Source organism: Corynebacterium minutissimum, from assembly GCF_016889765.1.
GTDB lineage: Bacteria > Actinomycetota > Actinomycetes > Mycobacteriales > Mycobacteriaceae > Corynebacterium > Corynebacterium minutissimum_B.
Window position 1 is genome coordinate 920,658 of record NZ_CP069533.1, and the last position, 115,343, is coordinate 1,036,000.

General features: G+C 61.3%; 99 protein-coding genes (1 of these 99 only partly in view). 38 read left to right on the forward strand and 61 right to left on the reverse strand.

Features of this window, described 5'->3' with window-relative positions; all coding sequences use genetic code 11:
* Positions 1–137: 137 nt before the first annotated feature.
* Complete coding sequence (gene radA, locus I6J26_RS04310; protein ID WP_115023599.1) at positions 138–1,511, forward strand: DNA repair protein RadA; 1,374 nt, start codon at positions 138–140, stop codon at positions 1,509–1,511.
* Positions 1,512–1,543: 32 nt separating this feature from the next.
* Here radA and I6J26_RS04315 read toward each other — a convergent pair whose 3' ends face one another.
* Entirely contained in the window at positions 1,544–2,278 is a 735-nt protein-coding gene (locus I6J26_RS04315; RefSeq protein ID WP_115023601.1) for a hypothetical protein, read from the reverse strand.
* A gap of 100 nt (positions 2,279–2,378) precedes the next feature.
* Positions 2,379–3,002: a carbonic anhydrase gene (locus I6J26_RS04320; RefSeq protein ID WP_115023603.1), complete on the reverse strand. Its 624-nt coding sequence runs from the start codon at positions 3,000–3,002 to the stop codon at positions 2,379–2,381.
* 41 nt (positions 3,003–3,043) lie between these two features.
* Between I6J26_RS04320 and I6J26_RS04325 the strand changes: the two genes are divergently transcribed.
* Entirely contained in the window at positions 3,044–3,904 is an 861-nt protein-coding gene (locus I6J26_RS04325) for an A/G-specific adenine glycosylase (protein WP_115023605.1), read from the forward strand.
* On the opposite strand, the gene I6J26_RS04330 is transcribed toward I6J26_RS04325, so the two are convergent.
* Both I6J26_RS04330 and I6J26_RS04335 read right to left on the reverse strand, forming a co-directional pair.
* Positions 3,861–5,186: a threonine/serine ThrE exporter family protein gene (locus I6J26_RS04330; RefSeq protein ID WP_115023607.1), complete on the reverse strand. Its 1,326-nt coding sequence runs from the start codon at positions 5,184–5,186 to the stop codon at positions 3,861–3,863. The genes I6J26_RS04325 and I6J26_RS04330 overlap by 44 nt on opposite strands.
* Positions 5,186–5,356, reverse strand: a complete 171-nt coding sequence (locus I6J26_RS04335) for a DUF4236 domain-containing protein (RefSeq protein ID WP_082013969.1) — start codon at positions 5,354–5,356, stop codon at positions 5,186–5,188. Before I6J26_RS04335 ends, I6J26_RS04330 begins: the two co-directional genes overlap by 1 nt.
* A gap of 55 nt (positions 5,357–5,411) precedes the next feature.
* On the opposite strand from I6J26_RS04335, the gene I6J26_RS04340 reads away from it, so the two are divergent.
* Both I6J26_RS04340 and I6J26_RS04345 read left to right on the forward strand, forming a co-directional pair.
* Positions 5,412–6,611, forward strand: a complete 1,200-nt coding sequence (locus I6J26_RS04340; RefSeq protein WP_239121830.1) for a lipase family protein — start codon at positions 5,412–5,414, stop codon at positions 6,609–6,611.
* A 111-nt stretch (positions 6,612–6,722) separates the two neighbouring features.
* Positions 6,723–7,613, forward strand: coding sequence for a cation diffusion facilitator family transporter (locus tag I6J26_RS04345; protein ID WP_115023612.1), 891 nt, complete (start codon positions 6,723–6,725; stop codon positions 7,611–7,613).
* Between the two features lie 610 nt (positions 7,614–8,223).
* On the opposite strand, the gene I6J26_RS04350 is transcribed toward I6J26_RS04345, so the two are convergent.
* Positions 8,224–10,980 (reverse strand): ATP-dependent Clp protease ATP-binding subunit, encoded by a 2,757-nt coding sequence (locus I6J26_RS04350; RefSeq protein WP_115023614.1) that lies wholly within the window; start codon positions 10,978–10,980, stop codon positions 8,224–8,226.
* Between the two features lie 515 nt (positions 10,981–11,495).
* On the opposite strand from I6J26_RS04350, the gene I6J26_RS04355 reads away from it, so the two are divergent.
* The 4 genes from I6J26_RS04355 (at position 11,496) to I6J26_RS04370 (ending at position 15,731) form a co-directional block, all read left to right on the forward strand.
* Positions 11,496–12,182, forward strand: coding sequence for a hypothetical protein (locus I6J26_RS04355; protein WP_147279347.1), 687 nt, complete (start codon positions 11,496–11,498; stop codon positions 12,180–12,182).
* Positions 12,183–12,285: 103 nt separating this feature from the next.
* Positions 12,286–12,942, forward strand: coding sequence for a hypothetical protein (locus I6J26_RS04360; RefSeq protein WP_115023618.1), 657 nt, complete (start codon positions 12,286–12,288; stop codon positions 12,940–12,942).
* A 2-nt stretch (positions 12,943–12,944) separates the two neighbouring features.
* The gene (locus I6J26_RS04365; protein ID WP_115023620.1) at positions 12,945–14,444 is read left to right on the forward strand and encodes a serine/threonine-protein kinase; all 1,500 of its coding nucleotides are present in this window, start codon (positions 12,945–12,947) and stop codon (positions 14,442–14,444) included.
* A 96-nt stretch (positions 14,445–14,540) separates the two neighbouring features.
* Entirely contained in the window at positions 14,541–15,731 is a 1,191-nt protein-coding gene (locus tag I6J26_RS04370) for a serine/threonine protein kinase (RefSeq protein ID WP_115023622.1), read from the forward strand.
* 9 nt (positions 15,732–15,740) lie between these two features.
* Here I6J26_RS04370 and I6J26_RS04375 read toward each other — a convergent pair whose 3' ends face one another.
* Positions 15,741–17,141: an MDR family MFS transporter gene (locus I6J26_RS04375; RefSeq protein ID WP_115023624.1), complete on the reverse strand. Its 1,401-nt coding sequence runs from the start codon at positions 17,139–17,141 to the stop codon at positions 15,741–15,743.
* A 204-nt stretch (positions 17,142–17,345) separates the two neighbouring features.
* Between I6J26_RS04375 and I6J26_RS04380 the strand changes: the two genes are divergently transcribed.
* Positions 17,346–17,687, forward strand: a complete 342-nt coding sequence (locus I6J26_RS04380) for a hypothetical protein (RefSeq protein ID WP_115023626.1) — start codon at positions 17,346–17,348, stop codon at positions 17,685–17,687.
* A gap of 26 nt (positions 17,688–17,713) precedes the next feature.
* Here the strand turns inward: I6J26_RS04380 and I6J26_RS04385 are convergent, their stop codons facing one another.
* The 3 genes from I6J26_RS04385 to lysS form a co-directional block, all read right to left on the reverse strand.
* Positions 17,714–18,613, reverse strand: a complete 900-nt coding sequence (locus tag I6J26_RS04385) for a hypothetical protein (RefSeq protein ID WP_115023628.1) — start codon at positions 18,611–18,613, stop codon at positions 17,714–17,716.
* A gap of 12 nt (positions 18,614–18,625) precedes the next feature.
* Positions 18,626–19,579: a hypothetical protein gene (locus I6J26_RS04390; protein WP_115023630.1), complete on the reverse strand. Its 954-nt coding sequence runs from the start codon at positions 19,577–19,579 to the stop codon at positions 18,626–18,628.
* A gap of 199 nt (positions 19,580–19,778) precedes the next feature.
* Positions 19,779–21,353, reverse strand: coding sequence for a lysine--tRNA ligase (lysS, locus tag I6J26_RS04395; RefSeq protein WP_115023632.1), 1,575 nt, complete (start codon positions 21,351–21,353; stop codon positions 19,779–19,781).
* Between the two features lie 169 nt (positions 21,354–21,522).
* On the opposite strand from lysS, the gene I6J26_RS04400 reads away from it, so the two are divergent.
* Positions 21,523–23,622, forward strand: coding sequence for a PhoX family protein (locus tag I6J26_RS04400; protein ID WP_115023634.1), 2,100 nt, complete (start codon positions 21,523–21,525; stop codon positions 23,620–23,622).
* Positions 23,623–23,681: 59 nt separating this feature from the next.
* On the opposite strand, the gene I6J26_RS04405 is transcribed toward I6J26_RS04400, so the two are convergent.
* Genes I6J26_RS04405 through dacB form a run of 13 tightly spaced genes read right to left on the reverse strand, consistent with a single transcriptional unit; the run spans position 23,682 to position 35,493 of the window.
* The gene (locus I6J26_RS04405) at positions 23,682–24,629 is read right to left on the reverse strand and encodes a 2-dehydropantoate 2-reductase (protein ID WP_115023637.1); all 948 of its coding nucleotides are present in this window, start codon (positions 24,627–24,629) and stop codon (positions 23,682–23,684) included.
* A 39-nt stretch (positions 24,630–24,668) separates the two neighbouring features.
* Positions 24,669–25,442 carry a pantoate--beta-alanine ligase gene (locus I6J26_RS04410; RefSeq protein ID WP_343215971.1) on the reverse strand — a complete coding sequence of 258 codons (774 nt, stop codon included), beginning with the start codon at positions 25,440–25,442 and terminating at the stop codon, positions 24,669–24,671.
* The gene (locus tag I6J26_RS04415) at positions 25,424–26,101 is read right to left on the reverse strand and encodes a hypothetical protein (RefSeq protein WP_115023639.1); all 678 of its coding nucleotides are present in this window, start codon (positions 26,099–26,101) and stop codon (positions 25,424–25,426) included. The genes I6J26_RS04410 and I6J26_RS04415 overlap by 19 nt, the downstream gene beginning before the upstream one ends.
* Positions 26,102–27,382: a DUF6779 domain-containing protein gene (locus I6J26_RS04420; protein ID WP_115023641.1), complete on the reverse strand. Its 1,281-nt coding sequence runs from the start codon at positions 27,380–27,382 to the stop codon at positions 26,102–26,104. It abuts the gene before it with no gap.
* A 5-nt stretch (positions 27,383–27,387) separates the two neighbouring features.
* Positions 27,388–27,861 (reverse strand): DUF3180 domain-containing protein, encoded by a 474-nt coding sequence (locus tag I6J26_RS04425; RefSeq protein WP_115023643.1) that lies wholly within the window; start codon positions 27,859–27,861, stop codon positions 27,388–27,390.
* Positions 27,861–28,334, reverse strand: coding sequence for a 2-amino-4-hydroxy-6-hydroxymethyldihydropteridine diphosphokinase (gene folK, locus I6J26_RS04430; protein WP_115023645.1), 474 nt, complete (start codon positions 28,332–28,334; stop codon positions 27,861–27,863). Before folK ends, I6J26_RS04425 begins: the two co-directional genes overlap by 1 nt.
* Positions 28,334–28,705, reverse strand: coding sequence for a dihydroneopterin aldolase (folB, locus tag I6J26_RS04435; RefSeq protein ID WP_115023648.1), 372 nt, complete (start codon positions 28,703–28,705; stop codon positions 28,334–28,336). The genes folK and folB overlap by 1 nt, the downstream gene beginning before the upstream one ends.
* A 3-nt stretch (positions 28,706–28,708) precedes the next feature.
* On the reverse strand, positions 28,709–29,638 hold the full coding sequence (gene folP / locus I6J26_RS04440; RefSeq protein ID WP_115023650.1) for a dihydropteroate synthase: 930 nt from the start codon (positions 29,636–29,638) through the stop codon (positions 28,709–28,711).
* Between the two features lie 5 nt (positions 29,639–29,643).
* Complete coding sequence (gene folE, locus I6J26_RS04445; RefSeq protein ID WP_039676634.1) at positions 29,644–30,234, reverse strand: GTP cyclohydrolase I FolE; 591 nt, start codon at positions 30,232–30,234, stop codon at positions 29,644–29,646.
* Positions 30,224–32,638 (reverse strand): ATP-dependent zinc metalloprotease FtsH, encoded by a 2,415-nt coding sequence (gene ftsH, locus I6J26_RS04450; protein ID WP_115023652.1) that lies wholly within the window; start codon positions 32,636–32,638, stop codon positions 30,224–30,226. The genes folE and ftsH overlap by 11 nt, the downstream gene beginning before the upstream one ends.
* 48 nt (positions 32,639–32,686) lie before the next feature.
* The gene (gene hpt / locus I6J26_RS04455; RefSeq protein ID WP_039676638.1) at positions 32,687–33,274 is read right to left on the reverse strand and encodes a hypoxanthine phosphoribosyltransferase; all 588 of its coding nucleotides are present in this window, start codon (positions 33,272–33,274) and stop codon (positions 32,687–32,689) included.
* On the reverse strand, positions 33,258–34,217 hold the full coding sequence (gene tilS, locus I6J26_RS04460) for a tRNA lysidine(34) synthetase TilS (protein ID WP_115023655.1): 960 nt from the start codon (positions 34,215–34,217) through the stop codon (positions 33,258–33,260). Before tilS ends, hpt begins: the two co-directional genes overlap by 17 nt.
* Positions 34,207–35,493 (reverse strand): D-alanyl-D-alanine carboxypeptidase/D-alanyl-D-alanine endopeptidase, encoded by a 1,287-nt coding sequence (gene dacB / locus I6J26_RS04465; RefSeq protein WP_115023658.1) that lies wholly within the window; start codon positions 35,491–35,493, stop codon positions 34,207–34,209. The genes tilS and dacB overlap by 11 nt, the downstream gene beginning before the upstream one ends.
* A 69-nt stretch (positions 35,494–35,562) precedes the next feature.
* Between dacB and I6J26_RS04470 the strand changes: the two genes are divergently transcribed.
* Together I6J26_RS04470 and I6J26_RS04475 are read left to right on the forward strand one after the other, a co-directional pair.
* Positions 35,563–36,036, forward strand: a complete 474-nt coding sequence (locus tag I6J26_RS04470; protein ID WP_039676644.1) for an inorganic diphosphatase — start codon at positions 35,563–35,565, stop codon at positions 36,034–36,036.
* A 134-nt stretch (positions 36,037–36,170) separates the two neighbouring features.
* On the forward strand, positions 36,171–37,655 hold the full coding sequence (locus I6J26_RS04475) for an IS30 family transposase (protein ID WP_115023660.1): 1,485 nt from the start codon (positions 36,171–36,173) through the stop codon (positions 37,653–37,655).
* Positions 37,656–37,747: 92 nt separating this feature from the next.
* On the opposite strand, the gene I6J26_RS04480 is transcribed toward I6J26_RS04475, so the two are convergent.
* The 3 genes from I6J26_RS04480 to I6J26_RS04490 are packed head-to-tail and all read right to left on the reverse strand — an operon-like array spanning position 37,748 to position 40,757.
* Positions 37,748–38,677, reverse strand: a complete 930-nt coding sequence (locus I6J26_RS04480) for a S41 family peptidase (RefSeq protein ID WP_115023663.1) — start codon at positions 38,675–38,677, stop codon at positions 37,748–37,750.
* The gene (locus tag I6J26_RS04485; protein ID WP_115023666.1) at positions 38,674–40,074 is read right to left on the reverse strand and encodes an FtsX-like permease family protein; all 1,401 of its coding nucleotides are present in this window, start codon (positions 40,072–40,074) and stop codon (positions 38,674–38,676) included. Before I6J26_RS04485 ends, I6J26_RS04480 begins: the two co-directional genes overlap by 4 nt.
* On the reverse strand, positions 40,071–40,757 hold the full coding sequence (locus I6J26_RS04490; RefSeq protein WP_115023669.1) for an ABC transporter ATP-binding protein: 687 nt from the start codon (positions 40,755–40,757) through the stop codon (positions 40,071–40,073). The genes I6J26_RS04485 and I6J26_RS04490 overlap by 4 nt, the downstream gene beginning before the upstream one ends.
* A gap of 110 nt (positions 40,758–40,867) precedes the next feature.
* Between I6J26_RS04490 and I6J26_RS04495 the strand changes: the two genes are divergently transcribed.
* Together I6J26_RS04495 and I6J26_RS04500 are read left to right on the forward strand one after the other, a co-directional pair.
* Positions 40,868–41,560, forward strand: a complete 693-nt coding sequence (locus tag I6J26_RS04495; protein WP_115023672.1) for a sensor histidine kinase — start codon at positions 40,868–40,870, stop codon at positions 41,558–41,560.
* A gap of 4 nt (positions 41,561–41,564) precedes the next feature.
* Positions 41,565–42,221: a LuxR C-terminal-related transcriptional regulator gene (locus I6J26_RS04500; protein WP_115023674.1), complete on the forward strand. Its 657-nt coding sequence runs from the start codon at positions 41,565–41,567 to the stop codon at positions 42,219–42,221.
* 162 nt (positions 42,222–42,383) lie between these two features.
* Here I6J26_RS04500 and I6J26_RS04505 read toward each other — a convergent pair whose 3' ends face one another.
* Complete coding sequence (locus tag I6J26_RS04505) at positions 42,384–43,196, reverse strand: endonuclease domain-containing protein (RefSeq protein ID WP_115024474.1); 813 nt, start codon at positions 43,194–43,196, stop codon at positions 42,384–42,386.
* Positions 43,197–43,289: 93 nt separating this feature from the next.
* On the opposite strand from I6J26_RS04505, the gene I6J26_RS04510 reads away from it, so the two are divergent.
* Genes I6J26_RS04510 through I6J26_RS04520 form a run of 3 tightly spaced genes read left to right on the forward strand, consistent with a single transcriptional unit; the run spans position 43,290 to position 48,066 of the window.
* Positions 43,290–43,589 (forward strand): rhodanese-like domain-containing protein, encoded by a 300-nt coding sequence (locus tag I6J26_RS04510; RefSeq protein ID WP_115023677.1) that lies wholly within the window; start codon positions 43,290–43,292, stop codon positions 43,587–43,589.
* 55 nt (positions 43,590–43,644) lie between these two features.
* The gene (locus I6J26_RS04515; RefSeq protein ID WP_115023680.1) at positions 43,645–44,121 is read left to right on the forward strand and encodes a MarR family winged helix-turn-helix transcriptional regulator; all 477 of its coding nucleotides are present in this window, start codon (positions 43,645–43,647) and stop codon (positions 44,119–44,121) included.
* A complete protein-coding gene (locus I6J26_RS04520; protein WP_115023682.1) occupies positions 44,122–48,066 on the forward strand; it encodes a Pls/PosA family non-ribosomal peptide synthetase in 3,945 nt (1,314 codons plus the stop codon).
* 7 nt (positions 48,067–48,073) lie between these two features.
* Here I6J26_RS04520 and I6J26_RS04525 read toward each other — a convergent pair whose 3' ends face one another.
* The 5 genes from I6J26_RS04525 to I6J26_RS04545 form a co-directional block, all read right to left on the reverse strand.
* Positions 48,074–49,732 carry a metallophosphoesterase family protein gene (locus I6J26_RS04525; RefSeq protein ID WP_204084469.1) on the reverse strand — a complete coding sequence of 553 codons (1,659 nt, stop codon included), beginning with the start codon at positions 49,730–49,732 and terminating at the stop codon, positions 48,074–48,076.
* 171 nt (positions 49,733–49,903) lie between these two features.
* Positions 49,904–50,803: a polyphosphate kinase 2 gene (gene ppk2, locus I6J26_RS04530; RefSeq protein WP_115023687.1), complete on the reverse strand. Its 900-nt coding sequence runs from the start codon at positions 50,801–50,803 to the stop codon at positions 49,904–49,906.
* 544 nt (positions 50,804–51,347) lie between these two features.
* Positions 51,348–51,557 (reverse strand): PorH family porin, encoded by a 210-nt coding sequence (locus tag I6J26_RS04535; protein ID WP_115023690.1) that lies wholly within the window; start codon positions 51,555–51,557, stop codon positions 51,348–51,350.
* 494 nt (positions 51,558–52,051) lie between these two features.
* Positions 52,052–53,698 (reverse strand): chaperonin GroEL, encoded by a 1,647-nt coding sequence (groL, locus tag I6J26_RS04540; RefSeq protein ID WP_115023692.1) that lies wholly within the window; start codon positions 53,696–53,698, stop codon positions 52,052–52,054.
* A gap of 257 nt (positions 53,699–53,955) precedes the next feature.
* Positions 53,956–55,926: an OPT family oligopeptide transporter gene (locus tag I6J26_RS04545; protein ID WP_115023694.1), complete on the reverse strand. Its 1,971-nt coding sequence runs from the start codon at positions 55,924–55,926 to the stop codon at positions 53,956–53,958.
* Positions 55,927–56,022: 96 nt separating this feature from the next.
* Here I6J26_RS04545 and I6J26_RS04550 point away from each other — a divergent pair, with 96 nt between their 5' ends.
* From I6J26_RS04550 to I6J26_RS04585, 8 genes are all read left to right on the forward strand, one after another.
* Positions 56,023–57,396 carry a dipeptidase gene (locus tag I6J26_RS04550; protein WP_115023697.1) on the forward strand — a complete coding sequence of 458 codons (1,374 nt, stop codon included), beginning with the start codon at positions 56,023–56,025 and terminating at the stop codon, positions 57,394–57,396.
* A 126-nt stretch (positions 57,397–57,522) separates the two neighbouring features.
* Positions 57,523–60,420: a Na+/H+ antiporter subunit A gene (locus tag I6J26_RS04555; protein WP_115023699.1), complete on the forward strand. Its 2,898-nt coding sequence runs from the start codon at positions 57,523–57,525 to the stop codon at positions 60,418–60,420.
* Entirely contained in the window at positions 60,420–60,920 is a 501-nt protein-coding gene (locus tag I6J26_RS04560) for a Na(+)/H(+) antiporter subunit C (protein ID WP_115023700.1), read from the forward strand. Before I6J26_RS04555 ends, I6J26_RS04560 begins: the two co-directional genes overlap by 1 nt.
* The gene (locus tag I6J26_RS04565) at positions 60,913–62,709 is read left to right on the forward strand and encodes a Na+/H+ antiporter subunit D (RefSeq protein ID WP_115023702.1); all 1,797 of its coding nucleotides are present in this window, start codon (positions 60,913–60,915) and stop codon (positions 62,707–62,709) included. Before I6J26_RS04560 ends, I6J26_RS04565 begins: the two co-directional genes overlap by 8 nt.
* A complete protein-coding gene (locus I6J26_RS04570; protein ID WP_115023704.1) occupies positions 62,706–63,224 on the forward strand; it encodes a Na+/H+ antiporter subunit E in 519 nt (172 codons plus the stop codon). Before I6J26_RS04565 ends, I6J26_RS04570 begins: the two co-directional genes overlap by 4 nt.
* Entirely contained in the window at positions 63,224–63,496 is a 273-nt protein-coding gene (locus I6J26_RS04575; protein WP_039676832.1) for a monovalent cation/H+ antiporter complex subunit F, read from the forward strand. The genes I6J26_RS04570 and I6J26_RS04575 overlap by 1 nt, the downstream gene beginning before the upstream one ends.
* Positions 63,493–63,873: a monovalent cation/H(+) antiporter subunit G gene (locus tag I6J26_RS04580; protein WP_115023706.1), complete on the forward strand. Its 381-nt coding sequence runs from the start codon at positions 63,493–63,495 to the stop codon at positions 63,871–63,873. The genes I6J26_RS04575 and I6J26_RS04580 overlap by 4 nt, the downstream gene beginning before the upstream one ends.
* Before the next feature lie 83 nt (positions 63,874–63,956).
* On the forward strand, positions 63,957–65,195 hold the full coding sequence (locus tag I6J26_RS04585) for a glycosyltransferase 87 family protein (RefSeq protein WP_115023708.1): 1,239 nt from the start codon (positions 63,957–63,959) through the stop codon (positions 65,193–65,195).
* On the opposite strand, the gene I6J26_RS04590 is transcribed toward I6J26_RS04585, so the two are convergent.
* The 3 genes from I6J26_RS04590 to I6J26_RS04600 all read right to left on the reverse strand — a co-directional run bounded on the left by I6J26_RS04590 (position 65,192) and on the right by I6J26_RS04600 (position 67,487).
* Positions 65,192–66,337 (reverse strand): glutamate--cysteine ligase, encoded by a 1,146-nt coding sequence (locus tag I6J26_RS04590; protein WP_115023710.1) that lies wholly within the window; start codon positions 66,335–66,337, stop codon positions 65,192–65,194. The genes I6J26_RS04585 and I6J26_RS04590 overlap by 4 nt on opposite strands.
* A 48-nt stretch (positions 66,338–66,385) precedes the next feature.
* A complete protein-coding gene (locus tag I6J26_RS04595) occupies positions 66,386–67,150 on the reverse strand; it encodes a LytR C-terminal domain-containing protein (RefSeq protein WP_239121831.1) in 765 nt (254 codons plus the stop codon).
* Between the two features lie 85 nt (positions 67,151–67,235).
* A complete protein-coding gene (locus I6J26_RS04600) occupies positions 67,236–67,487 on the reverse strand; it encodes a DUF3263 domain-containing protein (protein ID WP_115023712.1) in 252 nt (83 codons plus the stop codon).
* Positions 67,488–67,503: 16 nt separating this feature from the next.
* On the opposite strand from I6J26_RS04600, the gene I6J26_RS04605 reads away from it, so the two are divergent.
* Genes I6J26_RS04605 through I6J26_RS04620 form a run of 4 tightly spaced genes read left to right on the forward strand, consistent with a single transcriptional unit; the run spans position 67,504 to position 71,410 of the window.
* The gene (locus I6J26_RS04605; RefSeq protein ID WP_039676856.1) at positions 67,504–68,118 is read left to right on the forward strand and encodes a peptide deformylase; all 615 of its coding nucleotides are present in this window, start codon (positions 67,504–67,506) and stop codon (positions 68,116–68,118) included.
* Positions 68,118–69,116, forward strand: coding sequence for an N-acetylglutamate synthase, CG3035 family (locus I6J26_RS04610; RefSeq protein WP_115023714.1), 999 nt, complete (start codon positions 68,118–68,120; stop codon positions 69,114–69,116). The genes I6J26_RS04605 and I6J26_RS04610 overlap by 1 nt, the downstream gene beginning before the upstream one ends.
* Before the next feature lie 5 nt (positions 69,117–69,121).
* Positions 69,122–69,931 (forward strand): exodeoxyribonuclease III, encoded by an 810-nt coding sequence (locus I6J26_RS04615; RefSeq protein ID WP_115023716.1) that lies wholly within the window; start codon positions 69,122–69,124, stop codon positions 69,929–69,931.
* A 15-nt stretch (positions 69,932–69,946) separates the two neighbouring features.
* A complete protein-coding gene (locus I6J26_RS04620; RefSeq protein ID WP_115023718.1) occupies positions 69,947–71,410 on the forward strand; it encodes a phospholipase D-like domain-containing protein in 1,464 nt (487 codons plus the stop codon).
* A gap of 35 nt (positions 71,411–71,445) precedes the next feature.
* Here the strand turns inward: I6J26_RS04620 and I6J26_RS04625 are convergent, their stop codons facing one another.
* From I6J26_RS04625 to I6J26_RS04650, 6 genes are all read right to left on the reverse strand, one after another.
* Positions 71,446–71,907, reverse strand: coding sequence for a hypothetical protein (locus tag I6J26_RS04625; RefSeq protein WP_115023720.1), 462 nt, complete (start codon positions 71,905–71,907; stop codon positions 71,446–71,448).
* Complete coding sequence (locus I6J26_RS04630) at positions 71,907–73,256, reverse strand: AAA family ATPase (protein WP_181815402.1); 1,350 nt, start codon at positions 73,254–73,256, stop codon at positions 71,907–71,909. Before I6J26_RS04630 ends, I6J26_RS04625 begins: the two co-directional genes overlap by 1 nt.
* A 109-nt stretch (positions 73,257–73,365) precedes the next feature.
* A complete protein-coding gene (locus tag I6J26_RS04635; protein WP_115023724.1) occupies positions 73,366–74,547 on the reverse strand; it encodes a multidrug effflux MFS transporter in 1,182 nt (393 codons plus the stop codon).
* Positions 74,544–75,308 (reverse strand): ABC transporter permease, encoded by a 765-nt coding sequence (locus I6J26_RS04640; protein WP_115023726.1) that lies wholly within the window; start codon positions 75,306–75,308, stop codon positions 74,544–74,546. Before I6J26_RS04640 ends, I6J26_RS04635 begins: the two co-directional genes overlap by 4 nt.
* Positions 75,298–76,236 carry an ABC transporter ATP-binding protein gene (locus I6J26_RS04645; protein ID WP_115023729.1) on the reverse strand — a complete coding sequence of 313 codons (939 nt, stop codon included), beginning with the start codon at positions 76,234–76,236 and terminating at the stop codon, positions 75,298–75,300. The genes I6J26_RS04640 and I6J26_RS04645 overlap by 11 nt, the downstream gene beginning before the upstream one ends.
* A gap of 39 nt (positions 76,237–76,275) precedes the next feature.
* Positions 76,276–76,764, reverse strand: a complete 489-nt coding sequence (locus I6J26_RS04650) for an NUDIX domain-containing protein (protein ID WP_115023732.1) — start codon at positions 76,762–76,764, stop codon at positions 76,276–76,278.
* 48 nt (positions 76,765–76,812) lie between these two features.
* Here I6J26_RS04650 and I6J26_RS04655 point away from each other — a divergent pair, with 48 nt between their 5' ends.
* From I6J26_RS04655 to I6J26_RS04665, 3 genes are read left to right on the forward strand one after another with little or no spacing between them, the layout of a single operon-like run.
* On the forward strand, positions 76,813–78,237 hold the full coding sequence (locus I6J26_RS04655; protein WP_039676805.1) for a hypothetical protein: 1,425 nt from the start codon (positions 76,813–76,815) through the stop codon (positions 78,235–78,237).
* Positions 78,237–79,289, forward strand: coding sequence for a glutamate ABC transporter substrate-binding protein (locus I6J26_RS04660; RefSeq protein WP_115023734.1), 1,053 nt, complete (start codon positions 78,237–78,239; stop codon positions 79,287–79,289). Before I6J26_RS04655 ends, I6J26_RS04660 begins: the two co-directional genes overlap by 1 nt.
* Complete coding sequence (locus I6J26_RS04665; protein ID WP_115023737.1) at positions 79,286–81,922, forward strand: serine/threonine protein kinase; 2,637 nt, start codon at positions 79,286–79,288, stop codon at positions 81,920–81,922. Before I6J26_RS04660 ends, I6J26_RS04665 begins: the two co-directional genes overlap by 4 nt.
* A 34-nt stretch (positions 81,923–81,956) precedes the next feature.
* On the opposite strand, the gene I6J26_RS04670 is transcribed toward I6J26_RS04665, so the two are convergent.
* Together I6J26_RS04670 and pta are read right to left on the reverse strand one after the other, a co-directional pair.
* A complete protein-coding gene (locus I6J26_RS04670) occupies positions 81,957–83,177 on the reverse strand; it encodes an acetate kinase (protein WP_115023740.1) in 1,221 nt (406 codons plus the stop codon).
* Positions 83,178–84,542, reverse strand: coding sequence for a phosphate acetyltransferase (gene pta / locus I6J26_RS04675; protein WP_115023742.1), 1,365 nt, complete (start codon positions 84,540–84,542; stop codon positions 83,178–83,180).
* Positions 84,543–84,881: 339 nt separating this feature from the next.
* Between pta and I6J26_RS04680 the strand changes: the two genes are divergently transcribed.
* The gene (locus I6J26_RS04680) at positions 84,882–86,999 is read left to right on the forward strand and encodes a glucose PTS transporter subunit IIA (RefSeq protein WP_115023745.1); all 2,118 of its coding nucleotides are present in this window, start codon (positions 84,882–84,884) and stop codon (positions 86,997–86,999) included.
* Positions 87,000–87,135: 136 nt separating this feature from the next.
* On the forward strand, positions 87,136–87,963 hold the full coding sequence (locus tag I6J26_RS04685) for a PRD domain-containing protein (protein ID WP_115023748.1): 828 nt from the start codon (positions 87,136–87,138) through the stop codon (positions 87,961–87,963).
* A 73-nt stretch (positions 87,964–88,036) separates the two neighbouring features.
* Here I6J26_RS04685 and purT read toward each other — a convergent pair whose 3' ends face one another.
* From purT to I6J26_RS04700, 3 genes are all read right to left on the reverse strand, one after another.
* A complete protein-coding gene (gene purT / locus I6J26_RS04690; RefSeq protein ID WP_115023751.1) occupies positions 88,037–89,386 on the reverse strand; it encodes a formate-dependent phosphoribosylglycinamide formyltransferase in 1,350 nt (449 codons plus the stop codon).
* Between the two features lie 56 nt (positions 89,387–89,442).
* On the reverse strand, positions 89,443–90,735 hold the full coding sequence (locus tag I6J26_RS04695; RefSeq protein WP_115023754.1) for an adenylosuccinate synthase: 1,293 nt from the start codon (positions 90,733–90,735) through the stop codon (positions 89,443–89,445).
* Between the two features lie 148 nt (positions 90,736–90,883).
* Entirely contained in the window at positions 90,884–91,960 is a 1,077-nt protein-coding gene (locus I6J26_RS04700) for a hypothetical protein (RefSeq protein ID WP_239121832.1), read from the reverse strand.
* A 304-nt stretch (positions 91,961–92,264) separates the two neighbouring features.
* On the opposite strand from I6J26_RS04700, the gene I6J26_RS04705 reads away from it, so the two are divergent.
* Complete coding sequence (locus I6J26_RS04705; RefSeq protein WP_115024478.1) at positions 92,265–93,047, forward strand: hypothetical protein; 783 nt, start codon at positions 92,265–92,267, stop codon at positions 93,045–93,047.
* 6 nt (positions 93,048–93,053) lie between these two features.
* Here the strand turns inward: I6J26_RS04705 and I6J26_RS04710 are convergent, their stop codons facing one another.
* The 10 genes from I6J26_RS04710 to I6J26_RS04755 form a co-directional block, all read right to left on the reverse strand.
* Complete coding sequence (locus I6J26_RS04710) at positions 93,054–94,268, reverse strand: FUSC family protein (RefSeq protein WP_115023756.1); 1,215 nt, start codon at positions 94,266–94,268, stop codon at positions 93,054–93,056.
* A 183-nt stretch (positions 94,269–94,451) separates the two neighbouring features.
* A complete protein-coding gene (gene fbaA, locus I6J26_RS04715) occupies positions 94,452–95,486 on the reverse strand; it encodes a class II fructose-bisphosphate aldolase (RefSeq protein ID WP_115023757.1) in 1,035 nt (344 codons plus the stop codon).
* Between the two features lie 167 nt (positions 95,487–95,653).
* On the reverse strand, positions 95,654–96,865 hold the full coding sequence (locus I6J26_RS04720; protein ID WP_115023758.1) for a glycoside hydrolase family 76 protein: 1,212 nt from the start codon (positions 96,863–96,865) through the stop codon (positions 95,654–95,656).
* A 63-nt stretch (positions 96,866–96,928) separates the two neighbouring features.
* Positions 96,929–97,621, reverse strand: a complete 693-nt coding sequence (locus I6J26_RS04725; RefSeq protein WP_115023761.1) for a TrmH family RNA methyltransferase — start codon at positions 97,619–97,621, stop codon at positions 96,929–96,931.
* A complete protein-coding gene (pyrE, locus tag I6J26_RS04730) occupies positions 97,614–98,159 on the reverse strand; it encodes an orotate phosphoribosyltransferase (RefSeq protein WP_070673229.1) in 546 nt (181 codons plus the stop codon). The genes I6J26_RS04725 and pyrE overlap by 8 nt, the downstream gene beginning before the upstream one ends.
* Before the next feature lie 124 nt (positions 98,160–98,283).
* Complete coding sequence (locus tag I6J26_RS04735; RefSeq protein ID WP_115023763.1) at positions 98,284–99,489, reverse strand: hypothetical protein; 1,206 nt, start codon at positions 99,487–99,489, stop codon at positions 98,284–98,286.
* A 58-nt stretch (positions 99,490–99,547) separates the two neighbouring features.
* The gene (locus I6J26_RS04740; protein ID WP_039672487.1) at positions 99,548–100,399 is read right to left on the reverse strand and encodes a sulfurtransferase; all 852 of its coding nucleotides are present in this window, start codon (positions 100,397–100,399) and stop codon (positions 99,548–99,550) included.
* Between the two features lie 57 nt (positions 100,400–100,456).
* Positions 100,457–103,015, reverse strand: a complete 2,559-nt coding sequence (gene clpB / locus I6J26_RS04745) for an ATP-dependent chaperone ClpB (RefSeq protein WP_115023765.1) — start codon at positions 103,013–103,015, stop codon at positions 100,457–100,459.
* A 332-nt stretch (positions 103,016–103,347) separates the two neighbouring features.
* Positions 103,348–104,727 (reverse strand): TetR-like C-terminal domain-containing protein, encoded by a 1,380-nt coding sequence (locus I6J26_RS04750; protein ID WP_115023767.1) that lies wholly within the window; start codon positions 104,725–104,727, stop codon positions 103,348–103,350.
* Between the two features lie 339 nt (positions 104,728–105,066).
* Positions 105,067–106,437, reverse strand: coding sequence for a sodium/glutamate symporter (locus I6J26_RS04755; RefSeq protein ID WP_115023770.1), 1,371 nt, complete (start codon positions 106,435–106,437; stop codon positions 105,067–105,069).
* Positions 106,438–106,604: 167 nt separating this feature from the next.
* On the opposite strand from I6J26_RS04755, the gene I6J26_RS04760 reads away from it, so the two are divergent.
* Positions 106,605–107,801 (forward strand): FAD-binding oxidoreductase, encoded by a 1,197-nt coding sequence (locus tag I6J26_RS04760; protein WP_115023772.1) that lies wholly within the window; start codon positions 106,605–106,607, stop codon positions 107,799–107,801.
* Positions 107,802–107,814: 13 nt separating this feature from the next.
* Here I6J26_RS04760 and I6J26_RS04765 read toward each other — a convergent pair whose 3' ends face one another.
* Positions 107,815–108,624 (reverse strand): carbon-nitrogen hydrolase family protein, encoded by an 810-nt coding sequence (locus I6J26_RS04765; RefSeq protein WP_115023774.1) that lies wholly within the window; start codon positions 108,622–108,624, stop codon positions 107,815–107,817.
* Between the two features lie 101 nt (positions 108,625–108,725).
* Here I6J26_RS04765 and I6J26_RS04770 point away from each other — a divergent pair, with 101 nt between their 5' ends.
* Both I6J26_RS04770 and I6J26_RS04775 read left to right on the forward strand, forming a co-directional pair.
* On the forward strand, positions 108,726–108,986 hold the full coding sequence (locus I6J26_RS04770) for a hypothetical protein (RefSeq protein ID WP_147279349.1): 261 nt from the start codon (positions 108,726–108,728) through the stop codon (positions 108,984–108,986).
* Positions 108,983–110,158 carry an alpha/beta hydrolase gene (locus I6J26_RS04775; RefSeq protein ID WP_115023776.1) on the forward strand — a complete coding sequence of 392 codons (1,176 nt, stop codon included), beginning with the start codon at positions 108,983–108,985 and terminating at the stop codon, positions 110,156–110,158. The genes I6J26_RS04770 and I6J26_RS04775 overlap by 4 nt, the downstream gene beginning before the upstream one ends.
* Positions 110,159–110,375: 217 nt before the next feature.
* Here the strand turns inward: I6J26_RS04775 and exaC are convergent, their stop codons facing one another.
* The 5 genes from exaC to dnaK all read right to left on the reverse strand — a co-directional run.
* On the reverse strand, positions 110,376–111,896 hold the full coding sequence (gene exaC / locus I6J26_RS04780) for an acetaldehyde dehydrogenase ExaC (RefSeq protein WP_115023778.1): 1,521 nt from the start codon (positions 111,894–111,896) through the stop codon (positions 110,376–110,378).
* 382 nt (positions 111,897–112,278) lie between these two features.
* Positions 112,279–112,695, reverse strand: coding sequence for a heat shock protein transcriptional repressor HspR (locus I6J26_RS04785; RefSeq protein ID WP_115024481.1), 417 nt, complete (start codon positions 112,693–112,695; stop codon positions 112,279–112,281).
* A gap of 13 nt (positions 112,696–112,708) precedes the next feature.
* Positions 112,709–113,917 carry a molecular chaperone DnaJ gene (gene dnaJ / locus I6J26_RS04790; RefSeq protein WP_115023780.1) on the reverse strand — a complete coding sequence of 403 codons (1,209 nt, stop codon included), beginning with the start codon at positions 113,915–113,917 and terminating at the stop codon, positions 112,709–112,711.
* Positions 113,918–114,010: 93 nt separating this feature from the next.
* Positions 114,011–114,706, reverse strand: coding sequence for a nucleotide exchange factor GrpE (gene grpE, locus I6J26_RS04795; RefSeq protein WP_115023783.1), 696 nt, complete (start codon positions 114,704–114,706; stop codon positions 114,011–114,013).
* 3 nt (positions 114,707–114,709) lie between these two features.
* Positions 114,710–115,343, reverse strand: the 3' portion of a protein-coding gene (dnaK, locus tag I6J26_RS04800; RefSeq protein ID WP_115023785.1) for a molecular chaperone DnaK. 1,211 nt of this gene lie beyond the right edge of the window; 634 of the gene's 1,845 nt are visible here — the last part of the coding sequence; the start codon falls outside the window, past its right edge; its stop codon occupies positions 114,710–114,712.

A 115,343-nucleotide genomic window follows, 5' to 3' on the forward strand; every position in this document is an offset into this window, starting at 1 on the left:
CTGACTAACACTGTAGGGCCTTAGTGATGATGATGCCTAGGTTCGTGGGGAATATTTCCATATGGGGGTAATAAAGATTTCTTGATGATGAGTAAACAGAATCCTCGATGTCCGGGCCGCTTACTACAGTAAGAGGCATGGCTAAAAAGGTTCGTCCCGTTCACACGTGCACCGAGTGTGGCTTCGTCTCCCCCAAGTGGTTGGGCCGCTGCCCTGAGTGCGGGTCGTGGGGAACGCTGCAGGAAACTGCTGCCGCGCAGGAAAGCAGTGCCGCGCAGGCAGCGATGAGTGGACGTCGGCCGACGGGCCTCACGCCAACGAGCCCGGCTGTCCCCATCACCAAGGTGGGGGCGGCACAGACCAAGGCGCTTAACACCGGGATTGGGGAGCTCGATCGCGTCCTTGGGCGCGGTATCGTGCCCGGCTCCGTTGTGCTTATGGCAGGCGAGCCGGGGGTAGGTAAATCCACGCTGCTACTCGAGGTCGCTTCGCGCTGGGCACAACTAGGCCGCACGGCGTTGTACGCCACTGCGGAGGAATCAGCTGGACAGGTCCGCGCCCGCGCTGAGCGCACCGGTGCATTGCACGAGACACTCTATCTGGCTGCCGAGTCGAATTTGGATGTTGTCTTCGGACACGTCAAACAGCTCAAGCCCAGTCTCATCATTGTGGACTCAGTGCAGACCATGCATGCAGCGGGCGTTGAAGGTGTAGCTGGAGGCGTGGCACAATCCCGCGCGGTCACCGCTGCACTGACCACACTGGCTAAAAACACTGGAATCCCGATCCTTCTCGTGGGGCACGTCACCAAGGATGGCAACGTGGCTGGTCCGCGCGTACTCGAGCACCTCGTCGATGTGGTGTTGAATTTTGAAGGTGACCGCCAGTCCTCTTTGCGGCTGTTGCGCGGGCTCAAGAACCGCTTCGGCGCTACCGATGAGATGGGCTGCTTTGAGCAAACCGCCGCCGGCATCCGCGAGGTCGCGGATCCGTCCGGGTTGTTTCTTTCCCACCGTGGTAGCACACCGGACGGCTCCGCGGTCACGGTAGCCATGGATGGTGTGCGCCCCATTCTCGCGGAGGTACAAGCACTCACGGTTGATCCGGTGGCCAAGAACCCTCGCCGCGTCGTGACTGGTTTGGATGCCAACCGCGTCCCCATGGTCCTTGCCGTCCTGCAGGCTCGGGCGGGCGAGCGCACCAACGACAAAGACGCCTACGTCGCCACTGTAGGTGGCATGAAGATTCAGGAACCGGCAACAGACCTCGCGGTAGCCCTAGCCACGTGGTCCTCGCTCCACGAGCGGCCGCTGCCACCAAAGACCGTGGTTATTGGAGAAGTCGGCCTAGCCGGCGAGGTACGCCGCGTGCCCAACCTGGATCGTCGTCTGGCGGAAGCTGCGCGTTTGGGCTACCGCCAGGCCATCGTCCCGCCCGGCAAGGTGGAAGTCACCGGTATGCGCGTGCACCAAGCATCCACGTTGAGTGAGGCAATTTCTGCGCTGAGCTAGCACTGACCTAGTGCTGCCGCGAAAGCTGGCGCTTAGAGCAGGTTGAATGGCAGGGCTGCCGAGTAGTTGTCACCGATGACGGTGTGCAGGAAGTATGCACCGGATTCGGCCTCTGGGCGCTCCGTGCACTGCCCCGGCTCAGAGCGCTTGCGGGACCAGTCGGCTTGGAAGAAACGAGTCTCGCCAGACTTGAAGGTTTGCTTACCGGTCTCCACGGAGGCATAGCAATCGGTATCAGACCAGACGCGCTCGTTGGAGCCCATCTTGTAGACCTCAAAGCGCAGCTGCTGCTCGTCAAGGTCGATGGAGCAATCCTTCGTGGTGGGGTTGAAGACTTCCATGTAGAAGGTTGGCATCTTGCCACCCGGAACACTGTCCTCCTTGGTCTTGGCCATGACATTGAGGTCATCCAAGGAGCACTCCGTTTTCGAGGGATCCACGACCAGCTCGGTGTTCTGGGAATCTTCGCTCTTCTCAGCATCATCCGAGCCTTCTTCCGAAGGCTGCTCCTCCTCGGATTCGGATGCTGGGACCGCAGACTCAGCCTCCTCGGACTGCGAGGTGGTCGGCTGCTCGGAGGGCTGAACCAAGCTGCTGGACGCTGCCGCCGGCTGCGACTCCTTATCCTCCGAAGACCCACCGAAAAGCGCAGTGGCCGCCCAGATAAGGATGACCACGAGCACCAGAATCGCCACGAGCGCGGCAATGCGGCGGCGAACATAAATCTCGCGCGGCAGCGGCTTCGAGGTACGGGTTGGCTCAGTCACAGCCTTTAGTTTAAGGGGACTGAGCGCTTACCCGGGCCAGCGTTAGGCCGCGTGTCTTGTTCTTTCCCCACCACCCCCATCACGCAGCCTTATTGTCGCGCTACTGCACGCCGTGGAGGACTACGGTCTCCACGCTGGAGTCCTCAAGGAGGTAGCGCAGGCCGACGATACCGAGCGTTCCAGCGTCGAGAAGCTCGCGCGCCGCCGGGACGTCTGAGATGATCTGCGATACCGTCTGCGCGGTGTTCTCACGCTCAAAGTCAGCGCGGTCCTCGCGGCCATCGCGCCGAGCCACCATGGACGCTACCGCGACCTGCTCAATGATGGGGCGCTGCAGCCCCGTCGGCAGCTCGCCGCCATCCAGGAAATCGGAAGCCGCGCTCACCGCACCACAGGACTGATGCCCCATCACGACGAGCAGGTTGGCGTTGAGGTTCTCCAGGGCATAGTCCAGCGACGCCATCACCGCACTATCCAGGATGTGCCCCGCTGTACGGATGACGAAGGCATCACCGAAACCAATGTTGAATACGTGCTCAATCGGTGCGCGGGAATCCGAGCAGGCCAGCACAATAACGCGCGGGTCTTGGCCCTGGGTCAACCCGGCGCGCAGCTTGGCATCCTGATTAACGGCGATGAGGTTTCCGCTCACGAGGCGACGGTTACCTTCCTGGAGGGCTTCCCAGACTTCCTGTGGACGGTGCGGCACATGTACTAGAGGCATGATTCACACTCTAGTCCCACCACCCCTACACTGAGGTGTTTATGGATACCCAAGCTGTCATGGAGTGGTTCGACGCTAACGAGCGCCCCCTGCCCTGGCGTGTACCGGAGACCTCGGCCTGGGGTGTACTGCTCAGCGAAGTCATGAGCCAGCAGACTCCCGTTGCGCGCGTAGCCCCGCAGTGGAAAGAGTGGATGCAACGCTGGCCCACGCCCCAGGATCTCGCGGCGGCGTCCAAAGCCGATGTGCTGCGTGCTTGGGGCAAGCTAGGCTATCCGCGGCGCGCGTTACGGCTGTGGGAATGCGCGAAGGAGATTGGGGAGGGTGACGTTCCGGGGGACGTCGACAAGCTCTTGGCCCTGCCCGGTATCGGTGAGTACACCGCACGGGCGGTCGCGGCGTTTCATTTTGGGCGCAACGTGCCGGTGGTAGACACCAACGTGCGCCGCGTCTATGCCCGTGCTGAGGAAGGCCGGTTCCTGGCGCCGACACCCTCGAAGCGCGAGTTGGCACAGGTGGAGGAGCTTCTTCCGGAGGAGAATGGGCCGCGTTTTTCGGCGGCGCTCATGGAGCTGGGAGCGCTCGTGTGCACGGCGAAGAATCCGGACTGCATGGCCTGCCCCATTAAAACCACGTGTGCCTGGCAGCTAGCCGGATGCCCCGAGCCGAGTGAGGAAGAGGCTGCGCGGGCGAAGAAGCGCGTACAGAAGTTTACCGGCACGGACCGCCAAGTACGTGGGCTGCTTCTCGACGTCCTCCGCACCTCACCCCACCCCGTTCCCCAGTCCGAGTTGGACGCCGTCTGGGAGGACGCTCCGCAGCGCGCCCGCGCACTCGCTTCGCTGCTCGACGATGGTCTTATGGAGCAGAACGAGGAGGGGCTGTTCCATCTGCCTCAGTAGGGCGATGGGAGAAGTCGATGAGCCGACCCATGGTCCAGTTGCGGTCAGTAAGCATGCGGGCGCAGACAAGACCGCAGCCAATCGCCACGACGGCCATTGAGGCGATGGCGAGGTTGTTCAAGGCTTGGTCCATGTTGCCCACGTTGAGGTGGTAGACAGTGCGGAACATGGCGGTGCCCGGGATCATGATGACAGACGCCGGCACCGTCGTAGTGATACGCGGCAGGTGTGCACGCTTGGACGCCACCGCACCCAACAGACCCACGATGAGGCCGCCAATGAAAGCGCCCACGTAGTTGGTCGCTCCCCAGCTGATGAGGAACAGGCGCACGATGTTGGCCACCGTCCCCACCGACGCCGCCACCAGTACCATCCGCCGAGAGGAGTTGAACAAGAAGGCAAAACCAGAAATGCCGAGGAAACTTGCCACGGCTGCTGCGATATACCATTGGGCATCGGGGCTCGGGATGCCTGGTTCAGGTGTCAGTTCCGTGGTCCAGCTCACCAGCGCCACGGTAAAAGTGGCCGCGGTAATGATGGTCAGCGCATACGCCAAGCGGGTCAGGCCCGCGCCGAAGTCGAAGCGTGCGAGGTCAATAAGCGCCGAGAACAGCGGGAATCCTGGGATAAGGAACAGCACCGCCGCAACATAACCGGAGGAAAAATCGGCGGGGTTCGCGATGCCTGTGGCGGCAACCGCCTTGGTGGTGATGAAATACACCAGGCTCGCTACTGTTCCGCCCGCCACGATGCAGCCGAGCTGGTGCACGTGTTTGTGATGCAGTGAGGCGCGGGTCAACTGACCGCAGAAAGCCGCCAGCGCAACGAGGACGACCGCATAGACGGTGAAGTAATTGAGCACAGCAAAAGATGCACAGGCAACGGCTGCCGCGCAGGCCAAGAGCCAGCGGTTCCACCGTTTAATCACCGTGGACTCGATGACATCGAGCATGGCGCTGAGATCCTCAGCGGTAATTCCTGAAAACAGGCGGTTGTGGGTGAGGTCCTCAAGAGCCTCGATGCGAGAGGCATCGACGGCCGGTGAATGCTGCTGGGCCACAACGGTCCGAAAATCACGGCCGCGGTGAAAGGTACACGTGATTTGGGTGACACCAACGTCAGCATCAAGCCGGTCGAAGCCCAGCGCGCGAGCAGCACGTTTCATGCCGCGCAGCACCCGATAGCCCGACGTGCCCGCGCCCATGAGCATCATGCCCAAACGCAAGACGACGTCAGCCTCATACCCCATCCGGACATAGTCGGTGCTGGGGTGAGAGTTCATTAACGCCAGCGCCCCCGGAAATTCAGGCCACCGGGCAGGTTGACCCACATGCCACCGCGGGAATTAAAGGTCACGGGTCCGACCTTCGTCGACATCGACGCACCGGAGCCAGAGACGTTAATCCAGCTGTTCTTACCGGTCTTCTTCCGCTTGCGATAGTAAATTCCCATGCCAGCAAGCTTAGCGCGGATGCGCAACTGAGCTAGGAAGACTACGCTCAACATCGTGAGAATTAAAGCCCTGATTACTGCTCTTGCGACTGCTGCGGCCGTCGCCGTGGCCACACCAGCAGCACAGGCAGTTCCCCCGGGCACCGTGCACTCCGCCGCCCCAACCGAACAGCCCAACGCGAGGATCACGGCCATTTCCTACGCCTCCACCCTCATGAACGGTGAGCCTACGACCGTCACCGGCATGGTCTTCGAACCCAAGGTCCCGTGGAACGGGCCTGGTGAGCGGCCTACCATTGTCTACGCTCCAGGAACTCGCGGGGCGGGCGACCAGTGCGCGCCGTCACGTGCTTACACAGCACCTAGTGCCGGAGGCAGGGACCAGAACTTCGATGCTGCCGCAGGACTCTACGACTTCGCCCTATCGCAGGGCGTGCGTGTTGTGGTCACGGACTACATCGGGCTCGGCACTCCCGGCCACCACTCCTACGTGAACAACATCGAAGAAGCCCACGCGGTTCTTGACGCCGCCCGCGCCGGCCTCAAGCTCGCCGGTGCACCGGACACTGCCCCCGTCGGCCTCGCCGGTTATTCCCAAGGCGGTGGCGCAGCTGCCGCCGCTGGCGAGTACGCGGCCACCTATGCGCCTGAGCTCAACGTCAAGGGCACCTTTGCCGGCGCGCCACCTGCAGACCTTTTCGAAGTCATGCGTGCCGTCGATGGTTCGTCCCTTGTCCACGTCTTGGGCTATGCCATCAATGGTTTTGCCGAGCGCAGCCCCGAATTCTCACACGAAATCATCGATGAGCTGAACCCCCGCGGGCGCAAGTTCCTCACTGATGCCGAGACTTTCTGTGCCCGTGATTCTATGTCTGCCTGGGGAAATGTCCGCACCAGCGAGCTCACGAACAACGGTGAATCCTTTGAAGAATTGCTGCGCCGCAAACCAGCGGCCTCCCGCATGTTGAGGGAACAGCGCCTAGGCCAGCATGCTCTCAATGCGCCAATGCTGGTCATGAATTCCCCCACCGATGACATCATTCCTTATCAGCAGGCACGCACCATGGCCCGCGATTTCTGCGCGGCTGGCGGCACCGTCCAATTTGAGGATGCCCGCGCCGTCAATGTGCGCCCCGGCTCCGGCGCCAACCATGCCGCGCCAATGGCCCGTTCGCTTCTGCGCGGCACGAGATACCTCATCGACCGCTTCAAGGATGTCCCCGCCCCATCGAACTGCCAGCCTGCTGAATCCTAGACTCGCCCCCAGGACTCACACAAAGAACCTGACTTGGAGTCGCCGGCTGCGCCCGCCGCCATCCTCTTTCATTTTATTGTCAATAAGCATCAGCGACGATAGGCTGAGTGCATGGCACACGAGCACCACGACCATGATCACTCCAGCACGCCGCTGCGCGCACTTCTGATCGCGCTCAGCATTACCGGCACCGTCTTCTTCGCGGAGCTGATCGGCGGCTGGTTGGCGGGTTCAATGGCGTTGATGGCGGATGCTATGCACATGCTTTCTGACGCCGCTGGGTTAATCATTGCGGTGCTAGCGGTGCTGGTGGGTCGCCGACAAGCATCAGCCCAGGCCACCTACGGCTACCGGCGGGTGGAGGTGCTTGCGGCGCTGGCGAACGCGGTAATGGTGTTGGTGATCTCGGTGTGGATTGTCGTCGAGGCGGTTCGCCGACTGCAGAGCCCGGCCGAAGTACAGGGAAAAACGATGCTGATCATCGCGGTGATCGGCCTGGTGGCGAATGCACTGTCGGCGTGGGTTCTGCACCGCCACCGCGAATCCTCGATCAACGTGGAGGGTGCGTTCTTGCACGTGCTGGTCGATATGCTCGGCTCGGTGGCAGTGATCGTGGCGGGCATCGTGGTGCTGACTACCGGGTTCGTGGCTGCGGACGTGATCGCCTCCCTAGTGATCGCGGCGATGGTGCTGCCGCGCGCGTGGCAGCTCATGCGGCTATCGGCGAGCGTGCTGCTCGAGCAGGTTCCGGCGGGCTTCGACGCCAGCGCAATCGAGCCCGCGCTGCGGCAGGTCGAGGGCGTTGCCGACATCCACGACCTACACCTGTGGAGCCTGGATGGCGTAAGCGTGCTCACGACCGTGCACATCGTGCGTGACGGCACCGTCGACACCGGCCCGCTGTTGGATGCCGCCCAGCACGCCCTGCACGAACTCGGCATCGAGCACTCCACCATCCAGATTGAGCACCCGGAGCACGAATCGCACGAGACGGTGTGCTGATTCAGTTCTAGCCTGACTTAGGTCTTGGGTGGGTGAGCAACGTGACTCTTGACACTGCTACCTGGTGGTTTTCGGCGGAGGGGTGGGATTGTTCCGCACTAAATTGACCTAAGGCAGGAGGGCGTTTTGTAAAAGGCATCTGGCAAAGGGCATCTTTGGGTCTAAAAACGCCATCTGCAATGAGTAAATGGCGTTTTCAGCCGTGAAAACGCCTTATGACTGATGCCTTTTGTCAGACGCCTTTTGTAAGATGCTTCCAGCATGTCGATGGAGCGATGCAGACGTTGCGCATTGCGAGGGGAGCGAAGAGGTAATCCGTTTGGGAAGAGGCGTGCAGGGCTCTATGGAAACGGTCATTGTGGCCTGACTTAGGTCTTGGGTGGGTGAGCAACGTGACTCTTGACACTGCTACCTGGTGGTTTTCGGCCGTGAGGTGGGATTATTCCGCACTAAACTGGCCCAAGTCCGGCTGATTCATTTCTAGTGGTGGACTGGGGGCGTGCCGCTGCGTGAAGGTCACGCACAGCAAACCCCGAACCGCACGTGGTCTCACACGCATGCGGTTCGGGGCTATTCCTCATGGGCCCAGTGGCTGGGCCAGAGTCAGCGCTTAGAGCGGCTGACCGGCGCCAGCGCCTGCCGGCGGCGGGTTGCCGTCATCGCCATCATCGTTATGGGACTCGTCAGCGGAATCGCTGCCAGACTCCCCAAGGACATCCGGGCTGATGGTATCCGGCTCATCCGAGGATGCTTCCTCATCAGCCTCGCGCACGGCGATGTCCTCCAAGTTCTCGAGCTCTTCATCGAAGGTATCCTCCGGCAGCGGGCGCGGACGCGGGGTGAAGGTGAAGGTGGCCGAGGAGTTGTCCTTGGACTCGCCGTCCCAGCCCTCGACGTCCACGGTGATGATTTCACCGGCACCGATTTCACCGTAAAGGATCTTCTCGGAGAGCTGGTCCTCAATCTCGCGCTGAATAGTACGACGCAACGGACGTGCACCAAGGACTGGGTCGAAACCACGCTTGGCCAGCAGGTCCTTAGCCTTCTGGGTGAGCTCGATGCCCATATCGCGCTCGGACAGCTGCTTTTCCACGCGGCCAATGAGCAGCTCCACCATCTCCACAATCTGCTCCTGGGTGAGCTGGTGGAAGACCACAATCTCATCGATACGGTTGAGGAACTCTGGGCGGAAGTGCTTCTTCAGCTCGTCATGGACCTTGTTCTTCATGCGCTCATACTGCGCATCAGAATCGGTCTCAGAGGAGCCGGTGAAGCCCAAGCCCACAGCCTTGGAGATGTCCTGGGTACCCAGGTTCGAGGTGAAGATGAGAACCGTGTTCTTGAAGTCCACGTTGCGGCCCTGGCCATCGGTCAGGCGGCCGTCCTCAAGCACCTGCAGGAGGGTGTTGTAAATCTCCTTGTGGGCCTTCTCAATCTCGTCGAACAGGACGACGGAGAACGGCTTGCGGCGGACCTTCTCGGTCAGCTGGCCACCCTCTTCATAGCCCACGTATCCCGGAGGAGCACCAAAGAGACGGGAGGCAGTGAAGCGGTCATGAAACTCACCCATATCGATCTGGATGAGGTCATCATCCGAACCGAAGAGGAAGTTAGCCAGGGACTTCGATAGCTCGGTCTTACCCACACCGGACGGACCAGCGAAGATGAAGGAACCGGACGGTCGGCGCGGATCCTTCAGGCCTGCACGGGTGCGGCGGATAGCACGGGAGACAGCCTTGACGGCCTCGTCCTGACCAATGATGCGCTTGTGCAGCTCCTCCTCCATATTAAGGAGGCGGTTGGATTCCTTCTCCGTGAGCTTGAGAACCGGGATGCCAGTCCAGTGGGCCAGGACCTCAGCGATCTGTTCCTCGCCGACCTCGGCGATTTCTTCCAAATCACCGGAGCGCCACTGCTTTTCCTTCTCCGCGCGCTCTTCACCGAGCTTGCGCTCCTGATCGCGCAGGCCTGCGGCCTTCTCGAAGTCCTGCGCATCAATTGCGGCTTCCTTTTCCTTGCGGACCTCGGCAATGCGGTCATCGACCTCACGCAGGCCTTCCGGAGCGGTCATGCGCTTGATACGCATGCGAGCGCCAGCCTCATCGAGAAGGTCAACGGCTTTATCCGGCAGGAAGCGGTCATTGATGTAGCGGTCAGACAAGGAGGCCGCAGCCTTGAGGGCCTCATCGGTGTAGGACACGCGGTGGTGCGCCTCGTACTTATCGCGCAGGCCCTTAAGAATCAGAATGGTGTCATCGAGGGACGGTTCTTCGACCTTGACCGGCTGGAAGCGGCGCTCGAGAGCAGCGTCCTTCTCAATATGCTTGCGGTACTCATCCAGGGTGGTTGCACCAATGGTCTGGAGCTCACCACGAGCCAGCTTCGGCTTCAGCAAGGAAGCAGCATCGATGGCGCCCTCGGCGGCACCAGCGCCCACCAGGGTGTGGATCTCATCGATGAAGAGGATGATGTCACCGCGCTGGTTAATTTCCTTGAGAACCTTCTTCAGGCGTTCCTCAAAGTCACCACGGTAGCGGGAACCGGCCACCAGGGAGCCCAGGTCCAGCGAGTACAGCTGCTTATCCTTGAGAGTCTCCGGGACTTTGCCGTTGACAATGTCGAGGGCCAAGCCCTCGACCACGGCGGTCTTACCCACACCGGGCTCACCGATGAGCACCGGGTTGTTCTTGGTACGGCGGGAGAGCACCTGCATGATGCGCTCCACCTCAGACTCACGGCCCACCACGGGATCCAGCTTGCCGTCCTTAGCTGCCTGGGTTAGGTTGCGGCCAAACTGGTCAAGCACCAGGGAGTTGGAACGCTCACCGGCGCCGCCGGAACCGCCACGACCACCCTGGCCAGCGCCGGCCCCAGCGCCCACCGGACCAGGACCGCCCTGGGACGTGCCGCCACCATCGCCTTCGCCGCCCTCATAACCGGAGAGCAGCTGGATAACCTGCTGGCGCACGCGCGGCAAGTCCGCGCCCAGCTTGGTCAGCACCTGGGCTGCCACGCCATCGCCTTCACGAATGAGGCCGAGGAGCAGGAACTCGGTGCCAATGTACTTGTGGCCCATTTGCAGGCCCTCGCGCAGGGAAAGCTCCAAGACCTTCTTGGCGCGCGGGGTAAACGGAATGTGGCCAGTGTGCGGCTGGGAGCCCTGACCAATAATCTCCTCCACCTCACGGCGGACGTCCTCCAGCGAGATGCCCATGGATTCCAGGGCCTTGGCGGCAACGCCTTCACCCTCGTGAATGAGACCCAGGAGGATGTGCTCGGTGCCGATGTAATTGTGGTTGAGCATGCGTGCTTCTTCCTGCGCCAAAACGATGACGCGGCGAGCACGGTCTGTAAACCTCTCGAACATGACCTCTTACCTTTCGCTGTTAATGTGTCATCCACTCTAACGCGCGGGGCCGACACTCCATTCACGATTTTTCTCCGCATCACCATCACACGCCCGTTTCCCCAGCTCACCACACTGTACGCCGGTAGCGAACAGGCCCACACGGCCGCACCCTACGCCTGCCGCCCCTGGGGAAATCTCCCCGCCACTAGGTTGGGCCCCACGATGCTTGTTAAAATAAGCGGCGCTGGTTCGGGAGACAGCGTGACGTTTGATTCCCGTTCCTTTCCTTATCACTCACGGCGTCGCCCCTCATTTCCCTATACCGGAGGTTTCGCTCCGTAAGTCTCTCTGCCCCATAAGGAACTCTCATGGTCAGCGAGCTGATGTCACCACAGACTCGCTCGCCCCGCCTCCTCAACGCACTCCCTATTGGCGAGGTGCTCTGCCCCTCTATAAACCTCCCACCGCAGGTCATGAAGTACACTAACCTCCTAGTTAGCACTGTTGACACGTTGAGGGAGGAGCCAGTCACCATGTCGCAGCCACAGCAGGGAGCCTTGCTTGTCGACGATCTTATTGGCCACTCGCAGCTTCTTAGCGTTACCGAGTCCGCCACCTTGGGCCGTCAGGGCGATATCCTCCTTGCCGCCGACGACCCAGCCATGCACCGCACATTCCTGCAGGTATGGTCCAACGGCGCCCAGTGGTTCCTCAAAAACATTGGCAGCTTCGTCGCCGCCACCATTCAGCCACCGGCCTCCTGCGGCTATGGCCGCACGGTGCTGAGTCCCGGCAGCATCGAAGTACTACACCCGGGAACATCAACGCTGTATTTCTCCACCGCCACGATGAGCTACGAATGCGAGCTTACCGTCATGCAACCGCTACGGAGCCCTGAACCTAGCCTGCCACCGGATGGCCCATTCACAACCCACGTCTTTGAACCCAACGAGGAGCAGTGCCTCCTACTCAAGGCTCTGGCCCAACCTCTCATCGATGATCCCGCTGCTGAACCACGCGTGGTTGTGGGAACCCAGCGCGAGCTCGCCGAAACCTTGGAGTGGACCGAAAAGAAGGTTGAGCGCAAGATTCAAACTCTGGCGGAAACTCTGCAGAAGCTCGGCGTGCCTCAATTTCAGCCGGGGCAGAAGATTTCGTGGCGCATCGTCCTGGCGCAGTTCGCCGCGGCCCACCCCCAATACTATGCACACCTTTCATAACAATTCAGTCATCATTTCTTGATTTGACCTTGGATTCCTGCGCAGTACTGGTACTCTTTGTCTGATTCTGTTTTCTCCACGCTGCAAGGATCTGTCCACTCTCATGCTCTCCCCGTTCTCGCTGCGCACGCTGGCCGCTCTTGGCTTAGCACTCGTCACACTGTCGGCGTGCGCCACGGACAAGGACACCGCTGAGGATGCGCCGAAGTTCACAGTCAACGGCACCACATCCCGGTCGGATGCGACGCCGACGGCGGCGGAGGCATCAAAAAGCGCAGAGCCTACCGGGCTACATCTGCGCCAAGCGGATGGTTCATTCCTTATTACCACCAAACAGCCAGGTCCAGGGCCGGTCGATGAAATCACCGCAAATTACTCTGATCTGGAAGAATATGGCTTCGGAATGCTGCGTGCGGTGGTGGACAACTCCGGCTATGACGGCACCGTAAGTGGCTCGGCACCCACCGGTGTGTTGCAGTGGGCTGTCGGCGGTGTGTTCGTTCTCAATGCCCAGGCGATGAACCTCAGCGACGACGAGGCAGACTTGGAGAATAACGCCGAATGGCACGTTGCCCTGTTGGATGGCGAAGGGAATAATCATCTCGACGAAGCCACTCAGAGCACTGTGAGCTGTAATTTCGGCGTCTGCACATTGGCCGCAGCCCTTCAGGAAGCCGGCAGCTTCACCGCCGAAATCACCATCCGTCAGGCGGGCTATGAACCTTTCCTCATCCGTCAGCCCATCATCGTGGCGGCCTAGCAATGAACGCGCAGCCCACCGCCTCCGGCCTACCTTTGGATCTTGAGCCTGCGCTCAGTGCCAAAGGCTATTCGCAATTCCATCAGATCGGCGCCGGCGGCATGGGCACCATTGTTTTTGCCCGCAAGGAAAGCCTCGACCGCGAGGTGGCCATCAAGGTTATTGCCCAGCATGCGACTGGGGACGATGCGGAGGTCCGCCGCTTCATGGCGGAGATGCGCACGGTGGCAGCGCTGGATCACCCAGCTATCGTCCCCATCTACGACGGAGACATTACTCCTGGCGGCGTACCGTATTTCGTCATGAAGTTCCTGCGTGGGCCTAGTTTGGAGGCGCGCATCAACCGCCGGATCTTGGAGAATTCCAAGTTCACGGTGGAGCAGACCGTGCATCTGCTGACGCCCATCGCGCAAGCTCTGGATTATTTGGCGGCGCTTCCCTCCCCGGTCATTCACCGCGATGTCAAACCCGCGAACATCATCGCGGATAGTGATGCGAGTGACGAAGGATGCACTGTCATGCTCGCGGATTTTGGCATCGCCATCAATGAGGACGCTACCCGGATGACCCGCGAGGGCCTGCGCGTTGGCACCGATGCATACATGGCCCCAGAGCTCTACCCCACCCAGTTAGCGCAGGCCCCGCCGCAGCCCACGGCGGCCAGTGACCGCTACTCCCTGGCACTCATCGCGCTGGAAATGCTTACCTTGGTTAACTTACGTCGCGCTACGAGCCCGCAGCAGTGGGCTCACAGCCGCGTCATCCCGGAACTGACACCGCAGAACTTGGCGCTTGCCGACGGCCCCTCGGCACCCTCCCTCAACGCCTTCTTCGCCACCGCGCTCCACCCGGATCCGCAGCTGCGCTTTGCCACTTCCACCGAGATGATGGAAGCACTGGCCGCTGCAGCGGACACGGAAGGCCCTGTCACGGCACCGCAACCTTCCTCGCGGGGCACAGCACCATCCACCACGCCCGCCAACGCCGTTCCCGCACGCGCAGCCACCTCAGCGGGCGAGAATGCCGCGACTGCCCCCTCGCGACGTCGCTTCGCCCTTCTCGCCGCAGTTCTGGCGGGCATACTTCTTGTGACCAGTGTCGCCGGTGGCCTGGTTCTGGCTGGAACTGGCTGGGACGCCGAGGAGAAGGTCCTCGCCCAAGAGTTCCCACTGCTCTTCCCCGCACGCCCTGGCCGCGCGCCATGGAAGGACATGAACTGCCGCGCCGCAGAGCCGGAGTCGGGCCAACGGGCCCGTATTATTTGCGAAAGCGATGACCTCATCTTCGTCGGTGCCGACTTTGGTACCGAGGACGACCGAGACGCTATCGTGCCGGACACCGTCGAGGAGCTTAGCAGTGAGGCCTGCACCATCACGTCTGCCGAAATCCCCGATCAGCCCGGCACGTGGGGAATCTACCCCACCGGAGTGTCCGCCCGTTTTGCCTTCGTTCTCGCAGGTCCCAATGCCGAAGAGGACCGCCTAAACCTGCCTGTGTGCTAGCGCTGTGCTTCTTCCTTGCGTTGCTACGTGGCAAGACGTGTTGTCCCTTACACTAAAAGACGTTCCACATCGTCCGCCTAAGGATCTCCTCTCATCGTGACTACGCTTCCTGAATTCTTCACTACCCAGCACCAGCTGCGCGAACTCGCCGTCCTAGACCAGGGTGCCGGTTCCACGTTGTTCCTGGTTGAGGACCCCGCTCAGAATCAGCTCCTCGTGGAGTTGTTTTCCGCCGAGCACCGCGGCGTGCTGCGAGAAGCCGGCGTGGCCGGGCAGCTTCAGCACAGCGCCATCGCCCCCATCGTGGGAACCGGCACAACGACTAGCGGGCAAGAGTTCTTCGTACGCCGCTGTCTCCCGGGTGAACAGCTTTCGGACTACACCGGCTCCGGGGTAGGCGCACGGCATCTCTCCCGGGAAGAGGCTTTGGCCACGTTTGCCCCGCTGGCAGACGCCGTGGACTTTCTTTTGCAGCTTGACCGCGCCGGTTATGCCCTGCGCGCATTGAATCCACGGCGCATCATCTTAACCAGCAATCGCTCGACGGCGTTCCTCGCCACAGTCGGCCCCGAAGCGGCGTATACCCCGTCCCGGGCCTCCGCACAAGAGGTTATCGGGCGCCTCGCACAGCTGTTGTCTGCTGCGTATCCGGCTTTCCGCGCGAATGCGGCCTACCCTTCCGCCGCAGCCGTCCTCGAGGCTCTGCGCTCCCAGGGTTCCTACCACCAGGCACCCCCGACTGCGCCGCAGTCTGCCGTTCACCCAGCGCAGCAGCAGCCTGTCCAACAGCCGGCGCAGCAGCAGCCTGCGCAGCCCAAGAAGAAATCTTCCTCAAAACTCCTGCTAGGGCTCGGTACCGGCGTACTGGCCCTGCTGCTCATCGGTGGTCTTCTGTGGTTCTTCATCGGCCGCTCCTCGTGGTCAGAACAGGAGCAGGCGCTTGTCGACGCTCACCAGGGCCTCCTCAGCTCCGACCCCGGCGGCGAGGGCTTTGAGGGAGCAACCTGCGAATCCCGCTCGCCAGAGGACGGACAGGAAGCCAAAATCACCTGTACCGGTGATGGGGTGACGTACTCGGTGGCGAGTTATGGGGACGTCGAGAAGCGCGAAGCGGCCGGCCCAGCCCAAGGCGGACAGGAACTCTCCAACGGACAGTGCACGGTGCATAGCTACGATCTGTCCGATGCGGAGCCGTTGTACTACATGGCCGCCGAAGACTCGGACAGTGCCGTACTGGTGTGGGGCGAGGACGCCGAAGAGACGCGCTTGCGCCTGCCACTGTGCTAGTCCCCTCGGTTAGTCCACGCGCTTGAGCAGCGGTGCCAGCACCGCGATGACGATACCGGCAACGCCCGCAAAGAGGAAAGCCCAGTGCGTTCCCTGCGCTGTGGCGGCGGCAGGGCTTAAACCGGCCTCAGTACCCGCACTCGTGCCGCGGGTGAGAAAGACTACGAGGAAAGCTGTACCCATCGCGCCTGCCAACTGCTGGAACGTGTTCATAATGGCGGAGCCATGAGAGTAGAGCTTCTCCGGAAGCGAGGACAGCGCGGTAGTCATCAGCGGGGTCATCATGAGGCACATGCCCAAGGAGAACAGCACGTGCATGCCCACCACCATCCACAGCGTCGAGGACTCACCCAACGTGGCCATAAGCCACAGGCTCACCACCATAAACAGCGACCCTGGAATCATGAGCGGGCGCGGGCCCAAAGAGTCGAAGATGCGGCCCACAAAAGGTGAGAGAAAAGCCTGCAAAATACCGCCCGGCATGACTGCCAGGCCGGTGGCGAATGCCGTGGCGCCCAGGGTGGTCTGCAGGTAGATCGGCAAGACGGTCACCATGCCGAGCATGAGGCCGAAGGACACAAGCAGAATAATGACCGCCAGCGTGAAGTTGCGAACGTGGAATGGGCGCAAGTCCATCAGTGCGCGATCATCCAGGGCAAGGCGCCGCTGACGAAGGATGAAGACGATGAGCCCGACGGCTCCGATGACGCTCACGGCAAACTCTACCCACGCACCACCATTGAGCATCTTCTCAATCGACGACAGTCCGTAGACCAGCCCGCCAAAAGCAACGGCGGATAGGAGCACGGAGAGTCCGTCCAGCGGCACGTCGCGGCTCTCGCCCACGTTACTCAAGCGCCACAGGCCCGCGACCAAGATGAGTGCCATGAGGGGAACCATGGCCCAGAAAATGACATGCCAGGTATAGCGTTGAAGAATCGCGCCACCAACCGTCGGGCCCAAGGCAGGTGCCACCGAAATCACGACGGAAATAATCCCCATCACGGTTCCTCGGCGTTGCGGCGGGACCAGGGTCATGGCCACGGTCATGAGCGTCGGAATCATTAGCGCCGTGCCGCCCGCTTGGAGGACGCGACCGAAAAGAAGAATGACAAAACTCGGCGCAAGTGCTGCCACCACCGTGCCGACAAGAAACAGGCCGGTCGACGCGAGGAAAATCTGGCGAGTGGTGAGCCTTTCGATGAGGAAACCTGTTGTCGGAATCACCACAGCCATGGTGAGCATAAAGCCGGTAAGCAGCCATTGCGCGCTGGTGGCAGGGATTCCGAAGTCCGCCATGATCGCTGGCAACGCCACCGACAGCGACGTCTCATTGAGGATCATGACCATGGCCCCTAGCACGAGGATGCTGAGGTTGATAACGACCTTCGCAGGGATCTTAGCGGACATGCAGTAAGCAACACCTTTCCACAACCACACCGCCTCGCCACGGTGGCGGAGCGCAAAGGGAATAGAGTACTACTCGCTGTGCACGGGCGCCACACGGAGCGCAGCTACTGTGGCTTGGGTGACACTCCCCAGACTTTCAGCGAGCAGGTCGGTTGAGATGGCAGGGTAAACACCAACCTGCCTGCTAGAGAAAGGGCCCAACGGATGCAGCGGGAGCTCCACCTCATCAGCCCTGCCGGGAACAGCATCATCGTGCGTCCCGGGCAGCAGCTGGTGGCGGGCCGCGATGGTGACTTTCCCCTCGCCCCTGATGATGCCTCCATGCACCGCCACTTCCTCCGCTTTTGGCAGCAGGAAGATACGTGGATGGTGAGCAACGTGGGCAGTTTCCTCGCAGCCGAACTCTCCTCCCCACGCAGCCGCACCAACGGACCCATCCGGCTCGTTCCGCAGAGCACCGCGGCCATCCCGGAGGGGACCTCAATGCTGTGCTTTACGACGCCCAGCGGATCCTACGAACTCACCGTGACGCGCAGCCAGCCCTAGGCTGCACTCATAGAGTGTGCGCGGGTCTACAGCAGGACTACCGAACCGCCGCCATTCAGGCTGCACCCAAAGTGACGGTTTTCTGGGATGTCTTGTTGATTGCTCGGCGCAGAGAAAGAACACCACGCCTCACCAATCTTTCGAATCTGGCGCTGACCGCCCTCGGCGCGGCTCGTGCTATCAGCCATGTACTCCTTCATAGCGTCCATCGCGCGATTGCAATCGGTGCCGTCTTCCATCGCATACACGTTGCCTTCACCTGGAATCTGCCCACAGATGGTTCCGATGTCGGCTGTGCCGTCCGCATCCGGTGTCGGCGGGAAGGTATCTGAGTAGTACTCTCCCTCGTTCTTGACTGTGAAGTGATGTTCACCGTTTGTCACGGTGAATTCATCGCCGCTCAGGGCTTCAAAAGTGAAGCTTCCAATGGTGACGGTGTTGCCAGGCTCAAGCGTCACCGGACCAGGTGACGCCAGCCCTCCCGCCACTGCAGGAAAGAAACCCTTCTCCGGTTCAAACCACACGTTGTTAGATTTCCACGAGTGAGGGCTGTTCTGCGGGTAGAGAGGAGGATCCGCAAAGAAAGCGTCACAGCGGAGAAAATCCTCATCCGCATCCACAAGACAAGCCACACGTTCATCGGGGCTACGCACGCCGTACACCGTCCCTGCTGAGTCCCCGGTTTCGGTGTCGATAAACTCATCGGGGCTACGTTTCTCAAGGTCCGAGTCTGTGTTCTCCCCCGTGGTGGTCGTTGGCCGCGGGCCTTCCTCGGAAGCATCAGATTCGGAAGCCTGCGAAGAGTCGGCGGGTGCCACTGTTGTGAACCGCGAGCTCGATTCCGTGTTTTCGGAAACCTCAGAGGTACACGACACCGCGGCGCTTGCCACAACAGCACCTGCAAGGACAATGAGAAGTCGCTTCATGCTGCGTTGGCCCTACTGTAGTGTGCCCATGTTGCGCGGAGTAATCACCACAACGCCGCCGCCGCTATTCAAACTGCAGCCAAGCATGCGATTCTCCGGGATGTCCTCCCACAGCCGCGGCGCAGAGTAGCTGCACATACCTAGGTCAGAGGGCAACATACCGCGGCTTCCGCCCTCCCCGGATTGCCAGTCGTGGTTGACATAGTTGTCCAAAATCTCCATGGCGTCTGCGCAGTTCGTACCGTCTTCCCTGACATAGACATTGCCGGTTTCCCCACCCGACGTTTCGATTTGGCCGCACACCGTTCCTGCGAAGGCGTTACCGTTGCCATCTGGCTTCGGCGGGAAGGTGTCCGAATAGTACTGTCCATCATCCTTGACGGTGAAGTGATGGCCTTTAGCCTTCACCGTGATCTCGTTGGCGCTGGGCGCCTCGAAGGAGACGGTGTCAAAGGTTACGCTTTCTCCCTCATTAAGGGGCGTCATCTCACCAGGCGTGTAGAACTCAATCGCCCACGATGGGTAGAAGCCCCGGTCATCCTGAAATGCCACCAAGTTTGACCTCCACGACATTTGCGTGAGCCCAGGGTAAATCGGCGGGTCAGCAAAATCGACAGCACACGTAGGCACATCAGCCTCCTCATAGATGAGGCAGCGGACCCGACCATCGGCACTAGCTACGGCCGGAATAGGGTTAGGAAAATGTTCGAGGCTGCTTGCTAAAAAGTCTTGGGGATCGCGTTCCTTCAGACCCGAACTATCTTCATCCTTTTCCTTTTCTTCTTCCTGAGAGGTCGTCGGCGACGGACTCTCTTCCGAAGATTCAGTGTCGTCGGTGGACGAGGAAGCTGCGGTAGAGGTTTGCTGGAATTGGGGTTCATCGCTGGCAGTGTCATCAGCAGAAGAGCAGGACGCCGCGGTGCAGGCAATCATCGCGACGGAGAGAATAGGGAAAAGTTTCTTCATACCTGCATCGTTCCACGATCGCAGTCTCCCCGCGAGATGTCACAATATTTTCCCTATCCGGGGGTGCCGGAAAGTGCAAAGGCCGTAGCCTCACAGCGTGATCTGCCCTATAGCTGCAGTTCGGTGGAGCACCATCAGCATGAACAAGCCCGCGCAGCCAAGAGGGTGGCGTGCGCGGGCTGTGCGGAAACCGGTGGGCTTAGGCCTCCGGCTTCACAATCGGGAAGAGAACAGTCTCACGAATACCCAGGCCGGTCAGGGCCATGAGCAGACGGTCAACGCCCATTCCGGTGCCGGCTGTCGGCGGCATACCCTGCTCCATGGCTGCCAGGAAGTCCTCATCCAACACCATGGCTTCCTCATCGCCACCGGCGGCCAAGCGAGCCTGGTCCTCGAAGCGCTCACGCTGGATAACCGGGTCCACCAGCTCGGAGTAGCCGGTAGCAAGCTCGAATCCGCGGACGTAGAGGTCCCATTTCTCGGTAACGCCTGGCTTGGAGCGGTGCTGACGGGTCAGCGGGGAGGTTTCCACCGGGAAATTCTTCACAAAGATCGGACCTTCCAACTGGTCCTCACAAAGAACCTCCCAGATTTCCTCGACCAGCTTGCCGTGGCCCCAGCCGCCGTTCTTCGGCACATCAAGACCAATGACGTCAGCGATGCCCTTCAGCGTTTCCACGTCGGTGTCAATGGTGACCTCGGGCTGGCCCGGGAACTTGCGCTGCAGAGCCTCATTGAGGGAGGGGTACATCTCAATCTCCGGCCACTCGTCGCCGCCGAAGTCATACTCGGTGCCATCAGCCAACGTCACGGTGGTGGAGCCGAAGACGGCGCGGGCCACGGCCTGGATGGACTCGCGAGTGGTACGTGCGCAGTCGTCGTAGTCGCCCCAAGCGGCGTAGGTTTCCAGCATGGCGAACTCTGGGGAGTGGGAGCGGTCGACGCCCTCATTACGGAAGTTGCGGTTGATCTCAAACACGCGGTCAATGCCGCCAACGACGGCCCTCTTCAGGAAGAGCTCCGGGGCGATGCGCAGGTAAAGGTCAATATCCAGCGCATTGGAGTGGGTTACGAAGGGGCGGGCAGCCGCACCGCCATGCAGGGTCTGGAGCATCGGGGTTTCGATCTCTACGAAGCCCTCACCCTCCAGGTAATTGCGCAGCGCACGCATGACCTTGACACGGGTCATGGCATTTTTGCGGGCCTCCTCGCGCACGATGAGGTCATTGTAGCGCTGGCGAACGCGGGTCTCCTCATTCATGTCAGCGAAGGAGACCGGCAGCGGGCGCAGGGACTTAGCAGCCATGGTCCATGCGGAAGCCATGACGGACAGCTCCCCGCGGCGCGAAGCAATAACGCGGCCACGCACGGAGATGAAGTCACCCAAGTCGACGTCAGACTTCCAGGCCGCAAGGCGCTCTTCGCCGACCTCAGCCAGGGAGAGCATGGCCTGTACCTGGGTGCCGTCGCCATCCTGCAAGGTGGCGAAGCACAGCTTGCCTGTATTGCGCATAAAGATTAGGCGGCCAGCGATAGCAACCTCAACGTCGGTCTCCTCGCCGGCGTTAAGGTAGGTAACTCCCTCATCACCACTAGGCTCTTCGCCTTCAGCCAGCACCTGGTACTTCTGGCGCAGATCCTTCATGGAGATCGTGCGCTCAACAGTCACCGGGTAAGGATCGGTGCCGGATTCCAGCAGACGTGCGCGCTTCTCGCGGCGAATGCGCAGCTGCTCAGGGACGTCGTTAACTTCAGTATTCTTCTTCTCGCTCACGGTTGTCTAGGGTAGTCGATCCCTATGCGCGGGCGCGATCCCGATTCACAGAGTGTTCACCTCAAAGACATGAGGGATCAAGCGGCTGGTCACCTTAACAGGATTAACTCAGAGGGTCCGATACGACATCTCTGCGATTCTCAATTACTACGATCTCAGGAGCACTCCCATGGCACTTCACGGCCGCAACCTCTTGACTAACATGTTCACTTCTTCTCGTTCCTCCCTTACCTGCACCTACAAGTGCGGTAACGCCTGCTTCGGCGAATGCGAGAACACCTCTGATAACCCGTACTTCGGTGACCAGTTCTCCCGTCGTACCGCTCTGCGCGCCGGCGGCTTGGCTGTCGTCGCCGTCGGTGGCTCCTCCGCCCTGGCTGCGTGTGCCGCTCCGGGTGAGGAAGACTCTGCTGCTGGCAGCAGCGCCGCTGGCAAGACCTCCGAAGTCAAGGAATCGGAAATTGAGCTGACCTCCGCTGAGGGCATGCACTTCGAGAAGGTCGAGCCGAACACCAAGGATGAAGTTGTTATCCCGAAGGGCTACGAGCAGTCCGTTCTTATCGCCTGGGGCGACCCGGTCATCGAAGGCGCTCCGGAGTTCGACGTCAACAACCAGACCGCCGAGGCTGCTGAGAAGCAGTTCGGCTTCAACAATGACTTCGCAGGCCTCATCGAGCACCCAGATGACAAGAACCGCCTCATCTACATGTGCTCCCACGAGTACACCACCGAGCCGATGATGTTCCCGGACTACGATCCGGAGAACCCGACCGAAGAGCAGGTCAAGATTGGTTGGGCTGGCCACGGCCACACCATCCTCGAGGTCTCCAAGGTGGGCGACACCGGTGAGCTCAAGCGCGAATTCGGTCCGCTCAACCGCCGTATCACCGCCACCACCCCGTTCACCCTGGTTGGTCCGGCAAAGGGCTCTGACTTTGTCAAGACTTCTGCTGACCAGAAGGGCGAGAAGGTCCTCGGTACCCTCAACAACTGCTCCGGTGGCGTGACCCCGTGGAACACCATGCTGTCCGGCGAGGAGAACTTCGACCAGTACTTCGCTGGTGGCGACGTCAAGGATGAGAAGGCTGCCGAGTCCCTCAAGCGTTTCGGCATCAAAGAGGGCCCGTCCGATCGTAAGTGGGAGAAGTACGATGACCGCTTCGACGTCACCAAGGAGCCGAACGAGCCGAACCGCTTCGGCTGGCTCGTAGAAATCAACCCGCTCGATCCGGAATCCACCCCGGTTAAGCACACCGCAGTGGGCCGCTACAAGCACGAGGCCGGCAACATCCACATCGCCAAGGACGGCACCGTGGTGTGCTACTCCGGTGATGACTCTCGCTTCGAGTACATCTACAAGTTCGTCTCCTCCAAGAAGTACAAGGAAGGCGACCTCAAGCACAACATGTCCATTCTGGACCACGGCACCCTCTACGTCGCCAAGATGGAAGGTAACTCCCCAGAGAAGGAAATCGACGGTTCCGGTGTCCTGCCGGAGGACGGCGCTTTTGACGGCTCCGGTGAGTGGGTCAAGCTGCTGACCTCTGACACCGAGAACAACAAGTTCGAGTCCCACGTTGATGGCATGTCCGCTGAGGAAGTTGCCATCTTCACCCGTGAGGCTGCCGACAAGGTCGGCGCTACCAAGATGGACCGCCCGGAGGACGTGGAGATCAGCCCGGCCAACGACAAGGTCTACGTTGCTCTGACCAACAACAAGTACCGCGGTGCTACTGGCGAAAACGCCAAGAAGAACCAGGAAGACCCGATGGAGTACGCTCCGGTCAAGGAAAACAAGAACGGCCTCGTCATGGAGATCGAGGACGACCACGCTGGTGAGAAGTTCACCTGGAACCTTCTGCTGGTCTGTGGTGACCCGAAGGAAGCCAACACCTACTTCGGTGGCTTCGACAAGGAGAAGGTCTCCCCGATTTCCTGCCCGGATAACCTGGCCTTCGATAGCCACGGCAACCTGTGGATTTCCACCGACGGCAACGCCCTGGATTCCAACGACGGTCTGTACGCCGTGACTGTCGACGGTGAGACCCGCGGCGAGCTCAAGTGCTTCCTCACCGTCCCGGCTGGTGCTGAGACCTGTGGCCCGATTGTTGATGATGACCGCGTGATGGTCAACGTTCAGCACCCGGGTGAGGCCGATGACGCCACCTTCGAGAACGCTACCTCCCACTGGCCTGACGGTGGCAACTCCACCCCGCGTCCGGCCGTGGTTGTGGTCTGGAAGAAGGACGGCAAGATCGGTTCTAAGTAAAGAACCTCCTCGGTGAGTAGCTCACCCCGAGCTACTCACCACCACCTGTTGCGTTCGCCTTAGGACGAGCGCAACTGGGCTTCGAGCACATCCTGCGCGAAGTCCCACAATGGGGTCTTGACCCCAGCCTTGGCGCCCATGCGTCGGATTGCTCCGACCTGGGCGTCAAGTTCGTTTGGTAGACCTTCTTTGATGTCACGCTGCATGGAGGACGTGTTGTCCGGGTGCTGCTGGCGGGCGAACTCCATGGTCTGTTCCACCACATTGTCGGGCAGGTCCACACCGAGTGCACGTCCAACTGCCTCGACTTCGCGCATAAAGGCCTCAAGCTGGCCGGGGATTTCCTGACAAAGGTAACCAATTGGTTTATCCACCAAGGCGCCTAAGGCACCTGTGGAGGTAACGAACATGGCTTTCGACCAGACGTCGACAAGCGCGGCGTCGTGGAATTTGCTGGAGGCACCCGCCTCCTTGAGAGCGGCCGCCAGCTCCTCACCCGTGCGACACAGGGACTCCGGTGCATCGGCACTCAGCGGACCGAAAGCCAGGGATAAGGGCCCCGGATTGCGCTTGATCTGAGCCGGCCCCAGACGGGTGGCATAGACGCGAGCAACACCGGCGAGGATGTTTTCCTCCCCGAATTCCTCGGCCGCTAAGTATGGAATCTCTACCGAGTTGTGCGTGGTCACCACAGGGATCCCCTGCAGGACCTCGCGGTCTGCAGCGCTGCCAAAGGTCTCGTTACCCGGCAGCGCCTTCGACGCGATAATCGCCACGTCCAGCCCACCCAAGAGCTTCTTGACCTCAGCAAAGGATTGCGCAGCCGGGACCTTAATGACCTCGGTGGTGGTGGGCTCTGCGTGGGCGTCGATCAGCGTCACGCCCGTCTCTCCCAGCACCCGCAAGGTCTCACCACGAGCGACGAAGGCGACGTCGTGGCCCGCTGCTTTCAGTTTTCCGCCAAAGTATCCGCCGATGGCGCCGGCTCCCAGAATTCCGATCTTCATGCCTCCAACCTAGCCGGTTGTAACGCATGCCACAGGCTTTTATCCACGCTGCTCCAGATTGCGGAAGCCAATGCCCAACGGCACGCCTGCGTTGTCGATGAGCCGCACGCCACCAATGGTGGCTGCGATAAAGAGGCGGGCATCGCCCTCTGCGGGGGCCTCACCCAGGTCGCGCCCGCGCAGCTCCACGTATTCCGGCTCGACGCCTGCGGCAGTGAGCACCTCACGTGCCACGCGGACGACCTCTTCAGCCCCGGATTCCGCCGCGTACGCACCGGCGGTGAGTGCCGCTGACAAGGCGCAGGCTTGCTCGCGTGCTTCGGGTGCCACGTCAGCGTTGCGTAGGCTCATCACCACCCCATCCGGCATGCGCACCGAGGGCACGCCCTGCACACGCACCCCGATGTGAAGGTCCGTAAAAGCTTGTTGGGTAGCCACGAGCAGCTCGTAGTCCTTCTCCCCCATGAACACATCGCTGGGACCCAAAGCACAGGTCAGCGCCACAATGCGGGTCAACTCCGCGCTCACATCTTCCATGCCGTGATCGGGCGCGAGGATCCGCGTGCGCTGGCTCTGCGTGCCATAGCGCCACACCACGTCGACGCCGTCGAGGGCGGTGATGTCAGCGTCGTCGTCAACGGCGACGACAACCACGCCTCCACGCACGCGCTGTGCTGCCTGCACCAGAGCCAAGTGACCCGCATGGATGTCACGGCCCAGCGGCACGAGCACCACCCGCTTGCCTGTCTTGCGGTAGGCACTGCCGACCATGCGGATGCGCTCGATGTCCTCCACTAGGAGTTGCTCTGCCACGGCGCTTCCTTTCTTACTGCCCACAGTTCCAGTTCTTCAATCTTCTCCTGCTCGCCCACCATCCGGGCAACATCGCGGTAGTTGCGCGCCATGCCGATCTCCACGGCGGCGGGGTAGGCATCGATAATGTCATCGGCGTCGAGGTCGAAGGAGCTGCCCATAAAATCTTCGATAATCCCCGCCTTTATCGACGCCCACGCGGTGAGTGCAGCGAGCATTTCCGCGTAGAACAGCCGCGCGGCTCGCTCGGCACGTTGTACCTCAGGCACCGTTTCTGCGGTCTGGTGAATCTCTGAAAGCAACAGACTAATGACGGTCTCCGCTACCTCATCGGGTGAGCTCACCGCGTAGGAGTCACCCATTGGCGCTGCGGCAATCGTCACGCAGCCCTGCGTCTCCAGCTCATCGAGCGCTTCCACACCGGCCAACAACGAGGTGTGGATGACGATCTGTCTCGGGCGCACGTGCGGGACCACATCCCCCACAGCTGCCTCCAGCTCCCTCGCCGTCGCGGCGAGAATCAGCGCATCGAAGCGGTCCAGCTGGGCGGGGTCCTCAAGCTTCTCAATGGTGTGGCCAGCCATCTCCAGACGGAGGGCGAAGTGAATGCCGGCTCGGGAATCACCCCACACCGCCACCCGCATGCGTGGTGCCTGCATCTACTTCTTGTCGTCCTTGTTCCGCTGTTCCTTTCCGCGCTTGCTTCGCGCCATGAGCTCAGCCACGGAGACCGCGCCCTCGCGCTTCTCATCACTGCGGCGGCGGCCGCGAGTGTCCTCTGCCCGCGCTGCCTGCTGCGCGCTGTCTGCCTCCGGCTTGCGGTGACGGTGGTGCGGCCGCGCGGAGCCAGCATCCTCCTTGACGTGCTGCGCACCTGCAGCACCCTGGTTCCACTGCACGGCTTGGAAGCTATCGGTCTTGAACTCCGGCTGCTGCTGCGTCGTCGTCTCAGTCGACGGACCATCTGCTGCGCGCTTAACCGATTGAGCAGACTGCGCAGGCTTCGGCGCCTGCGTGACGTGGTCCGATTGCACTGGCTTCGGCGTCTGTGCAGATCGCGTCGGTTGCGGCGTCTGCGTCGGCTGCGCGGGCTGGTCCTCTCGGCGCGGCTCGCCCATCGGGCGGAATGCCGGGGCCTGGCCCTGCGAGGAGCGCGGCTCGCCAAACGGTGCCGGTCGTGCTCCCTGCTCCTGCGAGCGCTGCGGCTGTTGCTGCGAGCGCTGCGGCTGTTGCTGACCAGTTGGCTGCTCCGCCGGCTGCGGCTGTGGCTTACCGGCAGGCTTGGCCGCGGGTTTCTCCGCAATCAGGTTATCCAGCGGGTTGCTCACGGGATGGGTGGGCTGGGTGCCAAGGCGGCCCGCGACGGCGTCGGCAGTCGGGGCACCGCCAGACTTCTGGGTGAAGTTCACGGAGTTGGCATCGCCGCGCTCATCCACGCCGGCGCTGCCAGCCTTGCGCTCCAGCTCCTGGATGCGGCGAGCCTCCGCATACAGGGCTGCGGGTTCGTAGACCCATTCGCGGCCCGAGATCTCCTCAATCTGAGTGCGGATGGCTTCGAGCTCAGAGCGGATTTCTGCGAGAACCTCGCTGTTGTCCGCGGCTCCCGCACCGGAGGCCGTCAGGGTGGACGCAGCGTGAGCACGTTCCACGTCTAACAGTTCCTTGGCTTCCTGGGCCTGGCGGCGGTAGCGCACCACAAGGAAGAAGCCCAGCACCGCAGCCCACAAGGATGCCAGCAACGCAATTTTAAGGGCATTGGCCGAGCCTGAAATGAGCATGACCAGGCTGGCAATCACTGCCAAGATGACCAGGATGATAAGTCCGATGGAACCGGCGTCTGTCTTTGAGTCAGACGTGGTCTTAAACTCAGCCGCTGGCTGCGAAATCTGCGATGCGGCCGGCTCGTGCGGGGGCTCGGGAGAATGCTGCGGGCTCGTCATGTCCACTAACTTACCGCTTGTGCTCCGTCGGATGGAGGTGGAACCTCGCAGTGTCGCTCCAACACCACGCCGGCTACACTCATCGCTGCCCCACCCAGGGTGGAAGCAAGCACTCCGGCGAGGTCCCCGGAGGCGGCCACGAGTTCGCCGACGCGCGGCACGACGTACACGGCGATGCCGGCGTAGGCCCCGCCCACAATGGCGCCGGTCCATGCTGAGGCTTTGCCGACCAACAAGAATTGCGCAATGGTCATGGGGTTAAGCTGCGAGTTGTCCAAACCGATTCCGTGCTCATCTTCCTTAGCACTGCGCACCTTGAGGGTAAGGACGCCGCACACCACCGCCATGGCCCACAGGGAAATCGATACCGTTGCTGGGATAGCCAGCATCGAGCCATAAAAGCGGGTGGTGAGAATAGCAGCCGCGGCGGCTACAAACAGGGCCGTGCCAACGAGCGCGCTAATCGACGTCCTCGTCATTACTCATTCACTTCCTTTACCGCCGCAACCTCCTCCTCGTCGAGGCCGGCGATGAGCTCGCGCACTGAGGTGCCGTTGAGCTCCGCGTCTGGGTCCGCGGCCAACCACGGCACGAGCACGAAGGCGCGCTGGTGTGCATACGGGTGCGGAAGGGTAAGTTCTGGGTCGTCGGAAGTCACGCCGTCTATCTGCACGATGTCCACGTCCAAAGTGCGCGGGCCCCAGTGCCGCACGCGGACACGCTCGGCAGCCTCCTCCAGCTTCTGCCCGCGGCGCAGAAGCTCCAGCGGAGTGCAGTCCACGTCCACGATGAGCACCGCATTGAGGAAATCTCCCTGGTCTGTCACTCCCCACGGTGGGGTGGCATAGACCGGAGAGGCGGCGATGGTCTCATCGGCAAACTCGTCGAAGACGGTCTGGAGGAGCGCGCGGCGGTCTTCCATATTGGAGCCGATGGACAGGACTGCGCGCATTAGCCTGCCATCCTCTTCCGGGAGCGGCGGGCTACAACGGCCACGTCGGCGAAGGTGCGTGGGATGGGTGCCTTCGGCTTGTGGATGGTCACCTCGATGGCGTGAAGAATATCGAAGCGCTCCATTGCAGTCTCGGCGACCTCCGCGGCCACTGTCTCGATGAGATCGCGGGACGGGCCTTCGACGATGCCCGCGGCGACGTCGGCAAGCTCGGCGTAATCCACCGTACGGCTTAAGTCATCCTCGATTCCCGCGGTGTCTAGCCAACAGGTGACATCCACGATGAAGGGCTGCCCCGTCTTCTTCTCTTCCTCGAAGACGCCGTGGTAGCCAAAGCACTCCAGGCCAGTAAGTTCGATACGATCCGCCATGTTTTAGGCCCTTCCCAAAGACGTCGAGACCACCGTGCCACCATCGGCACCGTTGGCGTAACTTCCGGAGGCATGCGCGCCGCCCGTATACGCCGCGCCTGAATTCCAGGCGGCGGCAACATCCACGGCATCGCGCGAGACGTCCACTTCGTGCACGCGCACGCCCCACGCGCCCATCTGTGCGGAGATTGCCGTGACGGCCGCGGTGGCCGGATCCGCGAGCAGCGGGCTGGACTCGGCCCCGCGGTCCTCCCGAATAGCCGCGAGGAAGCGCTTGCGGGAGGCCCCCACGAGCAGTGGGAATTCGCCCTGGAGGAACTCCGGCAGGGCCTTGAGAAGCGCCCAGTTATCCTGCGGGGACTTGGCAAAGCCTAGGCCGGGGTCGACCACGATGTTGTCGTGGCTGACGCCGGCGGCCAGTGCGGAATCCGCCAGCGCCGCCAAAGAATCGTGCACATCGCGCACTACATCGCCGCCGTGGTCCGCCACACCGGCCGCGCTGCCGAACTGAACGGTGCGCCAGTGCATCAGGCACACCGGAAGACCCGTGGCAGCCATGGTGCGATACATGTCCGGGTCGGCAGCGCCACCGGAGACATCATTAATCATGTCCACGCCGGCTTCGGCTGCCGCTGCGGCTACCGACGCCCGCATCGTATCCACCGAGGTCTTTATCCCCTCCTCGTGCAGTGCCTTGATGACGGGCACGACGCGGCTCTCTTCCTCCTCGGCAGCCACGCGCACCGCACCGGGGCGGGTGGACTCGCCGCCGACGTCAATCATGTCCGCGCCCGCGTCCACGAGGTTGTGGGCGTGTGCAAGGGCATCATCTACCTTGATCCAGCGCCCTCCGTCGGAGAAGGAATCCTCCGTGACATTGAGGATTCCCATGACCAACGTGCGGCCGGGGACGGTGAGGTTGCTGACTGCCATAGGGGTTAGCTCCTAATCAGGCTCATGACCTCCGCACGGGAGGCCGCGTTCTTCTTGAAACCGCCGCGCACCGCGGACGTCGTCGTCGTTGCCCCCGGCTTGCGGATGCCGCGCATCGCCATACACAGGTGCTCGCATTCGATGACCACGATGACGGACTGGGCGTGGAGAACCTCCACCAGCGCATCGGCGATCTGGCTGGTCAGGCGTTCCTGCACCTGCGGACGCTTGGCGTACATATCCGCCAGGCGTGCCAGCTTGGACAAGCCGGTGACATGACCGTCAGGGCCCGGGATGTAGCCGATGTGCGCCGTGCCATAGAAGGGCACGAGGTGGTGCTCGCACGTGGAGTAGATGGGGATATCGCGCACGAGGACGAGCTCTTGGTGCTCCTCGGCGAAGGTCTTGTGGAGGACCTCCGTGGGGTCTTCGTGCAGCCCGGCGAAGACCTCCGCATAGGCACGAGCCACGCGCGCTGGGGTCTCGCGCAGGCCCTCGCGGTCGGGGTCCTCGCCCACGGCGATGAGCAGCTCGCGCACGGCGGCTTCCGCGCGCTCGTGGTCGAATTCGCGCTGAGCTGGGATGTTATCGCTCATTGTCCTGGCCGTCCTTGTACGGGTTGTTGCGGTGGTCCTGCTCGCCCCAGCCGGGTGCGCCCCAGCCGTGGTTTCCATGACCGTCATGACTGCTGTGACTGTCATGGCTGTCGGGCTTGGCGTGGCGTCCACGGCGCTCCGCCTTGCGCTGCGGCTCCGGGGCATCCGTTACGCGCGGGATTTCCTGGGTCTCATCGTGGCTGAGGCCGCCCTGGGCGTTGCGCAGTTCCTGTTCCGGCACCTCCTGCTCGTGGCCGGTCGCATCGGTGACGGGCTTAGCTTCAGACTCACCGAAGAAGGTATTACCCTGGTCAGGGTCCACAACGTCACCGGCATGCTGTCCAAAGCTGAAGCCGATTTCCTTCTCCGAAGCGGTGGGCTCAGCCTGTCCCTTTTCTTGAGCGGCGAGGCGGCGCTCGCGGGCGGCCCGGGAGGCGTCGAGAAGCGTCATGCGCTTCGGCAGCTCCTCACCGCGCTCCTTGGCCAGCTCCACTGGGGTCTTCACGGGCTCGCGGCCGGCTTGGCGCGGGAAGCGCTCGTCCTCATTCGGGAAGACGTCGAAAGCTTCGCGCGGCTCGATGCCCTCAAAGATGCCCTCGAGGTCTGGGCGGCGCAGGGTCTCCTTCTCCAGGAGCATCTCCGCCAGGGTGTCGAGGTAATCGCGGTGTTCAGACAGGATGTCATAAGCCTGCTGGTGCGCGCTGTTCAGGAGGTAGGCCATCTGCTCATCAATCTTGGCGGCAATGGCATCGGAGTAGTCGATGGTCCCGCCGCCACCCATCTGGCTGAAGGGATCGCCCTGCTCCTTGCCGTACTTGACGGTGCCCAGATCCGGCGAGAAGCCGTACTCGGTAAGCATGGACCGCGCAATCTTGGTGGCGTGCTCGATATCGGAGGAAGCACCGGTGGTTGGTGCGCCGAAGACCAGCTCCTCAGCGGCACGGCCGCCCATGGCGAAGACGAGGCGCGCGAAGAGCTCATCGCGGGTATACATGCCCTTGTCGTCTTCCTGCGCTGTCATAGCGTGGCCACCAGTGCGCCCGCGGGCCAGGATGGTGACCTTGTAGACGCGCTCAATGTCCTTGAGCGCCCACGCGGCCAGCGTGTGACCGCCCTCGTGGTAGGCGGTGACCTTCTTTTCATGCTCGGAAATGATCTTGCCCTGGCGGCGCGGGCCGCCGACGACGCGGTCGGTAGCCTCTTCCAGCGCATCATAGGTAATGACGTTGCCGCCGATGCGGGCGGTGAGCAGGGCGGCCTCGTTGAGCACGTTGGCCAGGTCCGCGCCGGACATGCCGGCGGTGCGCTTGGCCAGCTGTGCCACATCTACTTCCTTGGCCAGCGGCTTGTCCTTGGCATGCACGCGCAGAATCTGCTCGCGGCCGGCCAGGTCCGGGTTGGTGACCGGGATTTGGCGGTCGAAGCGGCCCGGGCGTAGCAGCGCCGGGTCCAGGATGTCGGGACGGTTGGTGGCCGCGATGAGGATAACGCCCTCGCGGTCACCGAAGCCGTCCATCTCCACGAGCAGCTGGTTGAGGGTCTGCTCGCGCTCATCGTGGCCACCGCCGGTACCGGAGCCGCGCTGGCGGCCCACGGCATCAATCTCATCAACGAAGATGATGCACGGGCTATTTTCCTTGGCCTGCTTGAACAGGTCGCGCACGCGGGAGGCACCCACGCCGACGAACATCTCCACGAAGTCGGAGCCAGAAATGGAGTAGAACGGCACACCGGCCTCGCCCGCCACGGCACGGGCTAGCAAGGTCTTACCGGTGCCCGGCGGGCCGTAGAGAAGCACGCCGCGCGGAATCTTCGCGCCGAGGGCATGGTAGCGCTCCGGATCATCGAGGAAGTCCTTGATTTCCTGCAGCTCATCCACGGCCTCGTCTGCGCCGGCCACATCCGCGAAGGTGTTGGTCGGCATATCCTTGGTCAGCTCCTTGGCCTTGGAGCCGCCAATGCCAAACATGCCGCCAGCGCCCTGCTGCATGCGCGACATCATCCAGAACAACAGCGCAAAGAGCAGCAGCATCGGCAGCAGGAAGCTAATCATCGAGCCGATGAAGGAATCCTGTGTGACCTTCGTCTGGTACTTCTCAGCACCGGAGTCCTTGACCGCGTTAAAGACCTGCTCGGAGGCACGTGCTGGGTACTTGGCAATGACCTCCTCGATGCCCTCCTGCTCTTCCACCGTCACCGGCTTCTTGAGCTTGAGGCGCACTTGCTGCTCACGGTCGTCGATTTGCGCTTCCTCGACGTTCTTAGAGGTCAGCTGCTCCATGGCCACCGAGGTGTCCACCTGTTTGAAGCTGCGGGCATCGTTGGTAAAGAACGTGAATGCGTACAGCAGGATGAGGACCAGGCCCGCGATGGAGCCGTAGCGGATGATGTTCTTGTTTTTCATTAACTACCTTGCACAATTGCGGCTTAAAGCGCCGGACAAGAATAAAGATTAATCGTTGCTATAGACAGCCGGATGCAGCGTGCCTACATAGGGCAGGTCACGGTAGCGCTCGGCAAAATCCAGGCCATAACCCACGACAAACTCGTTGGGGATATCGAAGCCTACATCGAACAGGTCAAGCTCTGCCTTGACCACCTCTGGCTTGCGCAGCAGGGTGACCACCTCCAGGGAGCGCGGCTGGCGGCCCTGCAGGTTGCGGATGAGCCACGACAAGGTCAGGCCGGAATCAATGATGTCCTCCACGATGACCACATCGCGGCCTTCAATGTCGCGGTCCAAGTCCTTAAGAATGCGCACCACGCCCGAGGAGGAGGCGGAGTTTCCATACGAGGACACCGCCATGAATTCCAGCTGGGAAGGAATAGTCAGCTTGCGGGCAAAATCGGTGAGGAAGAACACCGCGCCTTTGAGCACGCACACGAGGATGAGGTCATCTTCTGCGTTGCGGTATTTCTCCGAGACGCGATCCGCCATCTCCTGGATGCGCTCCTGGAGGGCATCTTCGGCGACCAGGACGGCTTGGATGTCTGTGCCGTAGGGGTGGGCGGGGACGTCTGAATCATGATTGTCGTGCACGTGAGCGCTCCTTTGCTGACCGAGGCAATAGTGACAGTGTGCCACCAACCCTCAAGACTTCCAACCTTGTGCCCACCTTTTCGCCCCTCACTGCAACACCACCTTGACCGTGCCACTGCGTGCACAGCTTATCCACGCCACGAATAGCTTCCCGCGTGACCTCCACGCCCTGCTCGCGCAGCCAAGCGGCTAAGGCGCGGCGGCGCTTCGGTTCAGGCAGCGCGGCTAGCTCGGCGCAGTTGGGGGTGGGTGGGGTGAGGAGGGAGGCGTCGTCAAGCGCGGCGTCCTGGGCTGCCTGGGCGAGTGCCGGAACGGGGTCACCGCCCACGATGTCCGCTAGGCGCGGGAGGATGTCGCGGCGCAGGGCCACACGGCGGAATGCAGTATCCGCGTTGTGGGGATCGTGCCACACCTCGACGCCCAACTCCGCGCAGGCGGCCTCGGTCTGGGTACGGCGCACGCTCAACAGCGGGCGCACCACGCGGGCGCCCTCCACCTCGGCGCGCTCGAGCATGCCAGAGATTTTCCCGCGCAAGGCGCCCAGCAACAGTGTCTCGGCCTGGTCATCGGCGGTATGCGCCACGGCCACCTCACCCCAAGGCGCGAAGGCACGGTACCGCGCGGTGCGGGCCTCGGCCTCAACAGAGCCCTGCTTGCCGACGTCCACCCGAATCACCTTCGCCCCCGCACCCCACGCCCGAGCTTGGTCGGCTGCCCGGCGCGCCTGGTCGGCCGATCCCTCCTGCAAGCCATGATCGATACACAGGGCGGTGACGTCGTGTCCTTCGGCAATGAGCGCTGCGGTCAGCGCGAGGGAATCCGCGCCGCCGGACAGCCCCACCGCGATGGCGCGCGGCGTGTCCCCCACCACGGCGCGGGCGGCCACGCGGCAGGCTAGGAAGTTGGGGCTGTGCCGCGGCCAGAAGGGTTTCTTAGAAGTCATGGAGTGCGGCGGCCAGGGCGTCTTGGGCTTTACGGGCGGACATGACCTCGCCATCATTGACCAGGAAAGCAAAGGCGTAGACCCGGCCGGACGTACCTTGCGCGGTGCCCGCGAGGGCGGAGGTTTCGGTCAGGGTTCCGGTCTTGGCGCGGACGAAGCCGCGGGCCGGGGACTCCGGGTAGCGCTGGTAGAGGGTCCCTTCGCCGCCAGCGAGCGGGAGGTAGCCCAGAAGCGGGCGGAGGTCCTCGCTGGCGACTGCTGTGTCCAAGATGTGGGCAAGTACACCGGCGGGGATGCGATTATCGCGGGACAGTCCGGAACCGTCTTTGAGGGTGACGCCGTTGACATCGATGCCGTGGTTGCCCAGGATGTCGAGCGTTGCTTCCGCGGCCCCCTCGAAGCTGGCCTCGGCATTGTGATGGACGGCGAGCTCGCGGGCGATGGCTTCTGCCATGACATTGTCGGAATCCTTCACTGCCTGCTGGGCGCGCAGGGCCAGCGGCTCGGACTCGCTGCTGGCGATGACCTCGGAGCCCTCGGGCGCGGCGGCGATGTTGGCTTTGTCCGTGCCCAAGCGCTGTGCGAGTGCGCGGGCGACGTCGAGAGCCGGCTCGTGGGAGCGCGGGACATCGCCCGTCTTCTCCCCCAGGCGGCCGCCATAAAGCATGGCCGGCTGAATGGGCGCGACGAAGCCGCCATCAATGTTGTCATCATCCCATCCGGGGGCTTGGTCGGGGCCTTGCCAGACTGACGTGTCGATGGCTACGCGCGTGACGGTGCTCACGTGCTCCTTAACTTGTTCCGCCAGCTCATCGAGGCGCTCATCCGTCAGCCAGACGTCGCCCGCGGCTTTGATGACTACCTCGCCCTCCTGTGCTCCTCGGACGACCTCGGTGCGAAGGCGCGCATTTTCATCCAAGGCGAGGGTAGCCGCCGCAACCGTCAGTACTTTGGTTGCTGAGGCCGGCGTCAGCGGCTTAGCCGGTTCGCGCTCCCACACCACCTCGTGCGTCGTGGTGTCGATGACCTGCGCGCCAAATGTTCCGAGGGCTTTGTCCTTGCCCAGTCCATCCAACCGAGTCTTCAGCGCAGCGGCGTCGATATCGCCGGGCTCAACAGGCTGGACTAAGGTCGCGGGCGCGGCCTGCGCATAAGGCTCGCCGTGGTCCAGATGATCGTAGGTGCGCTGGATCTTTACACCCAACGCGGCCGTCGCCGCCACGGCTCCTGCAGTGACGAGGGCCGCAGTACTCCACCAGACATGCTTCGCTTTCATCGCCCTTTAGAGTAGCGCGGTAGACTAAGCGGAGCACATGCCAACCTATTAGTTATGGAGGAATCAGCTGTGAGCGTTGAAGTAACCATCGAGATCCCGAAGGGCTCCCGCAACAAATACGAGGTGGACCACGAGTCCGGCAAGGTTTACCTGGACCGTTACCTGTTCACCCCGATGGCTTACCCGGCTGACTACGGTTTCATCGACCACACCCTCGGCGAGGACGGCGACCCGCTCGACGCACTCGTCATCCTCCCGGAGCCGGTCTTCCCGGGCGTTGTCGTGGAAGCTCGCATCCTCGGTGTGTTCAAGATGACCGACGAGGCCGGCGGCGACGACAAGCTGCTCGCCGTTATCGATGACCCGCGCTGGGAGCGCTACCAGGACATCAACGATGTGGAGCAGCACATCAAGGATGAGATCGAGCACTTCTTCGTCCACTACAAGGACCTGGAGCCGAACAAAGAAGTTACCGGCTCCGGCTGGGGCGACAAGGCTGAAGCGGAGAAGATTCTCGAAGAGGCTAAGGCCCGCTTCAAGTAAGCCTTTGAGGTCCCCTTCCCCCGGCTGCTTCTACTTTCTTTCGCAGATTCACTGTCGTTCACGGTAAATAGTGGCGAAAAATTGCGGGCGGGCTCAGGTGGTGAATGCATCTATACAGCTAGGAGGTTGTGTAGATGTCAGGTGATGAGAAGCTACGTGAGCGGTTTGTGGAGGCGTATCTGCATGATGCGCGTCCGGTGCCAGTGATCCTGAAGGAGTTGGGCGTCTCGAAGGTTCAGGCGAGGGCATGGCGCCAAAGCGAGGGGCTTAACCGTGCTCGGCGTCAGCGGAGTTTGGTTGACAAGCAGTATCAACAAGTTGTCGCTCTGGTTGAGAGTGGCCGATCTGTGCTCAGCGCAATTGAAGAGGTCGGGTTTCCTCAAAGTCTGGCTTATCGCTACCTTGCTCAGGACGGGTTGGAGCTCGTCCGAGGCAATCGCGGTGGAACGGCACAACATGACCGGGATCGCATTGCCCAAGCTCTAAAGCTGGTTGATGCTGGCAAAAGCTATAAGCAGGCCGGCCAGGTGGTTGATCGCAGCGCTGACACGGTCAAAGCGTGGCACCATGATCACATGTCTGGGCGTTTGATACTCAATGATCATCCCACTGAATCTGAATCGAAGGTAGGACGCGGAAAGCGTCTTATCCGACATGACCGAATAGAGATAGCCTACCTGCTGAAACAGGGCCATACTCACCGCGAGATTGCAGCCCAGCTGGGACGTAATCAGTCGACGATTAGCAGGGAAATCGCCCGTGGGATGACTGAGCATGGCTACGATGCCCTCGTGGCACAAAAGCGGGCTGTAGACCGCCTAGCCAGGCCTAAACCCCGCAAACTCGATACCAACCCGCAGTTGCGTGCCTTGGTCATCGAGGGGTTGAACACGAAGTGGTCGCCTGAGCAGATTTCGAACTATCTTGCCCGCTGCTTCGGTAAAGGTGGGGATATGTCAATTAGCCATGAAACCATCTACCAAGCTCTCTACATCCAAGCCAAAGGCGCTTTGCGCCAGGAATTGAAGGTAGAAAAAGCCCTGCGTTCTGGGCGTACCGGCCGAAAACCACAATCACGCCTGCCAGCCCGCGGTAATCGAAGCTGGATTGGTGAAGACTACCGCATCAGCAAGCGCCCTGCCAGCGTTGAAGACCGCGCTGTTCCAGGACACTGGGAAGGCGATCTCATCATCGGCCAAGGAGGAACCACTGCACTCGTAACCTGTGTAGAACGCAGTACTCGCTACACCATGATCCGCAAACTGGATGTTCATGATTCCGCCACGACTGTCGATAAGTTAATCGAGATGTTTACCGGCAAAATACGCAACATCACCAAAACGCTGACCTGGGACCAAGGCGTTGAATTAGCCCAAGTCGACAAGCTGAGCATCGCACGTGGACTAGCAGTTTACTTCTGCGATCCGCACTCGCCTTGGCAGCGCCCTACCAACGAAAACACCAACGGGCTAGTCAGAGACTTCCTACCTAAAGGAAGCGACTTTAGTACTCTGACCGACAAGGATGTCCAACACATTCAAGACCTTCTCAACGGGCGCCCTAGAAAAGTCCTCGACTGGTATAAACCCGAAGAGAAGATACAAGAACTATTCAAGTGATGCATCCACCACTTGAAACCGCCGCGAAGTTTGGGGCACTATTTACCGTGAACGTCAGAGGCACACGTGACCGAAGAAGCTGCGGTGGGAAGCTAGCCGCAGCGGGAAGCGAGCCAAGAGTCGAGCTCGGATTCTGGGGCATCGGGAGCGATGGGGTCTTCGGCGAATTCCTCACCGGTGCGGGCCTTATCCTTGGCGGTGGTGAGCATGAGGGAGCGGCCATCCGGATAGTCAATGACCATGTTGGCGGAGGCGTAGCCCGCCGTCGGTTCGCCGAAGGTACGCACGTTGTCCAGGCCGCGGAAGGCTAGGAGGGTGGCTTCCGCGGAGGAGGCGGTGACACCGTCGGTTAGCACGGCGACGGGAACCTCAAGCTTGCCGCCGGACGTGGTGGTGGGGGTGCCACCGCCGGTGACAGAGTTGCCGTCAATGACAACGTCCGTGGTCCCCATGCGGCTGACAAAGGAGAGCGCGGTGCCGTCCGGCAGCAGCGAGCTGAGCCCTGCGTACATGGGCCCCATGTCACCACCGTCATTGCCGCGTAGATCGACCACTGCGGCACAGGCCTCTGGGTGGGCGGTCAGACCCTGCGCCAAAGTATCGGCGTAGGTTTGGCCGTCATCGTGGCGGCCGATGGACGGGACGGTGGCGCGCAGGACGCCGTCTTCAAACTCAACCGAGGGATCGGTGTTGTCGGTGGCCTTTTCCTTCTCGGTACTAAAGACCTTGGAATGCTTACCGCCGGCGGCGTCGATGGCGGCATCGAGGAGATCCGGGTTCGTGGGGTCCTCTTTGAAGGCCTCGCGAGCGCTCTGGAATTCCTCGCTCTCACCGTAGATTCCAGAGATGGCAGCGGTATCCACCATCGCGGTGTTGATGCGCTTTTCGCTGGCATTGAAGAGGAATACGGGTTTTCCCAACAGCGCCCCGCCATAGGAGGGGCCGAAGAAATACACGGCCGCGAGCACCACGATGAGGGCGACTATAAAGAGTCCGCCGAAGATTTTCAGTACCGTTTTCATTCTTTTCGCCCTCCGGTTCGCAGCACGTAGCCGCGCAAAGGTTCAGCCAGGACAACGGCGAGGAGCGTGACGAGCCAGCCCACCGCTAGGAAACCGAAGGCCATGAGCAGGCGGCTGAGAACATCAACGTTGCTCTGATCGACGCTGGAGAAAAACATCAGCGAGGCGATCCCACCACCGAAGAGGAAGCCGAAGAGGCTCAAGGCCACAACGGGCCCCATGACCACCAGCGCGCCGGAGCGGAACTGGAAGTGTCGCGGCACGCCCATGAGATCCAGAGAGCGAATGAGCTCCTTGTCCTCAAAGATGCCGGACACCTGGCCCAAAAGAATAGACATGGTGGTCAGCGTGAAGCCGAAGATGAGGGTCAACAAAACACCAGTGGAAACGTCCTTGAACACCACGTTCATTCCAGGGTCTTCCTTCAAAACCATGGCCAAGGCATCGGAGCCCAAAGGTGCTGCGACGAGGAAACCCGCCAAGTAGCCGAAGAAGCCGATGGCCGCACTTCGTTTCCATGCCGGGCGCGCATTGCCCGCCACGCGCTGGCAGGCCACGAAGTGCGCGGTGCCGGGAAAGAGGGACATGACGTGGGCACCGAGCTGCAGGATGAAGGGCGCGATGAGGTTGATGCTCATCAGCATGCCGAACATGACCACGATGACCATGGCGGTGGGCGGGCCCGCCTTCCCGGAGAGAAACACGCCACCAACTGCGACGAGGATGAGGAAAGCGATGACGCGCCACCACCGGTAGGCAGCAGGCATCTGACGCTTGGCCACCCCCAGCGGACTCACACGCACGCGCTGCATGCCGACGAGTGCCGCACCGATGGCCAACAGAAAGAGCACACCCGCCACGGCGAGGTAGCCCCACCAGGGAAGGAGAAGCTCGGACAGGGCAATAGAGCGCATCTGGAAGTCCAGCTGGGTAAAGACAGGCGCGATGAGCAAGCTGATAAGCCCGCCCAGCACGATGCCGATGAGGGCTTGCAGTCCGGTTTCCACAATGGCCATGCGCTCCACCTGGCGGGAACTCAGCCCCAGCAGGCGCAGGGTAGCCAGACGGTGCTCCCTGCCGGAGGCGCCGAGGACGGCTGCCTGCGCGGTGAGGTTAAACAGCGCCGGAAGAATAAACGCGCAGGCCATCAGAGCCAGGGCGAACCACGGATAAAGGAAACCCTCCATCTCGTTGCCGAAGGCCTCCTTGAGCGCGGGCACGGCCTCCTCGACGTGTTGGGCACGCTCCCAGAACATCCACGTACCGCCCGCGACGAGGAAAGCAATGGCGGAACCAATGGTTAGGCTCACAATAGCCAGAACCGAGACGATTCCCGTTCCGGAGCGCGCGCGTATCGATTCGCGCTGCAGGTCAAAGACTAAAGTCGCGGTGTTCATCGAACCACCCCAAGGCGGCGGTCATCGTGGATGATGCCATCGCGAATCTCCACGCGGCGCTGCATCCAGTCGGCCACCTTCGGGTCGTGAGTGACCATGACCAGGCTCGCACCGGCCTGGCGCACGATGGTGGTCAGCATCTGCATGACCTCGTGGCCGGTGGACTGGTCCAGCGCACCGGTGGGCTCATCGGCGAAGACAACGCCCGGATTGGCCACCAGCGCACGCGCAATGGTCACGCGCTGCGCCTGACCGCCAGAAACCTGTGCCGGGCGGCGCTCCGCCAGACCACCCAAGCCCAGCTGGTCCAGCAGCTCCATTGCTCGCTTGCGGGCAGCCCCGCGCGAAACGCCGTTGAGCATCGCGGGCAGCGCCACGTTGTCAACATTGGTCAGCTCCGGCAGGAGCTGGCCATCCTGGAAGACGAAGCCGAAGTTGCGCAGGCGGAGGCGGGAGCGGGGGCCGTCGCCAAGCGCGGAGAGCTCCTCATCCCCGTAGCGCACGCTGCCGTGCGTGGGGGTAAGCACGCCGGACATGCAGTGCAGCAGCGTGGACTTGCCGGAGCCGGACGGCCCCATGACGGCCACGAGCTCGCCCGGTTCGATATCGAGGGAGATTCCTGCGAGCACCGGGCCGCCGCCGAAATCCTTGGTGATGTCTGTTAAGGAAAGTGTCTGTGCCATGTCTCTCATTCCACCGTCTCAGGCCCACTTAAAGAACAGTCCTAGCGTTGCTCTTTACGGTAGTGCCAGCACTACCCCTGCCGGGACCGTCGCCCGTTATGCTGTGAAACGTGTTCCGTAGAAAGCCTCAGACCACCACCCACGAGCAGCAGCAGGCGGAGAAGATCGCGCAGCTGACGGCCTCGCGCCGCGCCATTGCGGATGCCTACGAGGTGGAGCGCGCCCGCATCGAGCGCGACCTGCACGACGGCGCGCAGCAATATCTCGTGGCTGCGAGCATGAAGTTGGGTGAGGCACTTCTCGACGCCCCCGCTGACCTCGCCGAGCTCCTCACCGCCGCCAAGCAGGACGTGGACCGCGGCCTGAATTCCCTGCGTACGACGGTGCACGGCATCCACCCACAGGTCCTGCAGGACCACGGTTTGGTGGCCGCGCTTGCCGACGTCTCCTCTTCCCACGGCCCCCACGTCAGCGTCTTCGCCCCGCATCCGTTACCCAAGCTCTCCGCCTCGGTGCTGGCCTGCGGCTACTTCTTCGGCACGGAGGCGCTGACCAACGCAGCGAAGCACGCGCCCGGCGCGCCAGTCTCCGTCTTAGTGACCGCGGATGCCTCCTTAAAGATCACCGTGGTGGATGAGGGCCCCGGCGGCGCGCAGGTGGTGCAAGGCCATGGGCTGGCCGGGATGGCCGAGCGCCTCGCTGCCTTTGGCGGGGAGATGACTTTATCTTCTCCCCCGGGCGGGCCGACCCGGGTAGCAGCCTCGATACCTCTTCTTCTCAATCGCGGACAGTCAGGAGTTTAAAGAAATGAGTTTGAGAATTGTGGTGGCGGATGATTCCGCCATTCTGCGCGAGGGCCTCGCCGGCCTTCTGGAGCGCCGCGGGCATTCAATTGTGGGCCAAGCTGATTCTGCCCCTACGCTCGAGGCCGTGGTGGATACACTCCGCAACGAGCTGCCGGACATCGTCATCACGGACGTGCGCATGCCGCCCGGAATGGGCGATGACGGTTTGAAGGCCGCCGTGAACTTAAGAAACGCATACCCAGGGCTGCCCGTCATGGTGCTCTCCCAGTATGTGGCACCGGCGTACGCTGTGGAGCTTTTCGATTCCCCTGATGCCGGCACCGGCTACCTTCTGAAGGACCGTGTCTCTGAGGTGCGCGACTTCCTCTCCAGCTTGGACGTGGTGGCCCAGGGCGGCACCGTCATCGACCCCACCGTGGCGCAGGCTCTCATGAGCTCTGGGCGCAGCGGACTGGGCGAGCTCACCCCGCGCGAGCGCGAGGTCCTCGAATTGATGTCCCGCGGCAAATCCAACAAGGACATCGCCGCCGAGCTCGTCCTTTCCTCCGCCGCGGTGGCCAAGCATGTCTCAAACATTTTCACCAAGCTGCGTTTAGACCCCAGTGAGGATAATCGCCGCGTCAAGGCCATCTTGGAGTACCTCTCAGCGCACCGCTAAAGCCCGCGCACCAGGTGGAACTTTAACCCCGTCGCGCTCTCCACCCGGCCTACGCTCACGTCAAAACTCCACCCCGCCTACGCCCACGGCAAATAAGGCCCAAATTTTCGCAATTTTTCGCCCTTATCTACCGTGAACGACATCAAACTGCCGAAAGACACCTCACACAAAGAACCGGTGCCACATCCACGGCGGGTCCAGATACCGCTTTGTCCCTTGTGCCACCCCGCGCACCTGCTCCACCACCTTGTCGAGGTGATGCTCAATTGTGGTCGCGGTGAAGTGGAGCGGCGTGTAACCGCGATGTACGGCGTCATTCAGCTTCTGACGGTCAAGCTCGAATTGGCGGCGGTTCTCCCCTCGGTGATAGGCGTAGCCGTCGACTTCGATGGCAATCTTGTGCTCCTCCAAAAGGAGATCCCACCGATAGGGCCCAATTTTGGCGTTGTTGCGCACCCTAAAGAAGGGCTCCAAAGCACGGGTAAGTGCCCGCTCAGGCACGCTATCCGCACCGATCACCGCCTTCTCCAACACGCGCCGAGTGTGCTGCGAGAACCGCCGAAAATCCATGGAGAGCAACTTCAACCGCCCTTCGGCGTCCCTGCCCGCAAGGAACTTTTCAAGGAACATCACCGCATGTCGTTCTTCCATGGCTTCCACTGCCTGCAGTGGATTGCAGACGTTGATCCCGTCATAGGGGAATACCCCCTTGGGGCGGGCTCGGCGACAGACATAAAAGCGGGTGTCTTCCAGGCCTTTTTCGCGTATGAGCTGCAGCGGAAACCCAGGTTTCCGCTCAAGAAGCACCATCGCCGCGGAATATCCGTCCAACGCACTGTCTGGCCAATGCCGGCTGAGCACTTGCGCTAGCTCGTATGCCGTTGGTTCACGTGGCAGATACAGCCCCCGCGTAATTTTGATCGCCTCACCTTTTGCCGCTGCCGCCGAGCCAGCACGGCCGACAATCTCCTCCATATGACCCCCTCCGATCAAAAGCCCCACCCCCATACTGCTCACAGTAAAGTGCCCCCACCAACCCTGCAACCGCACCCACGTAAGCTGGGGCGCATGCAGAACGTACAACCTACCGAAGTACCCGACAACGCCCAGCTTATCGACGTCCGCGAGGACTTTGAGTGGAACACCGAGCACGCTCAAGGCGCTACCCACATCCCCATGGGCGAGCTCGTGGAACGACTCGACGAGATTGACCCGGACCGCGATATCTACGTCATCTGCCATGCAGGCGGGCGCAGCATGCAGGTCTGCCAGTACCTCGAACATGCGAAGGGCTGGGACGTCATCAATGTCGATGGCGGCACGGACGCGTGGAAGGCTCAAGGCCGGCCGATGATCTACCCAAAGTAGTGGGACTCGACCCATGATTTAAGTTTGCGACGGTAGGCGATCTAGAATCATCGGCATGTCTTCATCAAATTCTGTTTCAATTCCTACCGCGCTGCTGGAGTCCCCCTCCTTCCAGCTGGAGCGCCTCCGCCGCCGCACCCGCGAAGGCGTCGAGGCTGCACTGCAGACCCAACAGACCACCCTGCGCGAGTACTGGGTTCTTACCTGCCTCGTGGAAGAGGCCGCTTCTTCCCAGTCCGCGCTGTCTGAAACCCTGGCTATCGATGCCTCCGATATGGTGCGCCTGCTCGACTCCTTGGAGTCCCGCAATTGGGTCAAGCGCGAACGCGACGCCAAGGACCGCCGCCGCCAGATCATTGCCTCCACCAAGAAGGGCGCGAAGGCCCACAGAGAGCTTGCCGTGCTCGTTGCGGAGGCGGAGGACGCCGCCCTGGACGAATCCACCAACAAGCAGCTCAAGCACCTGCGCAAGCTGGCCACTGCCATTATTGCTGCAGACGCATCCCACGACGCCGAAGGTGGTGATGCTTAAATGACAGACTCTGAAACTAGCCATGGTCGCCACGCACTCGCGACCGACACTGTAAACGTCCCTGAACAGTACCTCTTGGGCGCCCTAGCCCCGCCTGAGCGCACCTTGTGGGATATCGTGCGCACAACTGCAGAGCAGTACCCAGATGCTGCAGCCCTCGACGATGGTGAGATTCTCACCTATGCCGAGCTGCTTGCCGACGTCTCCGCATGGGCCTCCGAACTCCACGCTAACGGCGTGCGCCGCGGCGACCGCATCGGCATCCGCATGACCTCCGGCAAGCGCGAGCTCTACCTCGCCATCCTGGCCACCCTGGCTGCCGGAGCTGCTTATGTGCCTGTCGACGCCGACGATCCCGACGAGCGCGCCGAGATGGTCTTCGGCGAGGCCGACATCGACGGTGTCTTCACCGACGAGGGTTTCCGCATGCTGCGGGAGGGTGGGGCGCAGATGGCGCGCCCCACGTTCGGTGGAGACGCCGCGCCCTTTGACGAGCCGCGGCCTGAGGACACCGCGTGGATCATCTTCACCTCTGGCTCGACGGGCAAGCCCAAGGGCGTGGCCGTCAGCCACCGCTCCGCGGCTGCCTTCGTTGATGCTGAGGCCGCTCTCTTCCTAGCTGATAGCCCACAGGGACCGCTCGGCCCGGATGACCGCGTACTGGCCGGCCTGTCCGTGGCCTTCGACGCCTCCTGTGAGGAAATGTGGCTGGCCTGGGGACATGGCGCCTGCCTAGTCCCGGCGCCGCGTTCCCTCGTGCGCTCCGGTATGGACTTGGGTCCCTGGCTCATTCGCCGCGACATCACGGTGGTGTCCACCGTGCCGACCTTGGCCGGCCTGTGGCCCGCCGAGGCCCTGGATAATATCCGCCTCCTCATCGTCGGCGGCGAAGCCTGCTCCCAGGAGCTCACGGACCGCCTCGCCACCGAGGACCGCGAGATGTGGAACACCTACGGCCCCACCGAGGCCACCGTCGTGGCCTGCGCACAGCACATGCAGCCAGGCAAACCAGTATCGATTGGATTGCCGCTGAATGGTTGGGACCTGGTGGTCGTCGACAAGCAGGGCGATCCCGTCGCCATCGGTGAGGTGGGCGAACTCGTCATTGGTGGTGTGGGCCTGGCTGCCTACCTGGACCCGGTGAAGGACGCGGAGAAGTACGCGCCGCTGGAGTCTATGGGTTGGGAGCGTGCCTACCGCACCGGTGACCACGTACGCCTGGAAGAGGACGGCCTGTACTTTGTCGGACGCGTCGATGACCAGGTGAAGATTGGTGGCCGCCGCATCGAGCTCGGTGAGGTCGAAGCCAACGTGGCGGCACTGCCTAACGTGTATAACTCCGCCGTGGCCGTGCAAAAGACTCCGGGCGGCGAGTCCGTACTCGTTGGCTACGTTTCCCTGGATGATCCGGACGCTGGTTTCGACCACGAAGCAGCGCATGCCCGACTGGCGGAATCCATGCCGGCAGCACTCGTCCCGCGCATTTGTGTCATGGATGAGCTGCCGATTCGCACCTCCGGCAAGGTGGACAAGAAGGCGCTGCCGTGGCCGCTGCCAGGAGTAGGTGTGGAGGCAGACGGCCTCAACCCAACCGAGCAGTGGCTGGCGGAGCTGTGGGTAGACACCCTCGGCGTTTCTGTGGAAGACGTCAACGCTGACTTCTTCTCCCTCGGCGGCACCTCGCTGGCCGCCGCCACGCTGGTAGGCCGCATCCGCGAGCGCTTCCCCACCGTCGCCGTGCGCGACCTCTACGACCACCCGCGTCTGGGCTCGCTCGCAGAGCAGCTGGCTGGTGCCGAATCCATCGAAGACGCCGGGCCTGCCCGCGAGGTCAAGCCCGTCGGCACTGGTACACGCGTGGCCCAGACGCTCATCCAGATCCCTGTCATGACGCTGGCTGCCACGACGTGGCTGGCCTGGCTGCTGTTGGGCTCCAACGTGGCGAATCTCCTTGGCGTGGAGTGGGCCATGACCACCCCATGGTGGCTCGTGGCGGTACTCCTCGTGGTCTTTGTAACCCCGGTCGGCCGCATCCCCATCGGTGGTTTTGGCGCACGCCTGATTACCGCTGGGATTAAGCCCGGCGAGTACCCCCGCGGCGGCTCGACGCACCTGCGCATTTGGGCAGCAGAACGGTGGGCAAACGCCTCCGGCTCGCGCTCCATTGCGGGCGCTACCTGGGTCAACAACTATGCCCGCGCACTGGGCGTCAAGATTGGTCGCGGCGTGGACTTGCACTCCCTGCCGCCGGTTACGGGCCTACTCACCTTGGGTAAGCATGCCGCCATCGAGCCGGAGGTGGACCTTACTGGCTACTGGCTCGACGGCGATATCATGCGCGTCGGTGCGATTGAGGTGAAGGAAGGCGCTCGTGTGGGCGCGCGCTCGACGTTGCTTCCGGGGACCGTCGTGGGCAAGGACGCCCACGTCGAGGCCGGCTCCACCGTGACGGGACGCAAGAAGATCAAGGACGGCCAGCGCTGGTCTGGTTCGCCTGCCAAGAAGGTGGGGCGAACCAAGCACCGCTTCCCGTCCCATGCGCCGAAGCGCCGCCCGTGGTGGGTCGCTATCTATGGCGCGACCTCCATCCTGCTGGCCCTTCAGCCCATTGTGGCGCTGGCCGTAGGCGCGGCGGTCGTCGTTGGCCTCATTGCGCTTACCGACGGCTCCCCCTTCATCGGTTCCCTCTTCTTCGCACCCCTCGGCGCCCTCGCTGCGTTTGCCACTTTCATGCTCCAGACCTGGCTCGGTGTGCGCGTGCTCTCGCTTGGCCTTAAGCCAGGTGTGGCACCCGTGCGTTCCTTCAAGGGCTGGCGTCTGTGGGCCATTGAGCGTCTCATGGACGAGGCCCGCACGCAGCTCTTCCCGCTCTATGCCTCCCAGCTCACCCCTGCCTGGCTGCGCTCCTTGGGCGCCACGATTGGCAAGAACGTGGAGATTTCCACGGCCGTTATGGTGCCTAAGCTCACTGAGGTCAAGGACGGCGCGTTCTTGGCGGATGACACCATGATTGGTGGCTACGAGCTTGGTGGCGGCTGGATGCTCACGGGTGAGACCAAGGTGGGCAAGCGCTCCTTCGTGGGCAACTCTGGTATTACGGGTCCAGGCCGCAAGCTGTCGAAGAACTCGCTGGTTGCGGTGCTCTCCTCGACGCCGAAGAAGACCAAGTCTGGTGCCAACTGGTGGGGTTCCCCGCCGGAGCGTATGCGCCGCGTGGAGGCCCACGTGGACGGTGTGGAGGGCGAGTCCCTCACCTACAACCCAGGCTTCGGCGTCAAGGCCGCACGCGGTGCGATTGAGACCATGCGCCTGCTGGCACCGATGACCTCAGCCATGTTGCTGGCCGGCACGCTGGCCGCGCTCTACGCGCTGGCTAGCACCTTCGGTATCGCAGTGGCCTGGGCCCTCGGCGGCCTCATCCTCATGGTGGCCGGTGCCATCGCGATGACGATCACCGTGGCCGTGAAGTGGATCTGTGTGGGCACGCAGACCCTGGGCGACCACCCACTGTGGTCGGCGTTTGTGTGGCTCAACGAGCTACAGGACACCTTCGTGGAGGCCGTCGCTGCTCCATGGTTCTTTACCCACACCTATGGTGCGGGCGAAATCAACCAGGGCCTGCGCGCTCTGGGCGTCAAGATTGGCCACGGCGCGTGGATTGATTCCTACTGGTTCCCGGAGACTGACCTCTGCTACGTAGGCGAAGGCGCCTCCGTGGGCCCCGGCACCGTGGTGCAGACGCACCTCTTCCAGGACCGCGTCATGAGCCTCGACACCGTAACCATCAAGGACGGTGCCACCCTGGGCTCGCATTCGGTGGCGCTGCCCGCCTCTGTCATCGGCAGCGTAGCAACGGTCGGCCCTGGCTCCCTCGTCATGCGCGGCGACCAGGTCCCGCGCAACTCCGAGTGGCAGGGCAACCCGATTGAACCATGGAAGAAGTAGCAACTAGTTAACGGGCAAAGTCAACGACATCAATAATCTCGTTGGCTTTGAAATCCCAGGCCTCCACGCGGACGCGGTCAGAGAAAACCTTGACCCTCAGTCCGCTGGAGGCCTCTTCCTTTTCCTTGACAACCTTTTCGTCATGATCGCCATCCGGCAGGTACTCATTGAGGATTGCGCCGGTGTTTACCACGGGGAATCCGGTGCGTCCGGCCTCGCCAGTACCGTCGTAGCGGCGCACACCCCACCAGTTATTCTGTCGAAGGGACGAATGGCTATGGGCACTAAACCACACGATGTTGGTGTACTTATTCACCACATTGGACAGGGCCTCAAGGTCCTCAAAGTCATTCTGATACCAGGCCGAATGGGACATGGACACGGTCTGAGGCAGCAGAGGGTGGCTAAATACCAGCGCCGGAGTCCCCTTCTCATCCCAATAGTTCAAACGTTCATCGAGCCACTCCAATTGTTCCTTGCTCAGCCTCTGGAACGGTTCTTTTCCGCCACGGTCAACGTCGGAATAGTATTCCGTGTTGACAGAGATGAGTGGGACGCCGTCGACCACAATCTCAGTCCACGGCTTGTCTTGGCCTGCATAGGTCAGGAAGCGGTTGAGATATGTTTCTGATCCTTCCGGACCGTACATCTCGTGGTTGCCGATAGTCCACAGCTGCGTTCCCGCAGCATGTGGTGCGTCCTTCTGTGCTTGCAAGAACGTGTCCCACTGCTCTTGGGAACCGTCATCCACTAGGTCACCATTGAGGACCAACGCACCGGCTTTGTCGTCCATAGCGTTGAGCAGACCAATTGCTTCCTTATAGTCTTCGGGGTCGCCTTGAACATCGGATAACACATCGATAATGGCCTGCGGCTTGCCGGTGACCTCAGGCAAGCGCTTGACGACGCCCACGTTATCCACCGCCCACCACCAGTCATCGTTACCGTTGGCGTAGGTGAACGTGACCTGCATGGACCGCGCACCCGCTGGGACCTCAACAGGTAGCGACTGATGCTTGGAGAAGACATCGTGGTCGAATGACGCGATTGTCTGCGGTGCGGCTCCATCGAAGGACACCTGCACCATAGCGTTCTGTCCCTCTTTTCCTTGGCGGTAGTGATGATCAAACTCGAGGTTGATGTCACCTTGGCCCGCCACAGGAATGCTCGGGGACGTCAACTGGGCGGTCATGGCATCGGTGTCATTGAGGCGCTGTTGCTTGCTATCAATGATGACCAGATTGTCGTGGGCTTGAGTAAACCAATGACGCATGTCCGTCTCAGCAGCCCACGTCCAGTCACGGATCGTTGACGTAGTCCAGCCCTTCCACCGAGCTTCACCAGAGTTCACGCCGTCGACGGAGGACGTCCACCCCTCCGGCATACGGTGCGTAAAGCGGGCGGGATTCTCCACCTCATCAAAGCTCTCGTGCCAGATGACTCGGTTGTCCGCTGGCGTCAGTGGAGTCTCAGTCTCCTCCGAGTCCCCTGGAGCGACATCCTCCGGCTTCTTGGAGCTGCTCGAGGAATTCCAGTTAAAGAGTGAGGACGAAAAACTAGATGACGAGGACAGGGGGCTAAAGGATGACTGGGCAGACGCGACCGGCGCTACAGCGCACAGGCCTGCGACGGCGAGCGCAGCAGGTGCAAGAAGGTGATATTTCATAATGAAATGAATATCTTGCCTGAGCAACGGCAGGGTAACGCTGACATGAATTTTTTCACCTAATCTCACTGCACGTCATCCCTCTGCCGAGATGCGCAAAGAGGCGGCAGGGATTCCTGCCGCCTCTCTTTCATTCCTACCTCGCGCTACTGAGCGGTCAGTGCACAGTGACTAGTCACCAATCTGGTCGCGACCGCGCTTCACAATCTTGTCATCGACTTGACCCACCAGCTCGTGATCCTTGTTGGTGTACTCGAACTTGGAGAGCACATAACGCATAGCGTTGATGCGGGCACGCTTCTTGTCGTTCGACTTGATGGTGATCCACGGGGACTCATCAGTATCCGTGTAACGGAACTGCTCTTCCTTCGCGCGGGTGTAGTCATCCCACTTGTCTAGGGAGGCAAGGTCCATCGGGGACAGCTTCCACTGGCGTACCGGGTCAATCTGACGAATAGCGAAACGGGTGCGCTGCTCCTTCCTGGTCACAGAGAACCACAGCTTGGTCAAGGAGATGCCAGAGCCCAGAAGCATGTTCTCCAGCATGGGAACCTCGCGGAGGAACTCTGCGTGCTGGGACTCGGTGCAGAAGCCCATGACGCGCTCAACGCCGGAGCGGTTGTACCAGGAGCGGTCGAAGAAGACGATTTCGCCGCCGGACGGGAAGTGCTGAATGTAGCGCTGGAAGTACCACGAGGTGGACTCACGCGGGGAGGGCTTCTCCAGTGCGACGGTGCGGGCACCACGCGGATTAAGGTGCTCGTTGAATCGCTTGATGGTGCCGCCCTTACCGGCAGCGTCGCGACCCTCAAAGATAATGATGTGGCGCTGACCAGTTTCCTTGGTCCAGTTCTGCCATTTCAGCAGCTCGATCTGCAGGGCGCGCTTAATCGTCTCATACTCGTCGCGCGTCATGCGCTCCTCGTACGGGTAGTTCTCACGCCAGGTCTCAACAGGCGAGCCATCCGGCATGATCAGCGCAGGATCGTCTTCATCAGAGTCGTCAACGACGTAGCCGTCGGTCTGTGCGAGGTCGATCTCGGGGAGTTCGTCGTCTTTAATGTCAGCCATGCTCATAATTCTATCTATGAACCAGACATCTGGCTGAGTAAACCTTTCCCGGCGACCCCATTTACCCCCACTCCCGAAACAACAGCGCCATCAGCTTCGCCTCGCCCGGCGTATCCCACCGCAACAAGTACGCTTCTGACAAATAGTGCCCCGGAAACTCGAATGTGCAGGGCCTTAATTGATCGATCCGTACTCAGCTGCCACCCCACACGGTACGTTTTCGCGCCGAAGCACTAAATTTTCGAGATTCTAGGCCACTTTTTGCGAAAACGTACCGCGTCGTTCTAGCCCCCGGGGCGGTCAAAACATGAGGAACCCCGCTCGCCCATCGTGGGGAGCGGGGTTTAACGCTTAGCTCTGTATGAACAGCGTGCTGCTTAGAGCAGGCCGATCAGCTTGGAAGCGCCCTTGGCCATGTCGCCGAGGTTGTACAGGACGCCCAGGATGTCGCCGAGGATACCGGTGGAGGAAAGCAGTTCCATTGTGAATCTCCTTGAAAGTGAAAGTGTATGAGTTTTTAAGTGCGCCCTAAAGCGCCTGCAGCTTACTCAGAAGCTTCGGAAGCGGAGGACAGAGAGTTCAGGCCCATCAGCTTATCGGTAGAGTCCAGAGACGGCTCGATCTGGTACTCATCGCTGTTGACGGCACCAGCGATGATGTCGAAGGCCTTAGCGAAGCCGCCGAAGAGCTTCTTGATGCCCTCAGCAAAGTCAGCGAAGTTGCCGAGCTGGTCGCCGATGAAAGAAAGATCCATTGTGGTCTCCTCTTGTGAAGTCCGGGTAGAGAAATTGCCCGGAGGGGTTTGCGGTTTGCAGACACCCTCAGCGGGCGTCACAGGAAACTATTTTGGCATAGCTTCCCCACATTGCAAATGGATTGGATCGTTATTTTTCTCACTGAACTGACGCCCCGCACTTATAGTCGTCAGCTACTACAAATTAACCCTTTGTTCACTTTACCTGCGCAAACCCTACCAGCTGGGAAAACGCCGCTCCCGAAAGCCCGGAGAAGTAAAAGTTTTCTCAGACACGTAACACGGAGCACTCAGGGAGCGATTCATAGGTGCCGAAGGTCTCGAAAATGACCGGAAAATTTTTTAGGAGCCAAAGCTAATTTACCCCTAAACGGGGTTAGATTAGGGCACGATACGGTCTCAACGCAGAGAACGCTCCCCACACAGAAGCGCGGGGAGCGTTCTTTTTGTTATGGGCTGGGGCCGCCAAGCACCTCAACCCGGGGAGTGAGGGACTAGAAGCCCATGCCGCCCATTGCGTCAGCGTCCGGCATGCCAGCGCCTGCACCAGCCGGCTCCGGCTTATCAGCCACAACCGCCTCGGTGGTCAGGAACAGAGCAGCGATGGACGCAGCGTTCTGCAGAGCAGAGCGGGTGACCTTGACTGGGTCATTAATGCCAGCGGCCATAAGGTCTACGTACTCGCCAGTAGCAGCGTTGAGGCCCTGACCAGCCGGCAGGGATGCAACCTTGTCGGCGACAACGCCCGGCTCCAGACCAGCGTTCTGAGCAATCTGCTTCAGCGGAGCGGAGAGTGCCTCGCGGACAATCTTGACACCGGTGGCCTCATCACCGGTGAGGTCGGAGAGGGAATCCAGAACCTCGGCTGCCTGCAGCAGAGCCACGCCACCGCCGGCGACGATGCCCTCCTCCACAGCAGCCTTAGCGTTGCGCACGGCATCCTCGATGCGGTGCTTGCGCTCCTTAAGCTCCACCTCGGTAGCAGCGCCCACCTTAAGGACTGCAACGCCGCCGGCGAGCTTGGCCAGGCGCTCCTGCAGCTTCTCACGGTCGTAGTCGGAGTCGGAGTTCTCGATCTCGGCACGAATCTGCTTAATGCGGCCGTCGATCTGCTCCTGGGAGCCCGCCCCCTGAACGATGGTGGTCTCATCCTTGGTGACAACGACCTTGCGGGCCTGGCCCAGGTACTCGATCTCGGCGGTCTCGAGGGAGAGGCCGACCTCTTCGGAGATGACCTGGCCGCCGGTAAGGATGGCCATGTCCTGCAGGGTGGCCTTGCGGCGGTCACCGAAGCCCGGAGCCTTCACGGCAACGGACTTGAAGGTGCCACGAATCTTGTTGACCACGAGGGTGGACAGAGCCTCACCCTCGACATCCTCGGCGATGATGAGCAGCGGCTTGCCGGTCTGCATGACCTTCTCCAGCAGCGGGACGAGGTCCTTGATGTTGGAGATCTTGGAGGAGACCAGCAGGATGTACGGGTCTTCCAGGACAGCCTCCTGGCGCTCCATGTCGGTAGCGAAGTAGCCGGAGATGTAGCCCTTGTCGAAGCGCATACCTTCAGTGACCTCAAGGTCCACGCCGAAGGTGTTGGACTCCTCAACGGTGATAACGGAATCCTTGTTCACGGAGCCGTTGCCCACGGTGTACATGGCCTCTGCGATCTTCTCGCCGATAGCCGGGTCAGCGGCGGAGATACCTGCGGTGGTGGCAATCTCTTCCTGGGTCTCTACTTCCTTGGCGGAGGAGAGCAGGGAGTCCACAACCTTCTTGGTCGCAGTCTCGATGCCACGCTTGATGCCCATCGGGTTGGAGCCAGCGGCCACGTTGCGCAGGCCCTCGCGGACCAGCGCCTGGGCCAGAACGGTAGCGGTGGTGGTACCGTCACCGGCGACGTCATCAGTCTTTTTGGCTACTTCCTTGACCAGCTCAGCGCCGATCTTCTCGTACGGGTCCTCGAGCTCGATCTCGCGCGCGATGGAGACACCGTCATTGGTAATGGTCGGGGCGCCCCAGGACTTCTCCAGGACGACGTTGCGGCCCTTCGGGCCGAGGGTAACCTTGACGGCGTCGGCAAGCGTGTTGAGACCACGCTCAAGGCCGCGACGTGCCTCTTCATCGAAGGCAATGATCTTTGCCATGTGTTTGTGCTCCTTAAGCTTTGTTGAGGACGACACTCACGTCTGATCTATGACGGACGCCCGCGACGGCACGGCTGGCGAGTGTTCTCCAGCCCCAACCACATAGATGACTCGGTTTATTTCTGGCACTTGCGAAGTGGAAGTGCTAGCGACCATTCTGGCACTCTCCCCCACCGACTGCAAGGTTCAACACGAACGCTATAAGCGAACGGGCGGTGCTTCCGCACCGCCCGTGATGTTCCGAATCGCCCGTTAGATTAAGAAGCCTTCTTCGCCGTCCACTTATATGCCGCCGCGATAGCACCAATAAAGAGGAGGACGCCGATGATGTTGGCGGCCGTGCCGCCGGAGAAGATCTCGAGCGGGGAATCGCCTGCGGACGCCGCAATAAGGCCCGCGTTGACCACACCGAACAGGGACTCGCCGACAATCAGACCAGTAGCCAGAAGAATTCCCATGCGCTTGGCAAAGTCCGAGCTGGACTGACGCGCGGCCCAACGGTTGTAGAAGTAGCCCAGGAAAGCGCCAATCGGCACCACGATGGTGATGGCGGCCGGCAGGTACATACCCATGCCCACCGCGAGCGGGGACAAGGAGTACTTGTCGGTGAAGTGGCGCAGGCACTCATCGATGATGATGACGACCGCACCAATGGCGGCGCCCAACCCAATGAGGTTCCACGGCAAGGAGTTATCGAAGATACCGGAGGCCACCGAGGACATGAGCGCTGCCTGCGGTGCCGCAAGGGCGTCTTCACCGGCGCCTTCCATGCCTTGGAAACCGAAACCGGTGAGCATGATCTGCAGAATTGGCGGAATCACTAAGGAACCGAAGAGAACACCGATGATGAGCGCTACCTGCTGCTTCCATGGAGTAGCGCCGACGAGCTGACCGGTCTTGAGGTCCTGGAGGTTGTCATTAGAAATGGTCGCGATACCGAAGACGATGGCCGCGGTAAACAACGTGTAGGCCACGAGCGACAGCGGTTGAGCATCCGTTCCGCGGGTCACGGCCGCAATGATGAGGGCGGCGACGATCACCGCGATGATGCCGATGGAGGAAATCGGCGAGTTCGACGCACCGATAAGACCCGCCATGTAGCCACAGACCGAGGCAATGACGAGACCCACGAGCAAGGTGAAAAGAACGGAGACCGTGATGAGAACGGCCATGTGGTCGTGAATATCGGTGCCGCGAACGAAGTTCCACAGCAGCAGCGCAATCGGCACCATGAGAACGAGAATGGTGCCAATGACATACGGAGCCGGAATATCTTGCTCTTCCACGGCCACCTGCTGGCCTTCCTTGCGGTTGCGGGAGGAAGCGAAAGACTCGGCCATGCCCTTGGCAATCGGCCCGGCAATCTTGAGGAGCGTCCAGATGGCGGCAATGGCCATGGTGCCCACACCAACGAAGCGAATCTTGCCGGAGAAGACCGTGTCGACGGTCTCCATAAGGGTAGCCGGGTCACCCAGGGCCTCCCCACCGGTGAAGATGGGCAGCAGGAAGATATAGGAGATCACCACACCGACGAGCATGGCGATACCCACCGCAAGGCCCACGAGGTGGCCCACACCAATGAGTGCGAGGGACAGGGAGGAACCAAGCGTTGTGGCACCTGAGCCCAGCTTGAAGTAGGCAGCTACCTGAGATGCTGCGGCCTTCATCGCGGCAAGGAGCGCCATGACTGCGGACAGAATGCCGCCGAAGAGGATGACGTGCAGACCCTTTGTGTTTTCCTCGTGCGCGGCCTCACCTTCGGCACCGGTGCTATCGCCCACCTTGAGGACCTCAGCCGCGGCCACGCCTTCCGGATACGGCAGGTCAGAACCGGTCACCAGCGCGCGGCGCAGCGGAATGGAGTACATGACGCCGAGGACACCACCGATGGCACAGACTGCCGCGGTATCGACGAAGGAGAAACCCTGCCAATAGCCCACCATGACTAGGCCAGGCAGAACGAAAATGATGGCAGAGAGCGTACCTGCCGCCGACGCAATGGTCTGCACGATGTTGTTCTCTTTGACGTTGTGGCCGGCAAAGCGGCGCAGAACCGCCATAGAAATCACGGCCGCAGGAATCGACGTGGCAAACGTCAGGCCCACCTTGAGGCCGAGGTACACGTTGGCGGCAGTAAAGATCAGAGTGATGAGTCCACCGATAACGATGCCGCGAAGTGTCAGCTCGCGGAGCGCAGATTGGGAACCTTCGGCGGTGGTCGTCGCCATGTCAGGTCCTTTCTAAGGAATAGTTTATAGAACCTTGAATATAGTACTCCCTACTTGTCGATAGACCGATTCCGGGATGCGAGTAGGTTGTAGAGCATGACCACGATTTCTGATTTTGTCACCACTGACCGCGATACCATCTTCCGTCAGCTCAGCGAGCTCGTCTCCTTTAATTCCGTCCACAACGAACCAGGTCTGGAGGATCAGACCGCGAAGGCGGCGGAGTGGGTTTCTGCTGCGCTTGCCGACGCCTCCTTCACCACCGAATCCATCACTACTGCAGATGGTTCCACGGCAATCGTCGCCAAGCGCAAGGGCGCGGAAGGAGCGAAGACCGTCCTGCTGTACTCGCACTATGACGTGGTGCCGGCGGGAAATCCGGAGGCATGGGACTCCGATCCTTTCACCCTGACTGAGCGCGATGGCCGCTGGTATGGCCGCGGCGCTGCTGACTGCAAGGGCAATGTGGCCATGCACCTGGCGGCCCTGCGTGCGCTGGATGCTGCCGGCGGAACCGACCTCAACCTCACCGTCCTTATCGAGGGCTCAGAGGAGCGCGGCGGCGAGGGCCTGTCTGCGCTCATCGAGGAACGCCCGGAGCTCTTTGCTGCCGACGCCATCCTCATCGCTGATGCTGGCAACGCCAAGGTCGGCGTGCCGACGCTGACGACCTCACTGCGCGGCGGTTCCCAGATCAACGTGAAGGTCTCCACCCTCAGCTCCGCGGTGCACTCCGGCCAGTTCGGCGGCGCAGCACCGGATGCTGTCAAGGCACTTATGCGCACGCTGGATTCCCTGACGGATGAGTACGGCCGCACGACTATCGACGGCGTCGATTGTGAGGGGACTTGGCCGCTGGCCCAGGGCCAGGGCCAGGACGCGGCCTACAGCGAGGAGAACTTCCGCGCTGATGCGCAGATGCTCGAGGGCACCGAGATCATGGGCGCGAAGGACCCGGCAGGTGCGACCGCCATCGCGGACATGATTTGGGCTCGCCCAGCGGTGACCATCACGGGCTTTACCTCCACCCCGGTTGCCGAGGCCGTCAATGCCGTGCCGGCCATCGCGGAGGCCAACATCAACCTGCGTACCCCGGCCACCATGGATCCCCGCGCCACCGCGGAAGCCGTGGCCGAGCACCTGAAGAAGCACGTGCCGTGGGGCGCGCACATCGAGGTCACCATCCTCGAGGCCAACCTGGGCTTTGAAACCGACCCGACCAAGCCCACCGTCGCGCTGCTCGGCGAGTGTCTGGGTGAGGCCTACGGTTCCGAGACCATCACCCAGGGCATGGGTGGCTCCATCCCGCTGACCGTGGAACTGCAGGAGAAGCACCCGAACGCGGAGATTGCTCTCTTTGGCGTCGAGGAGCCGCAGTGCACCATCCACTCCGCCAACGAGTCGGTAGATCCGACTGAGATTGAGAAGATTGCCATCGCCGAAGCACTTTTCCTCCAGCGCTTCGCCTAGGCACTGCGTGAAAAGAAAAGTGTGAAAATTTAAGCCCCAATCTGTAGGGTGAGCACTAGTCAATGCCTGCCATTGCGGTGGGTTTAGCCCCGTCCCAAACTTGGAAAGGACGCCCCCGCAACAACCGTGCTCACTCTCTTTAGCGCCCTGGTTTTCACCACCATCGCCGCTCCCTTTCTCATCCTTTACCTCGGCCGGAGGGCCTTCGGTCTTCTCGCGATTGTGCCCGCCGTCGGGTTCTTGTGGGTGCTGCAACAACTCACCGACGGCACACTGCGTGACGGCCATCAGCTCGCCTTCGATGCCGTATGGATGCCCGCCGCGCACCTCGATATCAGCTTCCGCATGGACGCGCTCTCTGCGCTGTTCAGCCTCATTGTCCTCGGCGTGGGCGCCTTAGTGCTCATCTATTGCTGGGGGTATTTCGACCATTCGCGTCGGCGTCTTGCGCTCTTTGGTGGGCAGATGGTGGGCTTTGCCACGGCCATGTATGGCCTGGTGATTTCCGATAACTTCCTGTTGCTCTACGTCTTCTGGGAAATCACCTCGCTGCTCTCCTTCCTCCTGGTGAGCTACTACGGCGAGCGCGCCTCCTCGCGTCGTGCCGCTCAGCAGGCCCTGATGGTCACCGCCCTCGGCGGCCTCACCATGCTCGTGGGCATTATTCTGCTGGGCCGGCAGACCGGTGCCTGGTCCTTCACCGCCATTGCGTCCACCGATCAGTTGGCGAACACGCCGTACCTCACGGTGGCTATCGTGCTTATTCTGTGCGGTGCGCTGTCGAAATCCGCTATCGCCCCAGCGCACTTCTGGCTACCAGGCGCTATGGCTGCCCCGACGCCGGTCTCGGCCTACCTGCACTCCGCTGCCATGGTCAAGGCCGGTATCTACCTCGTGGCGCGCTTGGCTCCGTCGGTGCACGACATTTCCACGTGGCACCTCGTGGTGCTGCCTTTGGGAGCTTTCACCATGCTGCTCGGCGGCTGGATGGCGCTCAAGCAGCGCGACCTTAAGCTCATCTTGGCCTATGGAACGGTCTCCCAGCTGGGCTTTATCACGACCATCATCGCCATCGGCTCCCGTGAAGCCATGCAGGCGGGCCTTGCGCTGACCTTCGCGCACTCGCTGTTCAAGGCCGCGCTCTTCATGATCGTGGGTGCGATTGACCATGCGTCGGGAACGAGGGACATCGACAAGCTCGCAGGGCTGGGCAAGAAGCAACCATTCCTGTACCTCCTCGCCATCATTCCCGCTATGTCCATGGCGGGTGTCCCGCCACTGCTGGGCTTCGTGTCCAAGGAGGCCACGCTCGAGGCGATTATGGGCGAGGACCTGCTCGTCGGCATGCCACGCAATATGCTTCTCGTGGCCGTCGTCGCGGGTTCTGCACTAACCATGGCCTATGCACTGCGCTTCCTCTGGGGTGCCTTCGCCTCCAAGGGGCAGGAGGAGCCTTCTGAAGCCGTTGCCGCCATGCACCCGGTGGGCCCTTTCCTGTGGATCCCACCGGCCGCGCTGACGCTGCTCACCATCTTCTTTGGTCTGCTACCCACGCCGCTTTCCCACGGCATCACGCAGCACCTCGACAACACCTATGGCGCGGAGGAAGCCTCCCACCTCGCGCTGTGGCATGGCTGGACTATCACCTTGCTGCTGTCGGCTGTCATCATCGTCGCCGGTGTGGTGCTGCACTGGCAGCGCCGTGCGCTGGCCAAGGCGCAGTTCACCTACCCGGCGCTGGGTTCGGCGGACAAGGCTTATGACAACGTCATCAACTCCCTGCGCCAGCTCTCGCTGCGCACCACTGCCTCGACGCAGCGCGGTTCGCTGCAGTTCAACCTGACGGTCATCTTTGCCACCCTCATGGTCTTGCCCATTATCATGTTGATCCGCGGTGACCTCACCAACGTCCATATGATCGTGGCGGAAAACCCCTGGCAGGCCATCGCTGCGGCCATCATTATCATCGCTGCAGTGGGCGCAACGGTTCTGGATAACCGCCTCTCTGGCGTCATTGTCGTCGGCGTGACCGGCTACGCGCTGTCCTTCATTTTTGCCCTCCATGGCGCACCGGATCTGGCTCTCACCCAGCTGCTCGTGGAGACCATCATCATGGTGTTCTTCATGCTGGTGCTGCGCCGCATGCCCTCCAATACCGAATGGAAGCAGGACCCCAAGATTGGGCGCCTGCGCGCCTGGCTCGCCGTAGGCGTGGGCCTGACGGTGACCGTCGTGGGCATGTTCGCTGTCAACGCCCGCCGCGAGGAACCCATTTCGCAATACATGCCAGATCTAGCCAAGGAAATTGGCCACGGCGCTAATACCGTCAACGTGTTGCTCGTGGACTTGCGTGCGTGGGATACCTTCGGCGAAATCACCGTGCTCATCATCGCCACGACAGGTATTTCCTCGCTGGTCTTCCGAACCCAAAGCTTTGCGCGTGCTTCCCGCCGCCCCACCCTCCGAGTGACGGGCCGCCGGTGGCTGGCCGCGGGCGTGGAATCGGAGAAGGCCCTCAACCGTTCCCTCATGGTAGATGTCAGCACTCGCTTGCTCTTCCCCTCCATGATGGTGCTGTCTCTCTACTTCTTCTTCAGCGGCCACAACGCCCCTGGCGGTGGATTTGCTGGCGGCCTTGTCGCGGCGCTGGCGCTGATCCTGCGCTACCTGGCGGGCGGCCGTGCAGAGCTCGAGGAAGCGCTGCCGCTCGATGGCGGCCGCACCATGGCAGTAGGTCTGCTGCTTTCTCTCGGCGCGGTGGTAACCCCGATGTTCTTCGGCCATCCGCCACTAACCACGGCCTATACAAAGCTGCCTATCCCGCTGATCGGCGATGTGTCGCTGCCCTCGGCGCTGATTTTCGACGCCGGCGTCTACCTCATCGTCGTGGGCCTCGCGCTATGCACTCTGACGTCGCTGGGCGCGAAGCTCGATGAGGAAGAAGAGATGCGTAAGCAGCGAGCCCGCGACCGCGCTCGGTCCCTGGCCCGCCGCACGAAGGAGAAAGAGAAAGGACACGCCTGATGGATGCCAATTTGATGCTTCTGCTGGCCGCAGGCGTGCTCTGCGGGGCCGGGGTCTACCTCTTGTTGGACCGCGCGATGACCAAGATGCTGCTTGGCATCTTGCTGCTGGGCAACGGCGCCAACCTCTTCATGCTCATGGCCGGTGGCCAGGCGGGCTCGCCGCCTATCGACGGCCGCACTTCCCGCCCCTACGGCGAGCAAATCGCCGACCCGCTGGCGCAAGGCATGATCCTCACCGCCATTGTGATTTCCATGGCGCTGACCGGTTTCATCCTCACCTTGGCTTACCGCCAATACCGTTACCGCAGTGCGGACGTTATTGAGGATGACGCTGAGGACACCGCTATTGCGGCAATGGCTTCGCGCCCGGGTAATGCGTCCGCAGCGCCGGACCATGACGCCTCCAATGACCCAGCCACGGGCCGCGCCACCAAGGAAGGCGATAGATTTGGCCCCCAGGTCTTTGAGGAGCCGGTAAAGGAGGCGAATGATGACTGAGTCCATCGCTTCCGCTGTGCACGCGCTACTGCCGTATGTCAGCTACCTCATTCCGCTGCCGATTATCATCCCGGCCTTCGCGGCCGTCCTTGCCATCTTGTGCTCCCGTAGCGTTAATGCTCAACGCCGCGTCGCGTTCTTCTCCCTCCTCACCTTGGCTGCCGTCAATGCCGTGTTGATTTTCATCGCGGACACGACCGGTATCCAGACTTTGCAGGTGGGCGGTTGGGATGCCCCCGTGGGTATCACGCTGGTGGCAGACCGTTTATCCACGGTCATGTTGTTTACCTCCTCCGTCGTTCTTTTCTCCGTGATGTGGTACGCCATTTCACAGGGTGTGCGCGATGGCACGAAGGACGAGCCGGTGGCGGTCTTTCTGCCGACCTACATGCTGCTCACCATGGGCGTGAACGTGTCTTTCCTGGCAGGCGACTTGTTCAACCTCTACGTGGGCTTCGAGATTTTCCTCGTGGCCTCCTATGTGCTGCTCACGCTGGGAGCTTCCGCGGCCCGTGTGCGCGCAGGCGTGGGCTACGTCATGGTGTCCATGGCTTCCTCGCTCATCTTTGTGCTGGCCTTAGCCTATGTCTACGCCACGGTGGGAACGATGAACATGGCGCAGATCGGCATCCGCATGGAAGACATCCCTGAGGGAACGCGCACCGCGGTATTCTCCGTACTGCTCATCGCTTTTGGCATTAAGGCGGCCATCTTCCCGCTGGATGCGTGGCTGCCGGACTCCTACCCCACCGCACCGTCGCTGGTCACCGCAGTGTTTGCGGGCCTCCTCACCAAGGTCGGTGTTTACTCCATTATCCGTGCGCGTACCTCCATCTTTACCGGTGGTGGGCTCGACACCCTGCTCATGTGGGTCGCGCTGGCCACCATGCTCGTCGGCATCTTTGGCGCCATTGCCCAATCCGACATCAAGCGTTTGCTGTCCTTTACCCTGGTCAGCCACATCGGCTACATGGTCTTCGGCGTGGCCCTCGGCACTGCGCAGGGCCTGTCCGGCGCCATCTTCTACGCCGTGCACCACATTCTGGTGCAAACCACACTTTTCCTCGTCGTTGGCCTCATTGAGCGCCAGGCCGGAACCTCCTCGCTGCGCCGACTGGGCTCGCTTATCTACAGCGCACCGCTCATCGCCATTTTGTACTTCATTCCGGCGATCAACCTCGGTGGCATACCGCCGTTCTCTGGCTTCTTGGGCAAGATCATGCTGTTGGAGGCCGGCGCGAACGAAGGTTCCTGGCTCTCCTGGGTGCTTATTGGCGGCGCAATTCTCACGTCGCTGTTGACCCTCTACGTCATGGTGCTGGTGTGGGCCAAGGGCTTCCTGCGTGACCGCGCTGATGCTCCGGAAGGCCACCTGGCTATGGTGCGCCCCTCCCCACTGAGCGAGGTCACCGAGTACGTCGAGCTCAAGGAACGCGATGACGTTGGCCGTGTGCCCTTCGGCATGCTGGCCTCCACCTGCCTGCTGGTTATCGCCTCGGTGTCCATGACCTTCCTGGCGGGCCCAATTTCGGGCGTGACCACGCGTGCGGCCACGTCGGCGCAGGATGATTCCATCTACCGCTATGCGGTACTGGGTGATTCCTTTGAAAACCCCACCCGCCACCTCGATCCAAAGGACCGCTACGACGGCGGTGCAGACTCGTTGAAGAACCGTAGCGAGCCCCTACCGGAGCGAAAGCCGGCGGAGCCGACACGGGAGACGTCGGCAAGCGCGACGGCTCCCCTGCCTACCTCCGTAGGCGCTGCTGAAGAGGAGGTCGCACGATGAGACTCTCGGGTTTCAAGCACCGCTTCCGTCCCTGGTTCGTGGTGTGGATTGTGGTCATGTGGTGTCTGCTGATGGGCGAGGTGACCGTAGCGAACCTCGTCGGTGGGTTACTGGTGGGCCTGTTCATCGTGCTGGCGCTGCCGCTGCCGGCCATGCCCGTCGAGGGAATTTCAGTGAGCTGGGGCAAGCTCATTGTCTTTGCCGCCGGCTGGTTCGTCGATCTGCTCGAGGCCTCCATCAGGGTGGGCTGGCTAGCTGTGCGCCCGCAGCCCGTGCCCAAGACCGCCATTGTGAAACTACCTATGCGCGTGGAGAATGAGTTTGTGCTCTCGCTGGCTGTAAGCCTCTACAACCTGCAGCCGGGCGGGACGGTGTCCGATATCGACATTGCTAACCGCATGCTCACCATCCACCTGCTCAACGCCGACTCCGAAGGCCACCTCGAACGCGAAATCGCTGCGGTGCGCAAGCTGGAGGCGGACCTGATCGCCATTTTTGAAAGGAGCCACGCCTGATGGATACGGGTCTTTATGAAATCCTGCTCACGGTGGCTGCCGGCTTCCTCGTGGTGGCCTTCCTCATCACGACGTGGCGCATCGTCGTCGGCCCTAATTCGCTGGACCGGCTCGTTGCCATGGACGGATTTGTGGCCATGTTCCAATGCGCCATGGCTACCTATATTTGCTGGACACTGGACACGACGGTGTCCAACGCCATGCTCGTCGTTGCGCTGTTGGGTTTTATCTCCACGGTGTCTGTCACCCGATTTAGGAAGAGGGATTCATGAGTTACGCACTGATTTCCGATGTCCTCTCGATCATCCTCATCCTGGTCGGCTCTATCCTCATTCTGGCCGCTGCCATTGGCGTTGCACGATTTAGTGACACCATGGCGCGCGTGCATGCCATTTCCAAGCCGCAAACCACCGGGCTTATCTTCACCATTCTGGGTGCGCTCATCAAGGTGACGGGCTCGGAGGACTTCAGCGTGGCAGAACGCGGGGACCTGGGCATCCTTATCTTGCTCGTGCTTTTTGCCATGATCACCAGCCCTGTCACCGCGCAACGAACCACCCGTATTGCTCGCCGTGAAGGCCTCTATGGCACGGCCGACTCGATGACGCGTAACGAGCATCCGGCGACGCGTTCTATGCGCCGCAAGTAGTTAACGGTGGTTCGCTCACCTTCGACGATGCACTCCTCATATATCCTCCTAGAGACACATTTCATCGTCTGAGGAGAATTTCCGTGAAGAAGCTGCAGGGCATCCCGACGATCTGCGCTGTCCTCGCGCTGGGGATCGCAGTGATGGTCTACCGCATTATCCAGTTCGACGGCCACAAGGCATTCACGTTCATCCTCCCCTTCGACCTGGCTATTTACCGCATGGCGGGCGAGGACCTCAACGCGGGCGGGCTGCTATACGACGCCCCTTATATCTACGAGTTCCCCTTCACCTACCCGCCGTTTGCGGGAATTCTCTTCCAGGTCCTGCCGTTCTTCAGCAAAGATGCTCTCACCATCCTCTGGCCGACCTTGATGTTCCTGGCAGTCCTAGCCATCGTGGTGATGGTTTTCCGCGAGCGCGGCGTAAAGCTCACGCCTGCGGCCGTTCTGGTCGCGGTGTTGCTCACTGCGCTGACGCCGGCGAATGAGACGATGCATGGCTCCCTGTACTACGGCCAGGTCAATGTTTTCCTGATGTTCCTCGTCGCGCTCGACTTCCTGCCGATGAAACGCCGCCTGCCCGGCATCGGCATCGGTCTGGCAGCGGGTATCAAGCTCACGCCGGCCTACATGGGCCTCGCACTGCTCTTTGAGAAGCGCTGGTGGGCCGCTGTGGGCTCCGTCGTAACCTTCCTGGTCACTGTGGTGCTGGGCTTCCTCTTTGTGCCGGATGCCATGAATTTCTGGACCGACGCCATGTTCAATTCCTCGCGCGTCGGCGAACATGCCAACCCTGGCGCAAAGTCGCTGCGCTCGCTCATGTTCCGCTTGTGGGGCATCGACGGCGGAATCCTGTGGCTGCTAGCAGTCTTGGTCATCTTCGTGCTCACGTGCCTGGCACTGCGCACTGCCTACAAGCGCGGCAACCGTACCGCTGCCTTCGCGCTGACGGGTATTAGCACCTGCTTGGTCTCGCCCTTCTCGTGGTACCACCACTTCGTGTGGACCTTGCCCTTTGTGATTATGGTCTTCGTTGCCGTCAACCAGGCGGTGGGCGAGCGCGTTAGCGGTAAGTTCGGCGAGCAACTCGCCGCCCTGGCCGGGCTGGCCGCCCTCTTCGTGGTGTCCTTGCCCTTTATGTCGGTGCCGGTGTGGTTCTCCATGTCCTCGGCCAACCTCGACTCGATGACGTCCTTCCAGCCGTGGGCGACGTCCCTGTGGACGCTGTCCTGCATCCTCTTCATCGCCGGCTACGCCCTGTGGGGCTTCATCGCCCCGCGCCCGAAGGCCGGCTCGGCGGTTCCGGCGTCGAAGGCTTAGTCCACAGCGAGCGGCAGCAGCTGCTCCATCTCGTCCGCGGTGGCCTTAACTACCTTCTGCCAGCTTCCGGTCTCCTGATATAGGCGGCGCTGGCGCTCATAGCCCGCCCCGCCGTCGATGATGTCTTGCACCAGCTGCAGCTCCTTGGCGCAGCCGAGCTCTTCAGAAAGCGGGGCCAGCTGAACCAGGAGATCCGCTAACTCGTCCTTGACCCAACGCTCATCCGTCGCACGTGAGGTGATGACCAACGCGTCCATGCCATAGCGCGCGCCTCGCCACTTGTTCTCCGCCACGTGCCACGGCTGGAGGGTCGGCAGCTGCTCACCGGCATCGATCAGACGGTCGTAGTAAACGACGAGGCAGTGCGTGAGCGCCACGATGGCGGAAAGCTCGCGAAGGTTAGAGGCGGCGTCGGAAATGCGCACCTCCACCGTGCCCCACTTGGAGGCCGGGCGGACATCGAAGTGCATGGAGCCTGTGTGGTTGATGACACCAGAGATGGCCTGGTCCCGCATGTAGGACTGCCACTGCGACCAGTCCTCAAACTGGTAGGGCATACCCGCGGTGGGCAGCTGCTGGTACAGCATCGTGCGGTTGGAGGCGTAGCCGGTATCCAGCCCTTCCCATGCCGGGGAGCAGGCAGAGATGGCCAACAGGTGCGGGTACTTCGTCATCAAGGCGTTGATGATGGGCCACACCCGGTCTTCGTGGCGAATGCCCACATGCACGTGCGTTCCCCACAGCAGCATCTGCTGCCCCCAATACTGGGTTCGGTTGATAATTTCGGAATAGGCGGGCTTATCGGACACCGGGTTCTTCCGGAAGTCCGTAAAGGGGTGCCCGCCGGAAGCCCACAGGCGCACGTCCATGGCTGCGGCCGCTTCGCGCACTGCGCTGAGCGACGCCTCCAAATCCCTCATCGCCTCCGGTACCGTCGCGCATACCCCGGTGACGAGTTCCACGGTGTTCTGGAGGAATTCCTTTTCCACGTGGATGCCGGGGTGGGCGGCACGGACGGCATCAATAAGCTCGGCACCACGCGGCACGAGATCCCAGGTCACTGGGTCAACGAGTGCTACCTCCCACTCGACCCCGAGCGTGGGCTCAGGGGAGCGGGCGAACTTCTCCTCCGGATTATTCACCTGTCTATCGTATCTGTCAGGTGGATGAATCTAATAAGATTTTATTCCTTAGGCCTGCGGAACTGCGAGGACCACGACGACGGCGTCGCCCTTGGTGTAGTCGCCGGTCAGCTCGGCCGGGTACGGCGCGATGGCACCGCCCGGAACGTTGCCGCCGTAGTACTGGGCTGCCAATTCCTTGGCCAGGTTCTCCGCTGCGGCGTCGCCCTCCGGGTAGTAGATGGTGGTCTGCGGTGCGACGAGAACGTCACCGCTCAGGTTGCCCACCTCGGAGACGTTGAACTTCTCGGACTTAAGGCGCTCAGCTTCGTCGGCGGCGTAGTTGGCGCGACCGGAGTTGTTGTAGACGTTGACCGGGATATCTGCCTGCTGACGGTCAGGGGCAGCACCTCTCTCCGCGCGGTTACCGGCTTCAGCATCCTCGCCTGCCTTGGCATCATCGGCAGCCTTATCTGCGCCTTCTGCGCGGTCCGCGCCCTCAGCACGGTTCGCACCGTCGGCGGTATCAGCACCGCCGGCGGTGTTGCCGCTCTCGGCTGCATCCTCACCTCCACCGGCCGCGCCGCCTTGGTTCTCGCCTTCGGCACCGCCGTTGGCGGGGCCGGTAACCGCGGCGTCGTTAGCGCCCTCGGAGGCGACATTTTCAGACTTATCAGAGGTCATGGCGTAGAGCCCCCACATGCCGAGCATGACAGCCACGGCGATGAGCACCATCGCGAGGCCACGCACGGGCAGCTTGGGCGCAGACGCAGCGGAGGCAGGCGCAGCGGAGGAAGCGGGCGAAGCAGAGTTTTCCGGATTCACATTAGTCACACAGGAAACTCTAGTAGCCAAAAGTGGTAGCGCGGCGCATTGCCACGCGCGGCGTGCCTAGTCGCCCGTGGAGCGGGCGGCGTGCCTAGTCGCCCGTGGAGCGGGCGGCGCGGCGGACGTCCTCGCGGGCGTCGCGAAGCCGGCGCAGGCGAGCAACGAGGAGGGGGTAGGAAGAGTGGGCCGCGGGGACGTCGAGAAGCACGTTGAGACGTTGGTGATAACGCACCGGCGAGATATCCAGCTGCGTGCGGATGGCCTCCTCCTTGGCGCCGATATCGCGCGGGGCGCGGGACTCGAACTCCAAAATGGCGGCGTCTAGGTCTGACAGGGACTGCATGCTTAAACTGTATGTCATGACTATTCGTCCCATCGTTATCCACGGCGACCCGGTCCTTCACAACCCGACCGAGCCGGTGACCGAAGCCATCGATTCGCCCGAGCTGCAGGAGCTCATCGCGGACATGCACGAGACCATGGATGCCGCGCACGGCGTGGGCCTGGCCGCCAATCAGATTGGCGTGAACAAGCGCCTCTTTGTCTACCACTGCCCCGACACTGACGGGCCTGACGGCACCGAACTACCCGAGGGCGGCATGCGCCGCGGCTGCGTCATCAACCCGGTACTGGAGACCTCCGAAATTCCGGAGACCATGCCCGCCGATGACGGCTCCGACGACGAAGGCTGCCTCTCCGTTCCGGGTGAGGGCTTTCCCACCGGCCGTGCGGACTGGGCGCGCGTCACTGGCAAGAACGAGAAGGGCGAGGACATCTCCATCGAAGGTTACGGTTTCTTCGCCCGCATGCTGCAGCACGAGACCGGCCACCTCGACGGTTTTGTCTACACCGACGTTCTCACCGGCCGCTACAAACGCCAGGCCAAGAAGACCATTAAGCGCAACGGCTGGACCGAAGCTGGCCTCACCTGGCTGCCGGGCGAGGACGAGGATCCCTTCGGACACGACGACTAATGTCCCGCATCTTCCGCTCCGATGACGTCTCCGTAGGTGAGCGTGTGGTGGCCCGGCGTGATTTCGGGGACGTGCACAGCGACGTGATTGGCCACGTGTTGAGCCTTGATCCGCTAATCATCCGCCCGCAGGAGGTGGGCGGCTACCCCTCATCGCTCGACGCCGTGGAGATTCCGCCGGAGCAGCTGAAGATTATTAAACGCCTCTCACCGCGTACGGTACGCAACTCCGATATACGCGCCGTCGAAGTCGCCACCGCGGCTGCCTTCCCCGGCAAAGAACATGCGTGGACCTCTGATGGGCAGTGGCTCATGCGCGCGGGCGATGGCGTCACGGGGCGTTCTAATTCGGCGGTGCCGCTGGGCCCGTCTGCAGGTTTCCTGCCTATCCCCATCGAGGAAATCGATGCTTTCTACGACCGCCACGGACTGCCGACGCGCCTGGCCATCCCGGAGCGCATCGGCAAGTCTGCTGAGAAGCTCGTCGCCGCGGAGCCGGAGGGATGGTCCTTGGAGCCAGAGATCCTCGTCATGGTCCGGGATCTGGAGCAGGTGCCGGAGCTTGGCGACGTCCACTGTGTCATCGATAAGCAGCCCGATGATGCCTGGCTCGACTTGTATCATTTCCGCGGCCAGGCGCTCCCGCCGCTGGCGCTGGAGTATCTGCGCAACCACATTGAGGGCACCATGGGCTTTGGGCGGCTGCTATCCGATGCAGGCGAGACGATTGCGATTACGCGCGGCACGCTCACTGAATCCGGCGATGGCACGGTGTGGCTAGGCTATTCCGCCGTGGAGGTGGCTGAAGGCTGGCGGCGCAAGGGACTGGGCACTGCTTTGGGCGCGCACATGCTCGCGTGGGGAAAGAACAACGGCGCACAGAAGGCATACTTGCAGGTAGTAGCGCACAATACCGCAGGTATCAGGCTGTACCAGAAGCTTGGCTTTATTGAGCAACACCGCCACCGTTACGCCTGCCGCGCGCCTCAAGTACCCTGAATCACATGCGCATCGCTTCGTGGAACATCAACTCCGTCCGCACCCGCGCGCACCGCGCGGTGGACCTGCTGGCCAAGCACGACATTGACGTGCTCTGCCTGCAGGAGACCAAGGTGACGGATGAGAAGTTCCCGCGCGAGCCTTTCGAAGAGGCCGGCTATCACGTCACCTGCCACGGGCTAAACCAATGGAACGGCGTAGCTATTGTGTCCAAGGATGAGCCAGAGGAGGTCCAGACCTTCTTCCCTGGGCAGCCAGGGTTCCACAAGGACCCGGCGAAGGAGCACAAACGTGAGGCCCGGGCGGTGTCCGCGCGCATCCGCGGGGTGGAGATCTGGTCGCTGTATATCCCTAACGGGCGCGAGATTACGGACCGGCACTACGACTACAAGCTGCAATTCCTCTACGCGCTGGCGCGCTACGTGGAAACCCGCGCGCACTCGAAGCTACTGCTCACTGGTGACTTCAACATTGCTCCGCGCGATGAAGACGTGTGGGATATCAGCCTCTTCCGCGGTAAGACGCACGTCACCGAACCGGAACGCGCAGCTTTCCAGATGCTCGAGGAAGCTGGCGTGGAGGAGGTCACGCGCCGCTTTACGGAGAAAGAGCGCTGGACATACTTTGATTACAAGTCGCTGCGTTTCCAGAAGAACGAAGGCATGCGCATTGACTTCCAGCTAGCCAGCGAGCCACTTGCTCGCCTCGTACAGGGAGCCCACGTGGACCTGGTGGAGCGCGCCGGCGATAAAACCTCGGACCACGTGCCGCTCATTGCAGATTTTGACGTCCCTGATTTCGCTTCGGTGCGTTAGGTGCATTAAACACTGATGAGCCTGAATATTGATCTCTCCGCATGGCAGCTCGCGCTGCTGTTCCTTGACTACGGCATAAAGATCATCGCCATTGGTGTCGTTCCCGAAGGGCGCCGTCCGTCCAGCTCCACTGCCTGGCTGCTGGCAATTCTTGTGCTGCCCCTCGTGGGCCTGCCGCTCTTCTTGCTTATGGGCTCGCCGTACATCAACCGACGGCGTCACCGCATCCAGCAAGAGGCCAACGAGCTCATCAGTGACGTCACCGCCTCCACCCCCAATCACCCGGAGGGCAGGCTTTCCCCCGAAATCGAATCGCTCATTCAGCTCAACCGCAACCTCACCGGCCACCCGGCACTCATCGGCCACAATAAGGGGCTCCATGCCTCCTATGATGAGGCCATCATGGCCATGGCCCGGGCCATCGACCGTGCGGAAAAATACGTGCTCATCGAGATTTATATCCAGTCCTGGGATGAGGTCACCGACATCTTCTTCCAGTCACTGAAACGTGCCCGCGAACGCGGCGTGGAGGTCAAGCTGCTGCTAGACCAGATTGGCAGCTACAAGTACAAGGGCTACTGCACGCTGGGCAAACGCCTCACCGCCATTGACGTGGATTGGCGCCTCATGCTGCCACTACAGCTACACAAGGGCCGCTTCCGCCGCCCCGACCTGCGCAATCACCGCAAGATCGTGGTCATCGATGGCCACACGGGGTTCTTAGGCTCGATGAACATCATCAAGCGCCAGTACAAAACCAAAGACCGCGCGTGGATCGACTACATGGTGGAACTCACCGGACCAATCGTGACCTCGCTGGCAGCTGTGTTTGCGGTGGACTGGTACTTGGAGTCTGAGGAACAGCTCTCCCTCGACATGCAGCCTTATGACGACGCCATGACGGAAGACTCCAACCACCTCCAGCTCGTCCCCTCCGGCCCTGGTTACACGACGGAACCCAACCTGCGCATGTTCAACTCGGTGGTGCACCACGCCAAAGACAAGCTGGTACTGTGCTCGCCGTATTTCATCCCGGATGAATCCCTCCTCGAAGCCGTGACCACCGCCTGTTACCGCGATGTGGAGGTCGACCTCCTCGTCTCAGCGAAGGCCGACCAGTTCATGGTCGACCATGCACAGTCCTCCTACTACCAGGCCCTCCTCGAGGCGGGCGTGCGGATTTTCCAGTTCCCTGAACCTTTCGTGCTGCATTCCAAGTTCATCCTCGCGGACCCGAACCTTCCGGGGCGCGAACCGCTGTGCATGTTCGGCTCCTCCAACATGGACATGCGCTCCTTTGGCCTGAACTACGAATCCACGATGCTCGTGGCCAAGGGCGACCTCATTGATGACTTCGCCCAGTTAGCCATCAACTACAAGAAGGTCTGCCACGAGCTGACCCTCGAGGAATGGAACAAGCGCGGGCTGTTGCGCCGCTACGTGGATAACGTCATGCGCCTGACCTCGGCCCTGCAGTAGCGTGCGATCACGTGCCCAGTGCTCACGCACTCGCCTTAGGTACTACTGGCGAGCATGGTGTCATACGTCCACACCTCTGCGGTTATTCCGGTAGCGCGCCTGTACAGCTCTCTTTCTGTCAAAATGCAAAGGTCCCCACCACCGACCTGCTGCATCATCAATTCCACCATCGTTTGGCCAGCTCGACGTTGTGAAATTAACTCAGTTATAAATTCCTTGTTCCACTGAAAGTCATGCAGTATCCACGGGGCTTGCCGTTGCGCGGTCAGCTCGAGCATCTGCGAGAACTTTTCCGCAATAGCGCGCCTTACCTGACCATCCGAAAGCTGCGCAATATGATTTCCAGTTTCGATGACAGCGGTGATAGGCAAGATAAACCTAGAGTTTTCGGACTGACGCTTCGAAAAGTCGTTTTTCACTTGTTCTCGATCCTGGCTCTTTTTCGGAATCTCAAGCAGATTATCCAGAACCGAAGTGTCAATGAAGTAAACGCGCATCAGCCAATCCCAAAAAGCTTATTCAGGTTGTCAAAGCTAGCCTTCGTATCGGTGTCATCGACCAATTCGCCGGCAGTTACAGCAGCTCCCAGACTGTGTTTCGAAATAGAGTCCACGAAATCCGGAAGTTCCACCAATGGTGAAAGTTCACTATTCCCGGTTTTCTCATCTCGGTAACACACCGCAACCTGACCGTTAGTTTCACCAGAAATCTGATCCAAAATCGCGGGGCTATGGGTTGTTACAAGAACTTGAGAGTCATGCTTGTGTGCTGATTCGTTAAGCATATGCATAACTCTTTGTGCCTGTGACGGGTGGAGACCGTTTTCCATTTCCTCGACCACGATTTGCGCTACGGCGCTTTCCACATCATCCCCGCGTGAAAGAGGCTGCTCGATATCCAAATCCCTGGGAGCTGTTTTTAATGCCGTTGCAATCGCCAGGAATCGAAGAAGCCCATCACTCATTTCACGTGCGGGTGTGCTTTCATGCCTACCATCCGCAAAGTGCTCGACAAGAGTAAGCATCACTTCGTCCAGCTGAGTGTCAATAAAATCCAAAGTAGAGTCCACTCCGGTAACGTGTGCAGCCAACTGCCCTAAATCGCGGAAGGTTTCAGGCGAATCCTTTCGTAATTGCCAAAGTACCGCCGAAAGGTTTTCGCCGCTGCGTTTGAGCTGAGCGTTCTTCTTCGCAACGTAGTTGCGCATAAGACTTGGCACTGGGTCGAGGTGAAACACAGATCGAAGTGCAGTACTCACAATCGATGCGCCCTTCAACACCGAATTCTCCGCACGGTTTTTCCCTGCAAGAACTGCCTTTACCTGCCCAAGAATTAGACGGGAGTCCCGCATAAGAGTTTCTGGATTTGCGCCACGCTTTCCATTGAAAATCTCCGCATAAATCCCAGCGAGCTTATCTGCCGCAGGTTGGGTCTTAAAAAGCTCTGCTTCTTTAGTTCTGACCCCATTTTTTTCGGAGTACCCTGGCCCCACCAGGCTTTCCTTAAGCACTCGCAGTTCCGGAAGCACCTGTATTTCTACGTCATAGCGAAAGATATCTTTTCCGGCTTCGACAGTGCAGCCCAGTTCAAAACTATCTTCGCCGTGTGGTGCACAACCACGGGAGCCTCCTCTAATTGGCCCTGCGTGCGTCATACGTCCGTCAAGAGCATCGCTGAGCTCCGAGCCCGACGATAACCGCGACAAAACCTCAAGCCCGTCTAAGGCGTTCGACTTGCCGGAGCTGTTTAGGCCTGTAAGAAAAGTCACCGGATGTAGTGTGAGTACGGCATCGTGAAACGATTTAAACCTGCGCAGTCGCAGCTCGGCAAGGCGGGGAGTGGACATGCCGCTCATGATACACATTTGCGCTGGCAATCATGGTCCTCAAGGTGACTCTCGTAATGCGGAGCGCGGACACTTTCCGCCACCAAAATCAGTCTCGCTACACCAGAAGTCAACCAGCTAGACGTGAGGAAGTACAAAGCCCGAACAGAGACACAAATCCGCAAGCTACCATGCCAAGCGCCATGGTGAGAGCTGGGTTGGATCCGAGCCCCATAAGCGGGCTCACCACGCTGGCCAGCAGGGATTGGCCAAAGCCCAGGATGGCGGAGACGCTGCCGGCGCGGGAGCGCATCAGCCCGGTGGCCAAGGCGGTGGCGTTGCCCATAATGAAACCCGTCGGCGCGATGCAGGCGAAGAGCACGCTGAGGGACAGCCACACCGGCGCGTTCGCCATGACCGTAAGCAGCAACAGCAGCGCGCACACCACGATGCCCCCGACACCACTGCGCAGCATGAAAGCCGGGGAGACGGAGTCCATAGCACGCGAGTTCACCAGCGTGGCGGCAAAGAGCCCCACGGCATTCACACCGAAAATCAGCGAATACGCCAGGGGCGAGAAGCCCCATTGGTCCTGAAGGACAAAGGCCGAGGCTGAGATGTAGCAAAACATCGAGCAGAAGCCGAAGGCCATGGTAACGAGGTAGGCCCACACTCGGCCGTTGGTGATAACTGCCCAGTAGTTGCCGGCAACAGTACGGGCCAAACTCGAACGAGCCGAATCTGAGCGGAAATGGACTGTCACGGTCTCCGGGACGATGAACCAGGCCAGAATCAGCTGCAGCGCATGAAGGCCGGCCAGAACCCAGAAGATGCCACGCCAGCCCAGCGGCTCCGCCAGCACGCCGCCTAGGACGGGGGCCACCGCCGGGGCAATTCCTTGCAGAGCCATAAGCAGTGAATAGGCTTTCGCCGCGGCGGCACCGTGGACAAGGTCAGGAACAACGGCACGCGCGAGCACCACGCAGGCACCGCCGCCGAGCCCCTGGAGCAGGCGAGCAACCACAAGGATAATGGCGCTGGGAGCCAATGCCGCCAGCACCGACGCAGCCAGGGCCAACGCTGCACCAGTTAGCAACAGTGGCTTGCGCCCAATGGCATCAGACAGCGGTCCCATGAGCAACTGGCCTATGCCCATTCCGATGAAGAAGCCCGAGATGGTCAGCTGAACCATGGAGCGGGTCGTGCCGAGGTCCGCCACGATCGCCGGCATGACCGGCAGGTACATATCCGTCGCAAAAGGCGCTGTTGCAGACAACAGCGCCAAGGTTGCAAGGAGGGGAAAGCGGATCACGCGTCGCGGCGCTCCACAGCCACAATGCCGAGAATCCACAGGAGCAAAGCCCAGCCGAAGAAGACGACCGCATTCATACCGACGCTATCCCAGGGCGCGGAGTCCTCCACCACGTCCATGGTCCAGTTGGTAAAGGCAGTAAAAGGCATGAAGTGAATCATCTTGTCACCGACTACCGGCAGGAAGCGCACGGTGTTCTCAATGCCCATGTAGAGGATGAGCGAAATCGCGACGGTACCCGCGGTATGGCGTAGCAACCATCCCAAGCCCTGGACAAACATGACCGCGCCGAAGCCAGCGACGGGCAAGGCCCACAGCAGGCGCTGAGCGCGTTCATCCGAGAAAGGCTGGAAAGCCTCCGCAGCGGATTCGTTGGCGGTCATATCCGCCAAGACAAAGATGTAGACCGCTCCCAAGAACAGGATGAGGGCAGCAATCACGCCATAGAGCAACAGTTTGGCCAGCGCCACCGTCCAGCGGTTGGGATTGGCCATGAACGTCACGGTTTGGGTCTTGTGACGGTACTCAGTGGTAATCACCATCGCGCCCTGAATCATGAGAATCGGCACGATCAGCACCAGGAGAATCGCCGCCAGCGCATTCGGCTGCAGCGGGCTAATGCCCAGTACAGCCTCGCCCGCATTAAGCGAGTTGAGCAAGGTCCAGCCCGTGATGATGACGAAAATCAGACCAGTGGTCCACCAGAAGGACTTCGTTGTGCGCAGCTTGGTCCACTCAGCATGCAGCGTATTAAGAAACATTGGTGGTGACCTCCTTCTGGGCCTGATACTGCACCGCATCCGTGGTCATCTTCATAAAGGCCTCCTCAAGGGAGGCGCGGTGCAACGTGAGCTCGGTCAGCGGCACTCCAGTGGAGTAGGCCAGCTGGCCCACGAAGTCAGTGGTCTGATCCGGGATAACCAGAGTTGGGCGCTGCTCCTCATCAGTAGACGTAGAGAACGCCACCCCGGCCTCCTTCAGCGCAAAGCCGAATTCACGCAGGTGTTCCGATCGCACGACAACTGAGGCAGAAGAGTTGTCCTTGACAAAGTCATAAGTGCGCTGGTTCGCCATCAACCGCCCACGCCCAATGACCACAAGGTGATCCGCAGTTTGCGCCATCTCCGACAGAAGGTGGGAAGAAATGAGCACCGTGCGGCCTTCCGCAGCAAGCGCGCGGACGAGGGAGCGCACCCAGCGAATACCTTCCGGGTCCAAGCCGTTGACCGGCTCATCCAGGATCAGCACACCTGGGTCGCCCAACAATGCCGCGGCCAAGCCAAGGCGCTGGCCCATACCTAGGGAGAAGCCGCCGGCTTTCTTACCGGCGACATTGGAAAGTCCCACGAGCCCCAGCACCTCATCCACGCGGGAGGTCGGGATACCGTTGGACTGTGCCATCCACTTCAAGTGGTTAGCGGCGGAGCGGTTGGCGTGGACCGCTTTAGCGTCGAGAAGCGCGCCCACCTCCCGCAACGGGTGCTTGAGCTCACGATAGTGCTTGCCATGCACCAAGGCCGTACCCGCTGTGGGGCGGTCAAGGCCCAGGATCATCCGCATGGTCGTTGACTTTCCGGCACCGTTTGGCCCCAAGAAGCCGGTTACCTGGCCCGGCTCTACTTGAAAGGTGAGGTCATCCACGGCGCGAACAGACTTATACTGTTTTGTCAGTCCGGCTACTTCAATCATGACCTACAGCGTGCCACAGCTTCCTGCCACATGCCTGCATTAGCCGCTCAATTCGCCATAGCGTGCCACCAGCTGCGGTAGCGCCTCCCGGAAAGGCGGAATCAGCTCCAACGCTTCTACCTGGTCGAACGGCACCCAGCGCAGCTCGGCGGATTCTTCATTGGGAGTCGTGGGCAAGCGCTCGCCCGTCACCGTACGCGCCAACACCGTGGTGTAGGTCCACCCACCAGCGAAGGGTCCCGCGGTGACGATGGATTCGAGGACCTCCACGTCCGCCGCAGCCACACCCGTTTCCTCCTCGGTCTCACGCAGCGCAGCCTGTTCGGCAGTTTCCGGCTTATCGCGCGCTCCGCCCGGGATTCCCCACGTCCCACCGTTGTTGGTCCACGTGGCGCGATGCTGCAGCAGCACCTCGTTGCCCGCTACGAGGAAAAGTCCCGCTGCCCCGAATTTGCCCCACACGGGAACCCCGCCCGGACCTTCGGCCCATCCGTCGCCGGAAATTTCTGGGTTTACGTGTGCACACATGCCTCCAATCTATACCCACTTTGAGGTCAAGGGCGCTATCCTAAGGGAATGACCGGCCCGGCCACCGAACTGCGCGAGCACTCCCCCGAATCGTGGGGCGATCATTGGCTCGATGATGTCACTGAACCTGCCGCGCCCGCGTTTAGCCGCCCCACACAGCTGGCCATGAGCTCCTTCGCCGGCCCGGCGCGCCTGGTCCGGCGCCTCTACAGCTTCGCCGCCACGACCCCGGGCAAACTATTCACCCTCACGCTCATCCTCACTGTGGCCCTAGCCGCAGCAGGGTTTTCCATGTCCTCCTCGTCGGCCGCGCGCCACGATGATCTCGATGCCCTGCTGACCTCCACGGAGCCCATGTCGAATGCGGCCCACCACCTCTACACCAACCTTTCCCTAGCGGATACGGTGGCCACCACCGGCTTCGTCCAAGCCGGCGTGGAGCCGGTAGGCAACCGCGAGCGCTACAACGAGGCCATAGACGCCGCCGCGGTAGCCGCAACCCAATCCGTCGTGGGCTCCTCGGCCGATGATGAACGCGTGCGCGAGCTCGTCACCTTCATCCAGCGTGAGCTGCCCGTCTACACCGCCCTCGTGGAGAAAGCTCGTGTCAACCACCGCGCGGGCAACGCCGTGGCGAACTCGTACATGTCGAATGCCTCAGCACTCATGCGTACGCGCATTCTGCCTGCCGCAGCGGAGCTCTTCACCCTGACCTCGGAAAAGGTCACCCATCAGCAGCAGCGCCTCACCCGCCCGCAGTGGGTACCGCTCTCCGGCCTTGTGGCCGCACTCATCTTCTTGGGCTTGGCGCAGTGGTGGCTGTGGCGCCTCACCCGTCGCCGCCTAAACCGCGGGTTCGTGCTGGCCACGAGCCTGCTCTTCATCGCCCTCGTGTGGGCTTCCGCTGCGAACTTTGCCACGTGGGCCTCGGGCCACCAGGGATTCGAGACAGTCTCGCGCCCCTGGGATTCCCTCACCGCCTCCCGGATCGAAGCCCAGCAGATGCGCACCTCTGAGACTCTCGCGCTGGTCCTGCGTTCCTCCCAGGAAGATATGTCCGTGCACTTCAATTCCACGGTCTATTCCGTCAACCATGCGCTGCGAGATTATGAGCAAGCCCTGGGCGAGGATTCGAACCCCGCTCTTATCCCCCAAGCGCAGCGAGCAGTGGAAGACTGGGCCGTCACCCACGAGGCCTTCATGGACAGCCTCTCCACGGGTAACTACGACACCGCTGTGTATCAAGCCACAGCCATCGACCCGGATGGGGAACCTACCGCCGCGAGTGCCTTCAACGCCGTGGACAATTCGCTGGCGCTCCTTATCGACGAAGCCCGCGAGTCCATGCGCGAGTACCTCATGCAGGGCCTCAACGCCATGACCTTGGTGTCCACCGGCGTCTCACTGGCCACGTTCGGCGCCATCATCGCGGTGTGGCTGGGCATTCGTCCACGTCTGCAGGAGTACCTCTAATGAAACGCCTGTGCTTTGCGACGATCCCGTTGGTTACCCTCTCCCTCAGCCTCAGTGCCTGCGAATCAACCCACACCACTGCCCCCACACCGGTACTGTCCACGAGCGCAGATACCCATTCCACGCCCGGCCCACCACTGCCGGAAGATGCCATTATCGAGCCTGCCGGCGCGGGCGAAGCCGACACGGAGAGCGAGGCCGAGCCTTATGGCTCCTACCGTCCGGACGATAAAACGCCCAAGGAACGCGTGCCGGAGATCATCAAACGCGGCCGTCTCATCGTGGGCGTGGACCGTTCGAATAACCTGCTGAGCTACCGCGACACCGCCACTAGTGAACTTCGCGGCTTTGAGGTGGACATCGCTCGCGAAATCGCCCGCGACATTTTCGGGGATCCCTCCAAGGTGGATTTCCGCTTCGTGGAAGCCTCCGACCGCGCCAAGGCCCTCAATGACCGCCAGGTGGACATGGTCATCCGCACAATGACGATTAGCCCGCAGCGCCAGCTCGAAGTCGCCTTCTCCATCCCCTATATGAAAACGGATGCCCGCTTGCTCGTGCTCAAGAACTCCGGTATTCATTCCGTGGCGGATACCGCCGGTCTCACTCTGTGCGCGGCGAAGGGCTCGACCATGGTCAATGCCATCCGCAAGCACGCGCCGAAAGCCGATATTTTGGAGACCCGCGCCTGGGGCGATTGCCTCATGTCCTTGCAGCTTGGTCAAACCGACGGCATCGTGGTCGATGATGCATTACTCTCCGGCATGTTGGCCCAGGATTCCTACACTGAAATCGTCGGCGATGCCTTGGAGACCCAGAGCTATGGTGTGGCCGTGCGCAAGCCCGATGCGTCCTATGATTCCCGTCCACTTATCCGGCAGGTCAATTCCACTCTGGAGCGCATCCGCTCGGACGGCACGTGGCTGAAGCTCTTCTACTCCTGGTTGGGCGACTACATGGAGCGCCCCACGCTCCCTGAGCCGAAGTACCTCAACGAGGCCCCACCCGCGACCGAGAACGAGTCCACGTCCGCAAAGGAGGCACGCCCATGAGCCACCGTTTCACCGAGGATGAGCTCGACCACCTCACCCCTGAGGACCACGATCCGGACCCTCAGCCCACGGCTGCCCACAACGACATCAATGACGCGACGGAAGCCGTCCCCTTCGATCCTTTCGCCGACGACGAAGACGGAGAAGAGGCCGAAGGGAACGGCTCAGGCTTCACCAGCAGCGACGGCGCGCAAAGCCCCCACAGCAACCTCACCGACGCACACGATGCCACCGCCGCCGTGCCTTATGATCCTTTCGCTGACGACGAAGACGAGGACGAGGACGGCAACTTTGTTTTCCCCACGCCTTCTCACTCCGGCGCGGACGGCGCTCCAACCAGCCAGGTATCCCGCGGCGCCACACCAAGCGACCCCGCTCGAGGCACGACCACGCCAGGCGACGGCGAAATCGTTGATTCCGATAACATCGCCGCCCTCATCGAGGAACTGGGCCAGCTGCGTGACCGCCGCAAGGCCGAAGATCCCTCGCATGCATCGCGGCGCCGCGCTATTGACACCTTCCGCCAGCGCCGCACCACCAAGCGCACCGACCGCGAGGTAGCCGATGGCATGGCCACGCTGCCCTTCGTGGTACCCGGCAACCCGCAGGATGCCCTTATTGACCCCGAAGATTCACCACGCATTGCACCGCCGCAGCTGAAGCCGGGGGACATGGTGGCTGAGCAGTACGAAATCCTCGGCGTCCTCGCCCACGGCGGCCTGGGCTGGATTTACCTGGCCAACGACCACTTTGTCTCCGGGCGCATCGTCGTGCTCAAGGGCATGCAGGCTGAGAACTCCGCCGAGCAAACCGCCACGGCGGAATCGGAGCGCGAGTTCCTGGCGGATATTACCCACCCGAACATCGTCAAGATTTTTAACTTCATCGATGATGCCCGCGTGCCCGGCGGCTTCATCGTCATGGAATACGTCGGCGGCCCCTCCCTCAAGAACCGCCGCAACCACCAGGAGGATGATGTCTTCCCGGTCGACACGGCGATTGCCTACATCCTGGAGATCCTCCCCGCCTTGGATTATCTGCACGCCCGCGGGGTAGTCTACAACGACCTCAAACCATCCAACATCATCGTCACCGAGGACCAGGTCAAACTCATTGACCTGGGCGCTGTCTCCGGCATCGGCGCCTTCGGCCACATCTACGGCACGCAAGGTTTCCAGGCCCCGGAGATTGCCACCAAGGGCCCGTCGGTGGCCAGCGATATTTACACCATCGGCCGCACTCTCGCCTGCTTGGTGCTCAAGCTTCCGGTGGAAGATGGCGTGTACAAGCCGGGCCTTCCCTCCCCCACCGAGGAGCCGCTCCTGCGCCGCTACCTTTCCTTCTACCGCCTGCTGCTGCGCGCCACGGACCCGGATCCGGACAAGCGTTTTCGTTCCGTGTCTGAGCTGCGCGATCAGCTCTTCGGCGTGCTGCGTGAGGTCATTGCTCTCCGCGATGGCATCCAGCACCCGGCCCAGCACTCGGTCTTTTCCCCACAACGTACGACTTTCGGCACCAAGCACTTGGTCTTCCGCACGGACCAGCTTATCGACGGCATCGACCGCACCGTCCGCATCACCGCCCCCGAGGTCGTCTCCGCCCTACCTGCCCCGCTCATCATCCGTTCCGACGTCGGCGCCTCCCTCCTCCAGGGTTCTTCCTACACCGAGCCGCAGGAAGCCCTAGAAACCCTCCGCCAGGCCATGCAAACTCCTGAGTACGAGGAGTCCGCGGAAATCCCCCTCGGCGTGGTGCGCGCCATGATTGACCTCGGCTACATCGGCCAAGCCCGAGAATGGCTGGCCTCCATCAAAGACCGCCTCGACAACGATTGGCGCTTCCATTGGTACTCCGGCGTGGCGGAACTGCTACTGGATAAGTACCGCGACGCCCAGGCTCATTTCGCCTACGTTCTCGACATCCTGCCTGGTGAAGCCGCACCAAAGCTGGCCATTGGCGCAGTCAATGAACTGATCCTCCAACAGTTGGGATATTCAGAAGCAGCGCTTATCGATGCCTCCGTGGCCCGCGCCTGCGCCAACCTCACCGCCTCGTTGGCGGATCTCCCGAATGAGGCTTTTGAGGACCAACCCGGTATCTGGGACCACGTCACCGACGATCCTGCTCATCTGCGATTCAACTCGATGCGTCTCTACGGCATCGTGTGGGCTACCAACCCCACGACGGTCTCCTCTGCCTTCGGCCTGGCCCGCCAGCTGCGCGCCGAGCACCAAGTGGAGCTCGCCGTGGCCACACTGGATAAAGTGCCGAACGCTTCGCGCCACCACCGCATGGCGCGCCTTACCACGATTTTGCAGCTCATCGTCCACGACTTGTCCGAGTCTCGCATCCGCCGCGCCGCCCGCCGCTTGGAGGAGATTCCGCAGAACGAGCCACGCTTCCTACAAATCAAGATCGCCGTCATCTCGGCCGCCCTCACCTTCCTACGTGACGCCGACCTCGATGCCGCAGCTTCCCCCAACGACCTCTTCGAGTTCCCCTTTACCCAACGCGGCCTGCGCTATGGCCTCGCCGATACCCTGCGCGCGCTGGCCCGTCAGGCCCCCTTCTCCCGCCACCGCTACGCGCTGGTGGACCTCGCCAACAAGGTCCGTCCAGTCACTCTCTTCTAGCGGTGTGCCGCGGTAGGTGCTATCCCCAGAAGGCCTAGTACAGGCCAGCCTCCCGGGCCATGGCCGCAATGCCCGCGGACTTCTGGGCAATCGCCAGTTCCTCGTTCGTCGGAACAACGAAGACCTTGACCTGCGACTCAGCCGTCGAAATCATGCGTGGCTCCTTGGAGCGCACCAAGTTCGCTTCCTTATCGAAGTCAATGCCGTACATGTCGAGGTTGTACAGCGAATCCTGGCGAACCTCGGTGTCGTTCTCGCCCACACCAGCGGTGAAGGTGATGGCATCCACGCGGCCGAGCGCAATCATGTAAGCACCAATGAAACGGCGCAGCTGGTGAATGTAGATGTTGTAGGCCAGCCAGGCATCCTGATCCTCGTTGTTTATGCGCTCACGCAGCACGCGGAAGTCATTGACCCCCGCAATGCCCTTCACACCGGACTGCTTGTTGAGCAGGTTGTCAATCTCATCGATGGACATACCCGCCTGACGCGAAAGGTGGAAAATGATACCCGGGTCGATGTCACCGGAACGAGTGCCCATGGCCAAACCAGCCAGCGGGGTCAGACCCATCGAGGTATCAATCGGGCGGCCGTTGCGAATAGCCGCGGCAGATGCACCATTGCCCAAGTGCAGCGTGATCTGGTGGGTATGCTCCGGGTCGCGGCCGAGCAGCTTCGGCACCTGCTGTGACACGAACTCGTGGGAGGTGCCGTGGAAGCCGTAGCGGCGGATGTCGTACTGCGAGGCCACATCGTTGTTGATGGCGTAGAGCGCTGCAGCCGGCGGCATGCCGTTGAAGAAGGCCGTATCGAAGACCGCCACGTGCGGAATATCCGGCAGCAGCTTGCGGGCCACACGGATGCCGTCCAGGTTTGCTGGATTGTGCAGCGGGGCGAGCGGGATAAGGTCCTCAATCATGGACTCAATCTGGTCCACGATGAGCTGCGGCTCACTGAACAGGCGGCCGCCGTGGACAACACGGTGGCCAACGGCGATGACCTCTACGTCCGTCGGGCCCACCCCGTGCTCGTGCATGATGCTGAACGCGCGGTCGAGGCCGAAGGAGTGAGTAGGAATCTCCAGTTCTTCCTTGTATTCCTCACCACCGGTCTTGACGGTCACCGCACCATGCGGCTCACCAACCTGTTCCACCAAACCTGAGACCAGTGGGGTATCGGTCGCGGTGCTGTCCGGGTCCACCAGCTGGAATTTCACCGAGGAGGAGCCGGAGTTCAGAACGAGTACGTACGCCATTTACTTCACCCCTGCCTGGATAGCGGTGATAGCTACCGTGTTGATGATGTCCGGAACGGTCGCACCACGGGACAGGTCATTGACCGGCTTGTTGAGGCCCTGCAGGATCGGGCCCACAGCCAGGGCACCACCGGTGCGCTGTGCGGTCTTGTAGCCAATGTTGCCTGCCTCCAGGTCTGGGAAGACGAAGACCGTAGCCTGACCAGCCACCGGGGACTCCGGCGCCTTCTTAGCAGCCACGCCTGGGTCACACGCAGCATCAAACTGCAACGGACCGTCTACGGCAACGGAGGAATCAATACCCTTGGCCACCTCGACTGCCTGTACAACCTTTTCCACGTCCGGACCAGCACCAGAAGTACCGGTGGAGTAGGACAGCAACGCCACGCGCGGATCGAGACCGAACTGGGCCGCGGTCTGCGCGGACACGATGGCGATCTCACCGAGCTGCTCCGGCGTCGGGTTCGGGTTCACGGCACAGTCGCCGAAGGCCCACAGTCGGCCCGGCATGACCATGAGGAAGATGGAGGAAACTACGGAGGCCTCCGGCTTGGTCTTGATGATCTGGAAGGAGGGCTTGATGGTGTGTGCGGTGGTGTGCGCCGCACCGGAGACCATGCCGTCAGCCAAGCCCTTGTGCACCATCATCGTGGCGAAGTAGGACACGTCTTTCATGGTCTCGCGCGCCTGCTCCAGCGTCACGCCCTTCTTCTTACGCAGCTCCGCAAAGTCCGCCGCGAATTCCTCTACCAGCGGGGACTCCAGGTGGTTGATGATGTCCACGCCGGACAGGTCAATCCCGAGTTCCTGGGCGCGCTTCTCGACGTTCCCATCACCCAAAATCGTCAGCTTCGCCACCTTGCCCTTGATGAGCTCACCGGCGGCCTCAAGAATGCGGTCGTCCTCACCTTCCGGCAGGACGATGTGGGCGCCAACCTCACGAGCTTGGTCCAAGAGCTGCTTTTGGAAAAGTTCTGCAGACATGTAGGGCTCGATTTCTTCCAGGGAAGAAAGCGCACCAGGAACGGAGGAGACATCAGTCAGCGCACCCACGACAGTGGCACCGACCGAGCGCGCGTGATCAAGTGCCAGCTCAGCGGTACGGGCAGGGGCATTGGAGATGAGCACAAACGGCAGGCCCAGGGCAGCAGCTGCCTTGGCATCGAAATCCATGACGCCAGTGCCCTGGAGGACAAGGTCGCCCTCCGGGGCGTTTTCTAGGACTTGGCTGAGTTCTGTACCCAAGTCATCGACTTTGGCGAAGGTGGCGCCGAGTTCCTGCGCCACAGACTCAACGCCCAAGTCATCGAAGCCGCGCCCGATGACGCTAATGAATGCAGATTTACGTGAGGACGTGATGGGCATATGCAACCTTTCTCTACAGGGAAGGCGTGTACCCCCGCTCACACACAGGGCACACAGTGACACTTTCACACTACGGCAACATGACCATCCTCGCCGCAATCCTTCAACACCCCGAACCACGTCTACCCTGCACAACAGCACACCCATTAACAAAAAGTGCGCTATTCCACAAAGACTTGTCCCCCGTGAGGTCTTCGGAGTAGGCTCCTTAGCAGGATTGTTACTTCGGGCAAGACCTAGGCTCCCCACTCGTAGCCGCGTGGGGATGGTTCGCTATGGACCATTGTGGCCTAGGTCTTTTGTGGTTTTCACAGGCCCTTTACTTGCGAAAGGATTCTCATGTCGACTGACGTTCGCTCGGCAGCCGAGGCCATCCTGGATGGCATCGGCGGAGCGGAGAACATCACCTCTCTCACGCACTGCGCCACCCGCCTGCGCTTTGAGCTGGCTGATACCTCCAAAGTAGATAAGGAAGCACTCGAGTCCATCCCCAAGGTCATGGGTGCCGTGCCGCAGGGCGGCCGCAACTACCAGGTGGTCATTGGTGGCGACGTAGCCACCGTGTACGACCACATCAAGGCTCTTCCCCAAATGAAGAACCGGAGCCAGTCCAGCGGCCAGTCCAACGATGATGTCAAGGCCGCCGCGCGCGCTAAGTCCAAGGGCAAGCTGCCGTGGATGGACGCCTTCTTCGAGTACCTCTCGGATTCCTTCCGCCCCATCCTCGGCGTGTTGTTGGGCGCGTCCCTCGTCATCGCCTTTGCCGCAGTACTGGATGCCATCGGCGTTGTTGATTTCCGCGCTGAGGATAAACCCGCCTCGTGGATTTTTGTCGACGCCATGTGGCGCTCCGTCTTCTTCTTCCTGCCTGTGATGGTGGCCTACAACGCCGGCAAGAAGTTGCGCATCGACCCCTGGGTTCCCGCTGCAGTCATGCTCGCAATGTTCACCCCGGAGTTCACCGGTCTCAAAGACAACCCGGCTGTACAGTGCCTCACCAACGAAACGCTGAAGGCTGAGCAGTGCTCCATCGACATCTTCGGCCTGCCACTGCAGCTGCAGGACTACGGCGGAAACGTCTTCGTTCCGCTCATCATGGCGGCCGTGGCGGCACTGTTCTACAAGGGCTTCCAGAAGATCATCCCGTCCGCGGTCCACATGGTCTTCGTCCCGTTCCTGACCCTGCTATTCGTTATCCCGTTGACCGCCTTCATCATTGGCCCGTTCGGCGTGTGGGCCGGTAACGGCATTGGCGCGGGCCTGTCCTGGATGAATGACAACGCTCCGTTCGTCTTCGCCCTGGCCATCCCGATGCTCTACCCGTTCCTCGTCCCGCTTGGTCTGCACTGGCCGCTCAACGCCCTCATGCTGGTCAACATCCAGACCTTGGGCTATGACTTCATCCAGGGCCCGATGGGTGCATGGAACTTCGCCTGCTTCGGTGCCACCGCAGGTGTTCTGGCTCTGTCCATCCGTGATCGCGACACCGTGATGCGCCAGACCTCCGCTTCTGCTCTCCTGGCCGGTCTGCTGGGTGGTATTTCTGAGCCTTCCCTCTACGGTATTCACCTGCGCTACAAGAGGATTTACCCGCGCATGCTCGTGGGCTGCTTCGCCGGTGGTCTCACCGTGGCGCTGCTGACGCTGGGCACGAACGGCATTACGACGAATGCCTTCGTCTTTACCTCCGTCCTGACCATCCCGGTCTTTACCCCGATGGCTAAGTACGCCATCTCCATCGCAGTGGCCTTCATCGTCGCCTTCCTGCTCATCTTCTTCACCGACTACCGCACCCCGGAGGAGCGCGCTGAGGCCAAGGCCGCACGCGAGGCCACCGAGCGCGGTGAGGCCAACGGCACCGTCAATACGGATGACGCCGTGCTTGGCGACGTCTCCCCTGCCGCCACTACCGCAGCCGCAAGCGCCGGCGCTACAGGTGCGACCACTGCAACCGCCACTAAGGCAGATACCTCAGCCAAGACCGCTGAGCCAGCCGCTGGCACCACCACCGACATTGCCTCCCCTGCCGCCGGCGAGGTTGTCCCGATGGCCGAGATCGATGACCCGGTCTTCTCGGCTGGCACCCTTGGCGATGGCGTCGGCATCCTCCCTGAGAACAACGACGTCTACTCCCCCGTATCCGGCACCGTGGTGAGCGCTATGAAGTCCGGCCACGCCTACGGCATCAAGACCGAGGACGGCGTGGAGGTTCTCGTCCACATCGGTGTCAACACCGTGAAGATGAAGGGCGAGGGTTTCACCCCGGCTGTCAAGAAGGGCGACACCGTGAAGAAGGGTGAACTTCTGGCCACCGTTGACTTCGACAAGGTTCGCGCAGCCGGTTATGACACCACCATCGTTCTGGCTGTCACCAACACCAAGGCTCTGGCTACCGTGACCCCGGCTGGCCTGAAGCACGCAACTGCGGGTGACACGGTCATCACCACCACCCGCTAGGACACTTCAAACAAACCCTGACTAAGCTGGCTCGATGTTCCACCATCGTGGCCGGCTTTGTCATATCCGGACCACGTCCATTCCACGGACCAGTCGCAGGCTTTTCAGCCTTCCTCCCACAACAGAAAGGTGCCTTGTGCAACTCTTGCGCGTGTTCAACAACAACGTCGTGCTCGCACGGCGCGGTGAGGAGGAGGTCATCGTCACCGGCCGCGGTATCGGCTTCCAAGCCCAGCCCGGCACCCCGGTGGACCCAAACAAAGTGGTCAAGGTCTTCGTCCCCGATTCCGGCCGCGACCCCGATCACCTCGCCGCGATGATTGCCGGTATTCCCGGCGAATACGTGCAACTCGTCATTGATGCTATGCATTCAGTCGACATGCCGGAAGCACTGCGCAGCAAGCTCACGCTCGTCGTTGCACTGGCGGATCACATCCACGGCGCAGTCTCCCGCGGTCATACCGTTTCCTACCCCCTAGAGGCAGAAGTCCGCCACCTTTATGCCGAGGACTTCACCCTCGCCCAACAGCTTCTTACCGCCATTAACGATGGCCTCCAGAAGCCACTAGACCACGATGAAGCCGTTGCGATTACTCTCCATCTGGTTAACGCCGGCTTCGCCGTCGGCGACTTGTCGGGTACATACCGCATGACGGGCCTTATCCAGCAGATCCTGGCGGTCATTGGCTCCCACAACGGCACTGAGCTCAAAAGTGAGGATATCTCCGTCGCCCGTTTTATCACACACCTGCGCTACCTCTTCGTGCGCATGGCGGAGCACAAACAGCTCGATTCAGACGACCGCCAAGTCGCCACCGCCATTTCCGCCCGGTACCCCGATGCCGGCGAGACGGCCCAGATTGTCTCCAATCTCATTGAGCTGCGCCTCGATGACACCCTCACCCCCGATGAGGTCTCCTATCTTGCGCTGCACATCGCCCGCCTGCAGGAGGCCTCCGTCTAGCCCTATCCCAGTACCGAGCATTACTGCCAAAAGAAATAACGACAGCTACGCCGGCCACAAGCTTTACTACAACTCAGCCATCAGCGGAGCGAAGCAGCGTCGGATCTACATCCACGACTGGCTCAGCAACCTCCACGACTTCAATATCAGGAACAGAAGCGTCGGAAGGCGTAGTCCCTTCGGTGGCCGATTGATTCTCAGCACTGTGAGCTGAAACGACATTAATCTTGGCAGCGGCGAGCGCTGCTCGGTCGCGGGCGGTTTCAACTTCCTCAGCAGTCGTAGCCACCATCCCCATGCGGCGGCCCGAATACGCCCACGGCTTACCAAACAGACGCACGTCCGTCTCCTCATAAGCCATGGCAGCATCGAGGCCGGAATACGAGACGTCGTCAAGCTCAGCATCCGCGTGGAGAATGACCGCAGCACCGGGACTGACCAACGTGACGTCAATGGGAAGGCCCAACATGGCGCGCACGTGCAAATCAAACTCGGAGAAGCGCTGGGTATAGTCCGTCAGCATCGCCGTATCCAACGGGCGTGGCGAGACGGAGGAGAAGTACACGTCATCGCCAGCCACGAAGAGCTCTACGCCGTACACGCCACGTCCACCCAACTCATTGGAGATGCGCGCGGCCACGGAACGTGCATTCGCCAGCGCATCCTCACTCATCGCCATGGGCTGCCAGGACTCCACCAGGTCACCCTTTTCGTGACGGTGACCAATAGGCTCACTAAACCACGTGGCCATCTTGCCCGTGGCCGGGTCAATGGAGCGCACCGCCAGGAGCGTGACCTCATAATCAAAGTCCACGAAGCGCTCCACCACCACGCGCTTATCATCTGAGGACACGTGGCGCACCATGGACCAGGCCTCCTCAACGTCCTCTTCTTCCTTAAGAAGGACGTGCCCCTTGCCGGAGGTCGTAATATCCGGCTTCACGATGCACGGCAGGCCCAACTCCTCTACCGCCTGCTGCAGCTCCTCAGGGGACTCCGCGAAGCGATAGCCGGACACAGGCAAGCCGATACTCTCAGCCACGCCACGCACGCTCTCACGCGATTGGGTCAGCGCGCACGCACGCGCGGAGGGCACCACAGTGGCCCCCAGTTCTCCCTCCACGCGCTCAAGGGCTTCGATCGCCACTGTCTCCACCTCGGGGACGACGTAGTCCGGCTTGATTCGCTCAGTAAGCTCCCACACCTTCTGCGGATCTCTGATGTCTGCGATGTAACTAAAGTGCGCGAGCTGCTGCGCGGGTGCTCCTGCGTAGCGGTCCACGGCGTGAACCTCGAGCCCTAAATTTTGGAAGGCCATTGCCAGCTGCTTGCCCAGCTCACCCGCTCCTAGCAACAGCACCTTGGTAGCGGTTGCTGTGAGCGGGGTGCCGATGCGGCCTGCGTTATCGCCTGCGGTAGTCATTCTCGAATTATCGCACACATTTGACGCTGTGCCGCTTGGCGACGTCCCCCTCGTCCTTACTGATCCTCCATGACATCGTGGCGCACAATGGTCTGATCGCGGCCAGGGCCCACACCAATGTAGGAGATACGGCAGCCGGAGAGCTCCTCTAGGCGCAGGACGTAATCCTGAGCCTTCTGCGGGAGCTCCTCAAAGGTCTTGCAGTCAGTGATGTCCTCATCCCAGGCCGGCATGGTCTCAAAGATGGGCTCGGCGTGGTGGAACTCAGACTGGGTCAGCGGCATCTCGTCGTAACGCTTGCCGTCGACGTCATAGGCTACGCAGATGGGAATCTCACCGATGCCAGTGAGCACATCCAGCTTGGTAAGGAAGTAATCCGTGAAGCCATTGACGCGGGTGGCATAGCGAGCAATGACGGAGTCATACCAACCACAACGACGCTTGCGGCCGGTGTTGACGCCAATCTCGCCGCCGGTGGTCTGTAGGTACTCGCCCCACTTATCGAAAAGCTCGGTCGGGAACGGGCCAGCGCCCACGCGGGTGGTGTAGGCCTTGATGATGCCCAAGGAGGTCGTGATTCGCGTCGGGCCAATGCCGGAACCTACAGAGGCACCGCCCGCAGTCGGATTCGATGACGTCACGAACGGGTAGGTGCCGTGGTCGACGTCCAGCATGGTGGCCTGCCCGCCCTCCATGAGGACGTGCTTGCCCTCATCCAGTGCCTGGTTGAGCTCCAGCTCGGCCTCAATCACCATCGGGCGCAGGCGGTCGCGGTAGCTCAGGAAGTACTCCACAACCTGCTCCGGCTCAATGGCCTTGCGGTTGTACATCTTCACCAGCATCTGGTTTTTAATGTCTAGCGCGGATTCGACCTTCTGGCGCAGGATGGATTCATCGAAAATGTCCTGCACGCGGATGCCGATGCGCGCAACCTTGTCGGCATACGCCGGACCGATACCGCGACCGGTGGTGCCGATGGCGCGCTTGCCTAGGAAGCGCTCCTGCACGCGGTCAAGCGTCTGGTGGTACGGCGCTACAAGGTGTGCGTTGGCGGAGATGCGCAGGCGCGACGCGTTGGCGCCACGGGCTTCGAGGCCATCAATCTCGTCAAAGAGAGCCTCCAGGTTAATCACCACGCCGTTGCCCAGAACCGGGGTGGCGTTTTCAGAAAGAATGCCGGCGGGAAGGAGCTTCAGCTCGTACTTCTCGCCGCCGACCACGACGGTGTGGCCGGCATTGTTACCGCCGTTAGGCTTAACTACGTAATCGACTTTGCCGCCGAGGATGTCAGTAGCCTTGCCCTTGCCTTCGTCGCCCCACTGGGCGCCGACGATGACGATCGCTGCCATTTTGGTGTCACTTCCTAGTTATTGAAGTCAAATACGCACCTACTTTACCTGCCCTGCTTGTGTGGTGGTGAGTTTGTGACAAGGTCATCAAGAATTAGCGTGCTGGCAGCACGAGGCACGATCCGCAGCAACTTCAGCAAAGATCCAACTAGACGCTTTCGGTGTTTGTCTCGTCACCGTCTGAGTCCTCGTTTTCGAAATAGATAGTGTCGTTGGTGAACATCAGCCTCGACTTGTCTGGGGTACTGACGATAATGCTGTCATCAACAACGGCAATTTGAGCCTCGATGTCACCGATGCCAATTCGGTAGAGTCCGTTGCCCTCAATTTTCTTGCCATTGGTTGGGATTTCGTCGTCATACTGGCTGAATTCGGTACTGTTCTCCAGTGGCAGGAAGGTCACTAAGTTAAATTCCATACCTTCTGGCATTGGGCTCTTACCGCCCTTAATGCCCCAACCCCCGCCATCGCCATGTGCACAGTCGATAGCGTTATTCTCCTCAGCGATTCCGCAGACCATGTTCCAGCCATCGGCAGCGATAGTGAAGAGCTCTTCGCCGCGGAGGTCTTCTTCATCCTTAGCCAAGTCCGCAGATTCGGTGGGTTCAGACTTCACGTCAAGGTAGAAGATATCAGAGTTCACACCGTCAAAAGAGTCATCCATCATAGGTGCTTCGGTGCCTGGGCGCTTATAAACTTTGCCTTCAACACCAACAATGTCACCGTCGGTCTCGGACTCATAGGTGTAGCCCTCGCCATCCTCGCTGACCTCGAACGAGGAGGATGTGATGTAAAGAGCATCCTCGCTATAGATTTTGCCATTGACGAAGAAAGCAGGGACTTTAACGGATTCTCCACCGAACTTGCCCTCCAGCACCACGTAGCTGAGGAACTTGCACGGGTCATACTCGTCTTCACCGACGGTGAGGTCCTCGAATTTCTCGGTGGAGCCCTTCACGTAAGCTTCCTTGTTCTCCAACACCTTGCCGAGTTCGGTGTCCTCCAGCTTCGTGCCTTCCCCACACTTGGCGCTCGTGGTGGATGAAGCCGAGCTGCTGGAGGATGCGGTACTCGAGGTCGTGGGTGCTTCCGAGCTCGACTCTGCCAGGGTCATTGCCGCCGCTGTGGTGAAAGCGGGTTCTTCGGCTTTGTCACCAGAGCCTCCGCCAAAAGTACAGGCGCTCAGCGCCAGGCCCGTAGCGGAGAGGAGTGCGAGAGTAGTCATGCGAGCAGACACAGTGAGAAACCTCCAAGGGGTAGATAGGACTCTGCTGGAACTCTTCGATGTAGGAAACCTTGTGGGGTGTGACTGCCAGACTACCCAGCCCTTGTGATGCGCACTACAACATTGGGCAAGGCTCCCCGTTTCTCGGTTGGTGAATTGCCCGCCATTACAGGTTTGCAGATGGGGCTTCTATGATCCTTGTATGTTCTGTGCGCTTTTAGACTGCGGCGGCCAGTTCGCAGTCACCGCTTCCGCTCCCATTGCCCACGCTGAAGAGCAAGGGCTTAAGGTGCGGCGACTGCCCATGAGCAAGATCCCGACACGCGCCGAGCTCAAAGAGCTTGATGCACTAGCAAAGGAGATTCTGCCGGAGGACCCGACTCCAACGCTCGATGAGATCGCTGCACAGCCAGACGTGGACCATTTAGGACGACCGGGCGCAGCGCCGCAAGCACGATTCTTGCGCGAGCCGTTGCGCGTAGTCGTCATTGGAAGCGATGCGGCGCTGAGCGCCGTGCTTACCCGGATGATGCGTGCGGACTATCTGTGGGCTGAGGTGGGCTTCGTGCCAACGGAGGAGACATCCACGGCAGCGATGAATTGGGGACTACCAACCTCCACAGAAGACGCTCTCTCATTTGCGTTGAGTGCGCCGGTCAAGCCGGTACCGCTCATTCGAAATGATGCGGGTCTGGCCGTTGCGGGCTCGGCCACCATTGCGGAATGGTCAGAGGAGGAGATTACAGGCGAGATTATCGTCGATGATGCTGTGCTCCTGCGCGCGGACCGCGAGACACACGTCTTTGGCGCTCGCCTTGTGCCCATGACCGATGCGCCGGGCATCGTGGCGGCAAAGGCGGTATCGAGCTTTACTGCGGAAGCTGAGCCACGGCGGAGACTATTCGCTCGGCTCCGCAAACAAGCACAGCCGGGGCAACTCGACCCCGATAGCGTGGTGCAGGGAAGAGCCGTGCAGGCAGGCGGGCCAGCGCTGAGCGTCAGCGTCGATGGTGTCCGCGCACCGCGTCCGGCCAAACGCGTGACGTTCTACCGTCACCTGCGCGACCTGCAGATAGTGCGGCCCTAGTCATCCTTAATCTTCGTCCTCCAGCACCTCCGGTGGGTAGGCCGGGTGCTTCGACGTGGGCACTAGCTGCGCCACCGCGGATTCGCGAGACATGCCACAAATCATGAGCAAGTCCACGATGATGGAGCGCGTTTGTGCCAGCACCGCATAAGCGGATAGAACCGGCTTCTCCCCCGCCATGTCAACAGAGCAGCGTGCCGCTAGCAGGCGCAGGCGGTGGACGATGTCGGGGATGGCGTGGGCTTCATCCACGCGGCGTTCCCGTGCGGATTGGTGGCTATAGAGCTCCGAGAGTTCCATCATGATGTCCGAGATGTCGTCGATAAGCTCGATCTGCTCCGGGGTTGCTTCATCATCATCTTCAGCCAGGACGAGCGCACGGCGGGACAGCACACGGGTGCCGCGGACAACGTTATCGACGGGAGTGAGAATACGCTCCAAGGAGCGGACGTTGCGCTGCGAGCCCCACAGGAATGGTGATAGGCGTGCGGTCTCCGCACCACCTTTCGTAGCGTTGAGCATGTTGTTTATGTCATCCTGAGTGCCGCGTACAGCATCACGTGCCTCCTGGATGCGATCCGGATCGTTATCTTCGAGGCCTTTCGACACATCGACAAGCACCGATGACGTGATTCCTAAAACCTTGGACACCTCGGTTCGGCCTGCTCGCAGAGGCGAATTCGGAATAAGCATGATCATGGACAGGCCAATAACCGCACCGATAATGGCGTCAATCGCGCGGGAGACTCCGCCCATCTCCGCTGGGGGCAAAATCGTGGCAATGAGGATGGCGGCAATGACAATCTGGTTAGACACCAACTGCGAGCCGGTGACGAGGGAACCGATAATCAACGCCAGACCAATAATGATGGTCATGTGAATGGGTCCAGTGCCAAGTGCATCTACGAGCAAGGTACCCACGAGAACGCCGATGACACCGCCGATAGCCATGTCGACTGCACGTTTGATGCGGTCGCTGCCAGATAGGCCCAGAATGATGATGACGGCCATCGGGGCGAAGAAGGGCTGCTCGTGGCCGAAGAAATCGTGCGCTACATAGAACGCGAGGCCAGCGCCAAGGGTGCACTGGATCATGAAAACCAGCCGGTTGCGCACGCGCGTAAAGCGTGACTTTAAAGACCTATCTACTAGCCGCAGCTGCTCGCGGGTAGTCCTGCGAACGCGCTTAACGGTACTCGTCGATGACTCTTGCGCTCCCATGGTTTCCGTATCTTACGCGTTCAGCTGTCGGCGTTGACTGGGGCGGCCGGGGCTAGATGCAAAAATGAGCACGGTAGCCTTCCGAACCGGGTGGATTCGGGAGCTATCGTGCTCAGATCGTGCGCTGGCATAGGGCGTCTTGACGAAAGGGGGACGTCGCCAAGCAACAGCGCCCTCGAACCGTTACTTAGAGACGGTCTTGCCCACAGAGTGCAGGTCCTGGCAGGCCTCGACCACGCGGTCAGCCATAGCCTGCTCTGCCTTCTTCATGTAGGAACGCGGGTCGTAGACCTTCTTGTTACCAACCTCGCCGTCAATCTTGAAGACGCCATCGTAGTTGGCGAACATGTGGCGAGCGACCGGGTTGGTGAAGGCGTACTGGGTATCGGTGTCAACGTTCATCTTGATAACGCCGTAACGCAGAGCCTCCTCGATCTTCTCCTTCTCGGAGCCGGAGCCACCGTGGAAGACAAAGTCGAACGGCTGGGCGCCGTCCTCAAGGCCAAGCTTCTTGGTGGCAACCTTCTGGCCCTCATCCAGAACCTCCGGACGCAGCTTCACGTTGCCCGGCTTGTACACGCCATGGACGTTGCCGAAGGTAGCGGCCAGCAGGTAGCGGCCCTTCTCACCGGTGCCGAGGGCATCGATGGTCTTCTCGAAGTCCTCCGGGGAGGTGTAGAGGTTAGCGCCAGCCTTAGCCTGAACGCCGTCCTCTTCGCCACCGACAACGCCAATCTCAACCTCGAGAATGATGTTGGCGTTCTTAGCCTTCTCCAGCAGCTCCTGAGCGATTTCCAGGTTCTCATCGATCGGGATAGCGGAGCCATCCCACATGTGGGACTGGAACAACGGCAGCTCGCCGCGGTCTACGCGCTCCTGGGAGAGGGCGATGAGCGGGCGCACGTACTCATCCAGAACTTCCTTCTGGCAGTGGTCAGTGTGCAGCGCAACGTTGATGCCGTAGTGCTGTGCTGCTTCGTGAGCGAAGGCAGCGAGTGCCCTTGCACCGGCAACCTTGTTCTTCACGGACAGGCCGGAACCGAACTCGGCACCGCCGGTGGAGAACTGGATGATGCCGTCAGACTCAGCCTCAGCGAAGCCGCGGAGTGCTGCATTGATGGTTTCGGAGGAGGTGCAGTTGATGGCTGGGAATGCGAAGCCGCCCTTCTTGGCGGTATCGAGCATCTGGTTATAGACCTCAGGGGTTGCGATTGGCATAAAGATCCATCCTTTGGAGTTGCTGTGCAGTAAGCCGTGCTACCTCGCTGTTCGGCGAAACAACACGTTCCAACACCCAAGTATGCCTATCGATGTTGGTTTTCGCCGTGCGATACGGTGTGATCTCACTTAAGGGGGTGATCCCAGTTCGCAGTGATACAGGTCTACTAGGAGTTTTGTACCTTTTTGGATTCTGACTTGTACTTCCAAATTCGGGCGCAGGCCTCCAGTAGCATCCAACCGGACAACTGAACGGACAAATCGCGCTCGGCCACGCGGATGATGCCAACCTTCTGGCCCAGACTCGACGGGCCGAATCCGTAGTTGTGGGGCAGTTTCGCGTCCGCAGTCCAGTCGGAACCAAAAATAGGCAGGCCGTCGACCTCGAGGCGGTGCTCCCACACGGACTCAGCGGAGCTAATGACGAGGCGTGCCGCCAGTTTCTTCGTGGCGCGATTGGCAGGTGAATCGCCAGGAAGGCGTACGGCTACATCTGCGAGGTAGCGCACGAGAATGCCCTTGAACAGGCCGCCATCGCCGTCTCCGGTTTTCCAGTCGATGACACCCGTATGGGTAGCCATGCCTGTGGCCACAGCTTGGACAAGACTGCGAATGCGGGTGGTGTAATCCATCATGTCTTTGGCCAAGTCAGCCTCGTAAATGGTGTCGATGGTTTCCAAGGAAGTCAGTCCTGACTTCTTGCGGAGGGCAAGGACAATCTCCAGGCAAGCACCGAGGACAACGCCTTGGCAGTAGGGGTGGATGGCGCGAACAACTTCGCGGCCGTCCATGCGCATGCGGATGCCGTCCATAACGAATCCGTCATCGTCGATGAGGTGGTCGTAGATCCAGTCCACGATGTGGCGGGCTTCGTCTAGACGCCCCATGCGGGCAAGCATGATGGCCCCGGGGCCGTTGGACGGCACGTTGAGGAAGGTCTCGCCTTCGCGCCACGGCAGCACTCCCACCTGGGAGTCGATACCGGCGCGAATGTTGCCCTGCAGGACGCTGAGTTTCTTGTACGGGCGCAACTTCTTCAGCTCCCCGGCGCGGGCCATGGCGAGGGCCATCCAAGCTTTGTCGTCGTAGTAACGGTTCTTGGTCAGCGCGCGCAGGTTGCGCACGTGGATGCCACGCATGGTGTTGGCAATAAGCGTCCGGCGCACCTTGGTGTTCTTGCGCAGTGCGGCATCAACCTGGCAATCCAGGTAGTGGGCCTGCCACCAGTAGTGCCAATGGACAAAGAGTGATTCCTTGGTGGTGGGCGGCCAGCTCACCACTGCAAGGTTGGTACGCGGCAAGCCCCACACAGCGCTCGCATGGCGCTCGTTGATGGCTGTCTCCGCGAGGTCAGCACGGTGTGCCCATTTTTCTTTCACGTCTAACCCATCATTCTGTGATGTGAATTCGTTACCTCACATGTAAACATAGTGGGAGGGGTCTCACCATGCTTTTGATAAGTCGGCGTGCTGTCGAATCCACGCATGCATGGCAATACCTGCGGCCACGCCCGCATTGATGCTGCGCGTGGAGCCAAATTGGGCGATGGAACATGTCATAAGCGCTGCGTCTTGGGCCTCTTGGCTCACACCGGGGCCTTCTTGACCAAAAAGGAGAAGACAGCGCTCAGGTAGTTCTGCGGTTTCGAGGGGCACACACCCGGGGGTGTTGTCGATGGCGACGACGGTGAGCTCCTGCTCGGCGGCCCAAGCCATAAGTTCACTGACGTCGGCATGGTGCATGAGGTGCTGGTACCTATCAGTGACCATGGCGCCGCGGCGGTTCCAGCGCCGGCGGCCCACGATGTGGACGGTGTCGACAGCAAAGGCGTTGGCTGTGCGCACGACCGTACCGATGTTGGCGTCGTTCTCGAAGTTCTCGATGGCGATGTGGAGGGCATGGCGGCGGGTATCGATGTCCGCACGGATGGCCTCGCGCGACCAGTAACGGTAGGCGTCCACGACGTTGCGGCGGTCGCCTTCAGCCAGCAGCTCTGGGTCGTATTTATCCGCTTCTGGTCCTTCGAGCAGCGGCCCTTCCCAGGGGCCGACGCCGTGGCGGCCTTCGTTCCACTCGGTGGGGCCTTTGGCGTCGGTGGTTTCGTTGTGGTGAGCGGTGTCGCCGGAATTAGGCAAGGTCGAGGTCCTCAAGGCCCAGCAGGTAGCGGTACTCCAAACCTTCGGCGGCGATGGCTGCACCGGCGTCGGTATCACGGTCCACAACGGTGGCCACACCAACGACCTCAGCGCCTGCATTACGCAAAGCCTTGACGGCGGTCAGCGGGGAGTTACCGGTCGTGGTGGTGTCCTCCACGACGAGTACCTTCTGGCCCTCCACGTTGAAGCCCTCAATTTGGCGCTGCATACCGTGCTTCTTGGCTTCCTTGCGCACGACGAAAGCATCGATGTCGCGACCGTCAGCATGCATGATGGACAGCGCAACTGGGTCAGCACCCATGGTCAGTCCGCCGGCAGCGGCGAAGTCCCAGTCGGCGGTGAGCTCACGCAACAGGGAGCCGATGAGGCGGGATGCCTCGTGCTGCAAGGTAGCGCGGCGCAGATCAACGTAGTAGTCAGCCTCCTTGCCGGAGGACAGCGTGACCTTACCGTGGACGACGGCCAGCTCCTTTACCAGTTCTGCTAGGCGTTGCTTCTTCTGCTGATCCAGGCTCATCGCGCGCTCCTTCGGTGTGTGGCTGTCTCTAGCCTTTAAAAATCCGCCCTGTAGTCTACCCTCTTCCAAGTAGCAGACCATTACACGGGCTGCAGTGCTCGCAGCGAACTACTCATGGCGCTGACTAGTCGAAAATAGATGAGCCACCATCGAAGCGGCGCGGCAAGCGAGCTTGGTTCTGCTCGTGGGTGGGGTGTTCGCGACCATCAGCGATGGCGTCAACCTCGTCCGCGCCCAGGCTCGTGTGGTCGATGGGGCCATGTGCCTCACTCGTCGTACGGCTCGGCATGACCACAGGTTCAGTTGGTCGCTGGATATTGGGAGCGCCGACAGAGGCATCACGGTCAGGGACGGCCGTGGGGCCAGTGGGCTCTGGCTGCGGAGGTGCGGGAATGTCACGGCTCGGGTCGAGCTCGTCTACGCGCAGCACCTGGGTAGCTTCGGAGCGCGGCGGGAGGACGCGTGCGGTATCAGCCAGCACCGCAAGTGGTTCGAGCATCTCTTCCCACTCGGTGCTACGAGCCTGCTTGGTGGTTTGGGCAAGTACCCACTCCCCTTCCATCCACGCAGCAGTGACTACAGCGGGCAGCGCGCGCAAGGCACGGGTGACGCGGTCATCGATAAGACGCTGGCCCACGCCGGCTTCAGAGGCGAAGACGTCAAAGCCTTCCTCCGTGCACACGTGGACGAGGTCATCGGAAAAAGTGTCCACAGTCTCCCCTACGCGGCGGAAATCCACCACAATGTCAGAGGCTGCGCCAGTGCGCATAGCCATGATGGGAATAGCTCCCATATCGAAGAGCAGCGTTTCATGGCCGAGAACGGTTCCAGCGATGATGTCCTTCGGTTCTTGGCCGCGGGCGGCAGCGCCACGGGTCCACTCATCAGCAAGGTAGGAATCGTGTTTGGCATACTCCCAGCCACGCTGGTGGCCGAAGGTTTTCCGCTCACGCCGAGCGCTGCCGGGTACTAGCTGCTTGGCGCGTTCGGCTCGCTCCGCAAAGCGCGGTGCCGGGGCAGGTTCCGCGGTCATGGTATCGGCGCCAGTTTCTGGCTCTGAGATTACTTCCGGGGTTGGTTCCGCTGCCGGCTTTGCTTCTGGCAGTGACTCAGGCATCGGTTCCGGCTCGGGAGCGAGATCGTACTCAGGCTCAGGTGTCGGTTCGGGTTGCGGTTCCGGTTCCGAGGTGGGCTGCTCAGGCAGCTGTTCGTCGGCGGACGGTGTGGCGTCAGCGGCCGAGGTTTCGGCGCGCTGGCGCTGATCCCACCAGAGCAGGAGCAAACCCGCGAGGAGCGCGGCGGCGGCGAGGAGTAAGAGTACGAAAGACATTACTGACTGAGCTTAATCGACTGGCTGAGCTTAATCGCTCAGGACGGAGACGGGGAGCTTAGACGTGGTCGCGGTCGCCGCGCTCGACGGGGTTCTTCGGGTTCGCAGACCACTGAGACCAACCACCCACGAAGTGCCGCAGGCCCGTAAAGCCCACGTACTCAAAAAGTGCAATCGCCAGGGAGGAGTGGTTACCGGAGCCGGAGTAGATAATTGCACCGTCGGTGTTCTCCTTGGTAACGCCGTGTTCGCCCAAGATGTCAAGGATTTCTTCCTTAGAGCGCCACACGGTCACACCGTCGGTGTGGAAGAGGCGCTCCGGCAGGTTGACCGCGCCCGGGATGTGGCCGGCCTTAAGGTCGAGGTTCTCACGACGGCCGGCGAAGCGGTTGCGCGTGCGAGCGTCGAGAAGCAGCCCCGTATGTTCCTTGACCTCATCGATGGTGACCGTGGGCATGGAGCCCGGCTGAACGGTGATGTCTGAGGTCATACCCAGGTTGCCCGGGCCGGTGAGGGTGGGCATGCCCTGAGCACGCCAATTGGATAGGCCGCCATCAAGGATGCGGACGTTCTGCACGCCCGCCCAACGCAGCGTCCACCATGCGCGGCCCGCGAAGAGGCCACGGCCCTCGTCGTAGACGACAACCTCGTAGCCCTCACGCAGACCCCAGTGGTCAACCCACTCCTGGACCTTCTCCGCCAGTGGCAGTGGGTTGCGGCCAACCTTGGAGCCCGGCAGGCCCACGAAGGCAGAGGCAGCGTCCGCATACTGGGCAGTCGGGACATGGAGGGAGGAGAACTGATTGAAGGACTCTCCTTCGCCAGGAGCCCAAAGAGAGGCAAGGATAGTTGTCTTGTCGCCGTGGTAAATCTTGTCACGAAGCTCGTGCGGGGAGACCAAAATGCTCATGCCCCCGATGATAGGGGCATGAGCGGGTTGGCGCGCGCCGTGCGGAGAAGGCTCAGCTTAGCTGCGGGCGGTGAGGTCGAGGCGCTCGCCACCATCGGCTACGTCGACTTGGACGGTATCGCCGTCAACGATGTCACCGGCCAGCAAGTTCTTCGCCAGCTGGTCACCGATGGCCTGCTGAATGGTGCGGCGCAGCGGGCGGGCACCGTAGGCCGGGTCATAGCCGCGGTCCGCGAGCCAGGACTTCGCAGAGTCCGAGACCTGCAGGGTCAGGCGGCGGGAGGCGAGGCGCTCAGCCAGGCCGCGCAGCTGGATGTCCACGATGCCACGCAGGAGTTCCTCGGAGAGGGGCTCGAACATGACCACGTCATCAAGGCGGTTGATGAATTCGGGCTTGAAGGCCTTCTTTACCGCAGCCATAGTTTCCTCACGGGTGCCGCCGGCACCCAAGTTGGAGGTCAGGATGATGACCGTATTGCGGAAATCCACCGTGCGGCCCTGGCCATCCGTCAAGCGGCCTTCGTCGAGAACCTGCAGGAGGACGTCGAAGACATCGGGGTGGGCCTTCTCGACTTCGTCGAAAAGCACCAGCGTGTACGGACGGCGACGCACAGCTTCGGTGAGCTGACCGCCGGCCTCGTGACCAACGTATCCCGGAGGGGCACCGACGAGGCGGGAGACAGAGTGCTTCTCGCCGTACTCGGACATATCGATGCGGACCATGGCGGATTCATCATCGAAGAGGAAGTCCGCCACTGCCTTGGCCAGCTCCGTCTTACCCACGCCGGTGGGGCCTAGGAAAAGGAAGGATCCGGTCGGGCGGTTCGGGTCAGCCACTCCCGCACGGGAGCGGCGCACCGCATCCGAGACCGCAGTGACGGCTTCCTTCTGGCCAACAACGCGCTTGCCCAGCACAGATTCCATGTTGAGCAGCTTCTCGGTCTCTCCCTGCAGCATCTTGCCGGCAGGAATACCCGTCCAGGCGGAGACAACCTCCGCAATAGTGTCAGGGGTGACCTCCTCACTGAGCATGGTGTTGCGCTGCTGTGTGGCCTTCTCCTCGGCGGCTGCGAGCTCCTTCTCCAGCGGCGGGATCTTGCCGTAGTTGATCTCAGAAGCCAGTGCTAGGTCACCATCGCGCTCGGCAATTTCGGCCTGGCGGCGCAGGTCATCGAGTTCTTCCTTGATGTTTTGGACATCATCGATGGCCTTCTTCTCATTAGCCCAGCGGGCCTTGAGCTCGCCGAGCTTCTCACGCTGGTCCGCCAGCTCCTGCTGGAGGGTCACTAGGCGGTCCTGGGAAGCGGCGTCAGATTCCTTCTTGAGAGCCAGCTCTTCGATTTCCATGCGGCGGACAATGCGCTCCAGCTCGTCAATTTCCTGCGGGGAGGAGTCAATCTCCATGCGCAGGCGGGAGCCGGCCTCATCGACCAAGTCGATGGCCTTGTCCGGCAGGAAGCGGTTGGTGATGTAGCGGTTCGACAGCTCCGCAGCGGACACCAAGGCGGAGTCCATGATGCGCACGCCGTGGTGTACCTCGTAGCGCTCCTTGAGTCCACGCAGGATGCCGATGGTGTCTTCGACGGAAGGCTCGGCGGCGTAGACCTGCTGGAAGCGGCGCTCGAGGGCGGCGTCCTTTTCGATGTACTTGCGGTATTCATCCAGGGTCGTGGCACCGACAAGGCGCAGCTCGCCGCGGGCTAGCATGGGCTTAATCATGTTACCGGCGTCCATGGAGCCATCACCGGTAGCGCCGGCGCCGACGATGGTGTGCAGCTCATCGATGAAGGTGATGATTTGCCCCTCGGAGGCCTTAATCTCATCAAGCACGGCCTTGAGGCGCTCCTCAAATTCACCGCGGTACTTCGCACCAGCAACCATGGAGCCAAGGTCCAGGCTGATGAGGGTCTTGCCCTTGAGGGACTCAGGGACGTCCCCGGCCACGATGCGGCGAGCCAGGCCTTCGACGATGGCGGTTTTACCCACGCCGGGCTCACCGATAAGCACCGGGTTGTTCTTGGTACGGCGGCTAAGAACCTGCACCACGCGGCGGATTTCCTGGTCACGGCCGATAACGGGATCAATCTTTCCTTCGCGGGCACGGGCAGTAAGGTCCGTGGCGTACTTTTCTAGTGCCTGGAACTGATCCTCCGGGTTCTCCGAGGTCACCTTGGCGGCACCGCGCACGGACGGGAATGCGCCTTTAAGCGCGTCATAGGTTGCGCCACGGGAGGTCAACAGCTCAGCCGCATCCGACTTAGAGCCCGCAATGGCCGCGAGCAGCACCTCGGTGGACACGTATTCATCACCGAGCTCACCGGCCAGCTCTTGGGCACGGGTAAGTACGTTGAGTGCGTCGCGGTTAAAGTTCGGGTTCGCCATATTAGCGCCCTCAGCCTTGGGCAGGGCATCAATAAGCTCGCGAGCCTCCTTAAGAACCGTGTCCGGGTCCACGCCGGTGGCCTTAAGAACTGGGGCGGCAATGCCGTCCTTTTGCTCGAGGATGGCTGCTAAAAGGTGTGCCGGGCGGATATCCGGGTTGCCGTTGGCGGAGGCGACTTTCAGCGCCTGCTGCAGGGCCTCCTGCGTCTTGGTGGTGGGGTTAAAAGAACTCATGTTTGTATCTCCTTGTGTTTATTGCCCTCCCTCGCACCAAGGTGATTGTGGTTCTGCCCTGAGCGGGGAAGGTGGCTTCACCGACTATAACGCCAAAGAACTTGAGTCTGTTCCACTCAAGTCGATCTTTTATGGAGATTTTCCATCCGAGCAGGTTGATATAGGTTCGCTCAACTTTGTGAGAGGGTCTATGGCCATACCCGGATGCAGCCGGATGCAGAAAGCACGAAGCGCCCTCGGTGCATATGCAGGAGGGCGGGATGCGGTGTGGTTGGCGCTCGGTGGGCGCGTGGGCGCACTGCGTGGAGAAAGTACGCGGCGCGGCAGGAGCGCTAGGCGCGGAGGCTGTGCTCGAAGGTGGCGAAGACGATGCCGATCACGGCGTAGTAGATCGACCACTTCTGCTCGAGGTCAATGGAGCGGAACTCGCCTACGGAGGCTAGGTGACACATGCCGTCCGCGCCCGCCCAAAGGGTGAAGTTCTTGATGTAGACTAAGCGGTCCTTGGGTTCGAGGCCGGCTTCTCGCAGCGCTTCACGGGTAAAGCGTATGAGCTGTGCGAAGGTCTCACCCATCTGGGTTTGGTCTTCCTCGCCGTCTTCACTCAGCGGGACCACGGAGCCAGATGCCGCTCCGATACACGCACTGTAGCGGTCCGGAGCGGTCATGGCGTAGTGGAAGTAGGCCACGGCAATGCACAGGAGTTTATCCTTGGCACTGGCATCCGCCGGCAGCCTGTCCAAGAGGTAGAGGGTCATGTCCTCAAGTTCTTGGTCGGTTTCGTGTTCGACGCGCTCCCGCAGCACGAAATCATTGTCCACGAGGGACGCCACGAAAACGTCGGACACACCAAAGTATTCGGCAACGTTCTCAATGGTCACGGCCGGCAAGCCCTGCCTGCCCGCAAGCTGAATGGCGCGCTCCATGACGGCAGCGCTGGCCTGCTCCGTAGGCAGTGCCGTGAGATCTTCAATCGTGGAGAGCTCCGGTAGCGCTGTGCGGCCTGGGTCGTAGGCGGAAATACGCTCACGGAAGACAGACATGCTGTCGCTGACGTCGAGGAGCTCACTGGTCTCTGCGAAATGAAACAGCGTTCCGATGAGCGCCTTGCACACCTCACGGAGATTAAAGTGGCGAACCACCGAGTGCTGGTGACGCAATACGCCAAGAACACTCAAGTGCGCCATACCATGAACGGTTGCCCAGCTGGCCACGCTAAGTTTTGCCAGGGTTTCCGGGCACACATCCGGGCCTATCTCAAGTCCAGCATGGTCCACGATGAGAGCCATGTTCTGATGAACAAGATCTAAGGCCGCATTGTGGGACGGGCCGCCCTTCAACAGTGCCTGCCATTCATCGTCGAGAACGCAGGCCTTCTGTTCAAAGAGATAGCGGAAAAGTTCCGGCTCACGCTCGGCATACTCGTAGTAAGCCTCCGTAAAGGTGGTGAGCTTGTCAAACAAATCTGCGCAGCTCGGGACCGCCTTGAGGGTTTCCTCGAGAAAGTTCACCTTGCGCTGAGACACATACTCGGGGATGGCAGAGATGATCTCCTCACGGTTAGAAAATACAGCGGTGACATCGGAGGGCTTCAGATTCGCATACTTAGCCACCGATTCCACAGTGACGGCATCATCACCATGGGCAGCCGCCACGTGGATCGCCGATTCGAGGACGGCCTCGCGAGGAGAGTCCTCATAAAAATGCTTCATGTATTTTCCTAAAGAATGTGCCCAGCAGGCGAAAGAGAAGGATAGAGACAGATTAATTGTCCCCCAGATTTTAGCCTGAGCAATCCTTAAACAGCAACGCGGAAGACGCTTTGGATCCCATCTCACAGCAGCATTACAGTATGGTGCCAACTATCGCAATCTCATCGCCTGCTGTGTTTTCCCTTCGCAATATTTTAGTATTTTGACTAAGTGTTCAGCTCCTCCCGTCAGTAGGGTGTGAAGAGCTGACGATCTAGGCCACTAGCGCGACCAACAACTGAGCAACAACAAAGCCCCGGCTGCTCCTTTGAGCACGCCGGGGCGAGTGATAAGGACGCTCTACGTGGAGGCGCCGACGTGCCCGATGCCTTCCTTGAAGATGGTGCCGCGCGGCGGCATCATGCCGCTGAACTTGAACACGAGGTAGATAACCACCGCAATACCCAAGGAGAGCCAGCCAAAGCCCGCGGTAAAGCCGTACATAACAGACAGCGGGGCGATGATGGTCCAGGAAATCTCAAAGGGCCCGAAGCCAATGTACGCCATGCCGTACTCAGACAGCGTGCCGGACTTGAGCTTCGGGTCGACGATCTTGAGGATGGCGATGCCGGTCGCCACGGTAGCGGTAGCCCAGCCCCACCCAAAAATACCTCGCTCAATCCAGCGCTCACCAAAGAACTCAGCGGGGAACCACATGAGGAAGAACGCACAGTAGACAGTGCCGAGGACGAAGAGCAGGAGGAGCGCCTGCCAGTAGGCGGCCACAGCGGCCGGAACGATGGCGGCCACGCCGAAGGCGATGAGGTAATCAGTCGCCGCGCCGGATACCGAGCTCACGGTGTCCTTATCCAGGTAGTCCTTGGCACCGATCATGTTCATAATGGCGCGGAAGAGGAGGCCGACGACCATGGACATGGCAAACAGCGGGATGGAGACGTTCTCCCACAGGGAGGCGATGCCCTGGTTGATTCCGTAGGCAGTCATCACGGTAAGGGCAATGAAACCGACGTGGAGGGTGATGGGCTCAATGGCAGACGGGTTGGTCGTCGCACGGCCGAGAGACGGACGATCCTCCAGGCGGGAAATGTAGCCGCGGCGCAGCTCTTCCGGGAGCTCCTTCGGGACATGGGACACCTTACCTTTGCGAATACCCCAGTTACCGGCCACGATGCCGCCGATGATGGCGGCCAACGTACCCACGGTCGCGGAGGTAAAGCCCAAGGAGGAGGCTGCATCCGCGCCCACGCCCTCGAGTGCGCCGCCCACGGCCGCAGCGGTACCGAAGCCTCCAGTAAAGCCCACCGGTAGCATCATGCCGAACCAGTCCGGGGTGTCGAAGGCCGGCTTAAAGATCAGAAGACCCAGCACAATGAACAGACCCCACTGGCCGGTAAACATCATGGTGGAGTAGCCCCACATATTGCGGGCACCTTTGCCCATGTTGCCGCCCATCTCCATGGAGTACGCCATGGAGGCAAACACCACTGCGATGAGCAGCGAGGTGTAGCTGCCTAGGTTGTCCGATAGGCCGACCCACCCCAGGACGTTAGGGCCAAGAACCAAACCGAGCAGGCCGGCGGTAATAGGAGCGGGCAGGAGCAAATCCTGGAATACGAACTTGACCTGGTGGCGCAGAACGTTGCCGATAACCATGAGCAACGAGATCCAGCCGACGTCGACCATGATCGTATACGCAGAGAACTCTTCCATGCGAAAACTTCCTTCCATGCCGCTTGTTGCGGCGTCATAGAGATAAGAGTCACCCTCTTCCGGGAAATGAACCGTAGATTACACTACAAGCAGATGCCCGCAACGCCAGCCCTGTATATAACCCGTGGGTAATTTGTGGTTACCCCCGGCGACTAGGATGGGCGGGCATGAGGGAACTGGGTGAACATCTGCGCAATCATGCCGAGGACTATCGCGACGCAGTACATAGCCACTTTTTCAGCACTGTGGCACAGGCTCGCCAGATTTTCGCTCTCTCCATGAAGGACACGCACCCCTCGATGGCGCCGGCCTTGGCATGGGTGCTGGAGAATTTGGAAGATGGGGAGGTTCGGGGGGACGTCGCCAAGCGCATGGCCCTCATGGGCCGTGAACATCGCCGCCATGGGTTCCCACCGGAGGTGTATCCACAGTTTGAGGCTTCGCTCATACATGGGCTGGGGGTGCTGGGGCTCACGCCGCATCAGCATGAGGTGGCGGCGCGGACGATTTCCCGTATCTGCGCACTGATGCAGGAGGCAGCACAGCTTGACGACGCCTCCGGGATCCCCCCTGCTCACAGCGCCCAGGTCGTGGCCGTGGAGAAGCCGAATCGGCGCACGGCCGTGGTGCGGCTGGAATCGGGTGTGCCGCTGGAGTACCGCGCAGGCCAGCACGTTCCGGTCACCTCGCAGCTCACGCCCGGCACCTGGCGCCTGCTCACCCCGGCTGCCCCGTCGGATCCTTCGGGGCAGTTGACCTTCCACGTGGCGCTGGCGGGCGAGGCCTCGTCGATGTTAGCCATGGCGCAGCCGGGCGATTGGTGGACTCTGGGCGCGCCTGCCGGTGAACCGGTGACCCTGGATTCCTCCACGACGCTCATCTCGTTCGGCACAGGATGGGCCGGTGCGCGGGCGCTGCTTCTCGACGCCCTCCCCGACCTCCCCGTCGGCCTGCGCGTGGTCGTCGTTGCTCCCACGCCGGGCAAACACTATGACACGGAGTTCCGGGCCAACCTGATGGCCCTCGTTCCTTCCCTCGACATTCAGCACATTGTCCGCGATGCCCACGATCCCTGGCTGCTGGGCGCAACAGCACCGGCGGAGGGCTTTGAGCCTCTCGTGGCGGAGGAGTCCATGGAACCCGTCCTCGCCCGCGGCACGGACCGCCGTTTCGTGCTCATTGGCCCGGCGGATCGCGTCGAGGTAGCTCAGGCGGCGCTGCTCAAGGGCGGGGTGCCTCCTGAGTCAATATTGACGGAGGGCTGGCAACGCGGTAGCGAGTGGACGGCTTCGGCCGCCGAGCTCGACGGCTGGGGCGATGACTGGGAGGCCTGGGCTGCGTGGAAGAAATCGCAGTGGGCTTAAGCACTCGAAGCGCTTAAGCGTCTAAAACGGGAAGGGATTCCCTGACTTTCGCCACGGTGTCCGCGTCCACCTCGCCGTAGAGAATCTCCGGTTCATATCCGGCTTCGGCCACGCGGGTGCCATCGGGCGCCACGAGTACTGAATGGCCAATGCCGGTTGGCCCCGAGGCTTCCCCTGCCTTCGCTTCCCCTCCCGGGCGCGCCTGGCCAGCGGCAAGGATGTAGCTGGTGGAATCCAAGGCGCGGGCAGCGGACAGCAGGCGCCATTGCTCCAGTTTGCCCGGACCATCTGCCCAGCTGGTGGGCACGACGATGACCTGCGCGCCCTGGCGGGCAAGCTCCTTGAACTGCTCCGGGAAGCGGATGTCATAGCATGTAGCCACACCGACGGTGATGTCGCCGGCGTCGAAGACCACGAGGGACTCACCTGGGCGGACGGTATCGGATTCTTTGTATTTAAAGGCGTCGTAGGTGTGGATCTTCTCATAGCCGTCCACCACACCCGGTCCGGCAATGAGCGCCACATTGGCCACGCGGTTGATTGTCTTGCCGTCACGCTCGACGGTATCGGCGGGGGCAAACATGCCCAGCACCACATAGACCTCGAGCTCTTCTGCCAGCTCGCGCACTGCTGTGGCCACGTGGCCGTCGAGCCCCTCCGCATTGGGGTCGAGGCGCCCAGAGTCGAAGCTCTGGGTGGTGGCCTCCGGCAAGACGATGAGCGAGGCGCCATTCTCGGCGGCCTCCCGAATCTTTTCGAGAGCTACCGCCAGGTTCTCCTCCACGTCTCCAGTGCTGGTCAACTGTACTGCTGCTACCTTCATGCGGCCCACGGTAGACGAGCCCGGGCTAGTTATCCACAGATTTCGTTCTTCAGTGTCTGTGCCTCTTTACCTTGCCGTGTTCGTGCCGCACTCTGGGCTGCATGAATCATCTCGATATTGACCCCGCAGCGCTTCCGCATATCCGTTCTCTCTACGACCATCGCCCGCCACCCGGCCCTACAGCTCTAGATGCCCCGCCCCGCACCGCGGCGGCTCTTGCACGTTTAGCTTCGCGGTGGGAATCTTCCCGCCATTCCAGTGACACCGCGCGCGTGGCCCAATTAGAGGACCTGGAGCGTTTCGTGGTGGCGGCCCACGATATCGATTCCGGGCTATCAGCCGGCTTGGGTGACGCCCGATGAGTATCGCTTATGCTCTCTATGCGACCTCCTCTGCGCTCGCCACTTCATCCCATGAGCTGGATCGTTATATCGATGCGTCCCACCATCATTGGGTAGCTCTAGCTATCTCCGGCGCCGCTGGCGATGCTGCCCGCTCCTCTCTTCGCCGCGCCACAGATAACCTTCTCAACCCCGCCCAACAAATGCGTGCGGCCGCCCAGATCGTGTCGCTGTACGCTCCCCTCCAGGAGAAGATTGAGAACCTTCGCGCCCGCCTCAGTGCTTCCCCTCTTACCCATCCACGCAGTAGTCTCATGGGCCAGCTCGATGCGCTTGCCGACGCCCTCGATTGGGCCTGCGCCCGCCAACTCCACGCCCTGTGCACTCCGGAAATGTCCGCTCCCCCAACTCGCTTAGAGGACTTCGCCGACCTTTCCCTGGCTGAGCTCCATCAGGTGCAGCTCAGCGTCGCCAGCGACGAGGTCCGCGCGCTGGCCGCCGCAAACCCCGACATGACCATTCTGGAGACCAGCCCCGGGCGGCTCGTGGCTCTTATCGACCCTTCTGGACTAGCCACTCAGCCCGCTCAAGTGCCTCAGGTCAACACCTTCGTGGGCGGCGTGGGTTCTTCCGATCCTGCAGGCTGGTCAACCTCGCTTGAGCGGGCTCGCTCCATTGCCCATGCCACCGGTGGGCCCACAGTGGCATGGCTCGGCTATTCCGCCCCTTCCTCCTTACCGCGCGCCGCGCACGAGGAGCCGGCCCGGCGCGGTGCTGCGGAGCTCATTCGCTTTCAACGTGCACTTCATGCTCGTTTTCCCCAGGCACAGCACATGCTTGTCGGATATTCCTATGGCTCGGTCGTGGTGGGCAAGGCAGCACATGAGGCGAAGGTTGCTGATGACATCGTGCTCGTCGGCAGCCCTGGTGCCTCCACCACCAGCGCGGACCAGCTCCACGGCCGAGTGTGGAGTGCAACCAATGCCGACGATCCCATTGCTCTGACCACCGGCCCCCTCGGCGGCATCCACGGACCTAGTCCGTCTTCCCCCACCTTCGGCGCTTCTCCCCTCCCCGGCGCGAACGGCTTACCGGGCGACCATGGCACCTATTGGAAAGACCCCGCATTTCTGCGAGGTCTAGGCTCTATTGCTCAGCGCCCTCATCTTGAAGACCACAATGTCCTACCGTAACGACGACGGGAACGTCCGAATGGTCTACGCTTGGGTCAATAGTGTCGAGATAGTCGCGTACCTGTGCTTCGGCGTTTTTAAGTTGAGCTGTACTTGTTGCGTTTTCTCATCGATCACCAAGTCCCAGCCATGCTCCCACCGAGAGGCGGTAACAGCTACAGGAGCCACAGTTTTAGTCACCGCCGACCACCTTCCTCACTTCTTCGATATCTAGTCTCTAGAATAGGCCAGCGTGCTCCTCTGAGTAAGACACGAGCATGTTCTTAGTCTCCTGATAGTGCCCCAGCATCATAAGGTGATTCTCACGGCCGATGCCAGACTCCTTGTAGCCGCCGAAGGCACTGTGGGCGGGGTACACGTGGTAGTGGTTAATCCACACGCGTCCGGCCTGAATCTCGCGGCCAGCGCGGTAGCAGGTGTTCTGGTGGCGCGACCACACGCCGGCACCGAGGCCGAAGTTGGTGTCGTTCGCAATCTGGATGGCTTCCTCGAAATCCTTGAACGTGGCCACGGAGAGCACCGGGCCGAAGATCTCCTCGCGGAAGATGCGCATATCGTTGGTGCCCTTAAACACGGTGGGCTCGATGTAGTAGCCATTCTCCAGGCCTTCCACCTTGTTCACGTGGCCACCGACGAGGGTCTCCGCACCTTCCTTCGGGCCCACTTCGAGGTACTCAGTGATTTTGTCCATCTGCTCCTGCGAGGCCTGGGCACCCATCATGGTCTCGGTGTCGAGCGGGTGCCCAATCTTGATCTTCTTCACGCGCTCCACGGCCAGCTCAAGGAACTTGTCCGCGATGTCCTCGTGGATGAGCGCACGCGACGGGCAAGTGCAGACCTCGCCCTGGTTGAGGGCGAACATGACAAAGCCCTCGACGCACTTCTCTAGGTAGTCATCGTCCTTATCCATGATGTCGGCGAAGAAGATGGACGGCGACTTTCCGCCCAGCTCCAGGGTGACCGGAATGACCTTGTCAGCAGCGGTCTTGTTGATGATCTTGCCCACCGGGGTGGAGCCGGTAAAGGCAATCTTGGCAATGCGGTCAGAACCGGACAATGCTGCACCGGCTTCCTCGCCGACACCATTGACGATGTTGAGCACGCCCTTGGGCAGGAGGTCCTCGATAATCTCGATGAGCAGCAGGATGGACGCAGGCGTCTGCTCCGCCGGCTTCATCACAATGGTGTTGCCGGCAGCTAGTGCCGGAGCAATCTTCCATGCGGCCATAAGCAGAGGAAAGTTCCACGGAATAATCTGGCCTACCACACCCAGCGGCTCGTGGAAGTGATACGCCACGGTGTCCTGATCAATCTGGGAAAGTCGGCCTTCTTGGGCGCGGATGGCGCCGGCGAAGTAGCGGAAGTGATCCACGGCCAGCGGGATGTCAGCGGCGAGGGTCTCACGTACAGCCTTGCCGTTCTCCCAGGTTTCCGCGACAGCAATCTTCTCCAGGTTCTCCTCGATACGGTCTGCAATGCGGTGCAACAGTAGCGCACGTTCTGCCGGGGTGGTCTTGCCGAAGGTCTCGAAGGCCTTCTCGGCGGCGTCGATAGCCAGATTAATGTCCGCTTCCTTGCCGCGGGCGACCTGGCAGAAGACCTCACCGGTGACCGGGGTGATGTTGTCCATGTACTCGCCATCGACGGGCGCGACCCACTCGCCGCCGATGTAGTTGTCGTAGCGCTCGCGGAAGGAGACGATGGCATCAGCGGTTCCGGGGTTTGCATACAAAGTCATGTGCGTAGTGCCTTTCTTGTGGGTTCTTTTCCATCACGGCGGCCGCCCACACAAAGCCTCATGGAAGTGATGGGCAACACAACGTTGAATGCGAGTGTAGCTATATATTTTGCCAAACTCACGTTTTTCCTCAAGAAAGCTTTTGGTCCTGGGCCGTTACCTAGAAGGTGGCCTAGAAAAGGTGCCCTAACTGACGGAGATCTGGGCTCCAGAGCAATTTTGGGCAGGATCTTCGTCAGTTAGGGCCCCTGGGAGCGCGGCAGGCACGAAGGCCGGGCCCAAACAGTCGGCCGGGCTCAAGCGGGCGGCCGGGCAGGACCGAACGAGGCTAGAAAGGCCGAAAACAGTAGAACCCCCTCCATCAAGGAGGGGGTAAAGGCGCCTAGTTGTGGCGGCCGCGGCGCGGCTTCCACATCACCACAGAGGTGGAGCGCGGCACGTGGACGAGCTCGCCGCGCGAGGGGCGGGCTTGGTTGCGTAACCGATCGACTTCTGCTTGGAGTTCATCGCGCTCAGCAGCGAGGCGGTCACGCTCGGCAGTGAGCTCGATGATGGACTTAATGCCCGCCAGGTTCACGCCATCGTCCTGCGACAAGGTCTGAATCTTACGGAGCAATTCAATGTCGTTTTCAGAGTAGCGGCGGCCGCCGCCCGAGGTGCGGGCTGGGGACACCAGCCCCATCCGGTCATACGTGCGCAGGGTTTGCGCATGCATACCGGACAGCTCCGCCGCCACGGAAATGACGTACATGGCCTTCGGCTTTGCGGTATCGCTTCTGCCTGGTGTTTCCTTGTTCATCATTTACCTCTTTCTAACGCATGACCGGGTTTCCGGCCCAGCCCTTGCGCGGGTCAAAGCCGGAGTCCTTCTCCGCCTGCGCGTAGGTGCGCAGCGCCGAGGAGGCGGCAGCGTCCAAGTTAGAGGGCACGGTTACTTGCACGGTCACCATGAGGTCGCCGGCTTTACCGGAGCGCTTTGGCACACCGCGGCCCTTCACGCGCAAGGTGCGGCCGTCCGGGGTGCCAGCAGGAACCTTGACGCGCACCGGCGAATCGAGGGTAGGCACCGTGATCGTGTCCCCCAACGCCAGCTCCGCAAAGGAGACCGGAACGGTGACGTGCAGGTCATCGCCGTCACGGGTGAAGACCTCGTCGGGCTTGACGGTCACGGCAACGAAGAGGTCACCAGACGGCGTGCCGTTAGGACCGGCCTCACCTTGGCCGGCGAGGCGCACCTTTTGGCCGTCGATAACACCGGCGGGGATGCGCACCGTAATCGAGCGCGTGCGGTGCACGGTACCGGTACCAGAGCAATCCGCGCAGGGATCCTCCACGCGCTGGCCGGTGCCGCCGCAGTCAGTACACGGCGCTGACAGGCCGAAGGAGCCGCGCTGCTCCGAGGTAAAGCCCGTGCCGTCACAGGTCGAGCACGTCGACAATTTGCCAGTCTTCGAACCCGAACCATGGCAGGTCGTACACGGCGCCTCGCCGCTGAGCTGCAGCGGGATGGTCGTGCCCTTGGCGGCCTCGCGGAAGGAAAGGGTTATGTGCGTTTCGACGTCGGCCCCCCGCGACGGCCGAGCTGAGTGGCCAGCACTACCGCCGCGGTTGAAAACGCCACCGAAGATATCCCCAAAACCGCCGCCTTGAGCCGATCCTCGAGGGGATCCTCCGAAGATATCGGAGAGGTCGAAGTCTTGCGCACCCGGTCCACCCATGTGCGTGGATCGAAACCCGCCGGGAAACCCGGCGCCTCCTCTCCGTCCAAAGCCGCCGCCGCTGCGCATCATGGCCTTGAACTGATCGTAGTTCTTGCGTTCGGAAGCATCTGACAGCACGTCGTAGGCTTCAGCCACCTGCTTGAACTTCTCCGCTGCCTCCGGGTTGTCCGGGTTGGCGTCGGGGTGATTCGCGCGGGCGAGCTTGCGGTAGGCGTGCTTAATCTCGTCGGCGGTAGCGGACGAGGAGACCCCCAGATCCGCGTAGTAATCTTTGTCTGCCCATTCTGGCTTAGCATTCACTGGGCATCTCCTCCTTTCAGGAGAATCTCAAAAGCTTGTATCTAAAAGAAGAGTGGCGCCAAGGACTCAACACCCTGACGCCACCATCTGTTGCTATTCTGCGCTATCCGGGTTGTCCGGACTCTCAGCTGAGTCGGCTGGGTCAGCAATAATCACCATGGCGGTGCGCACAACGCGCTCGCCTACCTTGTAGCCGCGGCGCAGCACGGTACCCACTGCCTGCTCATCACCAGTGGAGAGGTCCTGGACGGCCTCGTGCACCTCGGGGTCGAAGACATCGCCTTCCTCACCGAAGGGAACCAGCTGGTTGTTAGTGAGCACGCCGTTGAGCTTGTCCGCGATGGCCTTGAGCGGGCCCTCGTTGAGGTCGCCGTGCTGGCGTGCGAGTTCCAGGTCATCAAGGATAGGCAGGAAATCTGCCAGGACCTTGGCCTTAGAAGTCTCGATCAAAGCCTGACGGTCACGCTCGGTGCGACGGCGGTAGTTGGTGTACTCCGCGTTGAGGCGTTGGAGGTCCTCGGTGCGCTCAGCCAGCTGAGCCTCCAGGGAGTCCTCCACTGCCGCGTCGTCACCGGCAGCTGCTTCCTCGGCAATATCGCTCGCGGCGTCATTCACAGCAGCCTCGGCCTCAGCAGTGCCCGCAGTAGCGGCGTTGGCCTGAGCCTCAGCGGCCTCGTCCACGGCACCGTCAGCGGCAGCGGCCTCTGCGGCGGCAGCCTCCGCGGCGTCGGCGGAGGTTGCCTCAGGGTCGGTGTTGGCCGGGTTGCCCGGGTCCTGAGGGGAGGTCATGGTTTACTTCTCCTTGTTCTCGTCGTCCTCGTCGACAACCTCGGCGTCGACAACGTTCGGGTCACCAGCAGCGTCGCCAGCAGCAGCGCCCTCGGCGCCTGCCTCAGCAGCCTGGGCCTCGTACAGGACCTTGCCCAGCTCCTGGGACTCCGTGCCAAGCTTCTCGACGGCCGACTTAATCGCCTCAATGTCATCGCCCTTGAGGGCCTCATCGACGGCGTCAGCAGCCTCGGTGACGCGGGTCTTGAGATCCTCCGGCAGCTTGTCGGAGTTCTCATCCATGAACTTGCGGGTCTGGTAGGAGGTGGACTCTGCCTGGTTGCGGGTCTCCTGCTCCTCGCGGCGCTTCTTGTCTTCCTCAGCGTGAGCCTCGGCGTCCTTGACCATGCGGTCGATCTCTTCCTGGGACAGGCCGGAACCATCCTGGATCTTGATGGTGTTTTCCTTGCCGGTGGCCTTGTCCTTAGCGGTCACGTGGACGATGCCGTTGGCATCGATGTCGAAGGTGACCTCAATCTGCGGAACACCGCGCGGAGCCGGGGCAATGCCGCCGAGCTCGAAGGAGCCGAGCAGCTTGTTGGCGGCGGCCATCTCGCGCTCACCCTGGAAGACCTGAATCTGCACGGACGGCTGGTTG

Coding starts and splice junctions, on each gene's coding strand:
- folK (WP_115023645.1), bottom strand. CDS start 28,334: ATGCGCGCAGTCCTGTCCATCGGCTCCAATATGGAAGACCGCCGCGCG.
- dacB (WP_115023658.1), bottom strand. CDS start 35,493: ATGAAAGCGAAGCATGTCTGGTGGAGTACTGCGGCCCTCGTCACTGCA.
- I6J26_RS04535 (WP_115023690.1), bottom strand. CDS start 51,557: ATGGATCTTTCTTTCATCGGCGACCAGCTCGGCAACTTCGCTGACTTT.
- I6J26_RS04710 (WP_115023756.1), bottom strand. CDS start 94,268: ATGGGAGCGCAAGAGTCATCGACGAGTACCGTTAAGCGCGTTCGCAGG.
- groL (WP_115023692.1), bottom strand. CDS start 53,698: ATGGCAAAGATCATTGCCTTCGATGAAGAGGCACGTCGCGGCCTTGAG.
- I6J26_RS04650 (WP_115023732.1), bottom strand. CDS start 76,764: ATGTGTGCACACGTAAACCCAGAAATTTCCGGCGACGGATGGGCCGAA.
- I6J26_RS04390 (WP_115023630.1), bottom strand. CDS start 19,579: ATGAAGAAACTTTTCCCTATTCTCTCCGTCGCGATGATTGCCTGCACC.
- I6J26_RS04485 (WP_115023666.1), bottom strand. CDS start 40,074: ATGAACACCGCGACTTTAGTCTTTGACCTGCAGCGCGAATCGATACGC.
- I6J26_RS04770 (WP_147279349.1), top strand. CDS start 108,726: ATGAATCATCTCGATATTGACCCCGCAGCGCTTCCGCATATCCGTTCT.
- I6J26_RS04580 (WP_115023706.1), top strand. CDS start 63,493: ATGAGTTACGCACTGATTTCCGATGTCCTCTCGATCATCCTCATCCTG.
- I6J26_RS04640 (WP_115023726.1), bottom strand. CDS start 75,308: ATGTTTCTTAATACGCTGCATGCTGAGTGGACCAAGCTGCGCACAACG.
- I6J26_RS04625 (WP_115023720.1), bottom strand. CDS start 71,907: ATGCGCGTTTACTTCATTGACACTTCGGTTCTGGATAATCTGCTTGAG.
- I6J26_RS04660 (WP_115023734.1), top strand. CDS start 78,237: ATGAAACGCCTGTGCTTTGCGACGATCCCGTTGGTTACCCTCTCCCTC.
- I6J26_RS04475 (WP_115023660.1), top strand. CDS start 36,171: ATGTCAGGTGATGAGAAGCTACGTGAGCGGTTTGTGGAGGCGTATCTG.
- I6J26_RS04600 (WP_115023712.1), bottom strand. CDS start 67,487: ATGCAGTCCCTGTCAGACCTAGACGCCGCCATTTTGGAGTTCGAGTCC.
- I6J26_RS04355 (WP_147279347.1), top strand. CDS start 11,496: ATGTCGCAGCCACAGCAGGGAGCCTTGCTTGTCGACGATCTTATTGGC.
- I6J26_RS04755 (WP_115023770.1), bottom strand. CDS start 106,437: ATGGAAGAGTTCTCTGCGTATACGATCATGGTCGACGTCGGCTGGATC.
- I6J26_RS04670 (WP_115023740.1), bottom strand. CDS start 83,177: ATGGCGTACGTACTCGTTCTGAACTCCGGCTCCTCCTCGGTGAAATTC.
- I6J26_RS04655 (WP_039676805.1), top strand. CDS start 76,813: ATGACCGGCCCGGCCACCGAACTGCGCGAGCACTCCCCCGAATCGTGG.
- I6J26_RS04515 (WP_115023680.1), top strand. CDS start 43,645: ATGTCTTCATCAAATTCTGTTTCAATTCCTACCGCGCTGCTGGAGTCC.
- I6J26_RS04420 (WP_115023641.1), bottom strand. CDS start 27,382: ATGACGAGCCCGCAGCATTCTCCCGAGCCCCCGCACGAGCCGGCCGCA.
- I6J26_RS04490 (WP_115023669.1), bottom strand. CDS start 40,757: ATGGCACAGACACTTTCCTTAACAGACATCACCAAGGATTTCGGCGGC.
- I6J26_RS04325 (WP_115023605.1), top strand. CDS start 3,044: ATGGATACCCAAGCTGTCATGGAGTGGTTCGACGCTAACGAGCGCCCC.
- I6J26_RS04765 (WP_115023774.1), bottom strand. CDS start 108,624: ATGAAGGTAGCAGCAGTACAGTTGACCAGCACTGGAGACGTGGAGGAG.
- I6J26_RS04735 (WP_115023763.1), bottom strand. CDS start 99,489: ATGTCTTTCGTACTCTTACTCCTCGCCGCCGCCGCGCTCCTCGCGGGT.
- fbaA (WP_115023757.1), bottom strand. CDS start 95,486: ATGCCAATCGCAACCCCTGAGGTCTATAACCAGATGCTCGATACCGCC.
- I6J26_RS04405 (WP_115023637.1), bottom strand. CDS start 24,629: ATGAAGATCGGAATTCTGGGAGCCGGCGCCATCGGCGGATACTTTGGC.
- I6J26_RS04550 (WP_115023697.1), top strand. CDS start 56,023: ATGACCACGATTTCTGATTTTGTCACCACTGACCGCGATACCATCTTC.
- I6J26_RS04785 (WP_115024481.1), bottom strand. CDS start 112,695: ATGAACAAGGAAACACCAGGCAGAAGCGATACCGCAAAGCCGAAGGCC.
- I6J26_RS04425 (WP_115023643.1), bottom strand. CDS start 27,861: ATGACGAGGACGTCGATTAGCGCGCTCGTTGGCACGGCCCTGTTTGTA.
- folP (WP_115023650.1), bottom strand. CDS start 29,638: ATGGCAGTCAGCAACCTCACCGTCCCCGGCCGCACGTTGGTCATGGGA.
- I6J26_RS04680 (WP_115023745.1), top strand. CDS start 84,882: ATGTCGACTGACGTTCGCTCGGCAGCCGAGGCCATCCTGGATGGCATC.
- I6J26_RS04320 (WP_115023603.1), bottom strand. CDS start 3,002: ATGCCTCTAGTACATGTGCCGCACCGTCCACAGGAAGTCTGGGAAGCC.
- I6J26_RS04630 (WP_181815402.1), bottom strand. CDS start 73,256: ATGTCCACTCCCCGCCTTGCCGAGCTGCGACTGCGCAGGTTTAAATCG.
- I6J26_RS04345 (WP_115023612.1), top strand. CDS start 6,723: ATGGCACACGAGCACCACGACCATGATCACTCCAGCACGCCGCTGCGC.
- ftsH (WP_115023652.1), bottom strand. CDS start 32,638: ATGAAAAACAAGAACATCATCCGCTACGGCTCCATCGCGGGCCTGGTC.
- folB (WP_115023648.1), bottom strand. CDS start 28,705: ATGGCGGATCGTATCGAACTTACTGGCCTGGAGTGCTTTGGCTACCAC.
- folE (WP_039676634.1), bottom strand. CDS start 30,234: ATGAGCGATAACATCCCAGCTCAGCGCGAATTCGACCACGAGCGCGCG.
- I6J26_RS04570 (WP_115023704.1), top strand. CDS start 62,706: ATGAGACTCTCGGGTTTCAAGCACCGCTTCCGTCCCTGGTTCGTGGTG.
- I6J26_RS04620 (WP_115023718.1), top strand. CDS start 69,947: ATGAGCCTGAATATTGATCTCTCCGCATGGCAGCTCGCGCTGCTGTTC.
- I6J26_RS04365 (WP_115023620.1), top strand. CDS start 12,945: ATGAACGCGCAGCCCACCGCCTCCGGCCTACCTTTGGATCTTGAGCCT.
- tilS (WP_115023655.1), bottom strand. CDS start 34,217: ATGACTTCTAAGAAACCCTTCTGGCCGCGGCACAGCCCCAACTTCCTA.
- I6J26_RS04510 (WP_115023677.1), top strand. CDS start 43,290: ATGCAGAACGTACAACCTACCGAAGTACCCGACAACGCCCAGCTTATC.
- I6J26_RS04700 (WP_239121832.1), bottom strand. CDS start 91,960: ATGACTACTCTCGCACTCCTCTCCGCTACGGGCCTGGCGCTGAGCGCC.
- I6J26_RS04740 (WP_039672487.1), bottom strand. CDS start 100,399: ATGAGCATTTTGGTCTCCCCGCACGAGCTTCGTGACAAGATTTACCAC.
- I6J26_RS04760 (WP_115023772.1), top strand. CDS start 106,605: ATGAGGGAACTGGGTGAACATCTGCGCAATCATGCCGAGGACTATCGC.
- I6J26_RS04775 (WP_115023776.1), top strand. CDS start 108,983: ATGAGTATCGCTTATGCTCTCTATGCGACCTCCTCTGCGCTCGCCACT.
- clpB (WP_115023765.1), bottom strand. CDS start 103,015: ATGAGTTCTTTTAACCCCACCACCAAGACGCAGGAGGCCCTGCAGCAG.
- grpE (WP_115023783.1), bottom strand. CDS start 114,706: ATGACCTCCCCTCAGGACCCGGGCAACCCGGCCAACACCGACCCTGAG.
- pyrE (WP_070673229.1), bottom strand. CDS start 98,159: ATGAGCCTGGATCAGCAGAAGAAGCAACGCCTAGCAGAACTGGTAAAG.
- I6J26_RS04665 (WP_115023737.1), top strand. CDS start 79,286: ATGAGCCACCGTTTCACCGAGGATGAGCTCGACCACCTCACCCCTGAG.
- I6J26_RS04610 (WP_115023714.1), top strand. CDS start 68,118: ATGTCCCGCATCTTCCGCTCCGATGACGTCTCCGTAGGTGAGCGTGTG.
- I6J26_RS04415 (WP_115023639.1), bottom strand. CDS start 26,101: ATGCAGGCACCACGCATGCGGGTGGCGGTGTGGGGTGATTCCCGAGCC.
- I6J26_RS04750 (WP_115023767.1), bottom strand. CDS start 104,727: ATGAAGCATTTTTATGAGGACTCTCCTCGCGAGGCCGTCCTCGAATCG.
- I6J26_RS04330 (WP_115023607.1), bottom strand. CDS start 5,186: ATGAACTCTCACCCCAGCACCGACTATGTCCGGATGGGGTATGAGGCT.
- I6J26_RS04695 (WP_115023754.1), bottom strand. CDS start 90,735: ATGGCAGCGATCGTCATCGTCGGCGCCCAGTGGGGCGACGAAGGCAAG.
- I6J26_RS04520 (WP_115023682.1), top strand. CDS start 44,122: ATGACAGACTCTGAAACTAGCCATGGTCGCCACGCACTCGCGACCGAC.
- I6J26_RS04335 (WP_082013969.1), bottom strand. CDS start 5,356: ATGGGAATTTACTATCGCAAGCGGAAGAAGACCGGTAAGAACAGCTGG.
- ppk2 (WP_115023687.1), bottom strand. CDS start 50,803: ATGGCTGACATTAAAGACGACGAACTCCCCGAGATCGACCTCGCACAG.
- I6J26_RS04400 (WP_115023634.1), top strand. CDS start 21,523: ATGGCACTTCACGGCCGCAACCTCTTGACTAACATGTTCACTTCTTCT.
- I6J26_RS04575 (WP_039676832.1), top strand. CDS start 63,224: ATGGATACGGGTCTTTATGAAATCCTGCTCACGGTGGCTGCCGGCTTC.
- I6J26_RS04705 (WP_115024478.1), top strand. CDS start 92,265: ATGAGCAAGATCCCGACACGCGCCGAGCTCAAAGAGCTTGATGCACTA.
- I6J26_RS04560 (WP_115023700.1), top strand. CDS start 60,420: ATGGATGCCAATTTGATGCTTCTGCTGGCCGCAGGCGTGCTCTGCGGG.
- I6J26_RS04505 (WP_115024474.1), bottom strand. CDS start 43,196: ATGGAGGAGATTGTCGGCCGTGCTGGCTCGGCGGCAGCGGCAAAAGGT.
- I6J26_RS04480 (WP_115023663.1), bottom strand. CDS start 38,677: ATGAAAACGGTACTGAAAATCTTCGGCGGACTCTTTATAGTCGCCCTC.
- I6J26_RS04525 (WP_204084469.1), bottom strand. CDS start 49,732: ATGAAATATCACCTTCTTGCACCTGCTGCGCTCGCCGTCGCAGGCCTG.
- I6J26_RS04380 (WP_115023626.1), top strand. CDS start 17,346: ATGCAGCGGGAGCTCCACCTCATCAGCCCTGCCGGGAACAGCATCATC.
- I6J26_RS04605 (WP_039676856.1), top strand. CDS start 67,504: ATGACTATTCGTCCCATCGTTATCCACGGCGACCCGGTCCTTCACAAC.
- I6J26_RS04500 (WP_115023674.1), top strand. CDS start 41,565: ATGAGTTTGAGAATTGTGGTGGCGGATGATTCCGCCATTCTGCGCGAG.
- I6J26_RS04350 (WP_115023614.1), bottom strand. CDS start 10,980: ATGTTCGAGAGGTTTACAGACCGTGCTCGCCGCGTCATCGTTTTGGCG.
- I6J26_RS04360 (WP_115023618.1), top strand. CDS start 12,286: ATGCTCTCCCCGTTCTCGCTGCGCACGCTGGCCGCTCTTGGCTTAGCA.
- pta (WP_115023742.1), bottom strand. CDS start 84,542: ATGCCCATCACGTCCTCACGTAAATCTGCATTCATTAGCGTCATCGGG.
- radA (WP_115023599.1), top strand. CDS start 138: ATGGCTAAAAAGGTTCGTCCCGTTCACACGTGCACCGAGTGTGGCTTC.
- exaC (WP_115023778.1), bottom strand. CDS start 111,896: ATGACTTTGTATGCAAACCCCGGAACCGCTGATGCCATCGTCTCCTTC.
- purT (WP_115023751.1), bottom strand. CDS start 89,386: ATGACTACCGCAGGCGATAACGCAGGCCGCATCGGCACCCCGCTCACA.
- I6J26_RS04615 (WP_115023716.1), top strand. CDS start 69,122: ATGCGCATCGCTTCGTGGAACATCAACTCCGTCCGCACCCGCGCGCAC.
- I6J26_RS04375 (WP_115023624.1), bottom strand. CDS start 17,141: ATGTCCGCTAAGATCCCTGCGAAGGTCGTTATCAACCTCAGCATCCTC.
- I6J26_RS04545 (WP_115023694.1), bottom strand. CDS start 55,926: ATGGCGACGACCACCGCCGAAGGTTCCCAATCTGCGCTCCGCGAGCTG.
- I6J26_RS04565 (WP_115023702.1), top strand. CDS start 60,913: ATGACTGAGTCCATCGCTTCCGCTGTGCACGCGCTACTGCCGTATGTC.
- I6J26_RS04645 (WP_115023729.1), bottom strand. CDS start 76,236: ATGATTGAAGTAGCCGGACTGACAAAACAGTATAAGTCTGTTCGCGCC.
- I6J26_RS04385 (WP_115023628.1), bottom strand. CDS start 18,613: ATGAAGCGACTTCTCATTGTCCTTGCAGGTGCTGTTGTGGCAAGCGCC.